The organism is Streptomyces sp. NPDC048352, from assembly GCF_040651895.1.
Lineage (GTDB): Bacteria > Actinomycetota > Actinomycetes > Streptomycetales > Streptomycetaceae > Streptomyces.
This window is the reverse complement of sequence record NZ_JBEZKZ010000024.1, coordinates 1-90,941: the sequence shown is the minus strand read 5'-3', so window position 1 is coordinate 90,941 and position 90,941 is coordinate 1. Positions and strand designations below refer to the sequence as shown.

General features: G+C 73.2%; 96 protein-coding genes, 1 tRNA gene and 1 riboswitch. Of the genes, 58 read left to right on the top strand and 39 right to left on the bottom strand.

From position 1 onward, the window contains the following. Positions 1-103: 103 nt before the first annotated feature. Complete coding sequence (locus tag AB0D45_RS15600) at positions 104-1,921, bottom strand: bifunctional metallophosphatase/5'-nucleotidase (RefSeq protein ID WP_361608612.1); 1,818 nt, start codon at positions 1,919-1,921, stop codon at positions 104-106. A 138-nt stretch (positions 1,922-2,059) separates the two neighbouring features. Between AB0D45_RS15600 and mshD the strand changes: the two genes are divergently transcribed. Further along, on the top strand, positions 2,060-2,989 hold the full coding sequence (gene mshD, locus AB0D45_RS15595) for a mycothiol synthase (protein WP_361608614.1): 930 nt from the start codon (positions 2,060-2,062) through the stop codon (positions 2,987-2,989). Positions 2,990-3,114: 125 nt separating this feature from the next. On the opposite strand, the gene AB0D45_RS15590 is transcribed toward mshD, so the two are convergent. Continuing rightward, complete coding sequence (locus AB0D45_RS15590) at positions 3,115-4,137, bottom strand: LacI family DNA-binding transcriptional regulator (protein WP_362458891.1); 1,023 nt, start codon at positions 4,135-4,137, stop codon at positions 3,115-3,117. A 23-nt stretch (positions 4,138-4,160) separates the two neighbouring features. Continuing rightward, the gene (locus AB0D45_RS15585) at positions 4,161-4,979 is read right to left on the bottom strand and encodes a response regulator transcription factor (RefSeq protein ID WP_361608618.1); all 819 of its coding nucleotides are present in this window, start codon (positions 4,977-4,979) and stop codon (positions 4,161-4,163) included. Positions 4,980-5,481: 502 nt separating this feature from the next. Between AB0D45_RS15585 and AB0D45_RS15580 the strand changes: the two genes are divergently transcribed. The 13 genes from AB0D45_RS15580 to AB0D45_RS15520 all read left to right on the top strand — a co-directional run bounded on the left by AB0D45_RS15580 (position 5,482) and on the right by AB0D45_RS15520 (position 15,092). Beyond that, complete coding sequence (locus AB0D45_RS15580) at positions 5,482-5,736, top strand: MoaD/ThiS family protein (protein ID WP_361608620.1); 255 nt, start codon at positions 5,482-5,484, stop codon at positions 5,734-5,736. A 10-nt stretch (positions 5,737-5,746) separates the two neighbouring features. After that, on the top strand, positions 5,747-7,393 hold the full coding sequence (locus AB0D45_RS15575) for a hypothetical protein (RefSeq protein WP_362458887.1): 1,647 nt from the start codon (positions 5,747-5,749) through the stop codon (positions 7,391-7,393). Positions 7,394-7,488: 95 nt separating this feature from the next. Beyond that, positions 7,489-8,196: a DUF2993 domain-containing protein gene (locus AB0D45_RS15570; protein ID WP_361604364.1), complete on the top strand. Its 708-nt coding sequence runs from the start codon at positions 7,489-7,491 to the stop codon at positions 8,194-8,196. Positions 8,197-8,352: 156 nt separating this feature from the next. Next, positions 8,353-8,442 carry an Ms5788A family Cys-rich leader peptide gene (locus tag AB0D45_RS15565; RefSeq protein WP_350875872.1) on the top strand — a complete coding sequence of 30 codons (90 nt, stop codon included), beginning with the start codon at positions 8,353-8,355 and terminating at the stop codon, positions 8,440-8,442. Between the two features lie 200 nt (positions 8,443-8,642). Beyond that, positions 8,643-9,488 carry a sulfurtransferase gene (locus AB0D45_RS15560; protein WP_361604360.1) on the top strand — a complete coding sequence of 282 codons (846 nt, stop codon included), beginning with the start codon at positions 8,643-8,645 and terminating at the stop codon, positions 9,486-9,488. A 65-nt stretch (positions 9,489-9,553) separates the two neighbouring features. Next, positions 9,554-9,844: a DUF1416 domain-containing protein gene (locus AB0D45_RS15555; RefSeq protein ID WP_030030422.1), complete on the top strand. Its 291-nt coding sequence runs from the start codon at positions 9,554-9,556 to the stop codon at positions 9,842-9,844. 110 nt (positions 9,845-9,954) lie between these two features. Further along, positions 9,955-10,221 (top strand): DUF3099 domain-containing protein, encoded by a 267-nt coding sequence (locus tag AB0D45_RS15550; RefSeq protein WP_362458882.1) that lies wholly within the window; start codon positions 9,955-9,957, stop codon positions 10,219-10,221. A 117-nt stretch (positions 10,222-10,338) separates the two neighbouring features. Continuing rightward, a complete protein-coding gene (locus tag AB0D45_RS15545; RefSeq protein ID WP_362458880.1) occupies positions 10,339-11,121 on the top strand; it encodes a hypothetical protein in 783 nt (260 codons plus the stop codon). Further along, the gene (locus AB0D45_RS15540) at positions 11,118-11,936 is read left to right on the top strand and encodes a hypothetical protein (protein WP_362458877.1); all 819 of its coding nucleotides are present in this window, start codon (positions 11,118-11,120) and stop codon (positions 11,934-11,936) included. The genes AB0D45_RS15545 and AB0D45_RS15540 overlap by 4 nt, the downstream gene beginning before the upstream one ends. Continuing rightward, complete coding sequence (locus AB0D45_RS15535; protein ID WP_362458873.1) at positions 11,933-12,763, top strand: hypothetical protein; 831 nt, start codon at positions 11,933-11,935, stop codon at positions 12,761-12,763. The genes AB0D45_RS15540 and AB0D45_RS15535 overlap by 4 nt, the downstream gene beginning before the upstream one ends. Positions 12,764-13,019: 256 nt before the next feature. Continuing rightward, positions 13,020-13,592 carry an FABP family protein gene (locus AB0D45_RS15530; protein WP_361604344.1) on the top strand — a complete coding sequence of 191 codons (573 nt, stop codon included), beginning with the start codon at positions 13,020-13,022 and terminating at the stop codon, positions 13,590-13,592. A gap of 70 nt (positions 13,593-13,662) precedes the next feature. After that, positions 13,663-14,103: a Fur family transcriptional regulator gene (locus AB0D45_RS15525; protein ID WP_361604341.1), complete on the top strand. Its 441-nt coding sequence runs from the start codon at positions 13,663-13,665 to the stop codon at positions 14,101-14,103. A 20-nt stretch (positions 14,104-14,123) separates the two neighbouring features. Next, complete coding sequence (locus tag AB0D45_RS15520) at positions 14,124-15,092, top strand: folate-binding protein (protein ID WP_361604338.1); 969 nt, start codon at positions 14,124-14,126, stop codon at positions 15,090-15,092. A 30-nt stretch (positions 15,093-15,122) separates the two neighbouring features. Here AB0D45_RS15520 and dtd read toward each other — a convergent pair whose 3' ends face one another. Then, positions 15,123-15,548, bottom strand: coding sequence for a D-aminoacyl-tRNA deacylase (gene dtd, locus AB0D45_RS15515; protein ID WP_361604335.1), 426 nt, complete (start codon positions 15,546-15,548; stop codon positions 15,123-15,125). Between the two features lie 132 nt (positions 15,549-15,680). On the opposite strand from dtd, the gene AB0D45_RS15510 reads away from it, so the two are divergent. Genes AB0D45_RS15510 through AB0D45_RS15495 form a run of 4 tightly spaced genes read left to right on the top strand, consistent with a single transcriptional unit; the run spans position 15,681 to position 19,312 of the window. Then, a complete protein-coding gene (locus tag AB0D45_RS15510; RefSeq protein WP_362458868.1) occupies positions 15,681-16,292 on the top strand; it encodes an AmfC protein in 612 nt (203 codons plus the stop codon). 55 nt (positions 16,293-16,347) lie between these two features. After that, positions 16,348-17,592, top strand: a complete 1,245-nt coding sequence (locus AB0D45_RS15505) for a GNAT family N-acetyltransferase (protein WP_362458866.1) — start codon at positions 16,348-16,350, stop codon at positions 17,590-17,592. Between the two features lie 18 nt (positions 17,593-17,610). Next, positions 17,611-18,396 (top strand): putative protein N(5)-glutamine methyltransferase, encoded by a 786-nt coding sequence (locus AB0D45_RS15500; RefSeq protein WP_362458864.1) that lies wholly within the window; start codon positions 17,611-17,613, stop codon positions 18,394-18,396. A gap of 19 nt (positions 18,397-18,415) precedes the next feature. Further along, entirely contained in the window at positions 18,416-19,312 is an 897-nt protein-coding gene (locus AB0D45_RS15495; protein WP_362458861.1) for a sigma-70 family RNA polymerase sigma factor, read from the top strand. 32 nt (positions 19,313-19,344) lie between these two features. On the opposite strand, the gene AB0D45_RS15490 is transcribed toward AB0D45_RS15495, so the two are convergent. Both AB0D45_RS15490 and AB0D45_RS15485 read right to left on the bottom strand, forming a co-directional pair. Continuing rightward, positions 19,345-19,686, bottom strand: a complete 342-nt coding sequence (locus tag AB0D45_RS15490; protein WP_361604320.1) for a DoxX family protein — start codon at positions 19,684-19,686, stop codon at positions 19,345-19,347. An 81-nt stretch (positions 19,687-19,767) separates the two neighbouring features. After that, positions 19,768-20,691, bottom strand: coding sequence for an NAD(P)-binding domain-containing protein (locus AB0D45_RS15485; RefSeq protein ID WP_362458858.1), 924 nt, complete (start codon positions 20,689-20,691; stop codon positions 19,768-19,770). Positions 20,692-20,754: 63 nt separating this feature from the next. Here AB0D45_RS15485 and AB0D45_RS15480 point away from each other — a divergent pair, with 63 nt between their 5' ends. Continuing rightward, a complete protein-coding gene (locus AB0D45_RS15480) occupies positions 20,755-21,105 on the top strand; it encodes a helix-turn-helix domain-containing protein (RefSeq protein WP_362458856.1) in 351 nt (116 codons plus the stop codon). Positions 21,106-21,217: 112 nt separating this feature from the next. On the opposite strand, the gene AB0D45_RS15475 is transcribed toward AB0D45_RS15480, so the two are convergent. Continuing rightward, positions 21,218-21,883, bottom strand: a complete 666-nt coding sequence (locus AB0D45_RS15475) for a maleylpyruvate isomerase N-terminal domain-containing protein (RefSeq protein WP_362458853.1) — start codon at positions 21,881-21,883, stop codon at positions 21,218-21,220. A 96-nt stretch (positions 21,884-21,979) separates the two neighbouring features. Here AB0D45_RS15475 and AB0D45_RS15470 point away from each other — a divergent pair, with 96 nt between their 5' ends. The 3 genes from AB0D45_RS15470 to AB0D45_RS15460 all read left to right on the top strand — a co-directional run bounded on the left by AB0D45_RS15470 (position 21,980) and on the right by AB0D45_RS15460 (position 23,444). Next, on the top strand, positions 21,980-22,390 hold the full coding sequence (locus AB0D45_RS15470; RefSeq protein ID WP_362458850.1) for a helix-turn-helix transcriptional regulator: 411 nt from the start codon (positions 21,980-21,982) through the stop codon (positions 22,388-22,390). Between the two features lie 23 nt (positions 22,391-22,413). Next, on the top strand, positions 22,414-22,983 hold the full coding sequence (locus AB0D45_RS15465; RefSeq protein ID WP_362458848.1) for a hypothetical protein: 570 nt from the start codon (positions 22,414-22,416) through the stop codon (positions 22,981-22,983). A gap of 122 nt (positions 22,984-23,105) precedes the next feature. After that, positions 23,106-23,444 carry a DUF2516 family protein gene (locus AB0D45_RS15460; protein WP_361604302.1) on the top strand — a complete coding sequence of 113 codons (339 nt, stop codon included), beginning with the start codon at positions 23,106-23,108 and terminating at the stop codon, positions 23,442-23,444. A gap of 70 nt (positions 23,445-23,514) precedes the next feature. Here AB0D45_RS15460 and AB0D45_RS15455 read toward each other — a convergent pair whose 3' ends face one another. The 3 genes from AB0D45_RS15455 to AB0D45_RS15445 all read right to left on the bottom strand — a co-directional run bounded on the left by AB0D45_RS15455 (position 23,515) and on the right by AB0D45_RS15445 (position 27,635). After that, positions 23,515-24,759 carry a fused response regulator/phosphatase gene (locus AB0D45_RS15455; RefSeq protein ID WP_362458845.1) on the bottom strand — a complete coding sequence of 415 codons (1,245 nt, stop codon included), beginning with the start codon at positions 24,757-24,759 and terminating at the stop codon, positions 23,515-23,517. Positions 24,760-25,491: 732 nt separating this feature from the next. Beyond that, positions 25,492-26,598, bottom strand: a complete 1,107-nt coding sequence (locus tag AB0D45_RS15450; RefSeq protein WP_362458842.1) for an NlpC/P60 family protein — start codon at positions 26,596-26,598, stop codon at positions 25,492-25,494. Between the two features lie 209 nt (positions 26,599-26,807). Beyond that, complete coding sequence (locus AB0D45_RS15445; RefSeq protein ID WP_362458840.1) at positions 26,808-27,635, bottom strand: class I SAM-dependent methyltransferase; 828 nt, start codon at positions 27,633-27,635, stop codon at positions 26,808-26,810. Positions 27,636-27,892: 257 nt separating this feature from the next. Between AB0D45_RS15445 and mshA the strand changes: the two genes are divergently transcribed. Together mshA and AB0D45_RS15435 are read left to right on the top strand one after the other, a co-directional pair. Further along, positions 27,893-29,242, top strand: a complete 1,350-nt coding sequence (gene mshA, locus AB0D45_RS15440) for a D-inositol-3-phosphate glycosyltransferase (protein WP_362458897.1) — start codon at positions 27,893-27,895, stop codon at positions 29,240-29,242. Beyond that, positions 29,235-29,735, top strand: a complete 501-nt coding sequence (locus AB0D45_RS15435; protein WP_362458837.1) for a YbjN domain-containing protein — start codon at positions 29,235-29,237, stop codon at positions 29,733-29,735. Before mshA ends, AB0D45_RS15435 begins: the two co-directional genes overlap by 8 nt. Positions 29,736-30,080: 345 nt before the next feature. Here AB0D45_RS15435 and AB0D45_RS15430 read toward each other — a convergent pair whose 3' ends face one another. Continuing rightward, positions 30,081-31,448: an MFS transporter gene (locus AB0D45_RS15430; protein ID WP_362458834.1), complete on the bottom strand. Its 1,368-nt coding sequence runs from the start codon at positions 31,446-31,448 to the stop codon at positions 30,081-30,083. A gap of 137 nt (positions 31,449-31,585) precedes the next feature. Between AB0D45_RS15430 and AB0D45_RS15425 the strand changes: the two genes are divergently transcribed. Both AB0D45_RS15425 and AB0D45_RS15420 read left to right on the top strand, forming a co-directional pair. Further along, positions 31,586-32,344: a phosphoglyceromutase gene (locus tag AB0D45_RS15425; RefSeq protein ID WP_361610419.1), complete on the top strand. Its 759-nt coding sequence runs from the start codon at positions 31,586-31,588 to the stop codon at positions 32,342-32,344. A gap of 148 nt (positions 32,345-32,492) precedes the next feature. Then, positions 32,493-33,134, top strand: a complete 642-nt coding sequence (locus AB0D45_RS15420; protein ID WP_362458831.1) for a GNAT family N-acetyltransferase — start codon at positions 32,493-32,495, stop codon at positions 33,132-33,134. A 79-nt stretch (positions 33,135-33,213) separates the two neighbouring features. Here the strand turns inward: AB0D45_RS15420 and AB0D45_RS15415 are convergent, their stop codons facing one another. Next, positions 33,214-33,363 carry a hypothetical protein gene (locus AB0D45_RS15415; protein ID WP_361610417.1) on the bottom strand — a complete coding sequence of 50 codons (150 nt, stop codon included), beginning with the start codon at positions 33,361-33,363 and terminating at the stop codon, positions 33,214-33,216. Positions 33,364-33,471: 108 nt separating this feature from the next. Continuing rightward, a complete protein-coding gene (gene phoU / locus AB0D45_RS15410; RefSeq protein ID WP_361610415.1) occupies positions 33,472-34,149 on the bottom strand; it encodes a phosphate signaling complex protein PhoU in 678 nt (225 codons plus the stop codon). Between the two features lie 207 nt (positions 34,150-34,356). On the opposite strand from phoU, the gene AB0D45_RS15405 reads away from it, so the two are divergent. Together AB0D45_RS15405 and AB0D45_RS15400 are read left to right on the top strand one after the other, a co-directional pair. Next, complete coding sequence (locus AB0D45_RS15405) at positions 34,357-35,595, top strand: ATP-binding protein (protein ID WP_361610414.1); 1,239 nt, start codon at positions 34,357-34,359, stop codon at positions 35,593-35,595. Further along, positions 35,592-36,272: a response regulator transcription factor gene (locus AB0D45_RS15400; protein WP_042813788.1), complete on the top strand. Its 681-nt coding sequence runs from the start codon at positions 35,592-35,594 to the stop codon at positions 36,270-36,272. The genes AB0D45_RS15405 and AB0D45_RS15400 overlap by 4 nt, the downstream gene beginning before the upstream one ends. A gap of 124 nt (positions 36,273-36,396) precedes the next feature. Here the strand turns inward: AB0D45_RS15400 and AB0D45_RS15395 are convergent, their stop codons facing one another. Continuing rightward, positions 36,397-37,080, bottom strand: coding sequence for a DUF461 domain-containing protein (locus AB0D45_RS15395; RefSeq protein WP_361598450.1), 684 nt, complete (start codon positions 37,078-37,080; stop codon positions 36,397-36,399). Between the two features lie 556 nt (positions 37,081-37,636). Between AB0D45_RS15395 and AB0D45_RS15390 the strand changes: the two genes are divergently transcribed. The 6 genes from AB0D45_RS15390 (at position 37,637) to AB0D45_RS15365 (ending at position 44,010) form a co-directional block, all read left to right on the top strand. After that, positions 37,637-38,119: a CarD family transcriptional regulator gene (locus AB0D45_RS15390; RefSeq protein WP_003953493.1), complete on the top strand. Its 483-nt coding sequence runs from the start codon at positions 37,637-37,639 to the stop codon at positions 38,117-38,119. A gap of 341 nt (positions 38,120-38,460) precedes the next feature. Beyond that, a complete protein-coding gene (gene ispD / locus AB0D45_RS15385; protein WP_361598453.1) occupies positions 38,461-39,207 on the top strand; it encodes a 2-C-methyl-D-erythritol 4-phosphate cytidylyltransferase in 747 nt (248 codons plus the stop codon). After that, on the top strand, positions 39,197-39,694 hold the full coding sequence (gene ispF, locus AB0D45_RS15380) for a 2-C-methyl-D-erythritol 2,4-cyclodiphosphate synthase (RefSeq protein ID WP_361598456.1): 498 nt from the start codon (positions 39,197-39,199) through the stop codon (positions 39,692-39,694). Before ispD ends, ispF begins: the two co-directional genes overlap by 11 nt. A 115-nt stretch (positions 39,695-39,809) precedes the next feature. Continuing rightward, positions 39,810-41,210 carry a cysteine--tRNA ligase gene (cysS, locus tag AB0D45_RS15375; protein WP_362458825.1) on the top strand — a complete coding sequence of 467 codons (1,401 nt, stop codon included), beginning with the start codon at positions 39,810-39,812 and terminating at the stop codon, positions 41,208-41,210. Positions 41,211-41,301: 91 nt separating this feature from the next. Next, positions 41,302-42,273 (top strand): 23S rRNA (guanosine(2251)-2'-O)-methyltransferase RlmB, encoded by a 972-nt coding sequence (rlmB, locus tag AB0D45_RS15370; protein ID WP_361598462.1) that lies wholly within the window; start codon positions 41,302-41,304, stop codon positions 42,271-42,273. A 168-nt stretch (positions 42,274-42,441) separates the two neighbouring features. Continuing rightward, on the top strand, positions 42,442-44,010 hold the full coding sequence (locus tag AB0D45_RS15365; RefSeq protein ID WP_362458822.1) for a DoxX family membrane protein: 1,569 nt from the start codon (positions 42,442-42,444) through the stop codon (positions 44,008-44,010). Between the two features lie 120 nt (positions 44,011-44,130). On the opposite strand, the gene AB0D45_RS15360 is transcribed toward AB0D45_RS15365, so the two are convergent. The 3 genes from AB0D45_RS15360 to ugpC all read right to left on the bottom strand — a co-directional run bounded on the left by AB0D45_RS15360 (position 44,131) and on the right by ugpC (position 46,635). Next, positions 44,131-44,901 carry a nucleotidyltransferase family protein gene (locus tag AB0D45_RS15360; RefSeq protein WP_362458819.1) on the bottom strand — a complete coding sequence of 257 codons (771 nt, stop codon included), beginning with the start codon at positions 44,899-44,901 and terminating at the stop codon, positions 44,131-44,133. A 54-nt stretch (positions 44,902-44,955) separates the two neighbouring features. Next, the gene (locus AB0D45_RS15355; protein WP_361598471.1) at positions 44,956-45,366 is read right to left on the bottom strand and encodes a hypothetical protein; all 411 of its coding nucleotides are present in this window, start codon (positions 45,364-45,366) and stop codon (positions 44,956-44,958) included. 192 nt (positions 45,367-45,558) lie between these two features. Continuing rightward, positions 45,559-46,635: a sn-glycerol-3-phosphate ABC transporter ATP-binding protein UgpC gene (gene ugpC / locus AB0D45_RS15350; RefSeq protein WP_361598474.1), complete on the bottom strand. Its 1,077-nt coding sequence runs from the start codon at positions 46,633-46,635 to the stop codon at positions 45,559-45,561. Between the two features lie 232 nt (positions 46,636-46,867). Here ugpC and AB0D45_RS15345 point away from each other — a divergent pair. Next, positions 46,868-46,941: transfer RNA gene (locus tag AB0D45_RS15345), tRNA-Thr, on the top strand. 87 nt (positions 46,942-47,028) lie between these two features. On the opposite strand, the gene AB0D45_RS15340 is transcribed toward AB0D45_RS15345, so the two are convergent. Together AB0D45_RS15340 and AB0D45_RS15335 are read right to left on the bottom strand one after the other, a co-directional pair. Then, complete coding sequence (locus AB0D45_RS15340) at positions 47,029-48,405, bottom strand: FAD-dependent oxidoreductase (protein WP_362458815.1); 1,377 nt, start codon at positions 48,403-48,405, stop codon at positions 47,029-47,031. A 117-nt stretch (positions 48,406-48,522) separates the two neighbouring features. Then, positions 48,523-49,524, bottom strand: a complete 1,002-nt coding sequence (locus tag AB0D45_RS15335) for a zinc-binding dehydrogenase (protein ID WP_362458894.1) — start codon at positions 49,522-49,524, stop codon at positions 48,523-48,525. Between the two features lie 94 nt (positions 49,525-49,618). Here AB0D45_RS15335 and AB0D45_RS15330 point away from each other — a divergent pair, with 94 nt between their 5' ends. Next, complete coding sequence (locus tag AB0D45_RS15330) at positions 49,619-50,290, top strand: pentapeptide repeat-containing protein (protein ID WP_362458813.1); 672 nt, start codon at positions 49,619-49,621, stop codon at positions 50,288-50,290. A gap of 62 nt (positions 50,291-50,352) precedes the next feature. On the opposite strand, the gene AB0D45_RS15325 is transcribed toward AB0D45_RS15330, so the two are convergent. The 4 genes from AB0D45_RS15325 to AB0D45_RS15310 form a co-directional block, all read right to left on the bottom strand. After that, positions 50,353-52,224: a serine/threonine-protein kinase gene (locus AB0D45_RS15325; protein ID WP_362458810.1), complete on the bottom strand. Its 1,872-nt coding sequence runs from the start codon at positions 52,222-52,224 to the stop codon at positions 50,353-50,355. Positions 52,225-52,329: 105 nt separating this feature from the next. Next, positions 52,330-52,854, bottom strand: coding sequence for a hypothetical protein (locus tag AB0D45_RS15320; protein WP_362458807.1), 525 nt, complete (start codon positions 52,852-52,854; stop codon positions 52,330-52,332). 93 nt (positions 52,855-52,947) lie between these two features. Beyond that, positions 52,948-53,451: a hypothetical protein gene (locus AB0D45_RS15315; RefSeq protein WP_361598489.1), complete on the bottom strand. Its 504-nt coding sequence runs from the start codon at positions 53,449-53,451 to the stop codon at positions 52,948-52,950. A 95-nt stretch (positions 53,452-53,546) separates the two neighbouring features. After that, positions 53,547-54,776 carry a serine hydrolase domain-containing protein gene (locus AB0D45_RS15310; RefSeq protein WP_362458804.1) on the bottom strand — a complete coding sequence of 410 codons (1,230 nt, stop codon included), beginning with the start codon at positions 54,774-54,776 and terminating at the stop codon, positions 53,547-53,549. A gap of 244 nt (positions 54,777-55,020) precedes the next feature. On the opposite strand from AB0D45_RS15310, the gene AB0D45_RS15305 reads away from it, so the two are divergent. Then, positions 55,021-55,800 (top strand): helix-turn-helix domain-containing protein, encoded by a 780-nt coding sequence (locus tag AB0D45_RS15305; RefSeq protein ID WP_362458801.1) that lies wholly within the window; start codon positions 55,021-55,023, stop codon positions 55,798-55,800. Positions 55,801-55,809: 9 nt separating this feature from the next. Here the strand turns inward: AB0D45_RS15305 and AB0D45_RS15300 are convergent, their stop codons facing one another. Together AB0D45_RS15300 and AB0D45_RS15295 are read right to left on the bottom strand one after the other, a co-directional pair. Then, complete coding sequence (locus AB0D45_RS15300; RefSeq protein WP_267033560.1) at positions 55,810-56,433, bottom strand: response regulator transcription factor; 624 nt, start codon at positions 56,431-56,433, stop codon at positions 55,810-55,812. Further along, on the bottom strand, positions 56,430-57,683 hold the full coding sequence (locus AB0D45_RS15295) for a sensor histidine kinase (protein WP_362458798.1): 1,254 nt from the start codon (positions 57,681-57,683) through the stop codon (positions 56,430-56,432). The genes AB0D45_RS15300 and AB0D45_RS15295 overlap by 4 nt, the downstream gene beginning before the upstream one ends. A gap of 364 nt (positions 57,684-58,047) precedes the next feature. On the opposite strand from AB0D45_RS15295, the gene AB0D45_RS15290 reads away from it, so the two are divergent. After that, on the top strand, positions 58,048-58,569 hold the full coding sequence (locus AB0D45_RS15290; protein ID WP_361598502.1) for a heme-binding protein: 522 nt from the start codon (positions 58,048-58,050) through the stop codon (positions 58,567-58,569). 9 nt (positions 58,570-58,578) lie between these two features. Next, positions 58,579-59,982, top strand: a complete 1,404-nt coding sequence (locus AB0D45_RS15285; protein ID WP_362458796.1) for a M1 family metallopeptidase — start codon at positions 58,579-58,581, stop codon at positions 59,980-59,982. Between the two features lie 54 nt (positions 59,983-60,036). Here the strand turns inward: AB0D45_RS15285 and AB0D45_RS15280 are convergent, their stop codons facing one another. After that, positions 60,037-60,612: a TerD family protein gene (locus tag AB0D45_RS15280; protein WP_361598508.1), complete on the bottom strand. Its 576-nt coding sequence runs from the start codon at positions 60,610-60,612 to the stop codon at positions 60,037-60,039. A 145-nt stretch (positions 60,613-60,757) separates the two neighbouring features. Between AB0D45_RS15280 and arfB the strand changes: the two genes are divergently transcribed. Continuing rightward, positions 60,758-61,183 carry an alternative ribosome rescue aminoacyl-tRNA hydrolase ArfB gene (gene arfB / locus AB0D45_RS15275; RefSeq protein ID WP_361598511.1) on the top strand — a complete coding sequence of 142 codons (426 nt, stop codon included), beginning with the start codon at positions 60,758-60,760 and terminating at the stop codon, positions 61,181-61,183. A gap of 27 nt (positions 61,184-61,210) precedes the next feature. On the opposite strand, the gene AB0D45_RS15270 is transcribed toward arfB, so the two are convergent. After that, positions 61,211-61,795, bottom strand: coding sequence for a flavin reductase family protein (locus tag AB0D45_RS15270; RefSeq protein ID WP_361598514.1), 585 nt, complete (start codon positions 61,793-61,795; stop codon positions 61,211-61,213). A gap of 303 nt (positions 61,796-62,098) precedes the next feature. Here AB0D45_RS15270 and cdgB point away from each other — a divergent pair, with 303 nt between their 5' ends. Further along, positions 62,099-63,826, top strand: a complete 1,728-nt coding sequence (gene cdgB / locus AB0D45_RS15265; protein WP_362458794.1) for a diguanylate cyclase CdgB — start codon at positions 62,099-62,101, stop codon at positions 63,824-63,826. Between the two features lie 68 nt (positions 63,827-63,894). After that, on the top strand, positions 63,895-64,926 hold the full coding sequence (locus tag AB0D45_RS15260; RefSeq protein WP_362458791.1) for a carbohydrate-binding protein: 1,032 nt from the start codon (positions 63,895-63,897) through the stop codon (positions 64,924-64,926). Positions 64,927-64,933: 7 nt separating this feature from the next. Here the strand turns inward: AB0D45_RS15260 and AB0D45_RS15255 are convergent, their stop codons facing one another. The 3 genes from AB0D45_RS15255 to AB0D45_RS15245 form a co-directional block, all read right to left on the bottom strand. Continuing rightward, complete coding sequence (locus AB0D45_RS15255) at positions 64,934-65,860, bottom strand: 1-phosphofructokinase family hexose kinase (protein WP_362458788.1); 927 nt, start codon at positions 65,858-65,860, stop codon at positions 64,934-64,936. Positions 65,861-65,963: 103 nt separating this feature from the next. Further along, positions 65,964-67,115 (bottom strand): N-acetylglucosamine-6-phosphate deacetylase, encoded by a 1,152-nt coding sequence (gene nagA / locus AB0D45_RS15250; protein ID WP_362458785.1) that lies wholly within the window; start codon positions 67,113-67,115, stop codon positions 65,964-65,966. Beyond that, positions 67,115-68,047, bottom strand: coding sequence for an ROK family protein (locus tag AB0D45_RS15245; protein ID WP_361598604.1), 933 nt, complete (start codon positions 68,045-68,047; stop codon positions 67,115-67,117). Before AB0D45_RS15245 ends, nagA begins: the two co-directional genes overlap by 1 nt. Before the next feature lie 211 nt (positions 68,048-68,258). Between AB0D45_RS15245 and AB0D45_RS15240 the strand changes: the two genes are divergently transcribed. The 3 genes from AB0D45_RS15240 (at position 68,259) to otsB (ending at position 70,840) form a co-directional block, all read left to right on the top strand. Next, positions 68,259-69,563 (top strand): extracellular solute-binding protein, encoded by a 1,305-nt coding sequence (locus tag AB0D45_RS15240; protein WP_361598529.1) that lies wholly within the window; start codon positions 68,259-68,261, stop codon positions 69,561-69,563. Positions 69,564-69,652: 89 nt separating this feature from the next. Beyond that, positions 69,653-69,925 carry a DUF3263 domain-containing protein gene (locus AB0D45_RS15235; protein WP_361598532.1) on the top strand — a complete coding sequence of 91 codons (273 nt, stop codon included), beginning with the start codon at positions 69,653-69,655 and terminating at the stop codon, positions 69,923-69,925. Between the two features lie 54 nt (positions 69,926-69,979). Next, positions 69,980-70,840 (top strand): trehalose-phosphatase, encoded by an 861-nt coding sequence (gene otsB / locus AB0D45_RS15230; protein ID WP_362458782.1) that lies wholly within the window; start codon positions 69,980-69,982, stop codon positions 70,838-70,840. 65 nt (positions 70,841-70,905) lie between these two features. Here otsB and AB0D45_RS15225 read toward each other — a convergent pair whose 3' ends face one another. Beyond that, positions 70,906-72,363: a trehalose-6-phosphate synthase gene (locus tag AB0D45_RS15225; RefSeq protein WP_362458779.1), complete on the bottom strand. Its 1,458-nt coding sequence runs from the start codon at positions 72,361-72,363 to the stop codon at positions 70,906-70,908. Positions 72,364-72,467: 104 nt separating this feature from the next. Then, a complete protein-coding gene (locus tag AB0D45_RS15220) occupies positions 72,468-73,418 on the bottom strand; it encodes a glucosyl-3-phosphoglycerate synthase (RefSeq protein WP_362458776.1) in 951 nt (316 codons plus the stop codon). Between the two features lie 197 nt (positions 73,419-73,615). After that, positions 73,616-73,754, top strand: a riboswitch (SAM riboswitch). A gap of 17 nt (positions 73,755-73,771) precedes the next feature. Here AB0D45_RS15220 and thrC point away from each other — a divergent pair. The 7 genes from thrC (at position 73,772) to AB0D45_RS15185 (ending at position 80,500) form a co-directional block, all read left to right on the top strand. Continuing rightward, positions 73,772-75,046: a threonine synthase gene (gene thrC / locus AB0D45_RS15215; RefSeq protein WP_361598544.1), complete on the top strand. Its 1,275-nt coding sequence runs from the start codon at positions 73,772-73,774 to the stop codon at positions 75,044-75,046. Positions 75,047-75,081: 35 nt separating this feature from the next. Beyond that, positions 75,082-75,360 carry a MoaD/ThiS family protein gene (locus AB0D45_RS15210; RefSeq protein ID WP_362458773.1) on the top strand — a complete coding sequence of 93 codons (279 nt, stop codon included), beginning with the start codon at positions 75,082-75,084 and terminating at the stop codon, positions 75,358-75,360. 401 nt (positions 75,361-75,761) lie between these two features. Beyond that, positions 75,762-75,968 carry a cold-shock protein gene (locus tag AB0D45_RS15205; RefSeq protein WP_008743607.1) on the top strand — a complete coding sequence of 69 codons (207 nt, stop codon included), beginning with the start codon at positions 75,762-75,764 and terminating at the stop codon, positions 75,966-75,968. A gap of 343 nt (positions 75,969-76,311) precedes the next feature. Beyond that, positions 76,312-77,934 (top strand): chaperonin GroEL, encoded by a 1,623-nt coding sequence (gene groL, locus AB0D45_RS15200; protein ID WP_361598550.1) that lies wholly within the window; start codon positions 76,312-76,314, stop codon positions 77,932-77,934. 144 nt (positions 77,935-78,078) lie between these two features. Beyond that, the gene (locus AB0D45_RS15195) at positions 78,079-78,690 is read left to right on the top strand and encodes a phosphoribosylanthranilate isomerase (RefSeq protein ID WP_362458769.1); all 612 of its coding nucleotides are present in this window, start codon (positions 78,079-78,081) and stop codon (positions 78,688-78,690) included. A 261-nt stretch (positions 78,691-78,951) separates the two neighbouring features. Further along, positions 78,952-79,644 (top strand): hypothetical protein, encoded by a 693-nt coding sequence (locus tag AB0D45_RS15190; protein WP_362458766.1) that lies wholly within the window; start codon positions 78,952-78,954, stop codon positions 79,642-79,644. A gap of 193 nt (positions 79,645-79,837) precedes the next feature. Then, complete coding sequence (locus AB0D45_RS15185; RefSeq protein WP_362458763.1) at positions 79,838-80,500, top strand: beta-glucanase; 663 nt, start codon at positions 79,838-79,840, stop codon at positions 80,498-80,500. A gap of 12 nt (positions 80,501-80,512) precedes the next feature. On the opposite strand, the gene AB0D45_RS15180 is transcribed toward AB0D45_RS15185, so the two are convergent. Continuing rightward, positions 80,513-80,857, bottom strand: a complete 345-nt coding sequence (locus AB0D45_RS15180; RefSeq protein ID WP_362458761.1) for a protease inhibitor I9 family protein — start codon at positions 80,855-80,857, stop codon at positions 80,513-80,515. 373 nt (positions 80,858-81,230) lie between these two features. On the opposite strand from AB0D45_RS15180, the gene AB0D45_RS15175 reads away from it, so the two are divergent. Beyond that, positions 81,231-82,421, top strand: a complete 1,191-nt coding sequence (locus AB0D45_RS15175; protein WP_361598565.1) for a S8 family peptidase — start codon at positions 81,231-81,233, stop codon at positions 82,419-82,421. 3 nt (positions 82,422-82,424) lie between these two features. On the opposite strand, the gene AB0D45_RS15170 is transcribed toward AB0D45_RS15175, so the two are convergent. Further along, entirely contained in the window at positions 82,425-82,679 is a 255-nt protein-coding gene (locus AB0D45_RS15170) for a DUF397 domain-containing protein (protein ID WP_362458758.1), read from the bottom strand. After that, positions 82,663-83,499 (bottom strand): helix-turn-helix transcriptional regulator, encoded by an 837-nt coding sequence (locus AB0D45_RS15165; protein ID WP_361598571.1) that lies wholly within the window; start codon positions 83,497-83,499, stop codon positions 82,663-82,665. Before AB0D45_RS15165 ends, AB0D45_RS15170 begins: the two co-directional genes overlap by 17 nt. Before the next feature lie 114 nt (positions 83,500-83,613). Here AB0D45_RS15165 and AB0D45_RS15160 point away from each other — a divergent pair, with 114 nt between their 5' ends. After that, positions 83,614-83,832, top strand: a complete 219-nt coding sequence (locus AB0D45_RS15160) for a hypothetical protein (RefSeq protein WP_362458755.1) — start codon at positions 83,614-83,616, stop codon at positions 83,830-83,832. Further along, positions 83,829-84,512: a hypothetical protein gene (locus AB0D45_RS15155; RefSeq protein ID WP_362458753.1), complete on the top strand. Its 684-nt coding sequence runs from the start codon at positions 83,829-83,831 to the stop codon at positions 84,510-84,512. The genes AB0D45_RS15160 and AB0D45_RS15155 overlap by 4 nt, the downstream gene beginning before the upstream one ends. A 23-nt stretch (positions 84,513-84,535) precedes the next feature. Here AB0D45_RS15155 and AB0D45_RS15150 read toward each other — a convergent pair whose 3' ends face one another. Together AB0D45_RS15150 and murQ are read right to left on the bottom strand one after the other, a co-directional pair. Beyond that, positions 84,536-86,011 carry a PTS transporter subunit EIIC gene (locus AB0D45_RS15150; RefSeq protein WP_362458750.1) on the bottom strand — a complete coding sequence of 492 codons (1,476 nt, stop codon included), beginning with the start codon at positions 86,009-86,011 and terminating at the stop codon, positions 84,536-84,538. 55 nt (positions 86,012-86,066) lie between these two features. After that, positions 86,067-87,047 (bottom strand): N-acetylmuramic acid 6-phosphate etherase, encoded by a 981-nt coding sequence (gene murQ, locus AB0D45_RS15145; RefSeq protein WP_362458747.1) that lies wholly within the window; start codon positions 87,045-87,047, stop codon positions 86,067-86,069. Between the two features lie 142 nt (positions 87,048-87,189). Between murQ and AB0D45_RS15140 the strand changes: the two genes are divergently transcribed. Beyond that, on the top strand, positions 87,190-87,567 hold the full coding sequence (locus tag AB0D45_RS15140; RefSeq protein WP_361598586.1) for a hypothetical protein: 378 nt from the start codon (positions 87,190-87,192) through the stop codon (positions 87,565-87,567). A gap of 7 nt (positions 87,568-87,574) precedes the next feature. Further along, on the top strand, positions 87,575-87,847 hold the full coding sequence (locus tag AB0D45_RS15135; RefSeq protein WP_361598589.1) for a DUF4031 domain-containing protein: 273 nt from the start codon (positions 87,575-87,577) through the stop codon (positions 87,845-87,847). A 6-nt stretch (positions 87,848-87,853) separates the two neighbouring features. Here the strand turns inward: AB0D45_RS15135 and AB0D45_RS15130 are convergent, their stop codons facing one another. Further along, the gene (locus tag AB0D45_RS15130) at positions 87,854-89,074 is read right to left on the bottom strand and encodes a Cmx/CmrA family chloramphenicol efflux MFS transporter (RefSeq protein WP_362458744.1); all 1,221 of its coding nucleotides are present in this window, start codon (positions 89,072-89,074) and stop codon (positions 87,854-87,856) included. Positions 89,075-89,164: 90 nt separating this feature from the next. Then, the gene (locus tag AB0D45_RS15125) at positions 89,165-89,824 is read right to left on the bottom strand and encodes a hypothetical protein (RefSeq protein ID WP_362458741.1); all 660 of its coding nucleotides are present in this window, start codon (positions 89,822-89,824) and stop codon (positions 89,165-89,167) included. Positions 89,825-89,955: 131 nt separating this feature from the next. Here AB0D45_RS15125 and AB0D45_RS15120 point away from each other — a divergent pair, with 131 nt between their 5' ends. After that, positions 89,956-90,648 (top strand): copper homeostasis protein CutC, encoded by a 693-nt coding sequence (locus AB0D45_RS15120; protein ID WP_362458739.1) that lies wholly within the window; start codon positions 89,956-89,958, stop codon positions 90,646-90,648. Positions 90,649-90,941: the final 293 nt, after the last annotated feature.

Sequence of the window (90,941 nt, the reverse complement as noted above, 5' to 3'; positions counted from 1 at the left end):
CGCGTCCGTCACCTGCTGCGAGCGGTTGCCCTTGGCCAGCATGACCTTGGAGCCGCCCGCCGCCCCCTCGGGGACGTGCTCGCGCGCGCAGGGCGCGCAGGTGCTACTTGACGACCGTGATCCGGTCCGCCGCCGGCGGGGCGATCGGGGCCGCCGCCGTCGACTTCGCCAGATAGGCGTTGAAGGCGTCCAGGTCGGACGCGCCCACCAGCTTGTTCTTGTGCTCCTTCAGGACGGTGAAGCCGTCGCCGCCGCCCGCGAGGAACTCGTTCATCACGACCCGGTAGGTCTTGGCCGGGTCGATCGCCGCGCCGTTCAGCTTCACCGAGTCCACGACGACGCGGTCCGCGCCCGTCTTCGTCATGTCCAGGGTGTAGGTGAAGCCCTTCGACACCTGGAGGATCTTCGGGCTCGCGCCGTTGACCGGACCGCTGACCTGCTGCTGGAGCGCGGTGATCAGCTGAGCGCCGGTCAGGTCCACGATGTTCATCAGGTTGTTGAACGGCTGGACCGTGTACGACTCGCCGTACGTCACCACACCGTCGCCCTCGTCGCCCGCGGCCTTGTAGGCCAGGTCGGCACGGATGCCGCCCGGGTTCATGATCGCCAGCTGTGCGCCGCCCTTGTCCGCCGCGGCGGTGGCCTCCAGCTGCGCGTCGGCGATGAGGTCGCCGAGCGGCTTCTCGGGCGCCTCCGAGCCGCGGCCCGCGATGTCGGCCGAGATGTAGCCCATCGGACGGTTCGCCACCGGCGCGGCGAGCTCCTTCCAGCGGGTGATCAGCTCGGACATGTCCGGGGCCTTCGGCTGGTCGCGGCCGACCAGCTTGTTCACCGGCTTCGGCGCACTGGCCGGCGTACGGACGATGTCCTTCGTGGCCCGGTCGTACGTCAGCGTGGTGTCCGTGAACAGCCGGCCGTACGAGGCGGCCGAGGTGACCGCGCGCGGGTTGCCCGCCGGGTCGGGGATGTTGCACGAGTACGCCTGGTGCGTGTGGCCCGTCACCAGCGCGTCGACCTTCGGGTCGACGTTCTTGGCGATGTCGACGATCGCACCCGAGATGCCGGCGCCGGCGCCCGGGACGTCACAGTCGTAGTTGTACGCGCCGCTCGCGGGCAGACCGCCCTCGTGGATCAGCGCCACGATCGACTTCACGCCCTGCTTGTTCAGCTCGGCGGCGTACTTGTTGATCGTCTCGACCTCGTCGCCGAACTTCAGGCCCTTGACGCCCTCGGCGGTCACGACGTCCGGAGTGCCCTCCAGGGTGACGCCGATGAAGCCGATCTTCACGTCCCCCTTCTTCCAGATGAAGGTGGGCGACATCAGCGGACGCTTGGTCTTCTCGTCCGTCACATTCGCGGCCAGGTACTGGAACTGCGCTCCGGTGAAGGTCTTGCCGTACTCGAAGCAGCCTTCCACCGGGTGACAACCGCCGTACGCCATCCGGCGCAGCTCGGTCCTGCCCTCGTCGAACTCGTGGTTGCCGACGCTCGACACGTCGAGGTCCAGCTTGTTGAGCGCCTCGACGGTCGGCTCGTCGTGGAAGAGACCGGACAGCATCGGACTGCCGCCGATCATGTCGCCGGCGGCGGCCGTGACGGAGTACGGGTGGCCCTTGCGGGCCTCGCGCAGGCTGGTGGCGAGGTACTCGACCCCACCTGCGGGTATGGCCTTGGTGGTGCCGTCTGCCTGCCGTTCGCTCACGGTGCCGGAGGAGCCCTGCGGGGGCTCCAGCGTGCCGTGGAAGTCGTTGAACGACAGCATCTGTACGTCGACGGTGCGGCTCTTGGGAGCAGCACTGCCACCACTCGCGGCTCCGGCCGGCAGCGCGGCGGCGACCATCGCGCCGGCACCCGCCGTGAGGGCGAGAGCGCCGAAGGTCAACCGGCGGGCCGTGCGGTGCCGTTGTGGCTTCGCTGACATTTAGTCCCCTTTGTGGACAGCGAGACAAGTTGGGAGGTGCCTCGCAGCCTAAGGTCAACGCGCGTAGCACGACAGGGGGTAGCGGGTTGCGAGCTGGTTACGCACGGCCCCCGGGCGACGGCGCCGTAGGCTCGGAACATGACTGACGCAGCAGCGGCCCTGGAGCCGGGACGGCAGATTGAGACCCTTGAGGAACTGACGGAGGAGCAGGCCGGCGCCGTACTGGCGCTCATCGCGGAGGCGGCGCGCACCGACGGCACCACCGCCGTCTCCGAGCAGGGCCGCCTCCAGCTGCGCGGCGGACCGCGCGAGGGGATCCGGCACTTCCTCGTCACCGACGGCGGCCGGCTGTGCGGCTACGGGCAACTGGAGGACACCGACCCGGTGGAGGCCCCCGCCGCCGAGCTCGTCATCCACCCCGCCCTGCGCGGCCGCGGCCACGGGCGGGCGCTGGGCACCGCCCTGCTGCACGCCTCCGGCAAGCGGATCCGGGTCTGGGCGCACGGCGGCAAGTCCGCCGCGCGGCACCTCGCACAGGTGCTCGGCCTGACGCTCTTCCGCGAACTGCGCCAGCTGCGCCGCCCCCTCGGCCCCGACGCGCCGCCGCTGCCCGACGCGGCACTCCCGGCCGGCGTGACGGTCCGCACCTTCGTGCCCGGGCAGGACGACGCCGCCTGGCTGGCCGCCAACGCCGCCGCCTTCGCCCACCACCCGGAGCAGGGCGCGCTGACGCAGCGGGACCTGGACGACCGGATCGCGCAGCCGTGGTTCGACGCGAAGGGCTTCTTCCTGGCGGAGCGGGAGGGCGAACTGGTCGGCTTCCACTGGACGAAGGTCCACGCCGAGGAGCAGCTGGGCGAGGTGTACGTGGTCGGCGTCCGCCCGGGCGCGCAGGGCGGCGGCCTGGGCAAGGCCCTGACGGCGATCGGCCTGCGGCACCTGGCGGAGGCGGGCCTGCCGACGGCGATGCTGTACGTCGACGCGGACAACCCGGCGGCCCTGGCGGTGTACGAGGGCCTGGGCTTCACGACGCACGAGATCGACCTGATGTACCGCACGGAGAGCTGACGCGGGGGAGGGTGCGGGCTCGGGTGCGGGCCCGCCGGCTCGTGGGGCGGGACTGACGGGAAGCCCCCGAACCGGCTCTGAGGCCGCCCGGGGGGACACCGGCCGCCGGCCACCGCCCCGCGCGGCTACCGGCAGCCGCAGCTGCGGCGGATGACCAGGGCCGAGGGGAACTGCTTCAGGCGTTCGCGGCGGGAGCCCGCCACGCGCAGGGCGTCGTCCAGGACGAGGTCCACCGCCGCGCGGGCCATCGCCGGGCGGTCCGAGGCGATCGTCGTCAGCGGCGGGTCCGTGAGGGCCGCCTCCTTGACGTCGTCGAAGCCCGCGACGGCGAGTTCGGCGGGGACGTCGATCCGCAGCTCTCGGGCGGCGCGCAGCACACCGATGGCCTGGTCGTCCGTCGCGCAGAAGATTGCCGTGGGCCGGTCGGGCCGGGCCAGGACCTCCAGGGCCACCGTGTACGCGTCGTAGCGGTTGTACGGGGCCTCGATGAGCCGGCCCTCCACCGGCCGCCCGGCCTCCAGCATGGCCCGGCGCCAGCCCTCGACGTGGTCGGCGACCGGGTCGCCGACCGAGGGGGTGTTCTCGATGCCGCCGATGCAGGCGACGTACGCGTGCCCGTGTTCCAGCAGGTGGCGGGTGGCGAGCTGGGCGCCGCCGATGTCGTCGGTGACCACGGCGACGTCGTCGAGCGCCTCGGGCCGCTCGTGCAGCAGCACCACCCGCGCGTCCCAGGCGTCGATCTCCGAGGCGGCGCGCTCGCTCATGCCCTGGCTGACCAGGATCAGTCCCGACACCCGCATGCCGAGGAAGGCCCGCAGGTAGTGCACCTCGCGCTCGTCCCGGTAGTCGGAGTTCCCGACGAGGACCATCTTTCCGCGCTCGGCGGCCGCCTGCTCGACCGCGTGCGCCATCTCCGCGAAGAAGGGCTGGCGGGCGTCGGGGACGATCATGCCTATGAGGTCGGTGCGCCGCGAGGCCATCGCCTGGGCGACCCGGTCCGGGCGGTAGCCCAGGTCCTTGATCGCGGCGAGTACACGCTCGCGCGTGGCCGGGGCGACCGGCCGGGGTCCGTTGTTGATGACGTAGCTCACGACGGCGGTAGAAGTACCCGCAAGTCGCGCCACGTCATCCCGCGTCACCTTGGCCACGCGCGAAGTCTACGCGGGGTGACCTACCTCTGGGCAGGGTGTTTGGCCGACGGACTGCTCACAGGAGCTTCCTCCGAACGGGCTACGGATCCGGTCGTACGGTCCGCGGCCGGTGCCGCCGGCTTTCCCGCACCCTGCTTGGCGGCGGCCTCGGCGGCCGCCCGCTCCACCTTCTCCGGGGTGACGAAGCGGTAGCCGACGTTGCGGACCGTGCCGATCAGGGACTCGTGCTCGGGACCGAGCTTGGCGCGCAGCCGCCGTACGTGGACGTCCACCGTCCGGGTGCCGCCGAAGTAGTCGTAGCCCCAGACCTCCTGGAGGAGCTGGGCGCGGGTGAAGACCCGGCCGGGGTGCTGGGCGAGGTACTTGAGGAGCTCGAACTCCTTGAAGGTCAGGTCCAGGACCCGCCCCTTCAGCTTCGCGCTGTACGTCGCCTCGTCGACCGACAGGTCGCCGTTGCGGATCTCCATCGGGGAGTCGTCCGAGCCGAGCTGCTGGCGGCCGGTGGCCAGCCGCAGCCGGGCCTCGACCTCGGCGGGGCCGGCGGTGTCCAGGAGCACGTCGTCGATGCCCCAGTCGGCGGTGACCGCCGCGAGGCCGCCCTCGGTGACGACGAGGATCAGCGGGCAGCCGGGTCCGGTGGACCGCAGCAGCTGGCACAGCGACCGCACCTGGGGCAGGTCGCGGCGGCCGTCCACGAGGATCACGTCCGCGCCCGGGGTGTCCACCAGGGCCGGGCCCTCGGCGGGTGCCACCCGGACGTTGTGCAGCAGCAGGCCGAGGGCGGGCAGCACCTCGGTCGACGGCTGGAGGGCATTGGTCAGCAGGAGTAGAGAGCTCATGCCCGGCCACCTGCCCCGGTCCGGCGGCCGTGCTCCTGTTTGCTTGGCTGGTCCATCACGTCGGTTCCTCCTCGGCCCGTCCCGGGGGTACCTCCCAGCGGTAGCTGGGGGAGTGCGTGGTACTGCTTCGTACGACTTGCCCGGCATCCGCCGCGGCCCCCGCGCCCTGGGGTCCGGATGGATACCACTGTTCTCGGTCCGTTCAACGTGCTGAAAGCACAAAAGGACCCGGGGGCTACGTTGCCCGGATCCTCTACGCCGCCAGAATAGCCCACCGGCCCTTGGGGGGCCGAGGGCTGCCGTGCACCGCATTCTGTGGTTCGCGCCACGCCTTCCTCCTGCGTATGCCCTGGTTTCACCGGATCGAGCGGCCCGCCGACGGGTCCTGCGGGGCCTCCGGGCGCACGGACGGCGCGCGGGGGCACGCGGGGGTGGCGGGCCGGAGGGGTCATCATGGAGGCCGACGGTAGAGAGCCGACGGAGCCGACCGATAGGAGCAGCAGTGGCAACCGGAACCATCCGCTACTGGGCGGCGGCGAAGGCCGCCGCCGAGACGGCGGAGGAGCCGTACTCGGCGCACACCCTGGCCGAGGCGCTCGACGCGGTGCGGGACCGCCATCCGGGGGAACTGACCCGGGTCCTGCAGCGCTGCTCCTTCCTCGTGAACGACGAGCCCGTGGGCAAGCGCCCGCACGATGCCGTCCTGCTCACGGAGGGGGGCACCGTCGAGGTGCTCCCGCCGTTCGCGGGCGGGTGAGCGGAAACCGATGAGCACTCCCGACGAACAACAACAGCAGCAGCGGCAGCAGCAGGCCGCCGCGCAGGACCCGTACGCGACGCAGACCTGGCAGGCCGACACCTGGGAGACCGGCTACCAGCCGGTGCAGCCGCCGCTCGGCTCGGTGCCCGGGCAGCCGGCCGCCCCCGCCCCCGCCCCGCAGGGGCAGTGGGGGCAGACCGGGGGCGGCGGTGCGCCGTGGCCGGACGCCTCCGGGCCCGGCGGGGCCGCCGCCGAGACGGCGTACCTGCCGCCGGTGCCGCCCCAGCAGCAGCCCGCGGCGCCCGAGGGGTGGTTCCGCGACGAGCAGCCGCAGGCCCCGGCGCAGGGCGCCTGGTCCGCCGACGCCGCGCAGACGGCGTACCTGCCGCCGGTCCCGTCCCAGCAGCAGCCGCAGCATCAGCCGCAGCAGCCCGCCGTGCCCGACGGCTGGTTCCGTGACGAGCCCGCGCAGCCGCGGCAGCCGCAGGCCCCGGCCACGCCCTGGTCGGACGGCCCGGCCGCCGCGGCCGCCGAGACGGCGTACCTGCCGCCGGTGCGGGAGGACGCGGGCGCCGCCGAGCAGACCGCGTACCTGCCGCCGGTACGGCACGAGGCTCCGGCGCAGGGTGCCTGGCCCGCCGACGCCGCCGCGCAGACGGCGTACCTGCCGCCGGTGCGGGAGGACGCGGGCGCCGCCGAGCAGACCGCCTACCTGCCGCCGGTACGGCACGAGGCCCCCGCGCAGGGTGCCTGGCCCGCCGACGCCGCCGCGCAGACGGCGTACCTGCCCCCGGTGGCGGCGGAGCCGGAGCCCGCGCGGCAGCCGCAGCCGCTCCCGCAGCAGGCCGGGCCGGCCGCCGAGTACTCGCCGCCGACCCTCGGCGGCAACACCCTGCGCGCCGTCGACCCCGCCCAGGCCCGCGCCGAGGGCCGGTCGCCGATCATCGACCCCGGTCCGCAGTCGGCCATACTCACCGCCGTGCTCGGGCTGCTCATGGCCGGTGCGGCGGCGCTCGGCCAGTACGCCCTGCTGGTCCCGCTCATCGCCCTCCAGGGGCTCACCGCGGCCGGCTGGTTCCGCCTCAACGGCATGTGGCCGGCCCGCCAGGGCATCGTCCTCGCGTTCGCCGGCGCCCTCGTCGCCGACGGGGCGGTGCTCGCGGTGGACCGTACGTACGGCCCCGGCGCGATCATCGGCACCCTCGGGGCCTGGGTGCTGCTCACGCTCGTCCTCCAGCTGCGCAGCCACGCGGACCCGGACGAGCGGATGTACGGGCTGATGGCGTCGGTGGCGTCCGCCGCGCTGGCCATCGTGTGCGCCGGCTTCCTGGCGGCGGACTGGCAGCCGGTGGCCACCGGCGCCGCCGCCGTCGCGGTCGCCGTGTTCGCGCGGGCCCTGCCGCTGCCCACCCCGGCCTCCGTCGGCGTCTCGCTGGCGGCCGCGGCCGGTGCGGGCGTCGCGGTCGGCGGGCTGACCGGGCTCGGTGCGGGCGGGGCGCTGGTCGGCCTCGCCGCCGGTGTGTGCGCGCTGATCGGGCTGCGCGTGGCGGCGTACGACTACCCGTCGAAGTTCGTCCACATGACGGCCGGTGTCGCGCTGCCGCTGGCCGCCGCGGCGCCCGCCGTCTACCTGATGGGCCGGGTGGTGGGCTAGCCCGCCGCTGCCCGGGCAGGAGCGCCGCTGACCTCGTCCTCACGGCCGGTCATGGTCCACTAGAACGACGTACCGACTAGTAGGGGGAGGGGCACGTGCGTTTCATACGTGTCGTGGTGATCATCGGCGTGGTGCTGGGGGCGCTGTTCGTGGGCGTCGACCGCTGGGCGGTCGGCTACGCCGAGAACCGGCTGGCCGACCGCGTGCAGTCCCGCCAGGGCCTCGCGGGCAGCGCGGAGGTGGAGATCCACGGCTTCCCCTTCCTGACCCAGGCGCTCAGCCACGACCTGGAGCAGGTCGACCTGAAGCTGACCGGCGTCGACGCCACCGCCGACGGCCGCAAGACGCGGCTCTCGCAGCTCGACGCCTCGTTCCACGAGGTGAAGCTGAACGGCGACTACAGCGGCGGCACTGCCAGGCGCGCCGAGGGCACCGCGCTGATCTCGTACGAGGACCTCACCAAGGCCTCGCAGAACGGCGTTGTCCTGACGTACGGCGGGGCGCCGAACAAGGTGAAGGTCACCGCGACGGTGGAGTTCCTCGGCAGGTCGGTCACCCGCAGCGTGATCTCGACGGTCGCCCTCGTGGACTCGGGCAGCGGCAAGGTCGTCCGGGTGCGCGCGGACTCCGTGCCGGGCGAGGGCATCCCGGGGATCGAGAGCGCGGTGCGCAAGCGGACCGACTTCGACCGCCGGATCGACGACGGGCTGCCGGCCGGGCTCAAGCTGTCCGCGCTGACCTCGGACGAGTCGGGTGTCCACCTCACACTGAGCGGGACGGACGTGTCGCTGGCCGGATCGTGAGACGGCGCGGTCCGATCCGCAGGAGGACGGGCCGCACGAAGAGCCCCGGAGGGCCGCGAGGCGGGCCTCCGGGGCTTTCTCATCCCGCCAAATGGACGATCCTGTCTCGGTATATGACACACCGGTGACAGGGCGGCCGGTTCGTCCCTACGATCCATGGCTATGAAGCATCAGCAGGCGGACCTCACGAAGCGGCGGGCAGTAGACCTGTGTCGCGTCGCCGCCATGCTCTGTCGCTCCATGTGAGGTGTGAGCCTTCCGCTCCACCGGCCGGACCGACGGCCCTTCATTCCGCGTGACCGCACCGCACGGCACTGGCCTCCCGTCCTCCTGACGCCTCCCCGCGCAGGGCCCGGTGGCCCCACCCGCACCCGGCACGCACCAGCACGGCCCGCTTCGCAGAAGCCCAGCACAGCCCCGCCGCAACTGCCCCGGAGGAGAACACCATGAGCCGCAGCGACGTCCTCGTAGACGCCGACTGGGTCGAGGCCCACCTGAACGACGCCAACGTCGTGATCGTCGAGGTGGACGAGGACACGTCCGCGTACGACAAGAACCACATCACCAACGCCGTCCGGATCGACTGGAAGCAGGACCTCCAGGACCCGGTCCGCCGTGACTTCGTCGACCAGGAGGGCTTCGAGAAGCTCCTCTCCGCCAAGGGCATCTCCAACGACGACACCGTCGTCCTCTACGGCGGCAACAACAACTGGTTCGCGTCCTACGCCTACTGGTACTTCAAGCTCTACGGCCACCAGGACGTCCGCCTCCTCGACGGCGGCCGCAAGAAGTGGGAGCTCGACTCCCGCGACCTGGTCGACGGCAAGGACGTCCCGAACCGCCCGGCCACCCAGTACAAGGCCAAGCCGCAGGACACCTCGATCCGCGCCTTCCGCGACGACGTCGTCGCCGCGATCGGCGCCCAGAACCTGGTCGACGTCCGCTCGCCCGACGAGTTCTCCGGCAAGCTGCTCGCCCCGGCGCACCTCCCGCAGGAGCAGTCGCAGCGCCCCGGCCACGTGCCGAGCGCCCGCAACATCCCGTGGTCGAAGAACGCCAACGACGACGGCACCTTCAAGTCCGACGAGGAGCTGACCGCCCTCTACCAGGCCGAGCAGGTCGACCTGGCGAAGGACACCATCGCCTACTGCCGCATCGGCGAGCGCTCCGCGCTCACGTGGTTCGTGCTGCACGAGCTCCTCGGCCAGGAGAACGTCAAGAACTACGACGGCTCCTGGACCGAGTACGGCTCGCTCGTCGGCGTGCCGATCGAGCTCGGCCCCAACAAGTAACCCCGGCCGGGCACGCGACGCCCGCCCCGTAGGCAGCAGAACCTCTCTAGGACAGGACAGAGAACATGTGTGGAGCACAGATCGGCGGGCCCGACCTCGCGACGCTCAAGCCCGGTGAGACCGCGATCCAGGGCCAGGTGACCAAGGACGGCGAGCCCGTCAGCGGCTACGTCCGCCTGCTGGACTCGACCGGCGAGTTCACCGCCGAGGTCCCGACCTCCGCGACCGGCCAGTTCCGCTTCTACGCGGCCACCGGCTCCTGGACGCTGCGGGCGCTCGTCCCGGGTGCCCAGGCCGACCGCGCCGTCGTGGTCGCCGAGGCCGGCGGCGTGACGGACGTCGCCATCGCGGTCTGATCGCCTGACCGACAGCGAACCGGCCGGAGGGCCGCACCCCAGGGGGTTGGACGCCACTGGAACGGGGTGCGGCCCTTCGCGCCGTCCGCCCGCGGCCCTACGCTGGTGCTATGTACGCGCGGCGCCGGCGGGCCTATTTCCTGCTGATGGGCGGATGCCTGTTCCTCTTCGTCTCCGCCTGGTCCTTCGTGCGCCTGTTCTCGGTCGAGGCCGCGGTCGCGCTGTGCGTGGTCGCCATGGTCATCCCGCCCGTCGCCGCGATGATCGCCAACCGCCGGGGCCCGGACGACCGCTGGTGGGACGACCCCTCCGGCGATCCGAAGTCGGACGAATGGTGGGACGAACTGGACGGGAAGCGGCGCCGCCCGGAGGACTGAATCCCGCCTATATAAAAGCGTAATAAAGATGCGTACAACGGCTCCCCGGCCCAGGGTGTCTTGGATGTGCGCGGGCGAACGCTCCCGCGGCTCCAGTTCCGTGGGGGGACCCCAATCTTGGAAGACGAACACCGGGAATCGGATTCTCCGGAATTCCCGTCGGCTGCTCCGGCAATTCCGGACGCTGCCCCTCCGGCCCGTGGCCCGCGCCGCGCCGGCCGTACGACGCTCCTGATCGCCGCCGCCCTGGCCCTCGGCGCCCTCGCCGGCACGGTCACCGGCTACGCGGTCCAGTACCACCGCGAACCGACCGCCCTGCCTCCGCTGGCGCAGCAGAAGCCGGTCACGCCCAAGGCGCTGGCGCCGGACGACGCGACGACGGCCAAGTCGGTCAACGCCAACCGCTGGCACAAGACCGACGGCGACCTGGTCGAGCTCCTGCTGCCGGCGCCGGACGGGGCCAAGGCCGAGGGCGCCGGCTACGAGTCCCTCGACGTCTTCGCCGCGGACTACTTCCGGGGGCCCGGCGAAGCGCTCGCCGACCTCGCCGAATCCCAGATCCGGCGTGTCGCCTCCACCGCGTGGACCGACGGCCGCGTGCGCGTCGAGATCCGGCTGCTGCAGTTCCGCGAGCGTGCCGGGGCGGACGACTACCAGAAGGCGCAGTCGGCGTACATGCCCGAGGTGAATTTCGCGGGCAACCGCGGCGTGGACCTTCCCGGCGTCGCCCGCGATCTCGGCCATGTCTGGGTGGGCGTCAAAGCCGACGGGGTCCACGGCGCCCGGGCCATCGCCCGCCGGGGCGACATCGTCATGGACCTCCTCTACTACGAGGACCAGGGCCGGATCGCGGAGAGCGACGTCATCGACGTGGCCAAGAAGCAGCTGGAGCGACTGTGACCGAGCCGCTGAACGACACCACCACGGGCGACGTCTCCGCCGCCGCGCCCGCCGTTCCCGTCACGCCCGCTGTGCCCGCCGCCCCGCGGCGCCACAGGACCAGGGCCTACGTCACCGCAGGCATGGCCGTCGCCCTCCTCGCGGCCGGCGGGATCGGGGCCGCTTGGGCACTCGACGGCGCCGACCGGACCGCAGCCACCCGCTACTGGAGCACCGAGGGCGTCAGCCCCCGCGGCCCCGAGGTCCCCGCGGCCGTGCCGCCCAACGGCCTGACGGCCAGGCTGCTGCCCGTACCGGGCAGCCACACTCCCGGCCCGGACCTCGGCAAGGACGGCAACGACTTCTTCGTCACCGGCGACAACGCGGTCCAGGACTTCAAGGACGCCCGCAGGGGCCTATCCGACACGCAGCGCAAGAAGCGGGACGAAGCGCTCGCAGAGCTCAAGCTCAAGGGCCGGGCCGGCCGCAGCTACACCGGCCCCACCAGCCGCTCGGTGGTGGAGATCCGCCTCATGCAGGCCGACCCGCGTTTCCTGGGAAAGACCTCCGAGGTCTCCAGGAAGCTCATGGACGCCGTCTCCGAGGGCCGCGAGACCCCGAAGGTGGAGGGGTTCCCCGACGCGAGGTGTGCCGTGGTCACTCTCGGCGACGAGGAGCGGGAGGGGAAGATCGACTCGATGGAGTGCGTGGCGGTCGAAGGCGACGTCCTGGTCAGCTTCCGCTCCTACGGCCCCCAGCCCTTCTCGACCCGCGACGCCGTCACGTTCTTCCAGAACCAGCTGAAGCACCTGAAGTCCCCCGGGGAGTCCGTGTGACCGAGCAGACCACCGCCGTCCCGGAAACCACCGGAGCACCCGCCGTGACCCCCGCGCCGCCCGCCCCGAAGGGCCGGCGAGGGCTCCGCGCCCTCCTGCGCTGGACCGCCGCGGTCCTCGCCTTCGCCGCCGCCGGCACCGGAGCGGCGTACGGGATCACCCGGGCGGAACGCTCCGACCTGCCGGGCCTGTCCACCCGGGACGACGGCCGCTGGACCTACCCGGCCGTCGCCAAGCCCACCCTGGCCCCCGGGGCGGCACAGCCCTTCGCCCCGGACAACAAGGACGGCATCCACTACGCCGCCCTCACCCAGCTCCTGCTCCCGGCACCCGAGGGCTCCGCCCCCGACACCGGGCTGAAGCTCGAGAAGGACCAGGCGGTGACCGTCGACACCTTCCTCGAGGAGTACGAGCCCACGGTACGCGCCAAGATGAAGCAGGGCTTCACCGACGACGGCCTCCGCCAGATCGCCGCCCGCGGCTGGACCATGCCCGACGGCACCCGCACCCGCGTCTACCTGCTGCGCTTCCACTCCTCCGGCTTCGTCGACGCCTTCGAGGGATGCGGCATCAACATGAACCTCAACGGGATCAACCGCATCGAGGGCGACAGCGACTGGAGCAAGGCCAAGAACGAGCAGGACCCGCCCGACCTCGCGGACGTCTCCCTCTTCACCGAAGCGGCACCGGTCGGGGACGAGGACCTGAAGGCCGGCTGCGTCAAGGGCGGCGACATCCAGGCCGTCGTCCTCCAGACCCGGCGGGGGAAGGTGGCCGCCGTCCCCTTCCACCAGACGGTGATCCTCCAGGACCAGCTGCTCCACTGACCGGTACGGCCCACCTCGCAGCGTGCGCCGGTCCCCGGGCCAGTAGGCTTGGGGACCGGCCCCGTACACCGCACCGAAACCTCCGAGGAGCACCCCGTGCTTGAGGCAGTCTTCACCTCCCTGCTGGTCCTGGTCTGCGTCGGCGTCCTCGCCTTCACCGGCCTGGCCGTCAAGAAGCTGTACCAGGGTCAGCGCTGAGCATCCGCCCAGCCGACCGCACCGGAACCCCTCCCACAGATCGCCTGAGCAGCCAACCATGATCCAGATCCCGTCCGACCTGAACCCGGGCCTCGTCCCCCTCGCCTTCCTCCTCGGCACCTGGGAAGGCGCCGGCGTCTTCGACTTCCCCGGCGAGGAGAAGTGCAACTTCGGCCAGGAAGTCGTCTTCAGCCACGACGGCCGGGACTTCCTGGAGTACACCTCCCGCACCTGGGTGCTCGACGCCGAGGGCGCCAAGGTGCGCCCGCTGGAGTCCGAGTCGGGCTACTGGCGCATCGACAAGGACCGCAAGGTCGAGATCGTCATGGTGCGCGACCAGGGCGTCGTCGAGGTCTGGTACGGCGAGCTCGCCGACCAGAAGCCGCAGATCGACCTGGTCACCGACGCGGTGGCCCGTACCGCCGCGTCCGGCCCGTACAGCGGCGGCAAGCGGCTCTACGGCTACGTGAAGAGCGACCTCATGTGGGTCGGCGAGAAGGCCACCCCGGACGTCGAACTGCGCCCGTACATGTCGGCCCAGCTCAAGAAGGTCGTCACCCCGGAGGAGATCGCCGACATGGCGCGCAACCTCCCGGAGCTGCCGGAAGACGGCATCGCGTTCTTCCGCTGAGCACGCCGCAGTCCTGCGGACTGACGAAGGGGACCGCCCGCGGTCCCCTTCGCGCGCTTACACTGGCCGGGTGGTGACCACCGACTGGAAGAGCGATCTGCGGCAGCGCGGCTACCGGCTGACACCGCAGCGCCAGCTCGTGCTCGAAGCGGTCGACGCCCTGGAGCACGCCAGCCCCGACGAGATCCTCGTGGAGGTCCGCAAGACGGCGTCCGGGGTGAACATCTCCACGGTGTACCGGACCCTGGAGCTCCTGGAGGAGCTCGGACTGGTCTCCCACGCCCATCTCGGGCACGGAGCCCCCACCTACCACCTCGCCGACCGGCACCACCACATCCACCTCGTCTGCCGCACGTGCACCGGCGTCATCGAGGCGGACGTGGAGATCGCCGACGAGTTCACGGCGAAGCTGCGCGCCACCTTCGGGTTCGAGACCGACATGAAGCACTTCGCGATCTTCGGACTGTGCAAGACGTGCGCGGCGGCCGAGCGCCGGGCCGGCTCCTCCTAGCGGGGTCGTAGGCTGGTGCCATGACCAGCAGCCCCTTGCTCCATCTCCCCGGCGCCGTAGAGGCCGAAGGCCGTGACGAGGGCGTTGCCGCCCACTACGGAGAGCTCTACGGCGAACAGCGCGCCCTGGCCGACGGCCGCGGCTTCGTGGACCTCTCCCACCGCGGGGTCGTCACCGTCACCGGCGCGGACCGGCTGAGCTGGCTGCACCTGCTGCTCACCCAGCACGTCAGCGACCTCCCGGCCGGGCAGGCCACCGAGGCGCTGATCCTCTCCGCGAACGGGCACATCGAGCACGCCCTCTACCTCGTGGACGACGGCGAGACGGTGTGGGCGCACGTCGAGCCCGGGACCCAGGAGGCGCTCCTCGGCTACCTGGAGTCGATGAAGTTCTTCTACCGCGTCGAAGTCGCCGACCGCACCGCCGACTTCGCGGTCGTCCACCTGCCGGCCGGCTCGATCGCCGAGGTCGCCAAGGAGCACGTGGTCCGCGAGACCGGGCACGGCCGGGACGTCTTCCTGCCCCGCGCCGAGCTGGAGGCCTTCGCCGCTGCCCACGGCCCCGCCGCCGGGCTCCTCGCCTACGAGGCGCTGCGCGTCGAGGCCCACCGGCCGCGCGTCGGTCTGGAGACCGACCACCGGACCATCCCGCACGAGCTGGGCTGGATCGGCACCGCGGTGCACCTGCAGAAGGGCTGCTACCGGGGCCAGGAGACGGTGGCCCGCGTCCACAACCTGGGGAAGCCCCCGCGCCGCCTGGTCTTCCTGCACCTGGACGGCTCCGAGGTGCTGCTCCCCGCGCACGGCACGCCCGTACGGCTCGCCGCGGACGGGGAGGACGGCCGCCAGCTCGGCTTCGTCACCACCGCCGTGCGCCACCACGAGCTCGGCCCGATCGCACTCGCCCTGGTCAAGCGGAACGTTCCCGTCGACGCCCCGCTGCTGGCCGGGGGGACGGCCGCCGCCCAGGAGGTCGTCGTAGCGCCGTAACGGCCGTACGGAACGACGCGGCCGCGCGCCTCAGACGTCGATGACGAGGGTGAACGGGCCGTGGTTCGTCAGCGAGACCCGCATGTCCGCGCCGAACCGGCCCGTCGCCACCGTCGCGCCCAGCGCCCGCAGCTGCGCCACGACCTCGTCGACCAGCGGCTCGGCCACCGGGCCGGGCGCGGCCGCGTTCCACGTGGGGCGACGGCCCTTGCGCGCGTCGCCGTACAGCGTGAACTGGGAGATCACCAGCAGCGGCGCGTCGACGTCGCTGCAGGACTTCTCCGCCTCCAGGATCCGCACGGACCACAGCTTGCGCGCCAGCAGCGCCGCCTTCTCCGGGGTGTCGTCGTGGGTCACCCCCACCAGCACGCACAGCCCCTCGCCGACGATCTCGCCGACCGTCTCACCGGCCACGACGACGCTCGCGCCGTCCACCCTCTGCACCACTGCTCGCATACCACCTGTGTACCAGCCCTGCACCCGTCCGGGGCCGATCGGGTGGTCCGGGACTGCGTGCACACCACGGAGAGTGGCACCATGCACGCAGGCGGTGCCCCCAGCACCGGTCGAGGGGACGGATACGAACGCATGAACACCTCTGGTACCTCCGCACCTGCACCCGCGTCACCCGCGTCACACGCGTCACCCGGGTCGGACGCTCCGGCCGCGACCACGGCCGCGGGATGGCCGCCCGCGCAGCGCACCGGCGAGCCGGCGGGGACGGCCAACCCCGCCACCGCCCTCGGCCTGCCCGAGCTGCGCGCGCTGCGGCGCGACGCGCAGCGCGACGAGGCCGACCTGAGCTACGTACGCAGACTCCTGCAGGGCCGCATCGACATCCTGCGCGCCGAGCTCGCCCGCCGTACGGACCCCGAGGCGCCGGTGGTGGACCGGCTCTCGGAGATCCTCGCCGACGCCCCGTCCAGCCGCAGCGCCTCCGCCCGGCACGTCACGCTCGGCACCCCGCACAACGAGGAGTTCCGGCTGCTGGCGGCGGAGATGCTGTCCGACGTGGAGCTGTCCGACCTGGAGGCGCGCACGGACGGCGAGCTGCACGCCGCGATGGGCCGGCTGGTCGGCTTCGAGCAGCAGGTCTCGCGGCGCCGCCAGCAGCTCCAGCGGATGGCCGACGACTCCAGTGCGGAGATCACCCGCCGTTACCGGGAGGGCGAGGCGCAGGTGGACGACCTGCTGGCGTAGCCGGCGGCGAAAATCGGGCGACCGGGGCCGGGCACGGCGGTTAGCGTGGCCGGTCATGAGCGCTGACGTGCGGCCGATCGCCGCATCCGAACTCCCCGCCTGGCTCACCACCCTGAACACGGGCTTCCTCACTCCGGGCACCCCGACGGAATCCGACGTGGCCCAGCGCGCCGCGCACAGCGATCTCGCGCGCATACGGGGGGCCTTCGACAAGGCCACCGGGCAGTGCGTCGCCACCTTCCGCTCCTTCGCCCAGGAACTGACCGTGCCCGGCGGCGCCGTCGTCGGGTGCAGCGCGGTCTCCAACGTGACCGTGCTGCCCACCCACCGCCGACAGGGCCTGCTGACGCGGATGATGGAGGCCGAACTGGCCGCCGCCCACGCCCGCGGTGACGTCCTGTCCACCCTGATCGCCGCCGAGTACCCGATCTACGGGCGCTACGGCTACGGGCCCGCGACCGTGCACGCCGAGTGGGAGGTCGACGTCGCCCGCACCGGCATCGACCGCAGCCGGCCCGCGCCCGTCGACGGCGGCCGCATCGACCTGGTGGACGCGGCCGAGGTCCGGCGCGTGGGGCCCGCCCTGCACGAGCGGCTGCGCGCCTGGCGGCACGGCGTCATCGACCGCGACGCGCGCTGGTGGCGGCTGGAGACCGGTGAGGAGGAGATGTCGCACCGCCCGTACAAGGAGCGGATGTACGCCGTGTACCGGGACGCCGGCGGTGAGGTGGCCGGGCTGGTCTCCTACCGGGCCGACGACCACTGGACGGACTCCAAGACCCCGCTGAACACCGTGCAGGTCCGGGACCTCCTCGCCGTCACCCCGCAGGCCGAGCGGGCGCTGTGGCACTTCCTGTGCTCCATCGACTGGGTGCTGAAGGTCCGCACCGGCAACCGGCCCCCCGACGACCTGCTGCCGGAACTGCTGCCCGACGCGCGCGCGGCCCGGCCGGTGTCGGCCGCCGACTTCCTGTGGGTGCGCGTGCTGGACGCCGAACGGGCGCTGGCCGCGCGGACGTACGCCGTGCCCGGGGTGCTCGTCCTGGACGTCGACGACCCGTCCGGCCCGGCGGGCGGCCGCTACCGGCTGGACGCGGGCGCCGGCACGTGTTCCCGTACGCAGGAGCCGGCCGACCTGCGGCTGGACGTGTCCGCGCTGGGCTCCCTGTACCTGGGCGACGCCTCAGCGGTCCGGCTGGGCGCCCTGGGCCGGGTGACGGAACACCGGCCGGGGGCCCTCGCACTGGCCGACGCGGTGTTCCGTACCGCGCGCCGGCCGTGGTGCCCGGACGTCTTCTGAGGGCTGGAAACAAGAGGAATGAGTGACGTGACGACGATCGTGGAACGGCTGCGCGCCGCGGGCTGCGTCTTCGCCGAGGAAGAGGCGGACCTGCTGACGGCGGCCGCCGCCGACGACGGGCAGTTGGAGGGCATGGTCGCCCGCCGGGTGGACGGTGAACCGCTGGAGCACGTCGTGGGCTGGGCCGAGTTCGGCGGGCTGCGCGTGGAGGTCGGTGCGGGGGCCTTCGTACCGCGCAGGCGCACCGAGTTCCTGGTGCAGGAGGCGGTGGGGCTGGCCCGGCCCGGCGCGGTCGTGCTCGACCTGTGCTGCGGGGTCGGCGCCCTCGGAGCGGCGGTGGCGGCCCAGGTCCCGGGCGGGGTCGAGCTGCACGTGGCCGACATCGACCCGGGGCCGCTGGAGTACGCGCGGCGCAACGTGGCCCCGTACGGCGGCTCCGTGTGGGAGGGCGACCTGTACGCGGCGCTGCCCGCGGAGCTGCGGGGGCGGGTGGACGTGCTGGTGGTCAACGCCCCGTACGTGCCGACGGGGGAGATCGGGCTCATGCCGTCCGAGGCCCGCGACCACGAGCCGCTGGTCTCCCTCGACGGGGGTGCGGACGGCCTGGACGTCCACCGGCGGGTCGCGGCGGACGCCCTGCGGTGGCTCGCGCCGGGCGGGCACCTGCTGATCGAGACCAGCGCCCGGCAGGCGCCGCTGACGGCGTCCGCGCTGACCGGGGGCGGTCTCGTGGTGCGGGCGGTGACCTCCGAGGAGCTGTATGCGACCGTGGTCATCGGCCGGGCGCCGGCGCCGGCTTCCTGAGGGGAAGGGGACACCAGGGGTGGACGAGGACGACAGGGCTTCACTGACCGAGCGCTTCGAGGAGCACCGCAGCCACCTGCGGGCGGTCTCCTACCGGATGCTCGGCTCGCTCGCCGAGGCCGACGACGCCGTCCAGGAGACCTGGCTGCGGCTGAACCGGACGGATGCGGACGAGATCGAGAACCTCGGCGGCTGGCTGACGACGGTGGTGTCCCGGATCTGCCTCAACCTGCTGCGCTCGCGCGAGCAGCGGCGCGAGGACCCGGTGGAGCGGCTGGAGACGCGGGTCCCCGACCCCCTCGTCAGCCCGGAGCGGCGGATCGACCCCGAGCAGGAGGTGCTGCTCGCCGACTCGGTGGGGCTGGCGCTGATGGTGGTGATGGAGTCGCTGGCTCCGGCGGAGCGGCTGGCGTTCGTCCTGCATGACATGTTCGCGGTGCCGTTCGACGAGATAGCCCCGCTGATCGAGAAGTCGGCCGCCGCGACGCGGCAGCTCGCCAGCCGGGCCCGCCGCAGGGTGCAGGGGCAGGCCCCCGCTCCCGACGCGGACCTGGCCCGCCAGCGGGAGGCGGTGGACGCCTTCTTCGCCGCCGCGCGCGACGGGCGGTTCGAGGCACTGGTCGCGGTGCTCGACCCGGACGTGGTGCTGCGCTCCGACGGGGGCGCGGGCGGGGCGCTCAGCGTGGTCCTGCACGGTGCGCGGACGGTGGCGGGCCAGGCGGTCACGTACAGCGTGCTCACCCCGTACGTGCGGCCGGCGCTGATCAACGGTGCGGCCGGTGTGGTCGTGGTCCGCAAGGGCCGGGCGGTGTCGGTGATGGCCTTCACCGTGGTCGGCGGCAGGATCGTCGCGATCGACGTGTTGTCCGACCCGGAGCGGCTGAAGCTGCTGGACGTGACGGCCCTGGAGGTCTGAGGCCGGAGGCCGGGGCCGCCGCCCCGCCCCGGTCAGACGACCAGGACGAGGGCGGCGGCCATCGGGGCGGCGTAGACCACCGGGAAGACGACGTGGGCGTAGTCCCGGGCCCGCAGGGTGACGATCACGGCGCCGATGAAGTAGAGCACCAGGCCGATGCCGGCGGCGATCCCGATGGCCGGGACGGCGAACCCGGCGAGGAGGCCGACCGCGCCGGCGACCTTGGCGGTGGCGAGCAGGTTCCACCAGCTGCGGGGGACCCCGTACTGGACGAGGGGCTCGACGGTGTACTTGGCGCGGGCGAAGAGCGAGGCGCCGGAGTACCCGGCCATGAGGGCGGCGACCAGGGTGACGACGGTGGCGGTGGTGGACATCGGGGGCTCCTTCGGGGGATCTCGTTTGCTCCGGCACCCCTATGACCCGCCGCCCCGCACGGATGTGACAGCCCGCCGGAATTATTTTCCGCGGGAGTGCGCGGTGCCCGCCGGCACCGCCGTGCGGCCGAGGAGTTCGGCGACGCGGACGAAGCCGTCCCCGCCGTGGCCGTGGGCGATCGCCCGGCGGGCCAGGCCCTCGGTCGCGCGCATCAGGCCGGCGTCGATGCCGTGTTCCTCGGAGGTGTGGATGATGTGGGCGATGGACGAGGCCGCCGACGTCAGCGGGTTGAGCTCGCCGGAGTAGCTGCCGCTGTCCACGTCCCCCGCGAACTCCGCGAAGAGCGGCGGCAGGATCGCGCCGATCCCCTGCGCGTACGGGGCCAGTTCCCCGGCGCTGACGCCCTCGGCCTTCGCCACCGCCAGGGCGTGGGCGTAACCCGCCATCGCGGTCCAGAAGATGTCGAGCAGTGCGATGTCGTACGCCGCCGCCCGGCCGATGTCCTCGCCGAGGTGGGTGTGGGTGCCGCCCAGGGCGTCCAGCACGGGCTGGTGCTCGCGGTAGAGGTCCTGCGGGCCGCTGTGGATGAACACCGCGTCCGCTGTTCCGATGGTCGTGGCCGGCGTCATGATCGCACCGTCGAGGTAGCGGATGCCGTGCTCGGCCGCCCACGCGCTGCTCTCCCGGGCCCGGCCCGGGGTGTCGGCGGTCAGGTTGACGACTGTGCGGCCCTTGAGGGCGGTGGTGACGGCCTCGGGCCGCAGGACGGCGTCCGCGGCCTCGTAGTTGACCACGCAGACCACGGTCAGCGGGCTCGCGGCGACGGCCTCGGCGGCGGACGGCGCCCCGGTCGCGCCCCGGGCGACCAGCTCCCCGTCCCGGCCGGGGGTGCGGTTCCAGACGGTGGTGCGCACGCCGGCGTCGAGGAAGGCGCCCGCCAGGGCCCGGCCCATCGGGCCGAGGCCGAGGACGGTGACGGCGGGCTGTCCGGGGTTCGAAGACATGGCTCAACTCCTGTGAAAACATGCATGATCGGCATGGACGTGGTGTGGAGAGGGGACGAGAGGATGACGCGCAGCCGGGCCCTGGACCCGAACGTCTGCGGGGTCACCGCCGCGATCGCGGTGATCGACGGCAAGTGGAAGACGACCCTGCTCTGGCTGCTGGAATCCGGTCCGCAGCGGCCGGGTGAGCTGCGGCGTCGGACCCCGGGCCTGAGCGAGAAGGTGCTGACCCAGGCACTCCGCGAGATGGAGGCCGACGGGCTCGTACACCGCGAGGTGCACGACGTGCTCCCGCTGAGGACCGAGTACTCCCTCACCGGGTTCGGCCGGGAACTCGCCGAGGCGGTGGCGCCCCTGTCCGACTGGGGGCACCGGCGTCTGGAGAAGCTCGCGCAGGCCCGGCCGGCCTCCTGACCCCTCCTCCCGACCCCCCAAGCTTCACCCGGGCGGGCCGGCCTGCCCAGTACCCACAAAAAGGTGGGTACCGGGCCGTCCGGAAGGGGCGGCCGTCCGGCCGGCCGGCCGTCTAGCCGAGGTGGAGCGGCAGTCGGGCCGCGATTCCTCCCCGGGCGGCGAGGGCGGCCTGTTCGGCCGGGCCGGGGGCGCGGCGGCCGGTGCCGATCAGCAGGGCGTCCTCGTCGGAGAACGACGCGGGGAACGCGCCGCCCGCGATCCGCTCCAGCAGCGCGCGGGAGCGGGCCAGGCCCTCGGCGGGCGGCCGCTCCGCGTGCGGGAGGCGGGCGGTCAGGTCGAGGTGGTGCAGCGTCCACTCCAGGACGTACGCGTCGAGGTAGTCGCCCACGGTCAGCACCTGTTCGCGGGTGCTGACGCGGCCGGCCCGGTCCGCGAGGTCGGCGGCCCGCCCGGCGGCGGAGCCGACGTCCTCCAGGTGGAATGTGAGCAGCCAGGGCTCCTCGTACGCGGCCGCGAGCCGTACGGTCAGCGCGTCGAGCGGGTCCTCGCCGTCCGGGGCGGCGTCGAGGACCTCCCAGTAGCCCGCCGCGTCCCGGGTGGGCGCGGCGTCCACGGGGGTGGCGAGGGTGATCAGGACGTCCTGCGCGTCGATGACCAGGTGGCACACCAGGTCCCGCACGAGCCAGCCGGCACACCCGGACGCCGCCGCGAAGTCCTGGTCCTCGAGCCCGGCCACCGCCGCCCGCAACGCCACCCACGACCGCGAGAAGTCGTCCATTCCGGCAAGTTAGCACCGTTCGTGCGGGGGAAGGAGAGTGCGAGCTGCTGCAAGCAGGCGCTTGCAATAGTTAGCAGTGTCCGGCAGGATCGGAGCATGGCATCGCTCAACGTCGGAAACCTCGGCGAATACCTCCGCGAGCAGCGGCGGCAGGCCCAGCTCTCGCTGCGGCAGCTCGCCGACGCCGCGGGAGTGTCGAATCCGTACCTGAGCCAGATCGAGCGCGGGCTGCGCAAGCCGAGCGCGGACATCCTCCAGCAGCTGGCCAAGGCGCTGCGGATCTCCGCGGAGACGCTGTACGTGCAGGCCGGGATCCTCGACGAGCGGGACCGGGACGAGGTGGAGACGCGGGCCGTCATCCTCTCCGACCCGTCGATCAGCGAGCGGCAGAAGCAGGTGCTGCTCCAGATCTACGACGCGTTCCGCAAGGAGAACGCGCTGGAGGCCGACGAGGCTCCCGGCGGCGAGAACACCGGCGCGGACACCGCGATGCCCCCTACGAACTGACTGTGATCCGGGAGGACCCGCACATGGCCATCGCCGATGACCTGAAGAAGACCCTCACCGACCCCACCCCCCTCTACTTCGCCGCCGGCACGGCCGACCTGGCCGTCCAGCAGGCCAAGAAGGTGCCCGCGCTCATCGAGCAGCTGCGCGCCGAGGCCCCCGCGCGCATCGAGGCCGTGAAGAACACCGACCCGAAGGCCGTGCAGGAGGCCGTCACCGCCAAGGTCACCGAGGTCTTCGGGTCCATCGACCCCAAGAAGCTCGGCGAGACCGCCCAGGACCTCGCGCTGCGGGGTGTCGGCGTGGCCGCCGAGTACGCCGTCCGGGCCAAGGAGACCTACGACAAGGTCGCCGAGCACGGCGAGCAGGCCGTACGGGCCTGGCGCGGCGAGGTGGCCGACGAGATCGTGGACATCGCCGGGGCCGTGGAGCCGGAGCCGGCGCAGGACCCGGCCCCGGCGCAGGACTCGGCCCCGGCGCAGGAGCCTGAGCCGGCTCAGGCCGCCGCCGCGGAGCAGCCCGCCTCGAAGAAGCCCGCCGCGCGCCGCAGCACCGCCAAGAAGGCCGCCGCCACACCCGGCGACGAGAGCTGAACGACCCGGCTGCGGACCGGGCACCCCGCGGGTGCCCGGTTCGTTGACGTGGGGGAGGGCAGCTGCAGCGGTAGCGTGGAGTCGGAGTCACTGGTGCCGGATGCGAGAGGGCGGGCGAGACGATGCTGATGCAGGGGTTCGATAACGGGGTCCTCCCGTTGCTCGGCTACGCCATGCTGGCGCTCGCCGTCGTGGCCTTCGTGCTCGCGCTGCTGGCGCGGGAGGACGCGTACCGGGCCGCCGAGAAGCAGACGAAGACCTTCTGGCTGGTCATCCTCGGGGTGACCGTCCTGGTGGACTTCTTCCTCGGGATGCTCTTCCTGCAGATCGCCGGCCTGGTGGCGACCATCGTGTTCCTCGTCGACGTGCGCCCCGCCCTCAAGCAGGTCTCGGGCGGCGGCCCGCGCCGCGGCGGCAGCAGCAGCGACGGCCCGTACGGCCCCTACAACGGCGGCCGCTGACCCGTTCCGGCCTCGCGGGGCCGCCCCGTCTCGGCCCCTCGGGTGCGCTGGGCTGAGCCCCGTCCGCCGGTCAGGCCGCCGGGGTTCTGCCCGCCGCGCGGGAGAGCAGGACGACGGCCACGTCGTCGGTGAGCTCGCCGCCGTTCAGCCGGCGGGCCTCGGTGACGGACGCCTCCAGCAGCGCCTCGCCGCTCAGCCCGCGCTCCAGGTGCCGGTTGATCATCTCGACCATGCCGTCCTGGCCGAGCCGCTCGCGGCCCTCGCCGATGCGGCCCTCGATCAGGCCGTCGGTGTAGAGCATCAGGCTCCAGCTGCCGCCCAGGTCGACCTGGCGCCGGGGCCAGCGGGCCCGGGGCAGCAGCCCGAGGGCCGGGCCGCTGTCGTCGTACGGCAGCAGCCGCGCCGGCCCGCCCGGCCGGGAGATCAGCGGGGCCGGGTGTCCGGCCAGGCACAGGCCCGCGCGCCGGCCGTCCGGGGAGATGTCCACCGTGCACAGCGTCGCGAAGATCTCCTCGCAGGGGCGCTCCACCTCCAGCACCTCCTGGAGGGTGGCGAGCAGGTCGTCCCCGCACAGGCCGGCCAGGGTCAGGGCGCGCCAGGCGATGCGCAGCTCGACGCCGAGGGCCGCCTCGTCGGGGCCGTGGCCGCACACGTCGCCGATCATGGCGTGGACGGTGCCGTCGGGGGTGCGGACGGTGTCGTAGAAGTCCCCGCCGAGCAGGGCCCGGCTGCGGCCGGGGCGGTAGCGGGCGGCGAAGCGGAGGTCGGAGCCCTCCAGGAGGGGCGTGGGGAGCAGACCGCGTTCGAGGCGGGCGTTCTCCTGGGCGCGCAGTTTCGATTCTGCAAGCTTGTACTGGGCGATGTCCGCCCGCTTTCTCTCCACGGCGTAGCGGATGGCGCGGCTCAGCAGCCGGCCGTCGAGCTCGTCGCGGTAGAGGAAGTCCTGGGCGCCCACGCGTACGGCTTCGGCGGCGCGGTCGGCGTCGGCCTCGCCGGTCAGGACGAGGACGGCGTGGCGGGGGGCGATGCGCAGCACCTCGCGCAGGGCCCCGAGGCCGTCCTCGCCGGGGCCGGGCCCGGGCAGGTCCAGGTCGAGCAGTACGCAGTGCACGTCGGGGGTGAGCAGCCGGGTGGCCTCGGTGAGGTTGCGGGCGCTGCGGATCCTGATGCGGTGGCCGTCGGCGTCGAGGATCTCGGGGACGGTGAGGCCGCCGGCGGGGTCGTCTTCGACCACCAGCAGCGTCAGCGACGCCTGGGGGGCGGGGCCGCTGTCCGGGGCGGGGATGTCCCTCTGCCGCGGTACGGGTACAGGCATCGTCTCCGGTTCCTTGCCTCCCCCCGAGGGTGCGCTCATGCGGCAGACCCTAGCGGGCGGGTACCGGCGAACGGAATGGCGGCCGTGGGAGGGCCGCCGTCATATGCCCCTATCGCGGGGAAAAACCGCGCCGCGGGGATGACCAACGTCACGGCGCGCCCCTTCCGCATCCCGCCCACCGAGATACCCCTGGAGCGCCGCTGCGATCACCGCTGCGCCGCGCTCGGGCCGTGTCCCGGCGGTGCTCGGCTCGGCCGGGCCTGGTGGTGGGGCCGGGGCGTCGGCGGGGTGTGCCGCTGCGCGGAGCTGGTCCCCTACCCGCCCTTCGCCCGTTCCCCGAGCTCCGCCCGGACCCGCGCCTCCAAGGCCGGCGGGGCTGAAACCCCCCGGGCTCCGCCCAGACCCCCGGGCCGCCAGGGCCCCCGGGCTCGCCCCGGACCGCGCCTCCAAGGCCGGCGGGGCTGAATCACCCCGGGCTCGGCCCGGACCCTCGCGGGCTGGAGGGCGCGCAGCGCACTTTCAGCCCCGCCGGCGTTTGAGGCGCGGGCGCGGTAGCGCCGTGCAGTGGGCCGCACGGGCCCGGGGCGCCCAGACCGGCGGCCGGGGCCGGAGCCCCGGGGCTGGCAGGGCCCCGGGGTCGGGTCCCCGCCGGGGTGCCGGGGCGAGGGGCCCCGGGGCCGCCGGGGTACCGGGACCGGCGGCCCGGGGGTCGGGTCACCGCCCGGCCAGGGCTCACGCGTCCGGGCGGACCACCGCCTTGATCGGCATCGAGCCCGCGCCCGCCATCGTCACCGTGCGCCCCGGCCGCGGGGCGTGGACCATCGCGCCGTCACCGACGTACATGCCCACGTGGCTCGCGTCGTCGAAGTAGATGATCAGGTCCCCCGGCCGCATGTCCTTGAGCGGGACCTTCGGCAGCAGCCGCAGCTGCTCCTGCGAGGTGCGCGGGATCCCCCGGCCCGCCGCCAGCCAGGCCTGCGAGGTCAGCCCGGAGCAGTCGAAGGCGTTCGGCCCCGTGGCGCCCCAGACGTACGGCGCGCCGATCTGCGCCGTGGCCCACTGCACGGCCCGCTTGCCCGCGTCCGTGGCCGCGCCCTTGACGTCCTTCATGGCGCCGGCCGACAGCCAGGCCGTCTGCGCCTGGTACTGCGCTTCCTGCTCCAGCTGGAGCAGCCTCGCCTTCTCCTCGGCCTCCAGCTTGTTCTCCAGGGCCTCCGCCGTCTTGATCTTCTCCTCGATCTCCTTCTTGGCGGCTTCCTTCTTGACCCTGTTGTCCTCCATCTTCTGCCACAGCGCGCCCGCTTCCTTGGCGTACCGCTCCAAGTCGGTCTGCGTGCGGTTCAGTTCGGACAGCAGGTCCGTGGTGGCCTTCTCGCCCTGCCGCAACCGGCCCGTCCCGTCCAGGAAGTCGGCCGGACTGTCGCTCAACGCCAGCCGCGCGCCCGGCGGCAGGCCGCCCGAGCGGTACTGGGCGCGGGCGGCGGCGCCGGCCCGGTCCTTCAGGGAGGAGATGCGGTCCTGGCCCGCCACCACCAGGTTGGCGATCTGGACGATCCGCTCGGACTGCGCCTTGGTCTCGCTCTCGGCGAGGTTGTACGCGTCGGTGGCGGTGCCGGCCTGGCGGTAGAGGTCCTCTATCTCCTTGCGGATCTGCTCCAGGGACTTGCCGCCCGGCGCGGGGCGCGCGGGCGCGGCGGGGGCCGAGGGGGCGGGAGGTGCGGACGGCGCCGCGAACGCGGTGCCCGCGAGTCCGGGGGCCGCCAGTATCGCCATGGCGCACAGCAGTGTGAGGGCGGACGCCCCCTGCCGACGCGACGACGCACGCTTAACGGTCCCCATGGCTCCCCCAGGCACCCCGGGTCACATCGATGTCACCGGACATCAGATCTGACTATTCATCAGTAACTTGGCACTGTCTCCGGGATGGTGCCACGACTCGGTGAATTCCAACACCCTCCGGATGCCTCTCCGATCATGACCGGCCACCCCCGACCGTCCCAGCCGACTCAACGGGCCGCCTCCGGCGCCGGTTCCCCGCAGCGCCAGGTTCACCCCGCCGGGCGCAACGCCTCCCAGCGCACCGACAGTTCCCCCTGCCGCCACCGCCCCGGACCGTCCGCCAGCGGCCAGTCGGCGGACAGCGCCCGCGCCGTCCGGATCCAGCGCTGCCGCGCCCCGTACGAGGCGTACGGAGCCGCCGCCGCCCACGCCCGGTCGAAGTCGCGCAGGAACGCGTGCACCGGCTCACCCGGCACGTTCCGGTGGATCAGCGCCTTCGGCAGCCGCTCCGCCAGGTCCGAAGGCCGCTCCAGCGACCCCAGCCGGGTCGCGAAGGTCACCGTGCGCGGCCCCTCCGGCCCCAGCGCCACCCACACGTGCCGCCGGCCGATCTCGTCGCAGGTCCCCTCCACCAGCAGCCCGTCCGGGGCCAGCCGGGCGCAGAGCCGCTGCCACACCTCCGCGACCTGCTCCTCGTCGTACTGGCGCAACACGTTCGCCGCGCGGATCAGCGCCGCGTGCCCCACAGGATCCCCGGCCGTCCCGTCCAGCGGCACCTCGAAGCCGCCGTGCCGGAAGGTGAGCCCCTCCCGCTCGTACGGCTTCGCCCCCGCCACCCGCGCCGGCTCGATCTCGATGCCGACCACCCGGATCCCCGGCGCCGCCTGCCGCAGCCGCGCCAGCAGCTCCACCGCCGTCCACGGCGCGGCCCCGTACCCCAGGTCCACCGCCACCGGCGCGTCCGCCCGCCGCAGCGCGGCCCCGTGCGCGGCGGCGATCCAGCGGTCCATGCGGCGCAGCCGGTTCGGGTTCGTCGTCCCGCGCGTCACGGTGCCGACGGGGCGCCTCGGGGACGGCGGGGTGCTGCGGGAGACCATGCGCCGAGCGTAAGCGGAGGGTACGGCCAGGATAAGAATCCGGAAATCGCGCAGGAACTTCCGGGCCCCCGGAATGCGGCGGGCCGCCCCACGGGTTGCACTCCTTGCAGGGCGCCGACCGCGCTCCCGCAGCCATGCCGCCCCACCGGCGCTGCCGACCCCGCCCACCAGCGCGGGGTCGCAGAGGACCGTCGACCGTCGTCCGAGCGAGAGGAACTGCTCCCTTGAGCCAGTACGTGTCCCGCCTCGGCGGCACCATCAGCGGTCGCATCGCCGCCGCGCGCGGCGCCCGCCCCGACGCGCCCCGCCTGCGCCTGCCCGCCGTCGGCCACCACCGCAAGCCCCGCCGCGTGGCCATGCTCAGCGTGCACACCTCACCGCTGCACCAGCCCGGCACCGGCGACGCCGGCGGCATGAACGTCTACATCGTCGAGCTCGCCAAGCGCCTCGCCGCGATCAACATAGAGGTCGAGGTCTTCACCCGCGCCACCACCGGAGGCCTGCCGCCCGTGGTCGAGCTCGCGCCCGGAGTCCTCGTACGGCACGTGGACGCGGGCCCGTACGAAGGCCTCGCCAAGGAGGAGCTGCCCGCCCAGCTGTGCGCCTTCACCCACGGCGTCATGCAGGCCTGGGCCGGCCACCGCCCCGGCTACTACGACCTCGTCCACTCCCACTACTGGCTCTCCGGCCACGTCGGCTGGCTCGCCGCCGAACGCTGGGGCGTGCCCCTGGTGCACGCCATGCACACCATGGCCAAGGTCAAGAACGCCGCGCTCGCCGAGGGCGACACCCCCGAGCCCGCCGCCCGCGTCATCGGCGAGACCCAGATCGTCGCCGCCGGCGACCGGCTCATCGCCAACACCGCCGAAGAGGCCGAGGAGCTCGTACGGCACTACGAGGCCGACCCCGGCAAGGTGGCCGTCGTCCACCCCGGCGTCAACCTCGACCGCTTCACCACCGGCGACGGCCGCGCCGCCGCCCGCGCCCGCCTCGGCCTGCCGCAGGACGCGGTGATCCCGCTGTTCGCGGGCCGCATCCAGCCGCTTAAGGCCCCAGACATCCTGCTGCGGGCCGTCGCCGAGCTGGTCGACCGCGACCCCTCGCTGCGCAGCCGCCTCTTCGTCCCCGTCGTCGGCGGCCCCAGCGGCAGCGGCCTCGCCAAGCCCGAGGGGCTCCAGAAGCTCGCCGCGAAGCTCGGCATCACCGACCTCGTCCACTTCCACCCGCCGGTGGCCCAGGACCGGCTCGCCGACTGGTTCCGGGCGGCGTCCGTGCTGGTCATGCCGTCCTACAACGAGTCCTTCGGCCTCGTCGCCATCGAAGCCCAGGCGACGGGCACGCCGGTCCTCGCGGCGGAGGTCGGCGGACTGCCGGTCGCCGTCAACGACGGGGTGACGGGGATCCTCGTACCCGGACACGACCCGGTGGACTACGCCCGTGAGCTGCGGCGCTTCGTGGACGACCCCGGTCTCACGGACCGGATGGGCGCCGAGGCCGCGCGGCACGCGCAGTTCTTCGGCTGGGACACCGCCGCCAGCGGGACCGCCGACGTGTACACCGCGGCCATGCATGATCATCGCCGTCGCGTACGCTCCCACCATGGCTGACACCGCCGCTGACACCGCCGCGATCATCGAGTCCACGCTGGCCGGCGCCGAGCTGAGCTGGGAGAGCCCCGAGCCGGGCTCGTACGTCGTCCAGCTCCCCGGCACCCGCAAGCTGAGCACCACCTGCTCCCTGCGGATCGGCCGGCACTCGCTGTCGGTCAACGCCTTCGTCATCCGCCACCCCGACGAGAACGAGGCGGGCGTCCACCGCTGGCTGCTCGAACGCAACCTCAAGCTGTACGGGCTGGCGTACGCGGTCGACCCGCTCGGCGACGTCTACCTCACGGCCCGGCTCCCGCTGTCGGTGATCACCCCGGAGGACCTGGACCGGCTGCTGGGCACCGTCCTGGAGGCGGCGGACGGCGCCTTCAACACCCTGCTGGAGCTGGGCTTCGCGAGCGCGATCCGGCGCGAGTACGAATGGCGCGTCTCGCGCGGCGAACCGACCCACAACCTGGACGCCTTCAAACACCTGACCCACCCGTCCCCCTGACCCGGACCGGGCCCCGCCGCCACGCGCCGACCCGCCCCTCGCCGCTGCACGGCAGTCCCCGCGCCGAGCCGCCCCTCGCCGCTGCGCGGCAGCCCGCGTCCGGTCCTTGGCCTCTTCCCCGGGGGCTGCGCCCCGTCCGGCGTCCCGCCCTGGCCAGTTCCCCGGGGCCCCGCCCCGGGCCCCGGCCCGGCGCCGTGTGCCATGGACCCCGTCCGGCTGCGTGCCGAACCCAGCCCCGCCGGCGTTTGAGGCGCGGGTCCGGGCAGAGCCCGGGGAACGGGGGAAGGGCGGGTAGGGGACAGCTCCGCGCAGCGGCCCGCCCGACCGGGCACCCGGGACGGCCCGCTACGCCTCGGCGGCGACCGCACCCGGAGCCGCGGCCGTACCGGCCGGCTCCGCGACCGCCACCGGCGCAGCCACCGCCACCGCCACGGCCACCGGCTCCGCAACCGGTACCGATGCAGCCGCTGCCCCCGGCGCCGGCGCCGGCGCAGCCACCGCCGCCCCCGCCCCCTCCGGGAGCTTCCGCATCAGCAGCCCGTACCCCGCCGCCGCCACCGTGCCCAGCGCGCCCGTGACACCCCACAGCCACCCCGCGCCGTACCGGTCGATCACGAACCCCGCCATCAGCGGAGCCACCAGCGCCGCCACCGACCACGACATCGTGTACATCCCCTGGTACCGGCCCCGCCCGTGCACCGGCGACAACCGCACCACCAGCCCCATCTGCGTCGGCGAGTTCACGATCTCCGCCAGCGTCCACACGCACACCGTCAGCGCGTACGCCCACAGCGCCCCGGCGAAGGCCGTCATCGCGAAGCCGTACCCCGCCAGCAGCGCCGAGACCACCAGCAGCCGGCGCGGGTCGCGGTGCTCGATGAAACGGGTCACCGGGATCTGGAGCAGCACGATCAGCAGCCCGTTCGCCGCGATGACCAGTCCGTAGTCACCGGGCGAGAAGCCGGCCCGGCCCATCGCCACCGGCAGGCCCACCGAGCCCTGCGTGAAGATCAGCGAGATCAGGAAGGACAGCCCGACCACCGCCATGAACCGCCCGTCGCGCAGCACGGTCCCCAGTCCGGTCTCCGGCTCCGCCCCCTTGGCCGCCGCCTCCTTCACGGGCCGCGACTCCGGCAGCTTCACGAAGACCAGCACCGCGCACAGCAGCGTCAGCGCGGCCTCGCCCAGGAAGCCGGCCAGGTAGCTGTACTCCGCCACCACCCCGGCGATCACCGAGCTGATCCCGAAGCCGAGGTTGATGGCCCAGTAGTTCAGCGCGAAGGCCCGTACGCGGTCCTCCGGCCGGACGATGTCCGCCATCATCGCCGAGACCGCCGGGCGCGAGGCGTTCGAGGTCATCCCGACCAGCCCCGCCACCGCCGCGATCGCCGCCGGGTGCTCCATGAACCCCAGCAGCGCCACCGAGAACGCCGTCGAGGCCTGCGCCGCCAGCAGCGTTGGCCGCCGCCCCAGCCGGTCGGCCATCACGCCCGCCACCAGCGAGGACACCACCCCGCCCAGGCCGTGCAGGGCGACCACGAGTCCCGCGAAGGAGGCCGAGTAGCCCCGGTCCAGGGTCAGGTACAAGGTCATGAAGGTCGCGACGAAGGCCCCGAGCCGGTTGACCAGCGTGCTGGCCCACAGCCACCAGAACGCGCGCGGCAGACCCGACACGCTCTCCCGGGCAGCCCGTCTCAGACTGGCAGCGGACATGCGGTTCCCCCCGATGATGTAAGTACCCCTGGCTCCCTGGGCACATTACGAACGCCGCCCGCCGCCGTCCACTGGATTGACGCCGACCGTCAATCGGGGGCCACGGGCGCCCCACGGCGTCCATTAGGCTCGTACGCATGGCCGACGCACCGTACAAGCTGATCCTCCTCCGCCACGGCGAGAGCGAGTGGAACGCGAAGAACCTGTTCACCGGCTGGGTGGACGTCAACCTCAACGAGAAGGGCGAGAAGGAGGCGGTCCGCGGCGGTGAGCTGCTCAAGGACGCCGGCCTGCTCCCCGATGTCGTGCACACCTCCCTCCAGAAGCGCGCGATCCGCACCTCCCAGCTCGCGCTGGAGGCCGCCGACCGCCACTGGATCCCCGTCCACCGCTCCTGGCGCCTGAACGAGCGCCACTACGGCGCCCTCCAGGGCAAGGACAAGGCCCAGACGCTCGCCGAGTTCGGCGAGGAGCAGTTCATGCTGTGGCGCCGCTCGTACGACACCCCGCCGCCGGCCCTCGAGGACGGCACGGAGTTCTCGCAGTCGGACGACCCGCGCTACGCCTCGATCCCGCCGGAGCTGCGCCCGCGCACCGAGTGCCTCAAGGACGTCGTCGTCCGCATGCTGCCGTACTGGTACGACGCGATCGTCCCCGACCTGCTGGACGGCCGCACGGTCCTCGTCGCCGCGCACGGCAACAGCCTCCGCGCCCTGGTCAAGCACCTGGACGGCATCTCCGACGCCGACATCGCGGGCCTGAACATCCCCACCGGCATCCCGCTCGCCTACGAACTGGACGCCGACTTCAAGCCCCTCACCCCGGGCGGCACCTACCTCGACCCGACCGCCGCCGCGGCCGCCATCGAAGCGGTGAAGAACCAGGGCAAGAAGTAGCACCTCTCGCGAGCACGCCCCCCACCCGCGCGTACGGCGCCGGTGGGGGGCGTTGTCGTGTGCGGGGCGTCGCCTGTTTCGGCGGGGCGGGGGTCGGGTGGTGGTGTAATGGCCCCTGCTGGCAATGGATCATTACGCAGGGGGAGTCGTGTCCGAGGAGCAGATCACCGGCTGGGTGAAGCAGTGGGTCGACGGCTGGACCGTTTCGCGCTGCGCGGCCGATCCGGTCGGGGAACCGTGGGGGTGGACGGTCGCCGTCGGGCTGCCCAAGGAGGTCGTCCGGCACGTGCTGCCCGTGCCCGCCGAGGCCGATGTCCGCAAGCTCGCCGCCACCGCCCCCGCGGCCACCTGGCTCAAGCTCTTCGCCCCGGACGAGGTGGTACGGCCCTGGGCGGGGGACGGGTGGGAGACGGACGTCCCCGGCTTCCTGATGACCCTGCCGCTCGCCCCGGCGCCGGCCGGGCCGCCGCCGGCCGGGTACACCGTGACGACCTGGACCCGCGGCGGTGTGATCAAGGTCCTGGTCCGGGCCGGGGACGGACGGCTGGCGGCGAGGGGCCAGGCGGGCCTGGCCGGCCGCACCGCGGTGCCGGACCAGATCGAGACCGCTGCGGACCAGCGGCGCCGGGGCCTGGGCGCCCTGGTGATGCGCACGCTGCAGAACGCCGCCCGGGAGGCCGGGGCGCGGGACGGGGTCCTGGTGGCCACGCCGGACGGCAGGGCCCTGTACGAGGCCCTGGGCTGGACCTCCCGCTCCCCGATGGCCGGCCTGGTCCGCCGGGCGGACTGACCGCGCCCGCCCTCGGAGCAACCCGCATAGGAAGAGGGCCCCGTCCGGGACGGACGGGGCCCTCCTCGGCGGCGGCCGGTCAGCCGCCGCACTGGCAGGGGGCGCCGGACTGGCAGCCGCAGCCGCAGCCCGAGCCGCAGCCGCAGGCCGCGAGCAGCGGCAGGCGCAGCGGCTCCGGACGGGGCGGCGGCTCCTGTTCCGGCGTGATGGGGACAGGGGTTTCGGGCATGGTGCCTCCTCGCAGGCGGCGTACGGGAAGTCGTGGTGCCTTCGCCTCATTCATGCCCAGCCGCACCGGCGCGTCAACGGCGCATTGGGGCGTGCCGCCGCGAGGGGGTCAGACGCCCTCGACCTGCGTCGGGTGCTGGAGCTCGTCCGCGTGCTCGCCCGTCACCAGGTACACCACGCGCTTGGCCACCGACACCGCGTGGTCGGCGAACCGCTCGTAGTAGCGGCCCAGCAGCGTCACGTCGACCGCCGTCTCGATGCCGTGCTTCCAGCGGTCGTCCATCAGGTGCTGGAAGAGGGTGCGGTGGAGCTGGTCCATCTCGTCGTCGTCCTGCTCCAGCTGGAGCGCCAGGTCCACGTCCTTGGTGATGATGACCTCGGCCGCCTTCGCCATCAGCCGCTGCGCCAGCTGCCCCATCTCCAGGATCGTCGCGTGCAGGTCGCGCGGCACCGCCCTGTCCGGGAAGCGCAGCCGGGCCAGCTTCGCCACGTGCTGCGCCAGGTCGCCCGAGCGCTCCAGGTCGGCGCTCATCCGCAGCGAGGTCACCACGATGCGCAGGTCGGTGGCGACCGGCTGCTGGCGGGCCAGCAGCGCGATGGCCCGGGCCTCCAGGTCGTGCTGGAGGTCGTCCACCTTCTGGTCGGCGGCGATGACGCTCTCCGCGAGCTTCAGGTCGGCGTCCAGCATGGAGGTGGTGGCCCGCCCGATCGCGGAACCGACGAGCCGGGCCATCTCGACCAGGCTTTCTCCGATCGAGTCCAGTTCCTCGTGGTACGCGTCGCGCATGGTGTCCCTCTCTTGCCTGCTTGCCTGCTCGTCACTGCTCTCGCGGGGGCGGTCATCCCCACGGTTGCACGTTCCGTCGCCAACGCGTCCGACTCCGGCACCCCACATGAATCAACCCCGTCGTCAGGGTGAACTCTGGGCGACGACTGTTCGAGGTGCCACCCGAACGGCTGTGGAAGTGTCCTCCGGCCTGCTTAACCTGGATCCATGGACGTGAACGCGGCGGTCGCCGCAGCTGCGGCGATCGCCGGTCTGTGTACCGGCGTCATCGCCATGCTGGCGTTCCGCTGGAGCGAGCGCGACCAGGCCCGCCCCACCCGGAGCTCCATGCGCCCCGACATCAACGCGGTGCTCCCGCCCGGCGTGGACACCGTCCTCTCCGTGCTCCGCTCCTCCGCCGTCGTCCTCGACGAGGGCGACGCCGTGGTCAAGGCCAGCTCGGCCGCGTACGCCCTCGGGCTGGTCCGCGGCGGCAAGCTGGCCGTGGAGCCCATGCTCCACATGGCCCGCGACACCCGGCGCGACGGCGAGATACGCCAGGTCGAGCTCGACCTGCCCCGGCGCGGCACCGGCCGGGGCGAGGCCCTCGCGGTCTCCGCCCGCGTCGCCCCCCTCGGCTCCCGCCTGGTGCTCCTGCTGGTCGAGGACCTCACCGAGGCGCGCCGCATCGAAGCGGTCCGCCGCGACTTCGTCGCCAACGTCTCGCACGAGCTGAAGACCCCGGTCGGCGCGATCTCCCTGCTCTCCGAGGCGGTCATGGACGCCGCCGACGACCCCGAGGCGGTCAGCCGCTTCGCGGGCCGCATGCAGATCGAGGCCACCCGCCTGATCAACCTCGTACAGGAGCTCATCGACCTCTCCCGGGTGCAGAACGACGACCCGCTGGAGGACGCCGAGCCTGTACGCGTGGACACGCTCGTGGCGGAGGCCATCGACCGCTGCCGCCACACGGCCACCTCCAAGCAGATCACCATGGCCGCGGGAGGCACCGCCGACCTGCGCGTCTGGGGCAACCGGGGCCAGCTGGCCGCCGCCCTCGGGAACCTCGTGGAGAACGCCGTCAACTACAGCCCCGCCCGCACCCGCGTCGGCATCGCCGCGCGCCGGGTGACCGCGCCGGGGGGAGACTTGATCGAGATCGCCGTGACCGACCAGGGCATCGGCATCCCGGAGAAGGACCGCGAGCGGATCTTCGAGCGCTTCTACCGCGTCGACCCGGCCCGCTCCCGCGCTACGGGAGGAACCGGACTGGGCCTCGCCATCGTGAAGCACGTGGCGGCCTCGCACGGCGGGGAGGTGTCGGTATGGAGCTCCGAGGGCCAGGGCTCCACGTTCACCCTGCGCCTTCCCGAGGCGGCCGCGCCGGCCCCGGCGACCGCCCCCGGACCCGCCAGACCCCTGCTTGACCCAGAACCAGTCATTCCTGCCCCGGAGGTCCTTCCGTGACCCGAGTGCTCGTCGTCGAGGATGAGGAATCCTTCAGCGACGCCCTGTCCTACATGCTCCGCAAGGAAGGCTTCGAGGTCGCGATCGCCGCGACGGGGCCCGACGGGCTCGACGAGTTCGAGCGCAACGGCGCCGACCTCGTCCTCCTGGACCTGATGCTGCCCGGTCTGCCGGGCACCGAGGTCTGCCGGCAGCTGCGCGGCCGCTCCAACGTCCCCGTGATCATGGTGACCGCCAAGGACAGCGAGATCGACAAGGTCGTCGGCCTGGAGATAGGAGCCGACGACTACGTCACGAAGCCCTTCTCCTCCCGGGAACTGGTCGCCCGCATCCGCGCGGTGCTGCGCCGCCGCGGCGAGCCGGAGGAGGTCACCCCGGCGGCCCTGGAGGCGGGCCCCGTACGGATGGACGTGGACCGGCACGTGGTCACCGTCGGCGGGGCCAAGGTGGACCTCCCGCTGAAGGAGTTCGACCTGCTCGAGATGCTCCTGCGCAACGCGGGGCGCGTGCTGACCCGCATGCAGCTGATCGACCGGGTCTGGGGTGCGGACTACGTGGGCGACACCAAGACCCTCGACGTCCACGTCAAGCGCCTGCGCGCCAAGATCGAGCCCGATCCCGGCGCGCCGCGCTACCTGGTGACCGTCCGCGGCCTGGGCTACAAGTTCGAGCCGTAGGCCGCAGGCCGACGGCGGCCCGGCCGGGCCCCGAAAGGCCGGCCAGGGCCGCACGCACACGGGGAAGGGCCCCAGCCGCGATGCGGCTGGGGCCCTTCCCCTCTTTACGGCTGCGGTACGGCGCTCAGTGGCCGGCGCTGCGCGACGGCGACGCGGAGGCCGAGCCCGATGCGGCACCCGACGGGGTGGCGCCGGCGGCCGGGGAGCCCGACGGGGCGGGGGAGCCCGAGACGGCCGGGGAGGGCGAGCCCGAGGGGCTGCCCGACGGGGCGCCGCCGGGGGCGGCGACCGGAGCCTCGGTCGGGCCGTAGCCGACGTACATGCCGGCGGCCGGGACGACCAGCGCGTCCATCTCCACGTCGCCCGTGCTGCTCAGCTGGAAGACGACCTTCTGCACGTCGCCGTTCTTGACGGCCTCGCGGCCGCCCTCGACCACGGCGGAGGCGTTGCCCTTGCCGCCCAGCACCACGGAGCCGCCGGCGGGCACGGTGACCTTGCCGGAGCCCTCGGCGGGCTTCAGGACGACCTTGGACTTGCCACCCGCCAGGGTGATCCCGTCCAGGGTCTGGGGCTTGTTGCCGGCGTTGAACACGGTCGCCGAGACGGCGGCCGGGCCCTTCTTGTCCTTCTCGCCCTTGGTGATCACCAGGGCGTTCTGGATCTTGATGTCGCCCTTGGTGACAGCGGCGTTGTCCGGCTTGATCTCGAGAGTCTGCGCGTCGTTGCCCGCGCCGCACGCGGCGAGCGAGGCGAGCGAGAACACGACGGCGGTAGCGGCGAGAGCGCCGCGTCGAAGGCTGCGGCTCACGGCGGCGGCAACTCCTTGGACGTACGGACGGGACGGGTACAGGCACTCAGAGCGGCTGAGGTAAAGCCGCCCTAAGGGTGTGTCAGCGGGCTTAGGTTACCGAGCCGCCGCCCCGCCCCCGCACCCGACCCTCCGCAGGGCGGGCACCGCGCTGCGCCGTCCCCGCGATCTTGCATTCCGCTATCCCGTCCGGGAGCGCCGCGTGATCAATTCCGGGATTCCCTCGAACGCGGTCCGTGATCAATTCCAGATTGGGCCGGAACCCACTGCGTACGGGCGGCCGCCAGTCGAACGGAGTACTTCGGTTTCCGGTCCGGGAACCCGGCAAAACGGGACGTACGTCACACTCGTGGCCGTGACCGCCAGGTGTAACGTGGCCGTTTCGCCCGGTCCGCACAGCGCCTCCGACCTGCGAATACCCCCTTCCGGAAGCCTTCCGCAGCACGTTCGTGTCGCTGTTGTCAAGCCCCGAGATGTGCCCTGACCTGCGAAAACGCCATTCATAACAGTCAGTTCTCGTGTTACCCTGGATAGCCACGGAAGGGGTACCTGTCACATGACGTTCAAGGTTGGCGACACCGTGGTCTATCCCCATCACGGGGCCGCGCTGATCGAGGCCATCGAAACTCGCCAGATCAAAGGCGTGGACAAGACCTACTTGGTGCTCAAGGTCGCCCAGGGCGACCTGACGGTTCGTGTGCCTGCGGACAATGCGGAGTTCGTCGGCGTTCGCGACGTAGTCGGCCAGGACGGGCTGGACCGGGTCTTCGAGGTGCTCCGCGCACCGTACGCAGAAGAGCCCACGAACTGGTCCCGTCGTTACAAGGCGAATCTGGAGAAGCTCGCTTCTGGCGATGTCATCAAGGTCGCGGAAGTAGTGCGTGACCTGTGGCGTCGTGAGCGCGAGCGCGGTCTCTCCGCTGGTGAGAAGCGCATGCTCGCGAAGGCGCGTCAGATCCTGGTGAGCGAGCTCGCGCTCGCCGAGAACACCAACGAGGACAAGGCTGAGGCCCTCCTCGACGAGGTTCTTGCGTCCTGACGCTCGAACCGGCCACAGTGTGCCGCGGTGCCCGATGACTCGCCCTCTCTCCCAACGAGAGGGCCGTTGCCGGGCGCTGCGGCATGTCTGCACCCGCTCCCACCACCTGCCCCTGCCCGGCCGCGCGCACCCTTAACCGCGCACCCGGCTGGTCAACCCCCGCAACACGCCGGACGCCGCACCCGGACCCCGCATCCACCCGGGCCCGCCACGCCCGGACGTCCGCACCCGGCCCCGCCCCACCGGTCCTGTCCACCCGGCGCCCACCGGCCACGCCCAAGGCCATACCCATGTCGCCCGAAGTCACAAACCTGGCTCGGAAACCTGGCTCGGAGCTCCTGATGTCTGACGAATCGCGCCCCCACCGCACCGCCGCGGTGATCCCGGCCGCCGGCCGCGGGGTACGCCTCGGCCCCGGCGCCCCCAAGGCCCTGCGGGCCCTCGGCGGGACCCCGATGCTGATCCACGCCGTCCGCGCCATGGCCCGCTCCCGCGCCGTCGCCCTGGTCGTCGTCGTCGCCCCGCCCGACGGCGCCGCCGAGGTGCGCCACCTCCTGGACGAGCACGCCCTGCCCGACCGCACCGAGGTCCTGGTCGTCCCCGGCGGCGACACCCGCCAGGAGTCCGTGCGCGCCGGCCTGGACGCCCTCCCGGCCGACATCACCTCCGTACTCATCCACGACGCGGCCCGCCCGCTGGTCCCCGTCGACACCGTGGACGCGGTCGTCGAAGCCGTCCGCGGCGGAGCCCCCGCCGTGGTCCCCGCACTGCCCCTGGCCGACACCGTCAAGGAGGTCGAGCCCGGCCCGCCCGGCGAGCCCGAGCCGGTCGTCGCCACGCCCGAGCGGGCCCGGCTGCGCGCCGTGCAGACCCCGCAGGGCTTCGACCTCGCCACCCTGCTGCGCGCGCACGAGGCCATCGCCGTCAGCGGCGAGGGCGCCACCGACGACGCGGGCATGGTGGAGCGCACCGGGGTCACCGTCGTGACCGTCCCCGGCCACGAGGAGGCCTTCAAGGTCACCCGCCCGCTCGACCTGGTCCTCGCCGAAGCCGTACTCGCCCGCAGGAGGGCCACCGATGTCTACTGACCTGCCCCTCGTCCCGCTCGTCGGCATCGGCACCGACGTGCACGCCTTCGAGACCGGCCGCGAACTGTGGTGCGCCGGCCTGCTGTGGGAGGGCGAGGACGGCCTGGCCGGCCACTCCGACGGCGACGTCGCGGCCCACGCCGCCTGCGACGCCCTCTTCTCCGCCGCCGGCGTCGGCGACCTCGGTGCGCACTTCGGCACCTCCCGCCCCGAGTGGTCCGGCGCCGCCGGGGTCACCCTCCTGGCGGAGGCCGCCCGGATCGTGCGCGCCGAGGGCTTCGAGATCGGCAACATCGCCGTCCAGGTGATCGGGGTGCGCCCGAAGATCGGCAAACGGCGCGAGGAAGCACAGAAGGCGCTCGCGGCGGCGGCGGGCGCCCCCGTCTCCGTCTCCGGCACCACCACCGACGGCCTCGGCCTCACCGGCCGCGCCGAAGGGCTCGCCGCCATCGCCACCGCCCTCGTCTACCGGACGAACCGGGGCTGAGTACGACGTACGGGAACGCGGGGGCGGGCCCGGACGTCACCTCTTCGGCAACAAACCGTCCGGGTGGCCTCAAACGGTCGCGGGGCACTGCCGCAGGCGCACTACCCTGGATGCCGTGACTATTCGCCTGTACGACACCAGCGCCCGGCAGATCCGCGACTTCGTCCCGCTCGTCCAGGGCTGCGTCTCGATCTACCTGTGTGGCGCGACCGTGCAGGCGGCCCCGCACATCGGGCACATCCGCTCCGGCCTCAACTTCGACATGATGCGCCGCTGGTTCACCTACCGCGGCTACGACGTCACCTTCGTCCGCAACGTCACCGACATCGACGACAAGATCATCGCGAAGTCCGCCGAGCAGGGCCGCCCCTGGTGGTCCATCGGCTACGAGAACGAGCGCGCCTTCAACGAGGGCTACAGCGCCCTCGGCTGCCTGCCGCCCACCTACGAGCCCCGCGCGACCGGACACGTCACCGAGATGGTCGAGATGATGCGCGGGCTCATCGAGCGCGGCCACGCCTACGAGTCCGAGGGCAACGTCTACTTCGACGTGAAGTCGTACCCCGGCTACCTCGCGCTGTCCCGCCAGGAGCTGGAGAACATCCGCCAGCCGGAGTCCACCGGCGAGACCGGCAAGCGCGACCCCCGCGACTTCGCCATGTGGAAGTCCGCCAAGCCCGGCGAGCCGTCCTGGGAGACCCCCTGGGGCCGCGGCCGCCCCGGCTGGCACCTGGAGTGCTCCGCGATGGTGCACAAGTACCTCGGCACGGCCTTCGACATCCACGGCGGCGGCCTCGACCTGGTCTTCCCGCACCACGAGAACGAGATCGCCCAGGCCAAGGCCTACGGCGACGAGTTCGCGCACTACTGGGTGCACAACGCCTGGGTCACCATGTCGGGCGAGAAGATGTCGAAGTCCCTCGGCAACTCGGTCCTCGTCTCCGAGATGGTCAGGCAGTGGCGCCCCATCGTCCTGCGCTACTACCTCGGCACGCCGCACTACCGGTCGATGATCGAGTACAGCGAGGAGGCGCTGCGCGAGGCGGAGTCCGCCTTCGCCCGCATCGAGGGCTTCTACCAGCGCGTCATCGAGAAGGCGGGCGGCACCGTCGAGGCCGCCGCCGAGGTCCCGCCGGCCTTCGCCGAGGCGATGGACGACGACCTGGGCGTCCCGCAGGCGCTGGCCATCGTCCACACCACGGTCCGCCAGGGCAACAGCGCGCTGGCCGCCGACGACAAGGACGCGGCGATCGCCCGCCTGTCGGAGGTACGGGCCATGCTCGGCGTCCTCGGCCTGGACCCGCTCGACCCGCACTGGGCGGGCGAGGCCGACCGCGGCGAGGACCTCCACGGGGCCGTCGACACCCTCGTACGGCTGGTCCTGGAGCAGCGCGAGTCCGCCCGCGCCCGCAAGGACTGGGCGACCGCCGACGCCATCCGCGACCAGCTCCAGCAGTCCGGCCTGGTCATCGAGGACGGCCCGACCGGCCCGCGCTGGTCGCTCGGCCCCCGCTGACCGCCGGACGCACGTGGTGGCCGCCCGGCCGTCCGGGCGGCACACTCTTCATACGTACATATCGCAGCACCAACGAAAACAGGTAGAGGTCATGGCCGGGAACAGCCAGCGCAGGAACCGCCGCACGTCCAACAAGAAGGGCGCCACGGTCGGCAGCGGCGGGCAGCGGCGCAAGGGCCTGGAGGGCAAGGGCCCCACGCCCAAGGCCGAGGACCGCAAGAAGCACAAGGCGAACCGGATCGCGAACGCCATGGCCCGCCAGGCCGCCAAGCGCCGCCCCGCCCCCCGCCGCGGCGGCCCCAAGGGCACCAGCGAGATGGTCGTCGGCCGCAACCCGGTCTTCGAGGCGCTGCGCGACGGCGTCCCCGCCACCACCCTCTACGTCCAGCAGTTCATCGACAACGACGAGCGCGTCCGCGAAGCCCTCCAGCTCGCGGCCGAGCGCGGCAACATCAACCTGATGGAAGCCCCGCGCCCCGAGCTCGACCGCATGACCAACGGGCTCAACCACCAGGGCCTGGTCCTCCAGGTCCCCCCGTACGAGTACGCGCACCCGGAGGACCTCACCGCCGCCGCGTACGACAACGGCGAGGACCCGCTGATCGTCGCCCTCGACGGCGTCACCGACCCGCGCAACCTCGGCGCGATCGTCCGCTCCGTCTCCGCCTTCGGCGGGCACGGCGTGGTCATCCCCGAGCGCCGCGCCGCCGGCATGACCGCCGGCGCCTGGAAGACCTCCGCCGGCACCGCCGCCCGTACCCCGGTCTCCCGCGTCACCAACCTCACCCGAGCCCTGCAGGAGTACAAGAAGGCCGGCATCGCCGTCGTCGGCCTGGCCGCCGAGGGCACGCACACCGTCGGCGACCTCGAAGCCCTCTCCGGCCCGGTCGTCATCGTCGTCGGCTCCGAGGGCAAGGGCCTCGGCCGCCTCGTCGGCGAGAACTGCGACTACCTCGTCCGCATCCCCATGCCGGGCGGCGCCGAGTCCCTGAACGCCGGCGTCGCCGCCGGCGTCGTGCTGTACGAGGCCGCGCGCAAGCGCGACCAGCGCGGCCGCGCCTGACCCGGACGGCCGCACCCGCCGGCCGCCCCGCCTGATCCACTTGGCCCACGGGACATGACCCGTGAGCGTGTCGCCCCGCCCCTTCCGGGCGGGGCGACTTGATCTTGACGGGTCTCGGACAGATCCCTCGTGTCAAGGCAGTGTCCTAACCACCCGTCACTCGGTTAGATGAGTGTGGACACCAGAACGTCAGGGTTCGACGACCAGCCCGCGCTGAGCATGGTCAAGGTGCCGTGCGACCCCGCACAGGTCATCGTCAACCACGCCAGCTTCCGCGTGCGGCTCGCACCGAGCCCGAGCGCGCGTTCCAAGCCCGCGAATGCCCCCGGCCGCGCGCCCGTCCTCGGCGCCGCCGCCGTGGCGGCCGCCGGAGCCGCCCGGCGCCGCGCGCCCGTCGTCTGGAGCGGCAAGTCCGCCCCCGGCGACGACGCCGCGGCCACGGGAGGACTCCTCCAGGCCGTACGGGAGGCCCGCCGCGGCGACGACTACGACGGCGGAGCCGCCACCCAGACCATCCCCCGCATCGACCTGGCGCACGACCTGGGCGACGACACCCTCGCCACCCCCACCGTCATCGGCCAGCGCACCTACGGCGACCCCGACGAGACCCGCTCCCTCGCCGCCGTGCGCGACCTCCCGCGCCGGCCCCACCAGCCGTACGAACCCCACGGGCCGTACGACGGCCCCTACACGGGCCCCGACCCCGAGGTCGGCGCCGACGGCCGGCGCCCCGCCCAGGACACCCGCGCCCAGGCCTCCTACTACCCCGGCCGCCGGATGAACCTCGGCGTCGTGCTGCTCCCGCTGCGCGTCTTCCTCGGCTTCATCTCCATCTACGCCGGCATGGGCAAACTGTGCGACCCCGTCTACTTCGACGGCGGCGAACGCGGCTCCATGGTCACCTGGCTCCGGACCCTGCACCCCTGGGCCCTGGCCGAGCCCCTGCGCGACTTCGCCCTCGCCCACCCCGTGGGAGCCGGCCTCAGCGTCGCCTTCCTCCAGGTGATCGTCGGCGTCCTGACCGTCTTCGGGCTCTGGCAGCGCTTCGCCGCCTGCATCGGCGCCCTGCTCTCCGCCGCCCTGCTGATGACGGTCAGCTGGAAGACCGTCCCCGCCTACGACGCGCCCGACATCATCTACCTGGCCGCCTGGAGCCCCCTGATCATCGCCGGCGCGCCCGTCTACTCCCTCGACGGACGCCTCGCGGGGGAGGCCTGGCGCACGCTCGGCCCCCGCTCCGAGGTCTGGCGGCTGCGCCGGCGCGTCCTGCGCCGCGGCGCCGTCATGGCCACCGTCGTCTGCGGGCTCACCCTGCTCATCGGCTCCCTCCTCGGCGGGGCCGTCCGCTCCTCCACCGTCGTCACCGTGCCCGGCCCCGGCCAGGCCCCGAGCAACTACCTCCCCGGCAGCCCGCTCCCGCAGGCCCCCGCCAAGCAGCCCGCACCGGCCAGGCAGCAGCCCTCGAAGCAGGCCTCGCCCTCCGCCGCACCCTCCGAGCCCGCCGCCAAGTCCGGCCGCACCAGCAGCGGTTCCCCGGCCCGCGGAGGCACCGGGACCGGCTCCGGGGCGCCCAGCGCCACCAAGAGCTCCGGCAGCGGCAGCCAGACCCCCCGGAGCAGCACCCCGAAGCAGTCCAGCCCGCAGCAGCCGCCGGCCACCTCCTCGGGGACCCGCAGCGGATCCGGCGGGGACACCCCGACCAAGAAGCCCGGCCTGGTCGGCGGCCTCCTCGGCTGAACCGCCCCGACCCGGTGAGAAGGGCCCGGCGCGCACCCCGCGCGCCGGGCCCTTCCGCGTGCCGGGGGCCGTACGCTCCGGTGCCGGGCGCCGGGGGAGACGTAGCAACACGGAAACCGCTCAGACGGCGCCCTGTGCCGCCAACTCCCGCGCCGCCTCGCTGAGGTCCTTCGCCGTGTCGATCGCCCGCCAGTAGGCCCCCTGCGGCAGCGGAAAGCCCGCCAGCCGCCGCTCGCGGGCCAGCCGCGGGAACGTCGTCCGCTCGTGGTCCCCCAAGTCCGGCAGCAGCGAGGCGAATTCGGGAGCGAACACGTACACGCCGGCGTTGATCGGATAAGGCGACGGCGGAGCCTCGATGAAGTCCAGCACCTGCCCGAACTCGTTCGTCTCCACCACCCCCCACGGCATCCGCGGCCGCGCCAGCGCCAGCGTCGCCGTCGCCTCCCGCTCCGCGTGGAAGGCCGCCATCTCCCGCAGCGGGAACCGCGTCCACACGTCCCCGTTGGCCGCGTACCAGGCCCGCTCCGGATGCGGCAGGTGCGCGGCCGCGTGCTTCAGACCGCCCCCGCGCCCCAACGGCACCTCCTCCACCACCGTCGTCACGTGCAGCGGCAGCACGGTGCACCGCAGCCACTCCTGGAGCACCTCCGCGAGGTGCCCGCAGGAGACGACGGCGTCCGTCACCCCCTCCGCCGCCAGCCACGCCAACTGGTGCCCGATGATGGGCAGTCCGGTCCCCGGGATCTCGACCATCGGCTTCGGCCGGTCGTCCGTGTACGGCCGCAGCCGCGACCCCTGCCCGCCCGCCAGGACGACCGCCTGGGAGGGGAGGGCCGGGAACGCGGCTGCGTCATCGGTGGATTGGGGTGGTACGGGGGAAAGGTCGGTCATGGCCGCCAGCGTAGGGACGGCCCCCGCCCCGGCCGGGGCAGGCGCGGCGGACCGTCAGCCCATCGAGGCGACGCCCGACGCGTACGAGGTGTCGCAGACCGGGCGCGCGTAGGACTGGGCCTTCGTCGGCCCGTACGCCTCCACGGCGGCCCGCCCGAGCGCCCGCGCGATGCTCACGCAGTGCTCGGCCAGCGACGGCCGGCCGTTCACCTCCTGCTGGAGGTGCGTCAGGACGATGCCCGGCTGCTCGCCCTGCTGGAGCTCGCCGAGGAGCTTGTCGCGCAGCAGGTCCTGGGGGGCGGCCGGCTTCTTCGGGACGGAGACGTCCTCGGCGGAGGCGGTCAGGATCTGGGAGGAGTGATCCGCCCAGGGGACCATGGTGACCGCGAGGGTCCCGGACAGGACCAGGACGACGGGCAGGACCAGGGCGAGGGAACGGCCGATACGGCGGGCAGTGTGGGTCACGAGGGCGAGAGTAGCGCTCGGTGAAGATTTGGCGACATTTAGTCACCCGGTCGGGGGATGGTTCGACGTGGCTTTTCGAATCAGGGGTTGACGAGTGCGGCCGAATGGCCCGGTCTGCCGGGGTTCGTGAGGCGCGGCTCCCGCAACTGCCGGAGCAGGGACGTCCCTTGGCGGGACGCCCCTGCCGGCCGCCTAGTTGGACAGGCGGGCGCCGGAGGACGTCGAGAAGACGTGGATCTCGTCGCCGCGCGGCACCACGTGCAGCGAGGAGCCCTTCTCGGGCACCTGGCGGCCGTTCACCCGCACCACGAGGTCCTGGCCCTCGCAGCTGCCGTAGACGTAGCCGTCGGCACCCAGCTCCTCGACCACGTTCACGGTGATCGTCAGGCCGCCGGTGTCACCGATGTCGAAGTGCTCGGGGCGCACGCCGACCGTGACCGTACGGTCGCCCGCGTCGGCGGCGGCGGACAGCGCCTCGCGCGACACCGGCACGACGCTCTCGCCGAACTTCACGCCGCCGTCGGTGATCGGCACCTCGACCAGGTTCATGGCGGGCGAGCCGATGAAGCCGGCGACGAACAGGTTCGCCGGCCGGTCGTACATGTTGCGCGGGGTGTCGACCTGCTGGAGCAGGCCGTCCTTGAGGACCGCCACGCGGTCGCCCATCGTCATCGCCTCGACCTGGTCGTGGGTGACGTAGACGGTGGTGATGCCGAGGTCGCGCTGGAGCGCCGCGATCTGGGTGCGGGTGGAGACGCGGAGCTTGGCGTCCAGGTTCGAGAGCGGCTCGTCCATGAGGAAGACCTGCGGCTTGCGCACGATGGCCCGGCCCATGGCGACGCGCTGGCGCTGGCCGCCGGAGAGCGCCTTCGGCTTGCGGTCGAGGTACTGGGTCAGGTCCAGCATCTTCGCCGCCTCCTCCACCTTGCGGCGGATGGTGGCCTTGTCCTCACCGGCGATCTTGAGCGCGAAGCCCATGTTGTCGGCGACGGTCATGTGCGGGTACAGCGCGTAGTTCTGGAACACCATCGCGATGTCCCGGTCCTTGGGCGGCAGGTGCGTGACGTCGCGGTCGCCGATGCGGATGGCGCCGCCGTTGACGTCCTCCAGGCCCGCGAGCATGCGCAGGGAGGTCGACTTGCCGCAGCCGGAGGGGCCGACGAGGACGAGGAACTCGCCGTCCTCGATCTCCAGCTCCAGCTGGTCGACGGCGGGCTTGTCGCCGCCCGGGTAGAGGCGGGTCGCCTTGTCGAAGGTGACAGAAGCCATGGTGGTGAATCCCTTCTACCGGCAGGAACGTGCCGGACGATCCGAGTGGAAGGTCTAGTCCAGCGAACCGGACTCCGCCCGACGCTACCTGGCGGTACGGCTCCTGTCAGCAATCTGACGAACCGGATCCCGGGCGGGGCCGGGGGGTGCGGATCAACGTGATGGCCCGGGCAATCGGGCGCTGTGTAGAGTGAGGGCGGCTCCGCGCATAGAGGGTTCGTGTGGGAGTCGTGCCGCCTTAGCTCAGTTGGCTAGAGCGCTTGACTTGTAATCTTGAGGTCGTCGGTTCGATTCCGACAGGCGGCTCCGCCCCAGGTCAGAGGGATTCTGGCCAAGGGGATTCGTACAGAAGCGGAAGGCCCCGGGTGATTACCCGGGGCCTTTTCGCGTTGCTCAGGAGCGGCCCGAGACGTGGTTCGCCAGGCGGGCCAGGGGGGTCGTCGTGGGGCGGTGGGTCGTCGCTTCGCGGCGGTCCGCCTCGCGGTAGGCGGCGTAGAGGGCGTGGACGCCCAGCCAGCGGAAGGGTTCCGGCTCCCAGCGGCGGACGCGGTGGTGGACCCAGGGCAGGGTGGTCAGCTCGGTCGGGTCGCCGAGGACCAGGTCGCGCAGGGTGCGGGCGGCGAGGTTGGCCGTGGCCACGCCCGAGCCGACGTAGCCGCCGGCCCAGCCGAGGCCCGTGGTGGCGTCCAGGGTGACCGTCGCGCACCAGTCGCGGGGGACGCCGAGGACGCCCGACCAGGCGTGGGTGACCGGAGTGCCGGTGAGGAGCGGGAAGAAGGCGGTGAGGAGGGCCGTGAGGGAGGCGATGGTGGCCGGCTGGGTGCGGCCGTCGTTGTCGGTGCGGGAGCCGAAGCGGTACGGGACCCCGCGGCCGCCGATCGCGATGCGGTCGTCGGCGGTGCGCTGGGCGTACATGTAGGCGTGGGCCATGTCGCCGAGGAGCGGGGCGTCCTGCCAGCCCAGCTGCTCCCAGACCGCGGGCGGCAGGGGGGCCGTGACGATCATCGAGGAGTTCATGGGGAGCCAGGTGCGCTTGTGGCCCTTGAGGGCGGCGGTGAAGCCCTCGGTGCAGCGCAGGACGTAGGGGGCGCGGACGGTGCCGTAGGGGGTGACGGCGCGGCGGGGGGCGATCTCGGTGACGGGGGTGGATTCGTGGAGGGTGACGCCGAGGCGTTCGCAGGCGGCGGCGAGGCCGCGGACGAGCTTGAGGGGGTGGACGCGGGCGCCGTGGGGGGTCCAGCTGGAGCCGACGGCGTCGGCGATGTCGATGCGGGCGCGGGTGGCGGCGGCGTCGTGGAGTTCGCGTCCGGTGTCGCCGTAGGCGAGTTCGGCGGCGTGGAAGGCCCTGAGGCGGGTGAGCTGGGCGGGGGTGCGGGCGACTTCGAGGACTCCGCCGCGGTGGACGTCGGCGTCGATGCCCTCCTCGGCGGCGACGTCGATGACTTCGGTGACGGTGTCGTTCATGGCGTGCTGGAGGCGGCGGGCGGCGTCGTGGCCGTGGCGGGCGGCGTAGTGGTCGCGGCCGGCGATGCCGTTGTAGAGCCAGCCGCCGTTGCGGCCGGAGGCCCCGTAGCCGCAGAACTTCTGCTCCAGGACGGTGACGCGGAGGTCGGGGGCTGCGCGCTTGAGGTAGTAGGCGGTCCACAGGCCGGTGTAGCCGCCGCCGACGATGACGACGTCGGCCGTGGCGTCGGCGGTGAGGGGGGCGCGGGGTGGTTGGGGGGATCCGGTGGTCGCGTACCAGAAGGAGATGCCGCCGTTGATCGTCATGGGGGAGTTGGTACCGGGGCCGGGCCGGGGGCGTCCAGATGCCGGGTGTCGCGTTCCGGGGGCGGTTGGCGTACCGGGTGGCCGGTGCGGGGGGCAGTGCGGGGGGTGTAGGGCGGTTCAGCGCTGCCGGGGTTCGAGGACGACCTTGCCGGTGGTGGCGCGGGTTTCGAGGTCGCGGTGGGCGGCTGCGGCCCGGGCGAGGGGGTAGCGCTGGAGGGCGGGGCGCAGGCGGCCGGCGGCGGCTTCGGCGAGGGCGCGGGTCTCGAGTGTGCGCAGCGGGTCGGGGGTGCCGACGGCTTCGAGCATGGCGGGGCCGAGGACGGTGCGGGTGGTGATGCGGCGGGCGGTGAGGTGGGCGCGTTCGGCGTCGGTGAGGGTGAGGGGGCCTTCGGACCAGCCGTAGACGAGGTGGCGGGCGCCGGGGGCGAGGAGGCCGAGGGCGGTGCGGGCGGTGGCGCCGCCGACGGGGTCGAAGAGGACGGTGGCGCCGCCGGGGTGGTGGGCGCGGACGGTGTCGGCCCAGTCGGGGGTGGTGTAGTCGACGGCGAGGTCGGCTCCGTTGGCGGTGGCGCGTGCGGTTTTGGCCGGGCCGCCGGCGAGGGCGACGACGGTGGCGCCGGCGTTCTTGGCGTATTGGACGAGGAGGGTGCCGATGCCTCCGGCGGCGGCGGGTACGAGGACGGTGGAGGTGGGGCCGAGGTCGGCGAACTGCAGGATGCCGAGGGTGGTGCGGCCGGTGCCGATCATGGCGACGGCCTGGGCGGGGTCGAGGCCGTCGGGGACGGGGTGCAGACGGTCGGCGTCGGCGACGGCGTGTTCGGCGTAGCCGCCGGGGGCGAAGCCGAGGTGGGTGACGACGGGGCGGCCGAGCCAGGCGGGGTCGGTGCCGGGGCCGAGGGCGTCGACGGTGCCGGCGACTTCGCGGCCGGGGATGGTCGGGAGCGGGGGGAGGGGTGCGGGCAGTCCCTGGGCGCCTTGGCGGAGGGCGGTGTCGAGGAGGTGGACGCCGGCGGCGGCGACGGCGATGCGGACCTGGCCGGGGCCGGGGGCGGGGCGGGGGACGGTCTCGTAGCTGAGGTTCTCGGCGGGGCCGAAGGCGTGGAGGCGGACGGCCTTCATGGTGTCGGTGTGCGTGGTCATGGCGTCAGCGTTCGGCCTCAAGCGTGGTTGAGGTCAAGGGGTGGCTGTCAGTGGGGTGGGTCACGATGGACGCATGGCGCGCGACGGGCAGACGGTGGTGAAGGCGGCGCGGCGGCCGGAGGTGCGGCTGCCGGACCTGGTGGTGTGGGAGGGCGGTGGGCTGGAGCCGGACGGTGACTACGACGGGCTGGAGTTCGCGGATCTGGACCTGACGGGGCAGGAGGGGGTCGGGGCGCGGTTCATGGACTGCGCGGTGCGCCGGTGCGTGCTGGACGAGGCGGGGCTGGCGAAGGCGCGGCTGGTGGATGCGGTGCTGGAGGGGGTCCGGGGGGTGGGGACGGACCTGTCGGGGGCTTCGCTGCGGGACGTGGAGCTGGTGGATGCCCGGCTGGGCGGGGTGCAGCTGCACGGGGCGGTGCTGGAGCGGGTCCTCGTACGGGGCGGGAAGATCGACTACCTGAACCTGCGGGCGGCGCGGCTGCGGGACGTGGTCTTCGAGGGGTGCGTGCTGGTGGAGCCGGATTTCGCGGGCGCGGTGCTGGAGCGGGTGGAGTTCCGGGACTGCGTGGTGCGGGGGGCGGACTTCACGGGGGCGCGGCTCGCGGAGGTGGATCTGCGGGAGGCGGCGGAGCTGGGGATCGCGCGGGGGGTGGAGGCGCTGGCGGGGGCGGTGATCAGTGCCGGGCAGCTGTTCGAGCTGGCGCCGGCGATGGCGGCGCAGTTGGGGGTGCGGGTGGTGGGGTAGGGGGGCGAGGCCGGGCGCGCGGCCCGTACGAGTGGTTTCGTACGGGCCGGGAGCCGGGGGCGTCAGTGCTTCTTGGGGGCCTCGGCGTTGCGCCAGACGGTGAGGTCGAGCGTGATGTAGTTGCTGGCGTCCTTCGTGTCCGACTTGCCGCGGAAGGTCACCACGGCGATGTGTCCGGCGTCGCTGAGCACGCAGATCTCCGACCCGTCGGTGAGCTGGTCGAGGCCGACCTTCTCGGTGTAGCGGGTCTCGGCGCGGCAGGTCTCCAGTGAGCCCTTCTGCGCGTTGTTGAGGACGACCAGCTTGCCGTTGGCGGTGCCGAGCCGCTTCTCCCCGAACAGGGTGTCGAAGTAGTAGTAGACGTCTCCGCCGTTGTAGGAGACACCGGCGTTGCCGCCCGAGCCGGGGCGCGGAGGGTTGTCGGCGAGCATGATCTGGTAGTTGGCCGGCACGTCGATGCCCTGGTAGGTCGCCGGGGCGGGGTCGGGCCGCTTCTGGTTCTTGTCCTGGGATCCGGAGCCGGCGGGGCTGGGGGTGGTGCCGCGGGACGAACCGCTGCCGCGACTGCCGCTCTTCGAGGAGCCGTCCGGGAGGAGGGAGCCGATGACGGCGAGGCCGATGACGGCGCCGACGATCGCCCCGGCGATGATCAGGCCCTTCGGCCGGCGCGGCGGGGCGGGCGGGGTCGGGTAGCCGGTCTGCGGGTAGCCGGGCTGCGGGTAGCCGGTCTGGTGGACCGGCGGCGGGGTGGGGTAGCCGGTCTGGTGCATCGGCGGCGGTGTGGGGTAGCCGGGGGCAAAGCCGGGCGGCGGCGTCTGGTAGCCCGGGGGCGGCGTCTGGTACCCGGGCGGCGGGGTCGGGTACCCGGGCGGTACCGCGCCCGGAGCCGCCGCCGGGACCGCCGGCGCGGTCTGCGTCGGCGCGTACGCGGGCGCCGGGGGTGCGGCGGCCGGCTGCGGCGGGGAGAGCTCGGTCGGAGTGGGTGCGACGGAGGCCTGCGGGGGCGGGGTCTTGGCGGGTTCGGGCAGCCGCAGGCGTTCGGTGATCGAACCGGCGACGGCCTGGGGGAGCCAGTCCTCGCCCTGGCGCAGCGGCTCGGGGGAGAGGTCGTGGCACATCTGGATGACCTCGGTGAGGCTGGGCCGGCCGGCGGGGTCGCGGGTCAGGCAGCGGGTCACCAGCGGGCGCAGTTCCTCGGGCAGGGCGCTGAGGTCGGGGTCTTCGTGGACGATGCGGTAGAGCACCGCGTGCGAGCTGCCGTCGCCGTAGGCGGGTGCACCGATCGCCGCGAAGGCGACGATCTGGCCGAGGGCGAAGATGTCGGTGGCGGCGGTGACCGTTCCGGCGGAGGCCTGCTCGGGGGCCATGAACGCGGGGGTGCCGACGCTGACGCCGCTGCTGGTCAGGGCGGTGGCGTCGGCGGCGCGGGCGATGCCGAAGTCGATCACGCGGGGGCCGTCGGCGGCGAGGAGGACGTTGCCGGGCTTCAGGTCGCGGTGGACGATGCCGGCGCCGTGGATGACGTGCAGGGCCTCGGCGACGCCGATGGCCAGCAGCAGGACGCTGCGCAGCGGCAGCCGGCCGTGCCCGGCCACGGCGTGGGCGAGCGAGGGGCCCGGCACGTAGGAGGTGGCGAGCCAGGGCTGCGCGCCGTCGGTGTCGAAGTCGATGACCGGGGCGGTGTAGAGGCCCTGGACGCGCTGGGCGGCGCGTACTTCCTGCTGGAAGCGCCGCCGGAACTCGGGGTCCTCGCTGAACTCGGGCCGGATCACCTTGAGGGCGACGGGCCGCCCGCCGAGGGTGTAGGAGAGGTACACCTTGCCCATGCCGCCCGCGCCCAGCACGGCCGCCAGCCGGTAACCGCCCACGGTGGCGGGGTCGTCCGCCCGCAGGGGCTGGAAGAGCTCGGCCGAAGGCGCACCGCTACCGCTCATGAAAAACCGTCCCTTATCAGGCAGTTCCAGCCTGCCGACACCCCGGAGCCAACCGAGAGAGTATCCGACACCCCGGGCTCGCACGGGCCGCGGTCCGGGAGCGGCTCAGCGGGCCGGCAGGGGGCGGCGGCGCCGGTGGTAGGCGAGGGCGAGGGCGAGGATCGCGGGGCCCCAGAGGACGAAGAGGGCGCTGACGGCGAGGGCGAGGGCCTGCCACCAGCCGTTGGTGTAGCCGACGTCGGAGAACCCGGCGAGGTGGAAGACGCAGAGGATCCAGTCGACGAGCAGCAGGGTGAAGCCCAGGCCGGCGAGGACCGCGGGCACGGTGACCGCGTACGGCGGGATGCGCCGGCCGCGCAGGACGGGGACCCAGGCGGGGACGGTCTCGCCCCAGGGGCGGACGAGGCCGGCGCAGAGCAGGGCGAAGGCCTCAGAGAGCAGGCTGAGGACGAGGACGTAGGGGACGGTGAACCACAGCGGGTCGGTGCTGGGGGGCACGTCCATGCCCATCTGGAATCCGAATCCGACGGGCAGCCGCCACAGGCACACCGGCAGGGCGAGGAGCGGCAGGAGGCGGGCGGTGGTCACGGCCCAGCGCGGGACGGGGCGTTCGGTGGTGTGGAGGGTCATGGGCCCAGCCTTCCGGCCGCGGGGCGGCCGGGGATCGGGCTGCGGGGTGATCGTGCTCCCCCGGGCGGGGGAGGCGCCGTACGGCGGACGGGCTCAGGCGGGTACGCGGGGGAAGCGGGACTGGAGCGTCCAGACGACCGGGTTGTCGGCGAGGCCGTCGTGCATGTCGGTGAGGTCCGCGATCAGGTCGTGGAGGAAGTCGCGGGCCTCGCGGCGCAGCAGGCGGTGGCTGAAGGTGAGGGGCTCTTCCTCGGGTGCCATCCAGTCGGCTTCGATGTCGACCCAGCCGAAGCGGCGCTCGAAGAGCATGCGGTCGGCGGACTCGGTGAAGTCGAGTTCGGCGTACTGCCGGTTGGCGGAGCGGCTGCCGCGGGGGTCCGCGTCGAGCTGCTCGACGATGTCGCACAGGGCCCAGGCGAAGTCGAGTACGGGCACCCATCCCCAGGCTGTGGACAGTTCCACGTCCTTGTCGGTGTCGGCGAGGTAGACGTCGCCGCAGAACAGGTCGTGGCGCAGGGTACGGACGTCCGCGGAGCGGTAGTCGGTCTGCGGGGGGTCGGGGAAGCGGCGGGAGAGGGAGTAACCGATGTCGAGCACGTTCCCGATGGTGTCACGGGTGTCGCTCTCCCGGCGCGGGGGCGGAGCCGGCGGCCTCGGCGGCGGCCGGCTCCGGCGGGGCCGCGGCGCGGGTGTCAGTCCTCGATCGCCTGGTAGACCGTGGTCCAGAAGTCGTGGATGACGCGCGCCGGGTCCGGGGTGGACAGGCCGACCTGCATGAGCAGGATGCCGGTGAGCCGGTTCTGCGGGTCGGCGTAGGCCGAGGTGCCGGTTCCGCCGTCCCAGCCGAACTGGCCGACGGGCGCGTAGTCGCCGCGGTAGGTGCGCACCGCCATGCCGAGGCCCCAGCCGCCCTGCTGGCCCTGGCCGAAGGAGACGTGGACGGCGCCGCGGGCCAGCGCGGAGCGGGCGCTCTCCTGCTCCGGCGTGAGGCGGTTGGTGGTCATCAGCTGGACGGCGGGGCGGGACAGGATCCGCTCGCCGCCGTGCGTGCCCTGGTCCAGCAGCATGCGGAAGTACGCGTGGTAGTCGTCGACGGTCGAGACGAGGCCGCCGCCGCCCGACTGGAACTCCGGGGCCCGGCTGTAGCGGCCGCCCGCCGCCTCGTCCCACACCAGGAACTCGCCGGTCTGCGGGTGGGGGGCGTAGCAGGGCGGCAGCCGGTCGATCTTGTCGCCGGGCACGTGGAAGCCGGTGTCCGCCATGCCGAGCGGGTCGAGGACGCGTTCGCGCAGGAACGTCTCGAACGGCTTGCCCGTGACCCGGGAGACGAGGACCCCGAGCACGTCATGGCTGATGTGGTAGCCCCACTGCTCACCGGGCTGGTACATCAGCGGGAGCGCGCCCAGGCGGCGCATCCACTCGTCCGCCTCGGGTGCCGGGACCACTCCCTGGCTGAAGACGGCGTGCTCCTGGAGCGCGGCCTGGAGCGGGGAGCCCATGGTCGACAGGTCGACGCCGAGTCCGAAGGTGGAGGTCACCAGGTCCCGTACGGTGATCGGCCGCTGCGCCGGCACGGTGTCGTCCAGCGGGCCGTCGGGCCGCTTCAGCACCTGGCGGTCGGCGAGTTCGGGCAGCCACTCCTGCACCAGGTCGTCCAGGCGCAGCCCGCACTCGTCGAGGAGGACCATCACCGGGGCCATGGTGAGCGGCTTGGACGTGGACGCCATCCGGAAGATCGTGTCCCGGCGCATCGGCGCGCCGCCACCGTCGTGGTGGGTGTTGCCGATCGCTTCGACGTGCGTCTCGTCGCCGCGGCTGACGAGGGTCACGAGGCCGGGGATCTTCCCGGACTCGACGTGCCGCGTCAGGACGTCGCGCATCCGGCGCAGTCCGGTTTCGGAGAAGCCGGTGTTCTTGCCCATCATCAATCCCCCGTCGTTGTTCGCGAAGTGCTGAACGCAGGCGACGCTACATTGCGTTTATGGATGCGTCAACGAACTTCTTCGGGCAACTCGACCCGATGGAAAGGGTGATGTGGGCTTGACGTTGCAATGGCTATGGCACTAAACGCACGGCGGCCGCCCGGGGGTGGATTGCAATGGGGTCGGCGGTGGCCGCATACTGCGCACCGGGTGCGCGCACCGCCGACGAGGGGAGACGGGACCGATGCCCGGAGGAAGGCTGACCGGCGAGGACCGCCGGCACATCGCCGCCTGGCTGGCCGAGGGTCTCGGGTACACGGAGATCGGCCGCCGGCTGGGGCGGCCCGCCTCGACCGTGATGCGGGAGGTCACCCGCAACGGCGGCCCCGAGCAGTACGGGGCGGAGCGGGCGCAGGAGGCCACGCGGGAGCGGGCCCGCCGGCGCGGGCAGGCCCGGCCGCAGACGGCCCCGGACGGCGACGGTGACGGTGGCGGTGGCGGCGGCGACGGTGGCGGCGGTGACGGTCGCGGCAGTGGCCCCGGGCGGGATCCGCGGGCGGTCCGGGACTTCACGGAGTCCTTCACCGCCCTCCTCGCCCAGCAGGGCATGCCGCCCATGGTCTCCCGGGTGCTGGCCTGCCTGTACGTCACCGATACCGGCGCCCTCACCGCCGCCGAGCTGGTCCAGCGGCTGCACGTCAGCCCGGCGTCCGTCTCGCACGCCGTCGCCTGGCTCGAACAGCAGGGGATGATCCGGCGGGAACGGACCGCCGGAGAGCGCCGCGAGCGCTACGCCGTCGACGACGAGCTCTGGCTCCGCTCGCTGCTGGCGGCCGCGCAGATGAACGACGCCCTGGTGGCGGTGTCGCGACGCGGCGCGGAGGTCCTCGGCCCCGGGACCGCGGCGGGCGCGCGCTTCGAGGCCTCCGTCGAGCTGCTGTCCCTCGTGAACGAGTCCCTGCGGCAGGCCATGGAGCAGTGGCGGCGGAGGCTGGCCGGGCGGGACGCCGCCGGCGGGGCGTGAGGGGCGGCGTCAGGAGGGCAGCAGCCGCTGTTCCTTGGCCACCGCCACCGCTCCGGCGCGGGTGTCGACGCCGAGCTTGTCGTAGATGCGGCCCAGGTGGGTCTTGACCGTGGCTTCGCTGATGAACAGCGCGCGGGCGATGTCGCGGTTGCCCAGGCCCCGGGCCAGCTGGCCCAGGATGTCGAGTTCGCGGTCCGTGAGGGTGGGGCGCGTACCGCGCATGTGGGCCATCACCCGGCTCGCGACGGGCGCGGACAGGGTGGTGCGGCCCGCAGCCGCCGAGTGGATGGCGGCGAAGAGCTCCTCGGGGCGCTCCGCCTTCAGCAGGTAGCCGGTCGCGCCCGCGCCGATCGCCCGGGTGATGTCCGCGTCCGTGTCGTAGGTGGTGAGGACCAGGACGTGCGGCGGCCGGGGCAGGGCCGTGATGCGGCGGGTGGCTTCGACGCCGTCGATGCCCTCGCCGAGCTGGAGGTCCATCAGGACCACGTCCGGGCGCAGCTTGGCGGCCAGCGCGACGGCCTCCTCGCCGCTGCCCGCCTCGCCGAGCACCTCGATGTCCGGTTCGCTGCCGAGGAGCGCGAGGAGTCCGGCGCGGACCACCACGTGGTCGTCGCAGAGGAGGATCGTCGTCATCCTGTGGGCTCCAGGGGGATTGCGGCGGAGAGGACGGTGCCCTCGCCGGGGGTCGATTCGATCGTCAGGGTGCCGCCGAGCTGGCGTACGCGGGCGCGTATCGCCGGCAGTCCGTGGCCGCGGTCGGAGTCGGGTCCGTGGCCGTGGCCGTGGCCGGCGGGCGCGGGGGTGGCGGCGGTGAAGCCGGCGCCGTCGTCGGCGATGTCCAGGACGACCTGGTCGCCGAGGAAGCTGAGGGTCAGGGCGGCGGTGTGCGCGTGCGCGTGCTCGCGGATGTTGGCCAGGGCGCCCTGGGCGATGCGCAGCAGGGCGGATTCGGTGCGGTCCGGGAGGGGGACGGGGACGCCCTCCAGGTGGAAGCGGACCTCGACGCCGGGGCCGGCGTCCAGGGCGCGCAGGGCGTCGGCGAGGCCCGCGCCGTTGTCCAGCTCGGGCGGGGCGAGGTCGTGGACCAGGCGGCGGGCCTCGGCGAGGCCGCGGGCCGCGATGCCGGTGGCGGTACGGACATGCGCGCGGGCGGTGGCCGGGTCGGTGTCCCACGTGCGGTCGGCGGCCTGGAGCAGCATCTGCTGGCTGGACAGGTGCTGGGCCAGGGTGTCGTGGATCTCCATGGACAGCCGCTGCCGCTCGGCGAGGGTGCCTTCGCGGCGCTCGGTGGCGGCCAGTTCCCGGCGGGTGCGGATCAGGTCGTCGATCAGCGCGCGCTGGGCGCGGGCCTGGCGTTCCATGTGGACGAAGACGGCCGTGGCGAGGGCGGCGACGGCGGGTGGGGCCAGGAGGAGGTTCGGGTCGAAGGCGGTGGAGAGCTTGAGCTGGGCGGCGACGACGAAGACGGTGAGTACGCCGACCAGGGCGACGGCGGCGCGCGGGGGGAGGGTGCGCAGGGCCGTGAAGAACAGCGGTACGGCGCACCAGGCGAAGCTGGGCGCGAGCACCACGAGGACCACCCAGGTGGCGACGACCAGGCCGAGCCAGAGGCGGGGGCGGAGGGCGGGGGTGGCGCCGGTGCCGGGGGCGGGGGCGGCTCGGTTGACGCCGGCGGCGGGGCCCAGGACGTACAGCAGGGCGAGGGCGATGGAGAGGGAGATCACCCAGGGGGTGCGGGGCTCACCGGGGTGGCGGAGCAGGAACCGGGCCACCGAGGCGCCGAGCAGGAGGAAGAACGCCGTGTGCATGACGGTGGCGAGGGTGCGGGTGTCGGGGGCCCGGGTCACGGGGTGGCTCCTGTGGGTGGGGCGGGTGGTATCCATACTGCCTTTGCCCTGGCCGGGCGGTTGTCGGTGAGGGCAGCCGTGGCCTGGCGGGGCCGATGGTGCGCCGCTGCGCGGGGCCGGGTCGCCTACCCGCCCTTCCGCCGTTCCCCGGGGGCTCCGCCCCCAGACCCCCGCGCCTCAAACGCCGGCGGGGCTGATCAGCCCCGCCGGGCGGGGAGCAGCCAGGGGCGCGTCAGGAACAGCAAAACGGGCGGGCGGCCCCTGCGCATCGGCCGATCGGATGACCCTCGGGTCAGCCGGTGCGCCAAGCGGGGCGAGCCGGTACGGGGACGGGCCGGGGGCGGTTCGCCGCCGACGCTTGGAGGGAGCCAGCCGAGCCGCCGACCCACCAGGAGCAGACATGAACACCCGCACCCGCGTCCTCACCGGCACCGCCCTCGCCGTCGCCCTCGGCGCCGGGACGTTCGGCGCCGTCAGCGCGAGCGCCACCCCCGCCGAGAAGGACGCGGACAAGAACTTCACCACCTCGACCCACCTCACCATCGGTGCGGCCACCCGTGCCGCGCAGGCCGCGCTCGAGGCCGCCGAGAAGGAGCACCAGAAGGTCACCGTCGCGGTGGTCGACCGCAACGGCAACACCCTCGTCACCCTGCGCGGCGACGGCGCGGGTCCGCAGTCCTACGAGTCGGCGGAGCGCAAGGCCTTCACCGCCGTGTCCTGGAACGCCCCGACCTCCGTCCTCGTCGGCCGGCTCGCGCAGGCCCCGAACCTGAAGGACATCCCCGGCACCCTCTTCCTCGCCGGCGGCGCCCCCGTCCAGGCCGACGGCGCGCCCGTCGCTGGCATCGGCGTGGCCGGCGCCCCGAGCGGTGACCTGGACGAGAAGTTCGCCAAGGCCGGTGTGGAGGCCCTGCAGAAGTAAGGTCGGTGCGTGGAACTCAAGCGCCTGGCCGTCCCCGCCGTCACCGCCCTGCTCGTCCTGACCACGGGATGTACGGGGGCGACGGTGCAGGGGCGGCCGGGCGCTTCCGGTCTGCGTGACCCGTTCTTCCCCCGGGCCGGCAACGGCGGCTACCAGGTCGAGCACTACGCCCTGGACCTCGCCTACGACCCCGCCGACGGCCGCCTGCGCGGTACGGCCGTGATCACCGCGCGCGCCGAGCAGGGGCTCAGCTCCTTCAACCTCGACTTCAGCGGCCTGAAGGTCGAGGGGGTGGACGTGCAGGGTGCCCGCGCCCGCTACAACCGGACCGGCAGCGAGCTGACGGTGCGCCCGGCCCGGGACCTGAAGAAGGGCGAGGTCTTCCGTACGACGGTGGACTACGCCGGGCGGCCCAAGCCGGTCGTCGACCCGGACGGGTCCGAGGAGGGCTGGATCACCACCGGGGACGCGGCGGTGGGCGTGGGCGAGCCGGTGGGGTCGATGGGGTGGTTCCCCGGCAACCACCACCCCTCCGACAAGGCCACGTACGACGTGACCGTGACCGTGCCGGACGGCTACGAGGCCGTCTCCAACGGCGAGCTGCGCTCCCGCCGGGCGGTGGGGGAGGGGCGGACCGAGTTCGCGTGGCACAGCCCCGAGCCGATGGCCGGCTACCTGGCGACGGTGGCCGTCGGGAAGTTCAAGGTGAGCACCGGGCGCACGCCCTCGGGGGTCGCGGTGTACAACGCCGTCGCTCCCGGTGAGGCGGCGGGCAGCGCGGCCGCGCTGGCGCGGCTGCCCGAGATCGTCGAGTGGGGCAGTGCCAGGTTCGGCCCGTACCCCTTCGGGTCGGCCGGTTCGATCGTGATGCCCGCGCAGACCCTCGGGTACGCCCTGGAGACGCAGACCAAGCCGGTCTACTCGGGTGCGCCCGACGAGGAGCTGGTCCTGCACGAGGTGGCCCACCAGTGGTTCGGCAACTCGGTGTCGCCCGCGTCCTGGAAGGACATGTGGCTCAACGAGGGCTTCGCCACGTACGCGGAGTGGCTGTGGTCCGAGGACCGGGGCGGTGTCAGCGCGCAGCGCCGGTTCGAGGCGTTCCTGGCCGGCGACACCGGGGTCGACCGGGGGGCCGGCGAGGACTGGGGCGCCTTCCCGCCCGCCGCGCCGCCGGACGCCGCCCACATCTCCGACGCTCCGGTCTACTACCGGGGTGCGATGGTGCTGCACCGGATCCGGCAGGAGGTGGGGGACGGGGCGTTCTTCGCGCTGCTGCGGGGCTGGGCCGCCGACCACCGGCACGGCAACGCGAGCACCGCCGATTTCACCGCGTACGCGCAGCGGCTGACGGGGCACGACCTGAAGAAGGTGTGGGACGTCTGGCTGTACGGCGCGGGGCGTCCCAAGGGCTGACGCGCGAGCCCCCTGCCCGGGGGCCGGGAGGGGGCTGGGCGGGGGTGTCGCGGGTCAGACGTTGACGCCGAAGTCCTGGGCGATGCCGGTGAGGCCGGAGGCGTAGCCCTGGCCGACCGCGCGGAACTTCCACTCGGCGCCGTTGCGGTAGAGCTCGCCGAAGACCATGGCGGTCTCGGTGGCGGCGTCCTCGGAGAGGTCGTAGCGGGCGATCTCGGCGCCGCCGGCCTGGTTGACGACGCGGATGTAGGCGTTGCGGACCTGGCCGAAGTTCTGGCTGCGGGACTCGGCGTCGTAGATCGAGACCGGGAAGACGATCTTGTCGACGTCGGCGGGCAGGCCGGCGAGGTTGACGTTGATGGCCTCGTCGTCGCCCGAGCCCTCGCCGGTGCGGTTGTCACCGGTGTGGACGATGGTCTGGTCCGGGGTGGACTTGTTGTTGAAGAAGACGAAGTGGCCGTCGGAGACGACCTTGCCGGTGGCGTTGACCGCGATGGCCGAGGCGTCGAGGTCGAAGTCGACACCGGTCGTCGTACGGACGTCCCAGCCGAGGCCGACCGTGACGGCGCTGAGGCCGGGGGCCTCCTTCGAGAGCGAGACGTTGCCGCCCTTGGACAGGCTTACTGCCATTTTGACTGGTGTCCTTCCTCGTCACACGACCGCGATACGCGGTCAAGTTACCGCTGCCCTGCATAACGCGGCGAGGGGGCGCACAGGTTCCCGGGAGCGGGAAATACGGGTGACGGCGGCCCCGGCGGGGGCCGATCATAGGGCCATGCCTGGTCCCTATGTCATCCGCGGTTCGGTCGTGCTCCCCGAGGCGGAGCTCTCCTGGCGGTTCTCGCGTTCCTCCGGGCCGGGCGGACAGCACGTCAACACCTCCGACTCGCGGGTGGAGCTGCTCTTCGACGTGGCGGCGACCGGCGCGCTGCCGCCGGTGTGGAAGGAGCGGGCGCTGGAGCGGCTCGCGCCGCGGCTGGTGGACGGCGTGGTGACGGTACGGGCCTCCGAGCACCGCTCGCAGTTCCGCAACCGGGAGATGGCGCTGGTCCGCCTGGCCTCGCTGCTGGCGGAGGCCACGGCCCCGCCGCCGAAGCCGCGCCGCGCGACGAAGATCCCGCGGGGCATCAACGAGCGGCGCCTGCGGGAGAAGAAGGCCCGGGGCGAGACCAAGCGCGGCCGCACCGGCCGCGACTGGTAGCGGGACCTGCGGTCCCCGCCGGCAGGCCTACGGGGCCAGGTGGCGGTAGCGGCCGCGGAAGTACGTCAGCGGCGGCGCCTCCGGGACCGGCAGGGCCGCGCCGAGGACGTGCCCGACGACCAGGGTGTGGTCGCCCGCGGTGACCCGGGACTCGGTGCGGCACTCCAGGGTGGCCAGCGCCCCCGACAGCAGCGGCGCCCCCGAGAGGGCGCCGCGCACGTACGGGACCCCCTCGAAGAGCAGGCGGTCGCTGATCCGGCCCTTCATCGCGAAGCGGCCCGCGACCTGGAGCTGGCTGTCCGCGAGGAGGGAGACCGCCCACAGCGGCTGCTCCGCGAGCAGGTCGTCCATCCGGGACCCCTCGCGCACGCTCACCAGCACCAGCGGCGGGTCCAGGGACACCGACATGAAGGCGGTGGCCGTCATGCCGACGTCCTCGCCGCGCGGCCCGTCGGCGCTCAGGGGCGGCTCCTGCGCGGTGATCAGGCACACGCCGGACGCCAGCCGGGACATGGCGGCCCGGAACTCGTCGTTGCTCACCCCCTCAGGATGGGGGGTGGCCGCGTTCGCGGGGTGGACGGGAGCGGGGTGTACGGGGGTCGTCTTGGGCACGTACCGAACGCTAGTGCCGATATCGCGCGCCGCACATCGGCCGCGGGTCGGAGCCGCGTCCCCGCCTCGCGGCCTAGGCCGGGGCCCGTCGTTCGCTTCCGGAAACGGCCGGGAGCGCTCCCCCTCCCCCTGCGCCGCACGGCACGTCTTTATTCATCTCATGTGACTTGAGTCACAGAGAGCAAGATTTGTTGACCCTGTGTACCTGCCGCACAGCTCACTGTGATTCAGTGGACGGGACACCGCAACGAAACGCCGATGACAAACCTGGAGTTGCTGTCGAGGTCTCGGGGAGAGCGAGCAATGGAGACCGAGTCGGAGCCGTACGTCCGTCTTGCGACCCTGCGGCAGCTGCACCAGGTGGTGGCCGAACTCAACACGGCCCGGAGCCTGGCGGACACCCTGCAGACCGTCGTGGACGGCATCGTCCGCGGCCTCGGCTACGAACTCGCCTGTGTCAACCTCGTACGCCCTGACGGCGATCTCGTCGTCGCCGCCTTCGCCGGCGACCCCGCCGCCGAAGCCCTGATCACCGGCCGCGTCGGCTCCCGCGGCGCCTGGGAGCGCCGGCTGACCATGGGCGAGGACTGGGACGGCCTGCGCTTCATACCGCACACCGAGGGCTGGGTCCTGATGGAGGACGACGTCCCCCAGTGGCACACGGACGGCCCCGACCCGCGCTTCCTGGACGAGTGGCACCCCGAGGACCGGCTCTACGCCCCCATGTACGCGACGGGCGGGGAACTCCTGGGTGTCATCTCGGTGGACAGACCGCGCAACGGGCGCCGCCCCGGCGCGTGGGGGCGCGAGGCGCTCCAGATGTACGCCTTCCAGGCCGCCATTGCGATCAGCAACGCACGGCTGCGCGCGAACATGCAGCGGGCCCTGGTCCGGCTGGAGCGCGAGCAACAGGCCCTGCGGGCCAGCGAGGAGTCGTTCCGGCAGGCCTTCGAGTACGCGCCCAGCGGCATGGCCATCGCCGAGATGGGCGGCGACCAGCACGGCCGGCTGCTGCGCACCAACGACGCCCTGTGCCGGCTGTTGGGCCGGCCCGCCTCCGTACTGCGCCGCTACTCCTTCTCCGACCTCGTCCACCCCGAGGACATCGGCACCCTGCTGCGCACCTCGGCCGAGGGCGGCCGCGCCGAGCTGCGCCTGGGGCGGCGCGACGGCACGTACGTATGGGTCTCGCTGCGCAACTCGGTGGTCGCGGACGCCGCGGACGGGCCCCGCTTCCTCCTCACCCACGTCGAGGACATCGAGGAGCGCAAGCGGCACGAACTCCAGCTCGCGCACCGCGCCAGCCACGACTCCCTCACCGGCCTGCCCAACAGCGCCGAGCTGCGCTCGCGGCTCGGCGCGCGCCTGTGCCGGCGGCCCCAGTCCGTACGGGCCACCGCGGTGGAGGCGCTGGACGCGGCGTACGAGGGCCGCCCCGGGGCGGGTGGTGCCGGCGAGCACGGCTTTCCGCCCGACGGACAGCCCTACGGCTACGACACCGGCTTCGCCGCCGCCCCGGCCGGGCAGCCGGGCGAATCCTTCGACGTCCCCGGCGCGTTCCCGGGCGGCCCGGACGGCCCGTACGACCACCACGTGCACACGGTGGCGCCCGCCACGGACGTCGACGACGGCACCAAGGGGCTCGCGGTGCTCTTCTGCGACCTCGACGGCTTCAAGTCGATCAACGACCGGTTCGGCCACCACACCGGCGACGCGGTGCTGATCGAGGTGGCCCGGCGGCTGACGACGGGCGTCAGGGACGGTGACACCGTCGCCCGGCTGGGTGGCGACGAGTTCGTCGTCCTCGCCGACGGACTGGGCGCCGCGGACGCCGCCGACCTCGCCGTGCGGCTGCGCAACGCGATCATCCCGCCGATCCGCGTGGACGGCCGCGCGGTGCGCGTGGGGGCGAGTTTCGGGATCGGCTGGGCCAGCTGCGGGATGTCCGCGGACGAGGTGCTGCGCTCCGCCGACCAGCGGATGTACATCGAGAAGCGGTCCCGTTCCAAGGCGCACCGGCGGGCCGGCTGAGTCCGCGGGCCGCCCGTGGGCGCACGTGTTCGGGGTAGGCTCCCGTGGGTCGAAAGGAGTGACCTGCGATGACGACGCCCGCGAACAACGGCCCGCACGGTGGGGCGAACCAGCCCGAGGACGATGATCCGTTCGGCTACCTCTACGCGGACGGCCAGGCCGCCGGAGCCACCCCGCCCGGTCAGGGCGGCGGATACGGCTACCCCGGCCCGTCGGCCGGCGGACCGCCCGGCGCGCAGCCCGGCGTCCCCCGGACCTCGTACAACCAGGTGCGGACGGTCGGCGAGCGGACGTACGGCGGCCAGCGCGGCGCCGTGCCGCAGCAGCAGCCCCCGCAGGCCTACCAGGCCCAGTACCAGTCCCCGGAGGCCCTCCAGGCCGGCGGTTACGGGGTTCCGCAGCAGCCGTCCGCGCCGGGCCACTCCGCGACGGCGGCCCACGCTGGGCGCGGCGGGCACGGTGGCGGGCGCGGCTCCTCCGGCGGGTCGAGCCGGCGCGGTCTGCTGATCGCCGCGGTCGCGGTGGTCGCCGCGGTCGGCATCGGCATCGGCGCAGCCCTGATGTTCGGCGACAAGGGCGACAAGGACGAGAAGGCGCAGGGGAACCAGAACCAGCCGTCGTCGGCGCCCAAGAACTCCGACGGTCCGCAGGCCAGCGGTTCCCCGGCGCCGTCGGCGAGCCCGCTGCCCAAGGCGGACGCCTCCGGTTCCGGCATGAACCTGACGGGTGGTGCGGCGCTGACGGCCGTGGTGCCGGGTGCCAAGAGCGCGGGCGGCCAGTACGTCGGCAACTTCAACCAGACCGGCGCCGCGCTCACCTGGACGCTGGACGCGCCGAAGGCGTCCCAGTACAAGCTGAAGATCAGTTACGCGGTGCCGGGCAAGGCCGCGAGCACCACGCTCACCGTCAACGGCGAGCAGCAGACGCGGCCGATAAACATGGACAACTTCTCGCACGCCAAGCCGGGCGAGTGGGACAAGTGGACGTACACGCACTCCAACGTGGAGCTGAAGAAGGGTACGAACACGGTCAAGATCTCCTGCGAGACCGGCAACCAGTGCGAGATCATCATCGACCAGCTCTGGCTGGAGCCGCTGTAGCCGGTGCTCAGTCCGGCTGACCGGACGTCACCTTGACCGACCCCCGTACCTCTTCGTAGGTGCGGGGGTCGAACTCTCCCGCCGTCGGGGCGTGCACGGTGGCGGCGGAGAGGGCCACCGCGCGGACGAGGCGCTCGGGCCAGTCCAGGCCCCGCACCAGGGCGGAGAGCAGGCCCGCCACGGCGGAGTCGCCCGCGCCGGTCGGGTTGCCGCGCAGCGGGCGGGGCGGGGCGGCGTGCCAGGTGCCCTCGGGGGTGGCGGCGAGCAGCCCGTCGGCGCCCAGGGAGGTGACCACCGCGTGGGCGCCGCGGCGGCGGGCGTCGCGGGTGGCGGGCAGCGGGTCGCGGGAGCCGGTCAGCTCCGCGAGTTCGGCCGCGTTCGGCTTGATGATCTCCGGCCGGGCGGCGACGCCGCGCCGCAGGGCCTCGCCGCTGGTGTCGAGCAGCACCGGGGCGCCGGCCGCGCGGGCCGCCCGTACGAGGACCGCGTACGCGCCGACCGGCACGCCGGGCGGCAGGCTGCCGCACAGGGCCACCGCGCGGGCGCCGGGGAGGAGTTGGGCGTACCGCTCCAGGAAGGCGGCCCATTCGGCGGGGGAGATCTGCGGGCCGGGTTCGTTGAACTGGGTGGTGTCCCCGGTGCTCTCGTCGACGACGGCCAGGGTGCGCCGGGTGGTGCCCGCGCAGGGGACGAGGGCGTCGGTCACCCCGGGTGCGGCGGCGAGGAGTTCGCGTACGACCTGGCCGGTGGGGCCGCCCGCGAAGCCCGTCGCCGTGACGTCGTCGCCGAGCGCGGCGAGCACCCGGGCGACGTTCAGGCCCTTCCCGCCGGGGCGTTCGGTGACACCGGTGACCCGGTGGGAGGTGTGCGGCAGCAGTCGCGGCACCCGGTGGGTGACGTCGAGCGCGGTGTTGAGCGTCACGGTGAGGATCATGGCCAGCCCCGGTCTTGGTGTGTGCCGGGATCATGCCAAATCGAGGGCGGCCAGCCCAGCCCCGGGGGCGGGCCGCCTCCGGGAGGCCGGTCGAAGGGCTCGTTCAGTCCAGCGGGCTGACGATCCATTCGCCGCGCCGCATGACGCCCTTGACGTCGAACGCGGCGTCCAGGACCACCAGGTCGGCGTACTTGCCGGGCTCCAGCGAGCCGACCTCGTCGTAGAGGCCCAGCAGCTTGGCCGGGTTGGCCGAGATCGCCTGGACCACCGACTCGACGGGCAGCCGGTCCACCGTCACCGACCGCTTGAACGCGGTGTCCAGGGTCAGCGTGGAGCCGGCGATGGAGCCGCCCTCCACGAGCCGGGCCACACCGTCCTTGACCTCCACCTCCAGCGGGCCGAGGTGGTAGGTGCCGTCGCCGAAGCCGGCCGCGTCCATGGCGTCGGTGATCAGCGCGACGCGGTGGGCGCCCGCGTGGTGGAAGGCCAGCTCCAGCATGGCCGGGTGCAGGTGGGTGCCGTCGTTGATCAGCTCGACGGTGACCCGCTCGTCCTCCAGCAGCGCGGCGATCGGGCCGGGGGCGCGGTGCTCCAGGCCGGGCATGGCGTTGTAGAGGTGGGTGGCGACGGTCGCGCCGGCGTCGATGGCCTGGCGGGTCTGGTCGTACGTGGAGTCGGTGTGGCCGATCGCGGCGATGACCCCGTGCTCGGCCAGCAGCCGTACGGACTCCAGGCCGCCGGGGAGTTCGGTGGCGAGGGTGACCATGCGCGCGGTGCCGTGCGCGGCGTCGACCAGCTTGCGGACCTCGGCCGGGTCGGGGTCGCGCAGCAGTTCCTCCTTGTGCGCGCCCTTGCGGCAGGGGTTGATGAAGGGGCCCTCGAAGTGGATGCCGGCGATCTCGCCCTGCTGGGTGAGCTCGGCGAGCAGCCCGGCGCGGCGGGCCAGTTCGTCCAGGTCGCCGGTGACGGTGGAGGCGACGAGGGTGGTGGTGCCGTGCTCGCGGTGGGTGCGCACCCCCTTGAGGACCTCCTCGGCGGTGCCGGAGGTGAAGGAGGCGCCGCCGCCGCCGTGGTTGTGCATGTCCACGAAGCCGGGGACGATCCAGTGCCCGGTCAGGTCGACGACGCGTGCGTCGTCGGGGGCGCTGCCGGCGACGCGGGCGCCCTCGACGATGACGCGGCCGCCCGCCACGATCCCGGTGGGCAGCACCACCCTCGCGCCGGAGAGAACGGTGCTCTGTGCGCTTCCGGACATCAGGCCGGTACCTCCGTGGCGAGTAGGTCCCAGGCGAGCAGCCCTGCGCCCAGGCATCCGGCGGTGTCCCCGAGGGCGGCCGGAACGATGTCGGGCAGCCGCTGGAACGTCACGCGTTCCCCCACGGCCGTCCGCAGCGGTGTGAACAAGGTTTCCCCGGCCTCGGCGAGGCCGCCACCGATGATCAGCGTGCTGGGGTCCAGCAGGGTGAGCGCGGTGACCAGCCCGTCGGCGAGGGCGGCGACGGCGGCCAGCCAGATCGCGCGGGCGGCCGGGTCGCCGGAGGCGACGGCCTTGGCGCAGTCGGCGGCGTCCGCCTCGGGGTCACCGGAGGCGGCGGCCCAGGCCCGGCTGACGGCGGAGGCGGAGGCCAGGGTCTCCAGGCAGCCGTACTGGCCGCAGCCGCAGGCGGGGCCGCCGGGGCGGACCACGATGTGCCCGATCTCGCCGGCGTAGCCGTGGGCGCCGGCCTCGATGCGGCCGGCGATGCCGATGGCGCCGGCGATGCCCGTGCCGAGCGGGACGAAGAGGAAGCGGTCGGCGCCCGCGCCCGCGCCGATGCGGCCCTCGGCGAGTCCGCCCGTACGGACGTCGTGGCCGAGGGCGACCGGGATCCCGCCGAGGCGGGCGCCGAGGAGGTCGCGCATCGGTACGTCGCGCCAGCCGAGGTTCGCCGCGTAGACGGCGAGGCCCCGCTCGGCGTCGACGATGCCGGGGACGGCGACGCCAGCGGCGGAGGCGGTCGTGCCGAAGCGCTCCCGGCCGATGCCGAGGAGCTCGGCGGCGAAGTCCAGGATCGTCTCGACGACGGCTTCGGCGCCCCGCTCGCGGCCGGTGGCGCGGCGGGCCTCGTGCAGCAGGGAGCCGTCCGCGCCGATGAGGGCGGCCTTGATCCCGGTGCCGCCCACATCGAGGGCGATGACGTGTTTCACGGGTTTCACAGCAGACAGTCTCGCGTGCTCGGCGGGGAAAGGTCTAGTCCATTGGGCGGGATTGTTGAGCGGCCATACAAATCCGGGCCGGTATCCGGACACGGTCCGGACACGGTCCTGCGCGCGACCCCGTTCCGGATGTGGCGGAGCCGTCAAAGTGGTGTAGACCTTATGACGGATCGTACGTACAACCAGGGGTGGATCGAGAACTGTGAAGGGCCGTTACCTGAGGCCGGCCGCGTCCGGCGCCGCGCTGTGCCTGACCGTGGCGACGCTGGCGGGCTGTGGAACGCTGTCCGGCCTCGCCGGGGACAACGAGGTGACCCTGCGGGTCGTGGCGGCCGACTACGGGGACAATCCGCAGAACTCCTCCGCCGGCTACTGGAAGGACCTCGCCGCCTCCTTCGAGAAGGACAACCCCGGCGTCCACGTCGAGGTGAGCGTCTACTCCTGGTCGGAGGTCGACGCCAAGGTCGCCGAGATGGTCAAGGCCGGCAAGGCCCCCGACATCGCGCAGATCGGCGCCTACGCCGACTACGCCGAAGCCGGCAAGCTCTACACCGCCGACGAGCTGCTGTCCGTCACCACCGAGGCCGACTTCCTCGCCCCGCTCGCCGACGCCGGCAAGGTCAAGCGGGTCCAGTACGGCATGCCCTTCGTGGCCAGCACCCGGCTGCTCTTCTACAACCAGAAGCTGCTCGGCGACGCCGGGGTCATCCCCAAGGACAGCACCGCGGGCTGGCAGCCGAAGAGCTGGGCGGACCTGGAGGCGGCCGCCAAGAAGCTGAAGGCGGCGAACGTCCCGACCCCCTTCGCGCTGCCCCTGGGCCGCGAGGAGGCGCAGGCCGAGACGATGATGTGGATGCTCTCGGGCGGTGGCGGCTACACCGACAACGAGGAGGCGTACGCGATCGACTCCCCGGAGAACGTCAAGTCGCTGGAGTTCCTCCGCGACAAGATGGTCGGCCAGCAGCTGACCGGCCCGGTCGAGCCGGGCAAGCTGGACCGCCAGGCCGCCTTCGACGCCTTCACGCGCGGCGAGGTGGGCATGCTCAACGGCCACCCGACGCTGCTGAAGCAGGCCGCCGGCAAGGGCGTGCGGTTCGGCATGGTGCCCATGCCGACCGTCGACGGCACCGACCACTCCGCCATGGGCGTCGCGGACTGGGTGATGGCCTTCAAGAACGGCCACCGCAAGGAGTCCGGGAAGTTCCTGGACCACCTGTTCTCGGCGAAGAACGTGACGACCTTCACCAACACCTACGACCTGCTGCCGGTCACCACCAGCGGCTACCGGGCCATGGCCGCCAGTACGGGCGGCTCGGCGACGCAGCTGAAGACCTTCCTGGCGGCCCTGCCGAACGCCCGGCTCTACCCGGTGGGCAAGAAGTCCTGGGCGGGCGTCAGCGAGGACGTGAAGCAGAACATCGGCAAGGCCGTCCAGCCGGGCGGACAGCCCGCGAAGGTCCTGGAGGAGATCGCGACGACGGCGCGCAAGGCGGACGGGGAGCGCTGAGGGCGGGCGCGCGAGGGGCCCGGCGCGGGCGCGGGAGGGGCGCGGGGCCGGCCGGGGGCGGTGTCGGTGGGCGGCGTTAATGTGGCCGTATGACGGATGGCGGGCAGGCGGGTGACACGGGGGCGGAGGCGGCGCAAGGCCGGCTGACCGCCGCCGAGGCCGCCGTGCTCGCGTACGAGGGCCGCAGCTGGCCCGGCCCCGGCGCCAAGGAGCGGGCGATACGGGAGGGGCTGGGGCTCACCCCGGTCCGCTACTACCAGCTGCTCAACGCCCTCATGGACGACCCCCGCGCCCTCGCCCACGCCCCGGGCACCGTCAACCGCCTGCGCCGCATCCGCGAGGCCCAGCGGGCACGGCGCTAGGCCGTCGCGGAGGCGGGGTGGGCGGGTCAGGGCCGCCCCGGTAGGGTCGTCCGTATGGGGAGCCAGCCGCACGACCTGCCGCCTATGCCCGTGCCCGCCACCGCAGCCGGACGCGAGGGACTCGAAGCCCTCCTGCGCACGCCGCGCAGAGCCGTCGTCGCGCTCGACTTCGACGGCACCCTCGCCGAGATCGTCCCCGACCCCGACCAGGCCCGCGCCCACCCCGCCGCCGTCCCGGCGCTCGCCGAGCTGGCGCCCCGGGTCGACGCGGTCGCCGTCGTCACCGGCCGCCCGGCGGGCGTCGCCGTACGCCACGGCGGCTTCGCGGGCGTGCCCGGGCTGGAGCACCTCGTGGTCCTGGGCCACTACGGCGCCGAGCGCTGGGACGCGGTCACCGGCAGCGTCCGCGCCCCCGCCGAACACCCCGGGGTCGCCGCCGTACGGGCGGAGCTGCCGGGCTTCCTGGACGCGATCGGGGCGTGGCGCGGGACCTGGATCGAGGAGAAGGGCCGGGCGCTGGCCGTCCACACCCGCCGCGCCGAGGACCCGGAGGCCGCCTTCCAGGCCCTGCGCGAGCCCCTCGCGGAGCTGGCGGCCCGGCACGGGCTGATGGTCGAGCCGGGCCGGGCGGTGCTGGAGCTGCGCCCGCCGGGCATGGACAAGGGCGTCGCCCTGACGGAGTTCCTGGCCGAGCGGGACGCCGAGGCCGTCCTGTACGCGGGGGACGACCTGGGTGACCTCGCGGCTTTTTCGGCGGTGGAGAAGCGCCGCGCCGACGGCCTCCCGGGGCTGCTGGTGTGCAGCGGCTCGGCGGAAGTCCCCGAACTCGCGGCCCGAGCCGACCTGGTCCTCCCGGGCCCGGCGGCGGTGACGGCCTTCCTGGCCCGCCTGGCGGCGGCCCTCCGGGACGCGTAGCCGGGCCGGGCCCGGGGAGCGGGCCAGGACACCGCTCCCCGTCCGTCCCCCCGTCCCCCGCCCCCTCACCCCCGCAGGGCCTCCAGTTGTGCCGTGAACCAGGCCGACGGGGGGAGGGTCGTGGCGGCTGCCGCGAGGCGTTTGGTGCGGGCCGTGCGCTCCTCCGGCGGCATCGACAGGGCCTCGTGGAGTGCGGCGGCCGTCGCCGAGACGTCGTACGGGGTGACCGTCAGGGCGTCCCCGCGCAGTTCCTCGTACGCCCCCGCCCCCGTGGACAGGACCAGCGCGCAGCCCTCCTCCGACACCACCGGAATCTCCTTCGCGACGAGGTTCATCCCGTCCCGCACCGGGTTGATCAGGGCCACGTCCGCCAGGCGGTACGCGGCCAGCGAGCGCGCGAAGTCGTCCTCCACGGAGAGGAGGACCGGCTGCCAGTCCTCGGTGCCGAACTCCGCGTTGATCTCCGTGGCCAGGTCGCGGACGGACGCGGTGTAGTCCCGGTACACCTTCAGGTCCTGCCGGGAGGGGTACGCGGACGCCAGGTGCACCACGCGGCCGCGCCACTCGGGGTGGACCGTCAGCAGCTCCCGGTAGGCCAGCAGCCCGCGCAGGATGTTCTTCGACAGTTCGGTGCGGTCGACGCGGACGATGGTCTTGCGGTCGCCGACCTCCGCCCGCAGCGCCGCCAGCTTGTCGTCCACCTCGGGGCGGTGGGCGAGGGCCCGCAGGTCGTCCCCGTCGACGCCGAGGGCGAAGACCCCGACGTCGGTGCGCTTGTGCCGCACGGGGCTGTTGGGGTTCTTGTGGACGTAGCGGGCCTCCGCCGGATCCACCCCGGCCGGGGACTTCGGCTCGGCGATGCCCCGCTCGTCGTCCAGGTGCGCGCCGGCCATGAAGGTGTGCGCCCACGCCCAGGTGTGGAAGCCCACCAGGTCCGCGCCCAGCATCCCCCACACCAGCCGGCTGCGGACGTCGTCCGGGAGCATGTCCAGGAACTCCCGCGACGCCCAGGGGGTGTGCGTGAAGTGGGCGATCCGCAGGTCCGGCCGCAGTTCGCGCAGGGCGCCCGGGACCAGGGCCAGGTGGTAGTCCTGGACCAGGACCGACGCGCCCTCGGCGGCCTCCTCGGCCAGCGCTTCGGCGAAGGCCTGGTTGTAGGCGGCGTACGACTCCCAGCGGCGGCGGAACGCCGCGTCGAAGACCGGCTCGCGCGGGACGTCGTAGAGGTGGTGGTGGGTGAACCAGAGCACCGAGTTGGCGATGCCGTTGTACGCGTCGTCGTACACCGCCGGGTCGATGTCCAGCATCCGGACGCCCGGCTCGGAAACGCCCCGGCGGACCGCCTCCCGGTCGGCGTCGGACAGGGCCGCGCAGATCCACAGGGCCTCCGGCTGCGCGGCGAGCGCCGCGGACAGGCCGGAGACCAGGCCGCCACCGCCGCGGCGTGCGCTGAGGGTGCCGTCGGCGGCGAGGGCGTACGAGAGCGGGCCGCGGTTGGCGGCGACGAGTACCTGAGAAGCCATGCCGCGAACCTAGCCCGGGTCCTCCTCGCTCAAACGTCCGGGAATTGTCCGGTTCGTCACGCCCTGGCCGCGCCGCGCCCCGCGCCACCCGCGCGGCCCGCGCCTCACGCCACCCGCCGGCCCGCGTACTCCTCGACCTCCACCATCGGCGGCCGCTCCTCCGTGTCCACGGGGTACGTGCGCGGAACGAACCCGTCCGGCCCCCGCTCGAACTGCGTCAGCTCCGGCCGTACGAGATGGCCGCGCGAGAGCCGCAGCTGCGCGGTGCGGTAGATCGCCGCGGCCATCCGGCCCAGCGCCCGCCCGTCCTGGTGCCGGTGCAGCCGGACCCCCACGTCCACCTGGGCCAGCGCGTCCAGCCCGGCCGTGTGCAGCGCGTCCACCAGCAGGCCCAGTTCCACCCCGTACCCGACGGGGAACGGCAGCCGCTCCAGCAGGGAGCGGCGTACCGCGTACTCACCCCCCAGCGGCTGGACGAACCCCGCCAGCTGCGGCCAGTGGAGGTTCAGCAGGGGCCGTGCCACCAGCTCCGTCACCCGGCCGCCCTGCCCGGGCGCGTCCCCCAGCGGGCGGTCGTACATCGCCTTGACGAACTGCACCTGCGGGTCGGTCAGCAGCGGCCCGACGATCCCCGAGACGAAGACGGAGTCGAAGTCCCGCAGGTCGGCGTCCACGAAGCAGACGACGTCCCCGGTCGTGGCCAGCAGCGAGCGCCACAGCACCTCGCCCTTGCCCGGCAGGGCCGGGAGCCGCGGCAGGATCGCGTCGCGGTGCACCACCCGGGCGCCGGCCTCCGCCGCGACCTCGGCCGTACGGTCGGTGGAGCCCGAGTCGACCACCACCAGCTCGTCCACCAGCGGGACCGCGAGCCCCTCCATCAGGTCGCGCCGGATCACCTCGACGATCTGCCCGACGGTGGCCTCCTCGTCGAGCGCGGGCAGCACCACGCTGACCGTCGTCCCGGCCGCCCGTTTCCGGTCGAGCAGCTGGTCGAGCGGTCGGTCGGCGGCGGACCAGGAGCGGTCTGCCAGCCAGCGCTCCACCTCATCCAGCACTCTCAGCACTCCCTGGCTTCTCTGCGGCACTCGGCGGTTTGCGGCCGAATCGTGATCCATCTCGCGGTTCGGACGGCTGTCTCAACCGCCCGTCCCTTCGGTTACAGTCTTGAACAACGCGAAGGACCGCCGCATGCCGGGGGTCCCGCGCGACAAACGCACCGGCGCGCCACAGAGCGCGTGTGCCGGTGCCATACCGCTCATCCAGAGGGGCAGAGGGACACGGCCCGTTGAAGCCCCGGCAACCCTCCAGTCGGTTCTCGCACGCGCGGGGCCCCGGCTAGGGAAGGTGCCAATTCCGTCTCATGGCGAAGTGCGCCATGGGGAAGATGAGGAGAAAGGGCCTCGCCATCATGGCTGCACAGACTGTCGCCACCTCTGCCGATCTCGGACCCGCCACCGGCCTTTCCTGTCGCGAGTGCGGTACCCGCTTCGAACTGGGCCCCATCTTCGCCTGCGCCGAGTGCTTCGGCCCGCTGGAAGTGGCCTACGAACTGCCGCTCGGCGACCCCGAGGCCCTGCGCGCCGCGATCGAGGCCGGCCCGGACAACATCTGGCGCTACGCGCCGCTGCTGCCCGTCCCGGCGGACGTGGCCTCCAAGCCGAGCCTGAACCCCGGCTTCACCCAGCTCGTGGACGCGCAGAACCTGGCCAAGGAGCTGGGCGTCACCGGCAAGCTCTACGTCAAGGACGACTCCGGCAACCCGACGCACTCCTTCAAGGACCGCGTCGTCGCCATCGCCGTCGAGGCCGCCCGCGCCTTCGGCTTCACCACCCTCTCCTGCTCCTCCACCGGCAACCTGGCCGGCGCCGTCGGCGCCGCGGCCGCCCGGGCCGGATTCCGCTCCTGCGTGTTCATCCCGCACGACCTGGAGCAGGGCAAGGTCGTCATGGCCGGTGTCTACGGCGGCGACCTCGTCGGCATCGAGGGCAACTACGACGACGTCAACCGCTTCTGCTCCGAGCTCATCGGCGACCCGCTGGGCGAGGGCTGGGGCTTCGTCAACGTCAACCTGCGCCCCTACTACGGCGAGGGCTCCAAGACCCTGGCGTACGAGATCTGCGAGCAGCTCGGCTGGCAACTGCCCGACCAGATCGTCGTCCCGATCGCGTCCGGCTCCCAGCTGACGAAGATCGACAAGGGCCTCCAGGAGCTGATCAAGCTCGGCCTGGTCGAGGACAAGCCCTACAAGATCTTCGGCGCCCAGGCCGAGGGCTGCTCCCCGGTCTCGACCGCCTTCAAGGCCGGCCACGACGTGGTCCGCCCGCAGAAGCCGAACACCATCGCCAAGTCGCTGGCCATCGGCAACCCGGCGGACGGCCCGTACGTCCTGGACATCGCGCGGCGCACCGGCGGCTACGTCGAGGACGTCACCGACGAGCAGGTCGTCGAGGCCATCAAGATCCTCGCGCGGGCCGAGGGCATCTTCGCCGAGACCGCGGGCGGCGTGACCGTCGGCGTGACGAAGAAGCTCATCGAGAACGGGCTGCTCGACCCGGCGCTGACGACCGTCGTCCTGAACACCGGTGACGGCCTCAAGACCCTGGAGGCGGTGTCCGGGGACACCGGGCAGACCGCCACCATCCGCCCGAGCCTGGACGCGTTCCGCGCCGCCGGGCTGGCCTGACCCTTCCCTCCGACACCCGGAAAGGCGGTAGCGCCATGAGCGTCAACGTCCGCATCCCCACCATCCTGCGCACCTACACCGGCGGCGTCGCCGAGGTCCCGGCCGAGGGCTCGACCCTCGCCGAGGTCATCGACTCCCTGGAGCAGAACCACCCGGGCATCGCCGCGCGCGTCCTGGACGACCAGGGCAAGCTGCGCCGCTTCGTGAACGTCTACGTCAACGACGACGACGTGCGCTTCGAGGGCGGCCTGCAGACGGCGACGCCGGACGGCGCGGGCGTCTCGATCATCCCCGCCGTCGCCGGCGGCTGCTGACGCGCGGGTGACGCGCTGACCTTTCATAAACAGAATTGCCCCCTCCGCTAATAAGCGGAGGGGGCAATTCTGCTTGATTGGGCGCGGTAGAGTTGGGCAGTCCCCTCCGCTGTTCTTGCCCGCCGCATATGAGCGGGCCGCCGGATGGTTGACATTGAGTCAACATGCGCGTGCCTTTTGGGCCTTTGGTGCCGCTTGTCTGGCCCGAGTTGCCCTGGAATACTGCAAATTTTCACTCTATTTCAAGCTTTCCGCGTGTCCAGATTTCTCGGCGGATTGACCTGTTGCTGACAGCACCGGTGCGGATACATTCAGCCGCGGTCGAGGCGTTCCGGCGCAAGTTCTGACCCGGGACCGCGAAGTGCGGTCCCGCGCAAGGGCCAGTAATAGGGGAGTTAGGCATGGCTCAGGGCACCGTCAAGTGGTTCAACGCGGAGAAGGGCTACGGCTTCATCGCGGTCGACGGTGGTGCGGATGTGTTCGTCCACTACAGCGCCATCCAGATGGACGGGTACCGCACCCTTGAAGAGGGTCAGCGGGTCGAGTTCGAGATCTCGCAGGGCCAGAAGGGTCCGCAGGCTGACATGGTCAAGCTCGCGGCCGGCTGAGTCGAAGCGCGATCGGCCACCGACGCTCGCACACACGCATGAGGGGCCCACATCCTGGACAGGGATGCGGGCCCCTCCTGCGTGTCGGCCCCAGGTCGCCTGCGTGTTGCCGGAAGCCGCTTGCACTCGCGGGGGTCGAGTGCTAATCATTGGCGTTAGCACTCTCCTGGTGAGAGTGCTACTCAGACGAGGACCGGGCCGGTGAGGCCCGCAGGGTCCGGCGGGAAGGAACCGCCGGGTCCGCAGGCCGTCCGTCGCGGGCGCGGGCGCGGTCCGGAGCAATCCACCCTCCCCTGACGCCTGGCGGCGTAGGGGGAACCCCAGTCCTGGAGGACCACTTCAGATGGCCAAGATCATTGCGTTCAACGAGGAGGCCCGGCGCGGTCTCGAGCGTGGCATGAACCAGCTCGCCGACGCCGTCAAGGTCACCCTTGGCCCCAAGGGTCGCAACGTCGTCCTTGAGAAGAAGTGGGGCGCGCCCACGATCACCAACGACGGCGTCTCCATCGCCAAGGAGATCGAGCTCGAGGACCCGTACGAGAAGATCGGCGCCGAGCTGGTCAAGGAAGTCGCCAAGAAGACGGACGACGTCGCCGGCGACGGTACGACCACCGCCACCGTCCTCGCCCAGGCGCTCGTCCGCGAGGGCCTGCGCAACGTGGCCGCCGGTGCCAACCCGATGGCCCTCAAGCGCGGTATCGAGAAGGCCGTCGAGGCCGTCTCCGCTGCCCTGCTGGCCCAGGCCAAGGATGTCGAGACCAAGGAGCAGATCGCTTCCACGGCCTCCATCTCCGCCGCCGACACCCAGATCGGCGAGCTCATCGCCGAGGCCATGGACAAGGTCGGCAAGGAAGGCGTCATCACCGTCGAGGAGTCCCAGACCTTCGGTCTGGAGCTGGAGCTCACCGAGGGCATGCGCTTCGACAAGGGCTACATCTCGGCGTACTTCGCCACCGACATGGAGCGTATGGAGGCGTCCCTGGACGACCCGTACATCCTGATCGTCAACTCCAAGATCGGCTCGGTCAAGGACCTGCTGCCGCTCCTGGAGAAGGTCATGCAGTCCGGCAAGCCGCTGCTGATCATCGCCGAGGACGTCGAGGGCGAGGCCCTGTCGACCCTGGTCGTCAACAAGATCCGCGGCACCTTCAAGTCCGTCGCCGTCAAGGCCCCGGGCTTCGGCGACCGCCGCAAGGCCATGCTCGGCGACATCGCCATCCTCACGGGCGGCACGGTCATCTCCGAGGAGGTCGGCCTCAAGCTGGAGAACGCCGGTCTCGACCTGCTCGGCCGCGCCCGCAAGGTCGTCATCACCAAGGACGAGACCACCATCGTCGACGGTGCCGGTGACAGCGACCAGGTCCAGGGCCGCGTCAACCAGATCCGCGCCGAGATCGAGAACTCCGACTCGGACTACGACCGCGAGAAGCTCCAGGAGCGCCTCGCGAAGCTGGCCGGCGGCGTGGCCGTCATCAAGGCCGGTGCCGCGACCGAGGTCGAGCTCAAGGAGCGCAAGCACCGCATCGAGGACGCCGTGCGCAACGCGAAGGCGGCCGTCGAGGAGGGCATCGTCGCCGGTGGTGGCGTGGCCCTGCTCCAGGCCTCCTCGGTCTTCGAGAAGCTCGAGCTCACCGGTGACGAGGCGACCGGCGCCAACGCCGTGAAGCTCGCGCTGGAGGCCCCGCTGAAGCAGATCGCCGTCAACGGCGGTCTCGAGGGCGGCGTCGTCGTCGAGAAGGTGCGCAACCTGGCCGTCGGCCACGGTCTGAACGCCGCGACCGGCGAGTACGTCGACATGATCGCCGAGGGCATCATCGACCCGGCGAAGGTCACGCGCTCCGCCCTGCAGAACGCCGCGTCCATCGCCGCGCTCTTCCTGACCACCGAGGCCGTCATCGCCGACAAGCCCGAGAAGGCCGGTGCCCCCGCGGGCGGCGGCATGCCGGGTGGTGACATGGACTTCTGATCCGCCTCTGGCTGATCGGCTGTTCTCGAACGAGGGCGGCACCCCCGGCGGGGTGCCGCCCTCGGGCGTTCCCGGAGACGGACGGCGGTGCCCGGCTGCCGGGACGGATCACCATCGGTCCCCGGGTTTTGATTGACTGGGGACATGAGCGATCTGTTCGTCAAGATCTGCGGGCTGCGGACCGTGCACGACGTCGACGTGGCCGTGGCGGCCGGGGCCGACGCCGTCGGGTTCGTCTTCGCGCCCGGCAGCCCCCGGACCATCGGCGCCGCCGAGGCCCGGGAGCTGGCCGCGCGGGTGCCGGGCGGGGTGCTGACCGTCGGGGTGTTCCGCGGGCAGTCCGTCGAGAAGGTGCGCCGGCTCACCGAGGAGAGCGGCGTACGCGGCGTACAGCTGCACGGCGACGAACCGGCCGCACACTACGCGGAACTGCGTGCCCCGGGGCGTACGCTGCTGCGCGCCACCGCCGAGCACGTCGGGCGGTGCGGGGAGTACGGGGAGGACCTGCTGCTCATCGACGCCCCCGACCCGGGCTCCGGCAAGCCCTGGAACTGGGGGTCCGCGGAATTCCGGGCGCCCGCCGGGCGGTGGCTGCTGGCCGGCGGGCTGAACCCGGGCAACGTGCGGGAGGCCGTCGAGGCGACGCGGGCCTGGGGCGTGGACGTCTCCAGCGGTGTCGAGCGGGAGCGCGGCGTGAAGGACCCCGGGCTGATCCGCGCCTTCATCGAAGCGGCGCGGGGTTCCTCGCACGGGTGACGCCGCGGGCGTGGGCGGCGGGTGTGGGCGGTGGCGGCCCGGCGTGCCGCCATAAGCCCGCGGAGCTAGCCTGGAACTGGACGCAGGTGCCCGGCGCGCGGGTTCTGGACCGCTGAACTGCCGGTCCAGGCGGGCGGGTCCGAGGTGGACGAGGCCGTGTGCGCCCCCTCCTCCCCCGCCTCATCGCACCCGGGCCCTCGGCGCGCTCGCGCCATCGAGACGTCCGCCTCCATCGGTGCTTTCCCGGCAAGGAGGGAACGCATGAACAGGCATGCCCGTTATGCACTTCTCGCCCCGCTCCTGGTCACCGCGGTCGCCATGCCGCCCACGATGGCCGCCCAGGCCGCCCCCGCCCCGCTCACGCCGTCCGCCGCCCCCCAGGCGGCCTGCAAGCTCGTCGTGGCCCCCGGCACGAATCCCGTCGAGTACGACCTGGTGATGACCGGCTTCAGGGGCGGTCAGCTGCTCAGGGTGTCGGGCCCGGAGAAATTCCAGCGCAACGCCAACGGCGCGGGCTCCGTCACGGAAGAGGACGTCAAGAAGGGCGCCTACACCGTGACGAGCGGCTGGGGCAGGAACGAGCGGAAGACAGGCTGCACCAAGGATCCCAGGCCGCCCGCGCCCGTCAAGGTCCGGATCACCGACGCGGACATCACGGGCGCGTCCACCACTCCCGCAGCGGTCGACTGCTCCAAGCCGCAGAACGTCACGTTCCAGGGCAAGTTCACCGGTACCGGAACCGGCGAGGTCGACTACTTCTGGTCGGGCCAGGGCAAGCAGTCCGCGCCTTCCCTCAAGTTCAACGCCCCGGAGACCCCGACCGGTCCGTTCGTCGTGAAGTCCCCCACGCGCGGGGCGCCCAATGAACCGGCCCCCAAGGTGGTCGCCAACCTCTCGGCGGGCAACGTGGCCGACTCGTTGACGTTCACGCTCACCTGCGCGCCCGGGACCTGACCGGTCGCCCGCGCCCGTGCCGCCGCCCCCGCACCCCCGAGTGCCGGGGCCGCGGTGTGTCCGCGCCGGTGCGCAGGGGGCGCACGACGGACCGTGCTCGCGCAACTACTCTCCGCAAAAATCGCGGTGCGTTCGGGTCGTGCCGGGGCATAGGCACCGTATGGTCACGCCACCGCTCGCATGGCTACGGCGCGTGACGCCGCGCCGCCTCTCGCCCGTCTTCACCGCCGACTTCTCCTCCGCCGCCCAGTGGGTGGCGGGCCGTTCCTGGGCCTATCCCGACGGCGGCCCCGTCAACCCAGGCGACAACAAGCTCGACCACCTGACCGCCGACCCCGCCTACAGCCGCACCGGCACCTTCCGCGCGACCCTGCGCCCCGACGGGAACTGGGACGCCGGGCTGCTCACCACCGAGGGCAGCGACGAGGGCTTCGAGGTCCGCACCGGCGACGTCCTGGAGGCCCGGGTCCGGCTGCCGGAGGAGACCGGCGCCTGGCCCGCCATCTGGACCTGGCGGGACGGGGGCCAGGAGATCGACGTCTTCGAGTACCACCCCGACAACCCCGACCTGCTGGAGCTGTCCAACCACGTCCGCCAGGCCCACCGCTACCACCGCGACCCGGCCGTCCACCCGGGCGCGTGGCTGGACCTGGAGGTGGAGTTCGGCCGCAGATCCGTCGTCTGGTGGGTCAACGGCCGGCGCGTCTACTCCGACGGCCGGGGCGTCGGCCGGGGCTGGCACGCGTACCTGATCGTCAACCTGTCCGTCTCCGCCGGCCGCTACCACCCCGCGCCCGGCCCCGGCCTCACCGAGATGTCGTACGAGGTGTCGCGGCTGCGCGTCCTGCGGACCTGAGGGAGACGGCCCTCAGGCGGGGACGCCCGTCGCCGCGCCGTCCTCCTCGACGGACTCCACGACCGGGGTGTCCCGCAGCGCCTCCACCTGCTCGGGGGTGAGGCGGGCGGCGAAGCCGTTGGCCACCTCGCGGAAGACGTGCGTCGGCCGGATCCCGTAGGCGGCCGCGACGGCGGCCGGGTCGAGGCCCTCCCGGACGCTGACGAGGTACGACGGCTCGTCGGCGGCCGGGACCGCCCAGGCGGCGGGCGCGGGCGCGGCGTGGGCGGGCAGGGCGACGGGCAGGGCGGCTACGGCGGCCAGTGCGGCGGCGGCGACGGCGGCCGCCCGCAGGGGCCGGCTCGGGCGATTGCGCATGACCGGGAGGTCATCACGCGCGCCCGCCCCGGTCAACGACCCGGGCGGCGCGGCGCGCACGGGCGGAGGTGAAGAACGCGTGCGCCCCCTCGACGGGTGCGCGGGACCCTCCCCGTACGGGTGAACTTGCCGGACCGCTCCCCGGACGTCCGGGCAGGTGAACGGCTCAGGGCGTCAACCAGGAAGGATCCTTTCTGCACCGGGCGCGGGGAACCGCTGCCGGACGGCGCCGGGCCCGTGGGCCAAGCGGGCTGGTCGGTTCAAGTGCCGCTCGGGGGACGACCGAAGAAGGGGACGGCCGCATTCCGGAAGGTGCCCGCGCACCGCTGCCCCCGGGGCGGCCACACCACCCCTTCCTCTCGGGAGTTCCCTCATGCGCCTGATCGCACGTGTGGCAACCGCCGCCCTCATCACCCTCGCCCCCGTCGCCGTCGGCACGGCGTCGTCCGCGGACACGCCGGAGGCGACCCCGGCACCGCTGCGGACGTCCGCCGACGCCGTGCCCGGCGAGTACATCGTGACCCTCGACAAGGGCATGGACGCGGCCAAGCTCGCGAAGACGCTCAAGCTGAAGCCGAAGCACGTCTACTCCACCGCCGTCAACGGCTTCGCGGCCCCCCTCACCGCGCTCCAGCTGGAGACCGTGCGCATGGTCGTCGGTGTGAAGGCGGTCGAGGAGGACACCCGGGTGACCTCCGTCCCGGTCCCCTCCGCCCCGAGCGCGACCAGGGCGCCGTCCACCTCCTGGGGCCTGGACCGGGTCGACCAGCGGAGCCTGCCGCTGAACGACAACTTCACCGTCCAGGGCAGCGGCGCCGGGGTGAACGCGTACATCCTCGACACCGGCATCGACTACGCGCACACCGAGTTCGCCGGCCGCGCCACCTTCGGCTTCGACGCGATGGCGGACGCCGCGACCCAGAAGGGCCAGGACTGCAACGGCCACGGCACGCACGTCGCGGGCACCGTCGCCGGCTCCTCGTACGGCGTGGCGCGCAAGGCGAACCTGGTGAGCGTCCGCGTCCTCGGCTGCGACGGCAAGGGCTCCTACGCCGGGATCATCGCGGGCATGGACTGGGTGGCGAAGAACGCCAAGCAGCCCGCCGTGCTCAACGCCTCCCTGGGCGGCCCGAAGTCCGACGCCGTCAACAACGCCGCCAACGCCCTCTCCGACGCGGGCGTCCTGCCGGTCGTCGCGGCGGGCAACGACGCGCAGGACGCCTGCAACGTCTCGCCCGCGTCGTCGGACCGCGTGGTCACGGTCGGGGCGTCCAACCGCTGGGACGAGGAGACGACCTTCTCGAACTACGGCCGGTGCGTCGCCCTGTACGCCCCCGGCCAGGAGATCGTCTCCGCCCGCCTCGGCGGCGGCAGCGTGGCCCTGAACGGGACGTCCATGGCCGCGCCGCACGTCACGGGCGTCGCCGCCCTCTACAAGCAGGCACACCCGACGGAGCTCCCGGCGGACATCGCCAACTTCCTGAACGAGGAGTCCACCAAGGACGTCCTGACCTCCGTCAGCAAGGGCACGCCGAACCAGCTGCTGTTCTCGTCGGGCCTCTGACGGTCAGAGTGCCGCGATGAAATCGGCCCAGGCCCGTGCGTGGAACACCACGTGCGGGCCTTCGGGCTGCTTGGAGTCCCTCACGGGGACGAGGTCGGTGTGCGCGTCGCAGACCTCGACGCAGTCGCCGCCACTTCCCCCGCTGTGGGTGGACTTCCGCCAGGTGGCCATCTCCAGGCAGTTGCCGCCATCCCCGGCGCTGTAGCTGGACTTGTGCCAGGTGGCCGTTGACAGGTCGTACTTAGGCACGTTCGGCATGTTCGTACTCCTCCGCCACGGACTCGATCAGGGCCAGAGACTCGCGCGGGGGCATCGCACTGGCCGTGAGGAGATCGTAGGTCAGGGTGTGCTGAGAGACCGTGGCCGGATCGTCCAACAGCTGACTGGTACCCAATGCTTCGACGTAGGCGAGCGGGGGAGCATCCTCGAAGGACATGAGCCTGAGCGGGCCGCCCAAGGCGGCATGCGCTCCCGCGCTGAACGGGAGTACCTGGACGATGATTCGGTGCGACCGGATCAGAGCCGCGATATGGCGTAGTGCCTCGGCCATGGCGGCCTGGATGCCGACCACTCGACGCAGGACGGCCTCGTCAAGCACACACCACAACAGGGGGGTTGTTGGATCAGCGAGGAGGGCGGAGCGGGCCAGCCGTGCGTCGACCAGCTCGTCGATTACCTCCTGCGAGGCCGTCGGCTGGTACGCGCGGAACACCGCTCGCGCGTACGCCTCCGTCTGGAGCAGGCCCGGGATGATCAGCGGCGCGTACTCCCGGATCGCTTTCGCCAGAGCCTCGGCCTCGGCCGCCGCCGCGAAGTGGTCCGGGTATTTGCTCTTCGCCGCCGCTCCGCAGTTGCGGGTGAAGAACCCGCCTGTGCCGAGGATCTCGTCTATCTGGCGGGCGAGTTCGAGGTGCATGCGGCGCGTGCCGGCCTCCAGCTGGCCGATGAACGAGCCGCTCACGAAGAGGGGTTCGCCCAGCTCGCTCTGGCTCAGGCCCGCGCGTTCACGCGCGACGCGCAGTTCGGCGCCGAGCAGGGCGCGGGGTGACGAAGAGGGGTCCAGGTTCTTTCCCGGCATGGCAACTCCCGATCCAACAGGTGTGGTTGTCGGCTGGCCGTCGTTGAAAGGCTAGTCCGCGAGCCGCCACTCTGAGTGCAGAATCTGATTACTCAGAGCGAAAGGTGACATGTCATGGTGATGACGGCGAAGGAGCGGATGCTCGCGGCCGAGGAGGCCGTGCGGCAGCTCAAGGGCGCGCTCGACGGGGTCGGGGTGGTCTTCCCGTCGCTCGGCGTCGACCCGGTCTCCGCCGCCGGAACGTACGGCCTGCCGCTGGTCGACCTCGGGCGCTGCAACCTCGACACCGCGCTCCGGCTGGCGGCCGTACTGCACGAGCGGAACGGCGCGTGAGCGGGTCGGTGGACGCGGCCCAGTTCGCGTTCGAGCTCGGCTGGAAGCTGCGCGGGCTGGAGGCGGACCTGCCCGGCGGCGGATGGCGGCGCCCGGGGCTCGGGCTCGCCGTAAGGGCCAGCCCGCACGGGGCCGGCGGGGCGTGGACGGCCGTCGGGGACGACGGGGAGCGGCGGCAGACGCGCAGCGCCGACACGGCGGACGAGGCGACGGCGCAGGTGCAGGAGGCGTTCGGGGTCACGGGGTGGCGTCCGCAGCCGCCCCCGCCGCCGGGGTGGCAGCGGTTCACGCTGATCCACTGCCCGGTGGGGGAGTGTCCCCCGTACGAGGACGCGCGCTACGACCGGCTCAAGGCGGAGCCGCCGCGCGGGTGCGTGCCCGAGGAGATCGGCGGGTACTTCGGGCTGCGCTGCGAGCGGCCCGGCGCACGGCTGCTGGATGCGGTCGCCGCCGTGTGCGCGGAGGTCCGGGAGGGGTACGGGCTGCTGATGGACGACCTCGGCATCGAGAAGCTGTGGGGGTGGTCGCCGGACGGGACGGACGGCTGGGGCGCCGAGACCCTCGGCCAGCTGCTCCTGATGGCGGCCGAGCGGGGCCCGAAGCTGGGTTACTCCGTGGAGGACCTGGTCCGCTTCCTGCGCACCGCCGCCGGGGGGCTTCCCGAGCCGGGGCGTCCGTAACGGGTCCGCCCGCAGCCGAGGGGTCAGGCCAGGGCCGGCTCCTTGGCCGAGGCCGTGCCCGGGGGGTCCGCGGGTCCGGGGCCGGTGTCCAGGTCGGCCAGCATGCGCGGGGTGAAGCCGAAGAAGTAGGTGGCGGCGAAGCCGACCAGGTAGCCGACGGCGAGGCCGCCCGCGTAGACGGCGACGGTCAGGCCCATGCCCGACGTACCGTCCAGCAGCGGGAACAGGGCCCAGCCCGAGGGGCCGATGGCGGTGGAGCCGAAGGCGACGCCCAGCTGGTTGCACAGGCCGACGAACGCGCCGCCCGCCGCCCCGCCGGCGCAGGCGGTGACGAACGGGCGGCCCAGCGGCAGGGAGACGCCGTAGATCAGCGGCTCGCCGACGCCGAGGAAGCCGGCCGGGAGCGCGGACTTGATGGTGGTGCGGATCGAGCCGTTGCGCGGGAGGCGGCAGTAGACGGCGAGGGCCGCGCCGACCTGGCCCGCGCCCGCCATGGCGAGGATCGGCAGCAGGACGGTGTAGCCGGACTGCTCGATCAGGGTGGTGTGGATGGGGATCAGGGCCTGGTGCAGGCCGAGCATCACCAGGGGCAGGAAGAGGCCGCCGAGGACGAGCCCGGCGAAGGCGCCGCCGGTGGCCAGCAGCCAGTCGGCGAAGGCGCCGATGGCGGTGGAGACCTCACCGGCGAGGTACATCAGGCCGAAGAGGGTGACCAGGCCCGCGACGAGGACCGTGAGGGTCGGGGTGAGCAGCACGTCCAGGGTCCCGGGCACCCGGCGCCGGCCCCAGCGCTCCACGCGGACGGCGAGCAGGGCCGCCGCCAGCGCGCCGAGGACGCCGCCCTGGCCGGGGGAGAGGTGCTCGCCGAAGGCGTCGATCTTCGCGACGCCCGGGAAGACGATGATCGCGGCGACGGCCCCGCCGAGGACGGGAGTGCCGCCGAACTCCTTGGCGGTGTTGAAGCCGACGAAGACGGCGATCAGGGACAGGAAGCCGGAGGCGATCGCGGCGAGGGCGGGGACCACGGCCGGGACCCAGCCGAGGTTGGTGAGCAGGCCGTTGAGGCCGGCGATGACGCCGCAGCCGATGAGGGCGGGGATCAGCGGGACGAAGACGTTCGCGATGCGGCGCAGGAAGAGCTTGAAGGGCGTGGAGTTCCGGGCGGTGCGGGCCTCCTTCAGCGCGGCGCCCTGCGCGGCGAGGTCCGCTGCGGTGACGCCGGCGGCCGGCGCGGCCGTGCGGGCTTCTTCGACCAGGGCCTCGAACTCGGGCGTGACGCGGGCGACGGTGCCGGGCCCCAGCACGATCTGGTAGGTGTCGTCCTCGACCACGCCCAGCACGCCGGGCACGGCCCGCAGGGCCGGGTCGTCCACCAGGGAGCGGTCGCGCAGGCCGATCCGCAGGCGGGTCATGCAGTGCGCGATGGAGCTGATGTTGTCCGGGCCGCCGACCAGGGGGAGGATCGCGGCGGCGGTGGCGCGGTTCTTGTCAGTGGACATGTACTCGCCTTGCGTCGGGGGTACGGGCGGATACGGGCGGTCCTGCCGGCCGCGGTTACGGGGTACGCACCTGCGCGGCTTCGGCGAGGGCGGCGCGGAGGTGGCCCTGCGCGCCGGCGAGGAGGCGGGCGGCCTCGGGGCCGTCGACGCCGCCGAGGAGGACGAGGACCGCGTCCTTCACCTCGCCGCCGGTCGCGGTGAGCGCGGCCTCGATCTCCGCGTCGGGCGCGCCGGTGGCCAGCGCGAGGATGCGGCGGGAGCGGGCGCGCAGCTTCTCGTTGGAGGCGCGCACGTCGACCATGAGGTTCCCGTACGTCTTGCCGAGGCGGATCATGGTGACGGTCGAGATGAGGTTCAGTACGAGCTTCTGCGCGGTGCCCGCCTTCAGGCGGGTGGAGCCGGTGAGGAGCTCGGGCCCGACGACCACCTCGATGCCGTGCTCGGCGGCCGCGGCGAGGGCGGATCCGGCGTTGCAGGACAGGCCGACGGTGAGCGCGCCGCGGGTGCGGGCGAACTCGACCGCGCCGACCGCGTACGGGGTGCGGCCGGAGGCGGAGACGCCGACGACGGTGTCGTCGGCGGTCAGGGCGAGGGCGGTGAGGTCCGCGGCGGCCAGCTCGCGCGAGTCCTCGGCGCCCTCGACGGCCTTCAGCAGGGCTCCGGGGCCGCCCGCGATCAGGCCGACGACCTGGTCCGGGTCGGTGTTGAAGGTGGGCGGGCACTCGCTGGCGTCCAGCACGCCGAGCCGCCCGGCGGTGCCGGCGCCCGCGTAGACGAGCCGGCCGCCGCGGGCCATCCGTTCGGCGATGGCGTCGACGGCGGCGGCGATCGGCTCGGCCTGGGCGGCGACGGCGGCGGGGACGGTGGCGTCCTCGGCGTTCATGATCCGGACGATCTCCGGCGTCGGCAGCCGGTCGATCTCCGCCAGCTCGGGGCGGAAGGCCTCGGTGGTCAGGGAGTCGAGCTGGGCGCGGAGGGCGGTGGAGGCGGTCGTGGCCGCGGGGGCGGCGGCGGTTTCCCTGCGGTTCTCGCTCACGCCTGGAACCTATTTTCCGGCGGGGCCGGGGGCAAGAAGGCGCGAGTCGGCGGCGCGGCGGGTGCCGGGCGGGTAAAGGCGGGGGAAAGGGCGGGGAAAGGAGGCCTTCGCCAGGGGGCCCGTACGGGTCCACAATGAGCGCATGGACCACGCGACCCCCCTGGAACAGGCGCTGCACGTCGCCCGTGCCCTCGTTCTCGCCGATCTCGCCGCCGGTGAGGTCGCCGATGCCGATGTCGTCTCCCTCGTCGAGGACTCGGTCACGCACCGCCGGTGGTGGGTGGAGCAGTGGCCGGAGGGGGTCGACTACCTCGCCGGACTCGTCGCGCAGGACGTGAAGGACGCCCTGTTGGAGAAGTACGGGCGCTGGCCGCTGTGCCCGGTCTGCGCGCACGGCGATCCGCACGCGCTGGACGTGGAGCCGGAGCTCGGACGCGACCCGCACTGGGTGTGCTCGGAGGCGGGCGTGAAGGTGGCGGCGGTGGGCGGTCTCGGCCCCGTCTTCCACCCGGGACGGTGAGCCGCCGGTGACGGTGTACATCGACCCGCCGGTCTGGCCGGGACACGGCCGCATGTGGTCGCACCTGGTCAGCGATGTCTCGTACGAGGAACTGCACGCCTTCGCGGCGGGCATCGGCTGCCCGCCGCGGGCCTTCGAGCGGGACCACTACGACGTGCCCTCGCACCGGTACGCGGACGCGGTGGCGGCGGGGGCGGTGGAGGTCGGCAGCAAGGAACTCGTCCGCCGCCTCACGGCGGCGGGCCTCAGGCGGCCGAAACACCGGCCGCCCGCGGCCTGAACACCCTCACGTGCTCCTGACGGTGTCCGCCGGTGCCTGGTGGGACGGTGATCCGGCCACCACGCGGGCCGCGCGGGCCGGCGTACGGCGCTCCAGGCGCAGGGCGATCACGGTGAGGGCGATCGCGGTGACGGTCATGGCCGCGCCCGCCCAGGCGGGGGAGGAGAAGCCGTACCCGGCGTCGATGACGGTGCCGCCGAGCCAGGGGCCGCCGGTGTTGCCGAGGTTGAAGGCGGCGGTGGTGGTGGCTCCGGCGAGGGTGGGGGCGGCGCCGGCGATGTTGAACATCCGGGCGTTGAGGGCCGGGGCGGTGAAGAACGCCGAGACGCCGAGCAGGAACGACAGGGCGATCGCGGCGGCCGCACTGGAGGCCAGCACGGTGAGCGCCCCGAGGAACACCGTCGAGGCGGTGATGCCCCAGAGCAGCACCCCGAACAGGTGCGCGTCGGCGATGCGGCCGCCGACGGCGGTCCCGATCAGCGCGCCGACGCCGAAGAGGCCGAGGATCCACGGCACCCACCGCGCGTCCAGCCCGGCCACGTCCGTGAGCAGCGGCGACAGGTAGCTGAAGGCGCAGAAGACGCCGCCCGCGGCGAGGGCCGTGACACCGATCGACAGCCACACCTGGCGGTCGCGGTAGATGCGCAGCTCGCTGCTGAGGCGGGGCTTGGCGTCGGGCAGCGGGATCTCCGGGATCAGCGCCAGGATGCCGGCGAGGGCGACGGCGGAGGCCGCGCCGACCGACCAGAACGCGGAGCGCCAGCCGAACTGCTCGCCGAGGAAGGCGCCGGCCGGGACGCCGAGCACGTTGGCGACGGACAGGCCGCCGATCATGACGGACATCGCGCGGGCCCGCTGGTCCTTGTCGACCATCGCGATGGCGACGGCCGCGCCGACGGCCCAGAACCCGGCGCAGGCGAGGGCCGACACCACGCGGGAGGCGAACAGGAACCCGTACGAGGGGGCCAGCGCGCCCGCCACCTGGCCGAGGCCGAAGAGGCTGATGAGGGCGACGAGGGTGGTGCGGCGCGGGAGGCGCAGGGTGGCGACGGCCAGCAGCGGGGCCCCGATGACCATGCCGATCGCGAAGGCGGATATCAGCAGGCCCGCCTGCGGGATGGTGACGTCCATGTCCTCGGCGATCGGCGGGAGGAGTCCGGACAGCATGAACTCGCTGGTGCCGAGTGCGAAGACGGACGGGCCGAGGACGTAGACGGCGACGGGCATGCGGGCTCGGGACGGTGATCGGGAGGCTGAGGGCATGTTCTTCCCGAACCGTCGTGAAGCGGGACGCATTCCCGGGCACCGGTGTGTATGTCAGGTCAGCGCGGTCAGCTCCGCCTCCAGGTTGCGGCGGGCCGGGGCCTCCCAGTGCGCGGCGCCGTAGGGGGTGCGGAAGAGGCGGGGCAGGGCCAGCAGCTGCCGCAGGACGGCGGCGCGGCCGGTGCGGAAGGCGTCGTCGGGGACGAAGCCGTACTCGGCGCGGACGGCGGCGGCGTAGGCGGCGTAGGCGTCCGGCTCGCCGGCGAGGACCCCGAGGTCGGCGTCGCACAGCACCTCGCCGTTGGTGTCGCCGGGGGCGGGGTCGTGGGTGACGGTGAGGCGCACGAGGCGGGCGACCTCGGCGGTGCGGGCGGCGCCGACGCCCAGCTCGGGCAGGGCGCGCTCGGCCAGGGCCGCGCTGCGCTCCTCGTTCTCGGAGCGGTCGGGGCGGTAGACGGCGTCGTGGAACCAGGCGGCGAGCTCGACGGCCGCGGGGTCGGCGGCGTGGTCGCCCAGGACGCCGATCCGGGCGAGGACGTCGGCCAGGTGGGCGGTGGTGTGGTACCGCCGCTGGGGCTCGGCCCAGGCGGTGAGGAGCCGGTCGGCGTAGGGGGCGGGGTCGCGGGTGGCGCCGGCGGCGGTGGCGGTGGCGTGCCAGCGGTCGCGGAGGCGGGCGGTGTCGGGGGCGGTGTCGGGCGTGGCGGGCGTGTCCATGCGGCCATTGTGGGGGTGGCGTGATGGTGCTGGTGGAGGGTGGGGTGGGCCCCGTACTCTGCATATTGGACTAGACCTATTTGGGTGAGTCCTACTCCACTTCCGAGCCGTCTTCCGAAGGATGGGATCACATGAGCAACCGTGCACTCCTGGAGGTGATCGCCCTCGACGTAGAGGACGCGGTCGCCGCCCAGGCGGGTGGGGCGGACCGACTCGAACTGGTCACCGACATGGCCGCCGACGGGCTCACCCCGCCGCGCGAGACCTTCGCGGCGATCAGGGCGGCCGTCGACATCCCGCTGCGCGTGATGCTCCGCAGGGCGGACGGGTTCGCGGCGGGCGACGTCGCCGAACTCGCGCGGACGGCGCGGGCGCTGCGGGCGGAGGGGGCGGAGGAGTTCGTCCTCGGGTTCCTGCACCCGGACGGCAGCCCGGACCTCGACGCGGTCGAGGCGGTACTGGCGGAGCTGGACGGCTGCCGGTGGACGTTCCACCGGGCGATCGACCGGGCGGCGGACCGGGACGGCCTGCGCAAGGCGGTCGCGGACCTGCCCGGGCTGGACACGTACCTGACGGCGGGCTCGGCGGCCGGGGTAGCGGAGGGGCTCCCGGTGCTGGTGGCGGAGGCGGCGGCGGGGCGGCGCGGCGAGCCGGGGTACGGGCCGCGGCTCCTGGTCGGCGGCGGCCTGGCCCTGACGCACCTGCCGGTGCTGCGGGAGGCGGGGATCGACGCGTTCCACATCGGCGGCGCGGCCCGTCCCTCCGGGTGGGAACACCCGGTCTCCCCGACGGCGGTCGCCGCCTGGCGCGAGGCCCTGGCCTAGCCGGCGCCTGCCGTGTCCCGGCGGGCGGGGTTCGGGGGGTGCCCGCGCCCGTGCGGGCGGGCCCAGGCCGGGCGGGGCCGGGCGGGTCCGTGCCGGGCGGGCCCGGGCCGGGCCCACGGCGCGGCGCTGCCGTCCGGGCGCTGCGGCCGTCGCGCGGGCCGGGCCCTGCGGGGCTTGCCCCTCCCCGCCCTTCGCCCGTTCCCCGGGGCGCAGCCCCGGGGGGTCGTTGAGGTAGCCGAGCGCGACTCCGGGCCCGCCGATGAGGAGTTCACCGCAGACGCCGGGCGGTACGG

Coding starts and splice junctions, on each gene's coding strand:
- AB0D45_RS15365 (WP_362458822.1), top strand. CDS start 42,442: ATGAGTGTGGACACCAGAACGTCAGGGTTCGACGACCAGCCCGCGCTG.
- AB0D45_RS15550 (WP_362458882.1), top strand. CDS start 9,955: ATGTACGCGCGGCGCCGGCGGGCCTATTTCCTGCTGATGGGCGGATGC.
- AB0D45_RS15280 (WP_361598508.1), bottom strand. CDS start 60,612: ATGGCAGTAAGCCTGTCCAAGGGCGGCAACGTCTCGCTCTCGAAGGAG.
- AB0D45_RS15565 (WP_350875872.1), top strand. CDS start 8,353: ATGGCTATGAAGCATCAGCAGGCGGACCTCACGAAGCGGCGGGCAGTA.
- AB0D45_RS15445 (WP_362458840.1), bottom strand. CDS start 27,635: ATGGTCTCCCGCAGCACCCCGCCGTCCCCGAGGCGCCCCGTCGGCACC.
- groL (WP_361598550.1), top strand. CDS start 76,312: ATGGCCAAGATCATTGCGTTCAACGAGGAGGCCCGGCGCGGTCTCGAG.
- AB0D45_RS15585 (WP_361608618.1), bottom strand. CDS start 4,979: ATGAGCTCTCTACTCCTGCTGACCAATGCCCTCCAGCCGTCGACCGAG.
- dtd (WP_361604335.1), bottom strand. CDS start 15,548: ATGCGAGCAGTGGTGCAGAGGGTGGACGGCGCGAGCGTCGTCGTGGCC.
- AB0D45_RS15575 (WP_362458887.1), top strand. CDS start 5,747: ATGAGCACTCCCGACGAACAACAACAGCAGCAGCGGCAGCAGCAGGCC.
- AB0D45_RS15340 (WP_362458815.1), bottom strand. CDS start 48,405: ATGACGATCAACGGCGGCATCTCCTTCTGGTACGCGACCACCGGATCC.
- AB0D45_RS15405 (WP_361610414.1), top strand. CDS start 34,357: ATGGACGTGAACGCGGCGGTCGCCGCAGCTGCGGCGATCGCCGGTCTG.
- AB0D45_RS15180 (WP_362458761.1), bottom strand. CDS start 80,857: ATGCGCAATCGCCCGAGCCGGCCCCTGCGGGCGGCCGCCGTCGCCGCC.
- ugpC (WP_361598474.1), bottom strand. CDS start 46,635: ATGGCTTCTGTCACCTTCGACAAGGCGACCCGCCTCTACCCGGGCGGC.
- AB0D45_RS15305 (WP_362458801.1), top strand. CDS start 55,021: ATGCCCGGAGGAAGGCTGACCGGCGAGGACCGCCGGCACATCGCCGCC.
- AB0D45_RS15335 (WP_362458894.1), bottom strand. CDS start 49,524: ATGAAGGCCGTCCGCCTCCACGCCTTCGGCCCCGCCGAGAACCTCAGC.
- AB0D45_RS15120 (WP_362458739.1), top strand. CDS start 89,956: ATGAGCAACCGTGCACTCCTGGAGGTGATCGCCCTCGACGTAGAGGAC.
- AB0D45_RS15390 (WP_003953493.1), top strand. CDS start 37,637: ATGACGTTCAAGGTTGGCGACACCGTGGTCTATCCCCATCACGGGGCC.
- AB0D45_RS15520 (WP_361604338.1), top strand. CDS start 14,124: ATGACCAGCAGCCCCTTGCTCCATCTCCCCGGCGCCGTAGAGGCCGAA.
- AB0D45_RS15600 (WP_361608612.1), bottom strand. CDS start 1,921: ATGTCAGCGAAGCCACAACGGCACCGCACGGCCCGCCGGTTGACCTTC.
- ispF (WP_361598456.1), top strand. CDS start 39,197: ATGTCTACTGACCTGCCCCTCGTCCCGCTCGTCGGCATCGGCACCGAC.
- AB0D45_RS15325 (WP_362458810.1), bottom strand. CDS start 52,224: ATGAGCGGTAGCGGTGCGCCTTCGGCCGAGCTCTTCCAGCCCCTGCGG.
- AB0D45_RS15465 (WP_362458848.1), top strand. CDS start 22,414: ATGGCCATCGCCGATGACCTGAAGAAGACCCTCACCGACCCCACCCCC.
- AB0D45_RS15475 (WP_362458853.1), bottom strand. CDS start 21,883: ATGGACGACTTCTCGCGGTCGTGGGTGGCGTTGCGGGCGGCGGTGGCC.
- AB0D45_RS15555 (WP_030030422.1), top strand. CDS start 9,554: ATGTGTGGAGCACAGATCGGCGGGCCCGACCTCGCGACGCTCAAGCCC.
- AB0D45_RS15485 (WP_362458858.1), bottom strand. CDS start 20,691: ATGTCTTCGAACCCCGGACAGCCCGCCGTCACCGTCCTCGGCCTCGGC.
- otsB (WP_362458782.1), top strand. CDS start 69,980: ATGGGGAGCCAGCCGCACGACCTGCCGCCTATGCCCGTGCCCGCCACC.
- AB0D45_RS15140 (WP_361598586.1), top strand. CDS start 87,190: ATGGACCACGCGACCCCCCTGGAACAGGCGCTGCACGTCGCCCGTGCC.
- AB0D45_RS15260 (WP_362458791.1), top strand. CDS start 63,895: ATGACGACGCCCGCGAACAACGGCCCGCACGGTGGGGCGAACCAGCCC.
- AB0D45_RS15455 (WP_362458845.1), bottom strand. CDS start 24,759: ATGCCTGTACCCGTACCGCGGCAGAGGGACATCCCCGCCCCGGACAGC.
- AB0D45_RS15130 (WP_362458744.1), bottom strand. CDS start 89,074: ATGCCCGTCGCCGTCTACGTCCTCGGCCCGTCCGTCTTCGCACTCGGC.
- AB0D45_RS15560 (WP_361604360.1), top strand. CDS start 8,643: ATGAGCCGCAGCGACGTCCTCGTAGACGCCGACTGGGTCGAGGCCCAC.
- AB0D45_RS15300 (WP_267033560.1), bottom strand. CDS start 56,433: ATGACGACGATCCTCCTCTGCGACGACCACGTGGTGGTCCGCGCCGGA.
- AB0D45_RS15435 (WP_362458837.1), top strand. CDS start 29,235: ATGGCTGACACCGCCGCTGACACCGCCGCGATCATCGAGTCCACGCTG.
- AB0D45_RS15430 (WP_362458834.1), bottom strand. CDS start 31,448: ATGTCCGCTGCCAGTCTGAGACGGGCTGCCCGGGAGAGCGTGTCGGGT.
- AB0D45_RS15195 (WP_362458769.1), top strand. CDS start 78,079: ATGAGCGATCTGTTCGTCAAGATCTGCGGGCTGCGGACCGTGCACGAC.
- AB0D45_RS15225 (WP_362458779.1), bottom strand. CDS start 72,363: ATGGCTTCTCAGGTACTCGTCGCCGCCAACCGCGGCCCGCTCTCGTAC.
- nagA (WP_362458785.1), bottom strand. CDS start 67,115: ATGTCCGGAAGCGCACAGAGCACCGTTCTCTCCGGCGCGAGGGTGGTG.
- AB0D45_RS15530 (WP_361604344.1), top strand. CDS start 13,020: ATGATCCAGATCCCGTCCGACCTGAACCCGGGCCTCGTCCCCCTCGCC.
- AB0D45_RS15290 (WP_361598502.1), top strand. CDS start 58,048: ATGAACACCCGCACCCGCGTCCTCACCGGCACCGCCCTCGCCGTCGCC.
- AB0D45_RS15480 (WP_362458856.1), top strand. CDS start 20,755: ATGACGCGCAGCCGGGCCCTGGACCCGAACGTCTGCGGGGTCACCGCC.
- AB0D45_RS15310 (WP_362458804.1), bottom strand. CDS start 54,776: ATGGGCAAGAACACCGGCTTCTCCGAAACCGGACTGCGCCGGATGCGC.
- AB0D45_RS15470 (WP_362458850.1), top strand. CDS start 21,980: ATGGCATCGCTCAACGTCGGAAACCTCGGCGAATACCTCCGCGAGCAG.
- AB0D45_RS15165 (WP_361598571.1), bottom strand. CDS start 83,499: ATGCCGGGAAAGAACCTGGACCCCTCTTCGTCACCCCGCGCCCTGCTC.
- AB0D45_RS15205 (WP_008743607.1), top strand. CDS start 75,762: ATGGCTCAGGGCACCGTCAAGTGGTTCAACGCGGAGAAGGGCTACGGC.
- AB0D45_RS15510 (WP_362458868.1), top strand. CDS start 15,681: ATGAACACCTCTGGTACCTCCGCACCTGCACCCGCGTCACCCGCGTCA.
- AB0D45_RS15425 (WP_361610419.1), top strand. CDS start 31,586: ATGGCCGACGCACCGTACAAGCTGATCCTCCTCCGCCACGGCGAGAGC.
- AB0D45_RS15505 (WP_362458866.1), top strand. CDS start 16,348: ATGAGCGCTGACGTGCGGCCGATCGCCGCATCCGAACTCCCCGCCTGG.
- AB0D45_RS15255 (WP_362458788.1), bottom strand. CDS start 65,860: ATGATCCTCACCGTGACGCTCAACACCGCGCTCGACGTCACCCACCGG.
- AB0D45_RS15450 (WP_362458842.1), bottom strand. CDS start 26,598: ATGGGGACCGTTAAGCGTGCGTCGTCGCGTCGGCAGGGGGCGTCCGCC.
- cdgB (WP_362458794.1), top strand. CDS start 62,099: ATGGAGACCGAGTCGGAGCCGTACGTCCGTCTTGCGACCCTGCGGCAG.
- arfB (WP_361598511.1), top strand. CDS start 60,758: ATGCCTGGTCCCTATGTCATCCGCGGTTCGGTCGTGCTCCCCGAGGCG.
- AB0D45_RS15125 (WP_362458741.1), bottom strand. CDS start 89,824: ATGGACACGCCCGCCACGCCCGACACCGCCCCCGACACCGCCCGCCTC.
- AB0D45_RS15295 (WP_362458798.1), bottom strand. CDS start 57,683: ATGGATACCACCCGCCCCACCCACAGGAGCCACCCCGTGACCCGGGCC.
- thrC (WP_361598544.1), top strand. CDS start 73,772: ATGGCTGCACAGACTGTCGCCACCTCTGCCGATCTCGGACCCGCCACC.
- AB0D45_RS15330 (WP_362458813.1), top strand. CDS start 49,619: ATGGCGCGCGACGGGCAGACGGTGGTGAAGGCGGCGCGGCGGCCGGAG.
- AB0D45_RS15415 (WP_361610417.1), bottom strand. CDS start 33,363: ATGCCCGAAACCCCTGTCCCCATCACGCCGGAACAGGAGCCGCCGCCC.
- mshD (WP_361608614.1), top strand. CDS start 2,060: ATGACTGACGCAGCAGCGGCCCTGGAGCCGGGACGGCAGATTGAGACC.
- AB0D45_RS15210 (WP_362458773.1), top strand. CDS start 75,082: ATGAGCGTCAACGTCCGCATCCCCACCATCCTGCGCACCTACACCGGC.
- AB0D45_RS15175 (WP_361598565.1), top strand. CDS start 81,231: ATGCGCCTGATCGCACGTGTGGCAACCGCCGCCCTCATCACCCTCGCC.
- AB0D45_RS15190 (WP_362458766.1), top strand. CDS start 78,952: ATGAACAGGCATGCCCGTTATGCACTTCTCGCCCCGCTCCTGGTCACC.
- phoU (WP_361610415.1), bottom strand. CDS start 34,149: ATGCGCGACGCGTACCACGAGGAACTGGACTCGATCGGAGAAAGCCTG.
- AB0D45_RS15460 (WP_361604302.1), top strand. CDS start 23,106: ATGCTGATGCAGGGGTTCGATAACGGGGTCCTCCCGTTGCTCGGCTAC.
- AB0D45_RS15490 (WP_361604320.1), bottom strand. CDS start 19,686: ATGTCCACCACCGCCACCGTCGTCACCCTGGTCGCCGCCCTCATGGCC.
- ispD (WP_361598453.1), top strand. CDS start 38,461: ATGTCTGACGAATCGCGCCCCCACCGCACCGCCGCGGTGATCCCGGCC.
- AB0D45_RS15360 (WP_362458819.1), bottom strand. CDS start 44,901: ATGACCGACCTTTCCCCCGTACCACCCCAATCCACCGATGACGCAGCC.
- AB0D45_RS15235 (WP_361598532.1), top strand. CDS start 69,653: ATGACGGATGGCGGGCAGGCGGGTGACACGGGGGCGGAGGCGGCGCAA.
- AB0D45_RS15320 (WP_362458807.1), bottom strand. CDS start 52,854: ATGACCCTCCACACCACCGAACGCCCCGTCCCGCGCTGGGCCGTGACC.
- AB0D45_RS15160 (WP_362458755.1), top strand. CDS start 83,614: ATGGTGATGACGGCGAAGGAGCGGATGCTCGCGGCCGAGGAGGCCGTG.
- AB0D45_RS15170 (WP_362458758.1), bottom strand. CDS start 82,679: ATGCCGAACGTGCCTAAGTACGACCTGTCAACGGCCACCTGGCACAAG.
- AB0D45_RS15150 (WP_362458750.1), bottom strand. CDS start 86,011: ATGTCCACTGACAAGAACCGCGCCACCGCCGCCGCGATCCTCCCCCTG.
- AB0D45_RS15500 (WP_362458864.1), top strand. CDS start 17,611: ATGAGTGACGTGACGACGATCGTGGAACGGCTGCGCGCCGCGGGCTGC.
- rlmB (WP_361598462.1), top strand. CDS start 41,302: ATGGCCGGGAACAGCCAGCGCAGGAACCGCCGCACGTCCAACAAGAAG.